The organism is Pseudomonas sp. JBR1 (assembly GCF_028198185.1).
Lineage (GTDB): Bacteria > Pseudomonadota > Gammaproteobacteria > Pseudomonadales > Pseudomonadaceae > Chryseomonas > Chryseomonas oryzihabitans_E.
Window position 1 is genome coordinate 2,829,000 of record NZ_CP116340.1, and the last position, 114,485, is coordinate 2,943,484.

Below are 114,485 nucleotides of genomic sequence, written 5' to 3' on the forward strand. Positions count from 1 at the left end.
CCCTGGAAGCGGTCAGCGAACGCCTGTGCAATCCCTTCTCGGTCAATCGCTGCGGCATCAACATCGGCGAGGGCGCGGCGCTGTTCCTGCTGACCCGCGAGCCCGGTCCCATCGCCCTGCTCGGCGGCGGCGCCAGTTCCGATGCCCACCACATCTCCGCCCCCGACCCCAGCGGCCGCGGCGCCGTCCAGGCCATGCAGGCGGCGCTGCGTGCCAGCGGCCTGCAGCCGGGCGACATCGGCTATCTCAACCTGCACGGCACCGCCACGCCACACAACGACGCCATGGAAAGCCACGCCACCCATGAGGTGTTCCCGGCCGGGGTGCCCTGCTCCTCGACCAAGCCGCTGACCGGCCATACCCTCGGCGCCGCCGGCGCCCTGGAAGCCGCCTTCGCCTGGTTGACCCTGGACCCGCAGCTCAACCCGGCCGGCCAGCTGCCACCGCAGCGCTGGGACGGCCAGGCCGATCCTGCCCTGCCACGCCTGGCGCTGGCCCACGCCGACAGCCGTCTGGACGGCCGCCGCCACGCCATGAGCAACAGCTTCGCCTTTGGCGGCAGCAACGTCAGCCTCATCCTCGGAGCCACGCCATGATCCCCTGGCCCCTCGCCGAGCTGGTGCCCCACGCCGGCGACATGCTGCTGATCGAGGAGATCCTCGTCTGCGACGACCAAGGCATCGAGACCCGCCTGGTGGTGCGCCCCGGCCTCTTCACCGACGCCGACGGCGCCCTGCCGGCCTGGATCGGCGTGGAGCTGATGGCCCAGAGCGTGGCCGCCTTCGCCGGCTGCCAGGCGCGCCGCCGTGGCGAGGCCCCGGCCCTGGGTTTCCTGCTCGGCACCCGCCAGTTCGCCTGCGACGTGGCGGCCTTTCCCGCCGGCGGTGAGTTGCGCATCCAGGCCCAGCCGGCACTGCAGAACGACGATGGCATGGCCATCTTCGACTGCCACCTGCAGGGCCCTGGCTGCCAGGCCAGCGCCCGCCTGAACGTCTATCGTCCGCCCCAGGCGGATCTGTATCTACAGGAGCCCGCGCCATGAGCGTTGCCCCCGCCCCGGTCCTGGTGACCGGTTCCAGCCGCGGCCTGGGCCGCGCCATCGCCCTGCGCCTGGCCGCGGCCGGGTACGATCTGGTGCTGCACTGCCGCAGCCGTCGCGAGGAAGCCGAGGCCGTGCGCACCGAGGTGGAGGCCCTGGGCCGCACGGCCCGGGTGCTGCAATTCGACGTCGGCGACCGCGCCGCCTGCGCGGCCATCCTCGAGGCCGATACCGAAGCCCACGGCGGCTACTATGGTGTGGTCTGCAATGCTGGCTTGACCCGCGACGGCGCCTTCCCGGCGCTGACCGGAGAGGACTGGGACGTGGTCCTGCGCACCAATCTCGACGGCTTCTACAATGTCCTGCACCCGGTGGTCATGCCGATGATCCGTCGCCGCGCGCCGGGGCGTATCGTCTGCATCACCTCGGTCTCCGGGCTGATCGGCAATCGCGGCCAGGTCAACTACAGCGCCTCCAAGGCAGGGCTGATCGGCGCCGCCAAGGCCCTGGCGGTGGAGCTGGCCAAGCGCAAGATCACCGTCAACTGCGTCGCCCCGGGGCTGATCGACACCGAGATCCTCGACGAGCACGTGCCGGTGGACAAGATTCTCGAGATGATCCCCGCCGGGCGGATGGGCACCCCCGAGGAGGTGGCCCACGCGGTGGCCTTCCTGCTCGCCCCCGAGGCCGGCTACATCACCCGCCAGGTGCTGGCGGTCAACGGAGGGCTGTGCTGATGATCGGTCGTCGCGTCGTGATCACCGGGATGGCCGGCGTCACCGCCCTGGGCAGTGACTGGCCGACCATCCGCGACCACTTCCTGGCCGGCCACAGCGGCATCCGCCGCATGGACGCCTGGGACCGCTATACCGAGATGAACACCCGCCTGGGCGGGCCCATCGTCGACTTCCAGGTGCCCAGCCACTGGACGCGCAAGCAGTTGCGCAGCATGGGCCGCGTCTCCCAGCTGGCGGTGGCCGCCGCCGAGCGCGCTCTGGCCGATGCCGGACTGCTGAATGATCCCGGCATCGCCGATGGCCGCATGGGCGTGGCCTGCGGTTCCTCCACCGGCAGCACCGACGACATCAAGGCGCTGGCCAACATGCTGCTCAGCGACGCCGCCGTGGGGCTCAACGCCAACACCTATGTGCGCATGATGCCGCACACCGCCGCCGCCAACCTGAGCCTGTTCTTTGGCCTCAAGGGCCGACTGATCCCCACCTCCAGCGCCTGCACCAGCGGCAGCCAGGGCATCGGCTATGCCTACGAAGCCATCAAGTTCGGGCGCCTGCCGCTGATGCTGGCGGGGGGCGCCGAAGAACTCTGTCCCAGCGAGGCCATGGTCTTCGACACCCTCTATGCCACCAGCCTGCGCAACGATGCGCCCCACACCTCGCCGCGTCCCTACGACAAGGGACGCGACGGCCTGGTGATCGGCGAAGGCGCCGGCATCCTGGTGCTGGAAGAGCTGGAGCACGCCCTGGCGCGCGGCGCGCACATCCACGCCGAGATCGTCGGCTTCGGCAGCAACGCCGACGGCCAGCACTCCACCCGCCCCGAACAGGCCACCATGCAGCGCGCCATGGAGCTGGCCCTGGAAGACGCCGGGCTGACGCCGGAGGCCATCGGCTACGTCAACGGCCACGGCACGGCCACCGAACAGGGCGACATCGCCGAGACCCGGGCCACCCAGGCGCTGTTCGGCTCCGGCATGCCCATCAGCTCGCAGAAGAGCTACCTGGGCCATACCCTAGGGGCCTGTGGCGCCCTGGAGTCCTGGTTCAGCATCGCCATGATGAACGAAGAGCGTTTCGTACCGACGCTCAACCTCGACGACCTGGACCCCCAGTGCGGCGAGCTGGACTATCTGCGTGACGGACCGCGGACCCTGCGTACCGATCATGTGATGAACAATAATTTCGCCTTTGGCGGGGTCAACACCTCGCTGATCTTCCGCCGCTGGTCCTGATGGCCATTTCCCGAGGTATTCCCATGTTGCGTCGCCTGCTGCTCGTCTCCGCTCTGCTGTTCCTGGCGGCCTGCACCCGCGCGCCCCTGGTGACGCCCCAGGAGGTCTTCCCCGCCGACCGGGTGGAGAACGCCGCCGACGTTCGCCGCGCCATCGTCGATACCCTCGAACGCCGCGGTTGGACGGTGGGCCAGGAGAGCCCCGGCCTGGTGGTCGCCAGCATCGTGGTGCGCGATCGCCACCAGGCCTGGGTCGACATCCCCTACAGCACCAAGGGCTACCAGATCCGCTACCGCGACAGTGCCGGCCTCGACTACGACGGCGAGCGCATCCATCGCAACTACAACAAGTGGGTCCAGCTGCTCGACGCCGACATTCGCCGGCGACTGCAGCTGCCGGCCCCCGCTGCCGACGCGGAGTAACGGCCCTCGGCTTGCGCGATATCGCAGAACACCGCCCCAAGGCTGACGGGACGGGCGTTCTAGGTTAAACAGTCACCCTCACCCCCACAAGGAAGTCACCATGCGCCTCATCGCTCCCGCCCTTGCCCTCACCCTGAGCCTGGCCGCCCTGCTCCCCACCGCCGCCCAGGCCCGCGACACCACCCTGCAGCTGCCCTTCGCCGAGGTGGTCCAGGAAGCCCTGGCCGCCAAGCGCCTGGATGGCAGCGTCAAGTTCTACCTGGCCGGCAACCCGGTGCCGGGCAAGGCCACGGTGGTCAACTCCAGCATCACCACCAACCAGAAGACCAACGCCTTCAACAAGACCGACGAGGTCGCCTGCCGCTGGGTGCTGCAATCGGCGCTGATCCGCCTGCAGGAAGCCGCCAAGGCCGCCGGTGCCAATGCCGTCACCGATATCACCAGCTACTACAAGAAGAACGAGTGGAGCGATCCCAGCCGCTACGAATGCCACGCCGGCGCCTTCATCGCCGGTGTCGCCCTCAAGGGCAAGCTGGTGATCCTCAAGTAGGCTGGAACGGCGGCGCGTCTGGGGTAGTCTTTCTAGAAACCCGCTCCGAGGCCGCCGCCATGCCCACCTTTCGCGTCCACTACCGCAAGGACGGCGAACCCCGTCAGCTCGATCTCGACCATCCGCAGGCGACGCTCGCGCCCCATGAAGTGGCCCTCGCCGTGCTGGAACACCTGCGCGCCGACGCCGAGAACAGCCTGGCCCTGCCGCCTGCCGATGCACCCGCCGAGGCCATCCTGCGGCAGGCGGAGGTGCATGGGTTGACGGATATCAGGGTGGAAGAGCTGGCTTCGTAGGTTGGCGCTGAGCACAGCGAAGCCCAACAGGCGGAACTATCGGTGTTTGGCTTCCCTCACCCCAGCCTTCTCCCAGAGGGAGAGGGGGCGGTCTGGTTCAGCGCGGACTTGAGGGCTCAATGCGGCCATGGCGGTCCGCCGATGCGGCCGCTCCGGGAGTCCGATATTTCGCTCATCGCGGCCATGGGCCGCTCCTACAATGACATCTGAACCTGTAGGAGCGGCCCATGGCCGCGATCAGGCGTACTCAACCGTAGCGTGGAAAGCCGCGCAGCGTTTTCCACTAACGGGCTCCCGTGCCAACGGTGGATAAGGCTACGCCGTTATCCACCTCCCGGATGCCCCCGTAGGTTGGCGCTGAGCACAGCGAAGCCCAACGGGCGGGACTATCGATGTTTGGCCTCCTTCACCCCAGCCCTCTCCCCGAGGAAGAGGGGGCGCTCTGGTTCAGCGCGGACTTGGGGGCTCATTGCGGTCATGGCGATCCGCCGATGCGGGCGCTCCGGGAGTTCGATATTTCGCTCATCGCGGCCATGGGCCGCTCCTACAATGACATCTGAACCTGTAGGAGCGGCCCATGGCCGCGATCAGGCGTACTCAACCGTAGCGTGGAAAGCCGCGCAGCGTTTTCCACTAACGGGCTCCCGTGCCAACGGTGGATAAGGCTACGCCGTTATCCACCCTCCCGGATGCCCCCGTAGGTTGGCGCTGAGCACAGCGAAGCCAAACGGGCGGGACTATCGATGTTTGGCCTCCCTCACCCCAGCCCTCTCCCAGAGGGAGAGGGGGTGGTCTGGTTCAGCGTTGGCTTATGGGCTCATCGCGGCCATGGCGGTCCGCCGATGCGGCCGCTCATATAAAAACTCCAGTGTTTTGCTGATCGCGGCCATGGGCCGCTCCTACAATGACATCTGAACCTGCAGGAGCGGCCCATGGCCGCGATCAGGCGTACTCAACCGTAGCGTGGAAAACCGCGCAGCGTTTTCCACTGACGGGCTCCGGTACCAACGGTGGATAAGGCCGCGCCGTTATCCACCCTACCCGTAGGTTGGCGCTGAGCGCAGCGAAGCCCAACGCCACCCAACCTCAGCCCAGGAACAACCGATACGCCGGATTCTCGGTCTCGTCCCAATAGCGATAGCCGATGGCATCCAGGGTCGCCAGCAGCTCGCCCCGCTCGGCATCACTGGCTTCCAGTGCGGCGAATACCCGCCCATCCGCCGCGCCGTGGTTGCGATAATGAAACATGCTGATGTTCCAGCGTCCGCCCAGGCGGTCGAGGAAGTCGAACAGCGCCCGGGGCCGCTCGGGGAATTCGAAGCGGAACACCTGCTCCTCACCGACCCGTGCCGCATGGCCACCCACGGTGTGGCGAATATGCAACTTGGCCAGTTCGTTGTCGGTCAGGTCCAGCACCGGGAAGCCCTGGTCGCGCAGGCCCTGGATGAGGGCGTCACGCGGATCGCGCTGCGGATGGGTCTGGACGCCAACGAAGATATGGGCCTCTTCGCCGGTGTGGTACCGGTAGTTGAATTCGGTGATCTGCCGCCGGCCCAGGGCCTCGCAGAAGGCGCGAAAGCTCCCCGGCCGCTCGGGAATGGTCACGGCGATGATGGCTTCGCGTTGCTCGCCCAGCTCCGCGCGTTCGGCCACATGGCGCAGGCGGTCGAAGTTGATGTTGGCGCCGGAATCGATGGCCACCAGCACCTGGCCGCCACTGCCTTCACGCTCGGCGTACTTCTTGATCCCGGCCACCCCCAGGGCGCCCGAAGGCTCGGTGATGGAGCGGGTATCGTCGTAGATGTCCTTGATCGCCGCGCAGATCTCATCGCTGTTCACGGTGATCACTTCGTCCACGTAGCGCCGGCAGATCTCGAAGGTATGGTGGCCGATCTGGGCAACGGCCACGCCGTCGGCGAACAGCCCTACCCGCGGCAGGACCACTCGTTCGCCGGCGGCCATGGCCTGCTGCAGGCAGTTGGAGTCGTCCGGCTCGACGCCGATGACCTTGACCTCGGGGCGCAGGTATTTCACATAGGCCGCGATACCGGCGATCAGGCCGCCACCGCCCACGGGGACGAAGATGGCGTCCAGCCGCCCGGGGTGCTGGCGCAGGATCTCCATGGCCACGGTGCCCTGGCCGGCGATGACGTCGGGATCGTCATAGGGCGGCACGAAGGTGTAGCCCTGCTCCTCGGCCAGGCGCAGCGCCTCGGCCAGGGCCTCGGGAAAGGCGTCGCCGTGCAGTACCACCTCACCACCGCGGGACTGCACGCCGATGACCTTGAGCTCCGGGGTGGTGCGCGGCATGACGATGATCGCCCGCACGCCCAGCTCACGTGCCGCCAGGGACAAGCCCTGGGCATGGTTGCCGGCGCTGGCGGTGATCACCCCGCGCGCCTTCTCGCTGGCCGAGAGGCTGGCCAGTTTGGTGTAGGCGCCACGGATCTTGAAGGAGAATACCGGCTGCAGGTCTTCGCGCTTGAGCAGCACCTGGCAGCCCAGCCGTTCGGACAGCGCCCGCGCCGGTTGCAGGGGCGTCTCGATGGCCACGTCGTAGACGGGGGCGAGCAGGGTCTTCTTTACATACTGTTCGAGCATCGGCGGGGCGATCCGGTGGGTGCGGCGGGGGCGAAAAGTCTACTACGGGCACTCCCGGGTAGGTTAGCCAAGCCGTCCGAGCGGCTATAATCGAGGGCCCTTCACCCGTTTCTCTGCGGATATCCCCATGAATCAGGACCAGCTCAAGCAGGCCGTCGCCCAGGCCGCGGTCGACCTCATCCTTCCCCTGCTCTCCCGCGACAGCGTGGTCGGCGTGGGCACCGGCTCGACCGCCAACTTCTTCATCGACCTGCTGGCCAAGCACAAGCTGGAATTCGATGGCGCCGTGGCCAGCTCCCAGGCCACCGCCGACCGGCTGAAGAGCCACGGCATCACCGTCTATGACCTCAACGGTGTCAGCGACCTGGAATTCTACGTGGACGGGGCCGACGAAGCCGACGGCCACCTCAACCTGATCAAGGGCGGCGGCGCGGCCCTGACCCGCGAGAAGATCGTTGCCGCGGTGGCACGCAAATTCATCTGCATCGCCGACGCCAGCAAGCGCGTCGACGTCCTCGGCGAATTCCCGCTGCCGGTGGAGGTGATCCCCATGGCCCGCAGCCACGTGGCCCGCGAGCTGGTGAAACTGGGCGGCGATCCGGAATACCGCGATGGCGTGGTGACCGACAACGGCAACGTCATCCTCGACGTGCACAACATGCACATCGTCGATCCGATGGGCCTGGAAGCGAAGATCAACAACATCGTCGGCGTGGTCGCCAACGGCCTCTTCGCCGCCCGCCCGGCGGACGTGCTGCTCCTGGGCACCGCCCAGGGCGTGGAGCGGTTGGAGCGCAGCTGAATCCGTCGTGTGGAAAACCGCGCCAGCGTTTTCCACAGGTGAGCTCAACCACGGCCAGTGGATAAGGCTGCGCCGTTATCCACGCTACGCCGTTTATCGCGGCCATGGGCCGCTCCTACAAAAGTATCATCCCTGTAGGAGCGGCCCATGGCCGCGATGAAACCTCCGCCAGCACGAAAGCAAAAAAACCCCGGTCAGGCGAACCCGACCGGGGCTTTTCCATGACAGCTAAAGGCTTAGAACAGCACGCGGCAACGGATGGTGCCCTTGACGTTCTGCAGCTTCTCTTGCGCCAGGTCGGAGTACTCGGCATCGACGTCGATCACCACGTAGCCGACCTTCTCGTCGGTCTGCAGGTACTGACCGGAGATGTTGATGCCGCTCTCGGAGAAGACGCGGTTGATCTCCGACAGCACGCCCGGGACGTTCTGGTGGATGTGCAGCAGGCGATGCTTGCCCGGGTGCGACGGCAGGGCCACTTCGGGGAAGTTGACCGAGGACACCGAGGTGCCGTTGTCGCTGTACTTGACCAGTTTCTCGGCCACTTCCAGGCCGATATTGGCCTGGGCCTCGGCGGTGGAGCCACCGATGTGCGGGGTCAGGATGACGTTGTCCAGGCCCCGCAGCGGCGAGACGAATTCGTCGTTGTTGGAGCGCGGCTCCACCGGGAAGACGTCGATGGCGGCGCCGATCAGGTGCTCGTCCTTGATGGCCGCGGCCAGGGCGTCGAGGTCGACCACGGTGCCGCGGGCGGCGTTGATCAGGATGCCGCCCTTCTTGATGGCGCGGATCTCGCGCTCGCCCATCATCAGCTGGGTGGCGGGGGTTTCCGGCACGTGCAGGGTGACGATGTCGCTCATGCCGAGCAGCTCGGTCAGGGAACCGACCTGCTGGGCATTGCCCAGGGGCAGCTTGGTGATGACGTCATAGAAGAACACCTGCATGCCCAGGCCCTCGGCCAGCACCGACAACTGGGTGCCGATGGAGCCGTAGCCGATGATGCCGAGCTTCTTGCCGCGGATCTCGAAGGAGTTGGCCGCGCTCTTGATCCAGCCGCCACGGTGGCAGGAGGCATTCTTGGCCGGGATGCCGCGCAGCAGCAGGATGGCCTCGGCCAGCACCAGCTCGGCGACCGAACGGGTGTTGGAATAGGGGGCATTGAACACGGCGATGCCGCGCTCGCGGGCGGCCTGCAGGTCGACCTGGTTGGTGCCGATGCAGAAGCAGCCGACGGCGACCAGCTTCTTGGCGCAGTCGAACACCTCTTCGGTGAGCTGGGTGCGCGAGCGAATGCCGATGAAGTGGGCGTCGGCGATCTTTTCCTTGAGCTGGGCATCCGGCAGGGAGCTGGTGACGTACTCGATGTTGCTGTAACCCGCGGACTTCAGGATATCCACGGCGGACTGGTGGACGCCTTCCAGGAGAAGGAAGCGGATCTTGCTCTTGTCGAGGGAAGTCTTGCTCATCTGCGTTGAATCCAGAGTTTCCAGGGAGAAGGATGCCGGCGCGGCGCAGGCCAGTTCAGCCAGCGGCAAAGGGGGCGCTATCTTAGCATGAGCCGCCGCATGCAGGTCCGGTTGCGACCTGAAGCTTTCTCAGGGCGACCATGAGCACTTCGCGACCGGCAACGCGCCGCGGCGCCCGCTTTTGGTTAAGATCGCCAGCAGACGCCACTCACCAGGAGCACAAGATGGCCTATCAGCACCAGTACCTCGATGGCACCAAGATCCACTTCCCCCTGGGCAAGGTCGTCTGCATCGGCCGCAACTATGCCGAACACGCCAAGGAGCTGAACAACCCGGTTCCCACCGAGCCCCTGCTGTTCATCAAGCCGGCCAGCTGCGTGGTGCCGGTGGCGGACGGCTTCGCCATTCCCACCGACCAGGGTTCGGTGCACTACGAGGCCGAGATCGCCGTGCTGATCGGCAAGCCGCTGTCGAAGAAGCCTTCGGCAGAGGAAGTCCGCGACGCCATCTCCGGCTTCGCCCCCTCCCTGGACCTGACCCTGAGAGATGTGCAGAGCCGCCTCAAGGACAAGGGCTATCCCTGGGAAATCGCCAAGAGCTTCGACGGTGCCTGCGTGCTCGCGCCCTTCGTGCCCGGCGATGCCTTCGAGGACCTGGCCGACATCCCGGTGCGCCTGACCATCAACGGCGAGGTCCGCCAGGACGGCAACAGCCGCGACATGCTCAATCCCATCCTGCCGCTGATCCAGACCATCGCCGGGCATTTCTCCCTGCAACCGGGCGACGTCATCCTCACCGGTACGCCCGTGGGTGTCGGACCTCTCAATGTGGGCGATGAGCTGGTGCTGGAGCTGCCGGACGTTAGCCGCTTCGAAACGCGCGTGCTATAACCCCGCCACCCACCGTCGCCTGGCGAGTGCCGGGCGATGGTGTGCCGGCACGGCCACGACGCTCCAGGCTTTGCCGGAAAAGTGCCTGCGCTCGGCCATGCGGCGTTAAAAACCCTTTCGGAGTGCTCATTTACGCCTCGTAAACTCGAGCGCGAGTCCGATCCGCTTCCTCAAGGGTTCTTGCCTTGCCTGACCTTCGCTCGGCGACTTTGCAGACAAGCCATAACAAGAAGCCGTACGAGCCCGCATGTCCAGACTCCCTCGCCTCATCCTGTTCCGTTTCCTCCCCGCTTTCGTTCTGCTGGTGCTGATCGTCCTTACCTTCGTCTGGCACTGGAACGACCGGGCCCTGCTCTGGTGGCAGGAATACCGCACGCCGCCGGAAGTCCGGGCCCAGGCGGTCTGGCTGCCGGACTACCAGGCGGTGATCCAAGGCAAGGCACTGCCGGGCCTGGCCGAGGCCGAGACCTCCGACCTCACCTACGATCCCCGCACCCGCACCCTCTTCGCCGTCACCGGCAATACGCCCTACCTGGTGCAACTGAGCCTGACCGGCGACATCCTCAGGCGCATCCCGATCCGCAACGTCTCCAACCTGGAAGGGGTGACCGCCCTGCAGGACGGGCGCCTGGCCATCGTCGACGAGCGCCAGCGGCGCCTGTCGCTGTTCCAGCTGACGGACGACACCCAGGAGCTGGATGCCAATACCTTCGAACACCATGACCTGGGCTTTCCCGACGCCGGCAACAAGGGCTTCGAAGGCATCGCCTGGGATCCGCGTCACCAGCGGTTGATCCTCAGTAAGGAGCGCGACCCGGCCGCCCTCTTCACCCTGGCCAGCGACGGCCGCGGCGTTACCGGTACCCTCCAGCCCTTTCCCCTCAAGCAGTTGGTGATCGACTACTCCGCGGTGGCGGTCGATCCGCGCACCGGTCACCTGCTGGCCCTGTCCGATCAGTCCCACACGCTGGTGGAAATGACCGCGGAAGGTGCACCGGTCAGCTTCATCAGCTTGAGACGCGGCCTGCACGGCCTGGACGCCACCATGGAGCAGCCGGAGGGCGTGGCCCTCGACGAGGCCGGCAATCTCTACCTGATTGGTGAACCCAATCTCTTCCACGTGTTTCACAAGGTGTCCAAAGCGGCGCAATGAGCGCCTATTCAGCTTGAATTCAGGGTGGCGCCCTTAGGCTGCGCGGCATCACCGCCTCAGGACCCTGTCGATGTTTCCGCTGTTCTCCCCTCGCACCCTGGCCGCCCTGCTGGGTGCCGCGCTGCTGCTGTGCCTGACCCTGGTGGCCCAGCAGTACCGGCTGTTCGAGCGGCTCTGGTTCAACGTCCAGAGCCAGCTCCAGGCCGAAAGCCGTCAGGCCCGCTCGCTGTGGCTGCCGAGCTATCGTGTCACCGTGGAAGCGCGGCCCATTGGCGAGGGCATCACCGACGTCTCGGCACTGAGCTTCGATCCGGATCGCCATACCCTGGTCAGCGTGACCAACAAGCCGGCGCGCTTTCTCGAACTGGACCTGGACGGCCGGCTGCTGCGCCAGGTGGATCTCAAGGGCTTCAGCGATCCGGAAGCCATCGAGTACATCAAGCCGGGTGTGTACATGATCAGCGAGGAGCGCCGCCAGCGCCTGGTGCGGGTACATATCGGCACCGACACCCGCGAGGTGGACATCGACGATCGCCAGGTCAGTCACCCCTTCAGCCTGAGCGACGTGGAAAGCGACAACCGCGGCAACGAGGGCCTGGCCTACGACGCCGCCCGCGAGCGCTTTTTCGTCGCCAAGGAAAGCAATCCGGTACGCATCTACGAGATCGACGGCCTGGGCAGCGAGGCCTTCGAGGGCCTGCAGGCCTTGTCACTGCGCAGCGACCCCAAGCGTGACCGCCGGCTGTTCGTGCGCGATCTCTCCAGCCTGCAATTCGATCCTGGCACCGGCCACCTGCTGGCGCTCTCCGACCAGTCGCGGCTGGTACTGGAGCTGGACGATGACGGCAAGCCGATCAGCTCCCTGTCCCTGCTGCGCGGCCAGCACGGCCTGAGCCGCAGCGTGCCCCAGGCCGAGGGCGTGGCCATGGACGACCAGGGCAGGCTGTACGTGGTCAGCGAGCCGAATCTGTTCTATCGCTTCGAGAAGCCGTGAGGTAGAGGCTCATCGCGGCCATGCCGGTGCGCCGTAGCGACCGCTCCTACAGATCAGGAAACACCTGTAGGAGCGGCCCATGGCCGCGATCAATGCATAGCCTTCCCTCACCTCAACCCTTTCCCAGAGCGAGCGGGGGTAGTTCCGCGGTAGCGGATGGCGTGGCGACGATCAATCGCGAATCTGCCTTTGCCGCTGGAAACAAACGCCTGCTCGGATAGCCCCCTCTCCCCTTGGGAGAGGGTTGGGGTGAGGGCCGGCCTGGCAACGAATCTTCATGCGGAAAAGGCTGCGCCGCTTCCCCCGCTACGCCGCCAGTGTTGGGCTTCGACGATGGAGCCGTCTCAACCCAACCTACGACACTCGCCGTAGGTTGGGTTGAGCGCAGCGAAGCCCAACAGGCTTTCGCGCCTCCCCCTTACCCCAGCCCTCCCCCTGAGGGAGAGGGCTGGCCCCGCGCTAGCGGATGGCATGGCGACGATGAATCGCGAATCTGCCTTTGGCACTGGAAACAAACGCCTGCTCGGAAAGCCCCCTCTCCCCTCGGGAGAGGGTTGGGGTGAGCGCGCGCCCCGCAACGAACTGCCCTGTGGAAAAGGCTGCGCCGTTTTCCACGCTACGGCTTCGGCCATGGCGCCCTACCTGCGCGGTAGGTTGGGTTGAGCGCAGCGAAGCCCAACAGGCTTTTGGCGACTCCCCCCTCACCCCGGCCCTCTCCCAGAGGGAGAGGGGGTGGTCCAGTCCCCCCCTCATATCACCGCTGCCAACGACCGACTCCCCTATTCCCCCTGCTCGAACAACTCCTCCAGATAGCGTCGCGCATTGGCCACATAGACCTGGGCGTTAGCCGCCAGCTGCGCCTGCTGGGCCTCGCTCAGGGTGCGCACTACCTTGGCCGGTGAGCCAAGCACCAGGGAGCCGTCGGGGATCACCGCGTTCTCGGTGACCAGCGCATTGGCGCCCACCAGGCAGTTGCGCCCGATGCGCGCGCCGTTGAGCACCACGGCGTGGATGCCTATCAGGCTGCCGTCGCCGATCTCGCAGCCATGCAGCATGGCCTGGTGGCCGACGGTGACGCCACGCCCCAGGGTCAGCGGCGAGCCGGGATCGGTGTGCAACACGGCGCCGTCCTGCACATTGCTGTCCGGACCGATGTGGATCAGCTCGTTGTCGCCGCGCAGCACCGCGCCAAACCAGACGCTGGCGCCTTCATCCAGGCGTACCTTGCCGATCACCGCGGCGGTGGGCGCGACCCAGCTATGCGGATGGGCGTCGACGCGGTGTTCTCCCAGGCGGTACTTCATGGTGCTCATCCTCGTGTTGTTGTCATTGGCGGAAGGGCCGATTGTTCGCCGATGCGAGCTGCGGGTGCAATCGGTGCGCGATCAGCCCATCGGTTGTTGCAAGTAATTCTCGATAACGAAAGAATGCCTTCAGGGAACCTAAGACCGCAGGACTGCGACGAATGACCACGGCCAGAGCGCTGGGAAAGGGTGCTGCCCTTTGCAAAGCTTGCTGCCGCTGACGTCCCCGGCCCCTACCGGGCCAGCGTTGCTGCTGCACGCGGTGACCTGTCGTCAGCCACCCCGGCCCAGGCCGGTTTCCCGAGACCACCGGAATCTGCGAGCGCCCGATGCGTACCACCTGGAAATTCCTGTTGCCCCTCGCCGTCACCGGTCTGCTGGCGCTGCTGCCTGCCCCCGCCGGCCTGCCCAGCCATGCCTGGCTGTACTTCGCCCTCTTCGCCGGGGTGGTGGTGGGGCTGATCCTCGAACCCCTGCCCGGGGCGGTGATCGGTCTGATCGGCGTGGCCCTGGCGGCCTTGCTGGCGCCCTGGGTGCTGTTCAGCCCGGCGCAACTGGCGACACCGGGCTTCCGCGCGCCCCAGGAGGCTCTGAAATGGGGCCTGGCGGGCTTTTCCAACAACACCGTCTGGCTGATCTTCAGCGCCTTCATGTTCGCCCTGGGCTACGAAAAGACCGGTCTCGGCCGACGGATCGCCCTCCTGCTGGTCAAGGCCATGGGCCGCCGGACCCTGACCCTGGGCTACGCGGTGATGCTGGCGGACCTGGCCCTGGCGCCCTTCACGCCGTCCAACACCGCGCGCAGTGGTGGCACCGTCTACCCGGTGATTCGCAACCTGCCGCTGCTCTACGATTCCAAGCCCAACGACCCCAGCGCCCGGCGCATCGGCTCCTATCTGATGTGGGTGGCGATCTCCTCCACCTGCGTCACCAGCACCCTCTTCCTCACCGCCCTGGCACCCAACCTGCTGGCCGCCGCCCTGATCGAGAAGACCGCCCAGGTGCACATCAGCTGGGGCCAGTGGTTCATCGCCGCCGCGCCCATGGGCATCCTGCTGCTGGCCGTGCTGCCGCTGCTGGCCTACTGGCTGTATCCGCCTGAGATCAAACGCAACGACCAGGTACCGCTCTGGGCAGCCAGGGAACTGGCCGAACTCGGCCCGCTGACACGCAACGAGAAGCTGCTGCTGGCCCTGGTGATCGGCGCCCTGGCGCTATGGATCTTCGGTGCCGCCTGGGCCGATCCGGCACTGGTGGGCATCCTGGTCATCGTGCTGATGCTGCTGCTGAAAGTCATCAACTGGAACGATGCCTTGGGCAACAAGGCCGCCTGGAACACCTTCGCCTGGTTCGCCACCCTGGTGGCCCTGGCCGACGGCCTGACCCGGGTCGGCTTCGTCGCCTGGTTCGGCCAATGGGTCGCCGGCCACCTAGGCGGCTTCCACGCCGGCACTGCCATGGTGGCGCTGGTGGCGGTCTTCTATCTCGCCCACTACCTGTTCGCCAGCTCCACTGCCCACACCACCGCCCTGCTCCCCGTGATGCTGGCCGCCGGCATGGGCATCCCCGGCATCGACCTGCCGGTGTTCGCCCTGCTCCTGGGCACCTCGTTGGGGCTGATGGGGATCATCACCCCCTATGGCACCGGGCCAAGTCCGGTGTACTACGGCAGCGGCTACCTGCCCAGCGCGGACTACTGGCGACTGGGGACCATTTTCGGCGCGCTGTTCCTGCTGGTGCTGCTGGGGATCGGGGTGCCGTGGATCATGATGGTGGCGTGAAGCAGAGGCCCGAGCGGATCGCCGTAGGTTGGGTTGAGCGATAGCGAAGCCCAACATTGCGGAGGTTGGCCTTCTGCCTGGGCCTACCTGTGCCCTAACGGTTTATCGTGGTCTGCGGGTGGCTCTTGTTTCGCCCACCCGGGCGATTCACTTTTTTCAGTCGCGGCTACGTGCCCCGGACAAAAGTAACCAAAAACGCTGTTCTCACGTTTCGGCCCCGCCTCGCTACGTTTCCCTCGCTTCGGTGCCGCTCCAAGGTACGGCACTAAGGAGCGTCCTGCCTGGTATCCCCTTCCGTAACACCTGTACTCGGCCTCACTGACGAAGCGGGGCGCCAGCCTGAGACTGTGGTGTTCACAAAGAAGGCCGGAGCTATCCGTAGAGTGGAAAACCGCACAGCGTTTTCCACTGATGGACTTCAGGCATCAGTGGACAAGGCTTCGCCGTTGTCCACGCTACGGGTTGTTCATGGCTCTTCAACCAACTTTTTCAGGCTAGTGAATCGCCCCGTTCAGGAGGGCGAACGCCCGTGTCGTGGAGTGGGTCGAGCCGCATGGATGCGGCGAGAGGTACAGTAGGCCATGGACGGCCCATCTGGGCCGACCCCGGAACGGCGCTGGTGTGAGCGAAACGTAGCGGAGCGAAGTAACAGCCGTAGGCTGGCCCAAAAGGCGAGCAACGCGAGTCACCTGGAGCGAAGCGGAAGGCCGCATGACCGGGGCAAGCGTTTTTGGTTACTTTTGTCCGGGGCACGTAGTCCGGGGCGCGTAGCCGAGACTGAAAAAAGTGAGTCGCCCGGGTGGGCGAAACAAAGAGCATTAGCAAACCACGATAGACAGCTAGGGCACCCACAACCCTAATCCGTTGGGCTTCGCTGCGCTCAGCGCCAATCTACGAATACCGATGTTTGGTATGACTTAGGCACCGTTGGGCTTCGACGGTAAAGCCATCTCAACCCAACCTACGCCCCACTCCCCAAAATTTCCCCACCCACCCGACCTTTTGCTTAGGGACCTAAGCATCCCTTCGGCGTAGAATCCACATTCTTAGTGTGCTTTCGATAATGCCCGCAGAGGTCGTCATGTCCCACCGTATTCGCCATCCCGGTTTCGCCGCCAAGCGCCAGAGCGCCGAGCAGGCCGCTCAGTTCATCCGTCACGGCATGACCGTGGGCATGAGCGGTTTCACCGGGGCCGGTTATCCCAAGGCCGTGCCCGGCGCCCTGGCCCAGCGCATCACTGCCAGCCATGGCGCCGGCGAGCCGTTTCGTATCAAGGTGCTGACCGGTGCCTCCACCGCTCCGGAACTGGATGGCGCCCTGGCGCGGGTCGATGGCATCGAGCTGCGGGTGCCCTTCCAGTCGGATCCCGAGCTGCGCAGCCGCATCAACGCCGGCGGCCTGGACTACATGGACATCCACCTGGGCCAGCTGGCGGAAAAGGTGCGCTACGGTTTCTTCGGCAAGATCGACGTGGCGGTGGTGGAGATCGCGGCGATCCGCGAAGACGGCCTGTTGGTACCCTCCTCTTCGGTCGGCAACAACAAGACCTGGCTGGACATGGCCGATGCGGTGATCCTTGAGGTCAATCGCTGGCAGCCCGATGCCCTGGACGGCATGCACGACATCTACACCGACGGCGCCCTGCCGCCCCACCGTACGCCCATTCCGCTCGCCCATCCCAGTGACCGCATCGGCTCGCCTTACCTGGAGGTGCCGCTGGACAAGGTGGTGGCCGTGGTGGAGACCGACGCCCCCGATCGCAACAGCCCCTTCAAGGCACCCGACGCCGCCTCCCAGGCCATCGCCGCGCACCTGCTGGACTTCCTCAGATTCGAGGTACGCCAGGGGCGCATCCCGGCCAATCTGCTGCCGATCCAGTCGGGCGTCGGCAATATCGCCAACGCCTTCATGCAGGGCCTGGCCGAAAGCGAATTCGAGGGGCTGACCGCCTTCACCGAGGTGATCCAGGACGGCATGCTGGAGCTGCTCATCAGCGGCAAGATGGAGCTGGCCTCGGCGACGTCCTTCTCCCTGAGCCCGGCGGGCATCGAGCGCTTCCTCGAACACGCCGAGTCCTTGCGCCAGCGCATCATCCTGCGCCAGCAGGGGGTGAGCAATCATCCGGAACTGGTGCGCCGCCTGGGCTGCATCGCCCTGAACGGCATGCTCGAAGCCGACCTCTATGGCAACGTCAATTCCACCCACCAGATGGGTACCGGGATGATGAACGGCATCGGCGGCTCCGGGGATTTCGCCCGCAATGCCTACCTGTCGGTCTTCATGGCGCCAAGCACGGCCAAGAACGGCCTGATCTCGACCCTGGTGCCCATGGTCAGCCACGTCGACCACACCGAACACGATGTCTCGGTGATCGTCACCGACCAGGGCCTGGCCGATCTGCGCATGCTCAGTCCCAAGCAGCGTGCCCGAGCCATCCTCGAGCACTGCGTGCATCCGAGTTTCCGCCCGGCGCTGGAGGATTACTTCGAGCGCGCCCTGGCCGGCAGCCATGGCAAGCACACTCCGCACCTCCTTCCCGAGGCCCTGGCCTGGCACGAACGCTACCTGGTCACCGGCAGCATGCTCGGTCCCGCCGCCCAGGAAGCCCACGACTGAAGGCAAGGCGCCCGAGGCCACTCGGGCGCCCTTTCGGCCTCCTATCCCTGCCGTCCGTCGCCCATATGCAACTAATTGTGACTTTTTGCCAGCGCGCTGTGTAAAAAGCTGCCTTGTCGGATTCCCAGCCGACATCCCGGGTGATAAAAGACGTGAAATCTCTGAGCAATGTCCTTGATCTGCAAGGTGCATTGCCGTTCGCGGTTGTTCTAACCCCGCCCCCCTTTGAGAGCTGCCACCGTGAAGATCTGTCATCAACTTGCCGGCTTGCTGCTGGCTGGCTTGGTCGGGCTGAGTCCGGCCGTCCTGGCCCAGACCCCACCCAAGGTCAAGGCCGCGGCTGCCGCCACCGCCCAGCGCCTGGCCTCGAACCACGCTCTGGTCGTCGACCTCAAGACCAACCAGGTACTCTTTTCCCAGAATCCCGATCAGGTCGCCCCCATCGCGTCGGTGACCAAGCTGATGACCGCCATGGTGGTGCTCGATGCCAAGCTGCCGCTGGAGCAGACCATCGACATCGACATCAGCGAGAACCCGGCCATGCGCGGCATCTTCTCGCGGGTGCGCCTGGGCAGCCAGCTGACCCGTCGCGACATGCTGCAACTGGCGCTGATGTCCTCGGAAAACCGTGCCGCCACCAGCCTCGCCCACCACTATCCGGGTGGTCAGCGCGCCTTCGTCGCCGCCATGAATGCCAAGGCCCGTGCCCTGGGCATGAAGAATACCCGCTACGCCGAGCCCACCGGCCTGTCGCCGCTCAACGTCTCCACCGCCCGCGACCTGGTCACCCTGCTCAAGGCCACCGAGCGCTACCCCCTGCTCGGTCAGCTCAGCACCACCCCGGAAAAGACCCAGGCCTTCCACAATCCCAACTATGTGCTGGGCTTTCGCAACACCAACCACCTGGTCTACAACGCCGACTGGAGCGTGCAGCTGACCAAGACCGGCTACACCGACAAGGCGGGTCACTGCCTGGTGATGCGCACCGTGATGGCCGGTCGTCCGGTGGCCTTCGTGGTGATGGACGCCTTTGGCAAGTTCACCCACATGGCCGACGCCACCCGCGTCCGTCGCTGGCTGGAAAGTGGCGAGCTGACGCCCCTGCCGGGCGCGCCCAAGGGCGCACGCAGCACGGTACTGGCGCGCAAGTAACGCCCGCCCAGGAAAGGCCCGAAGCCGCGTCCCCGACGCGGCTTTTTCATGCCTGGCGTCCAGGCGGCTGGCGTGATCGGCAGTGGCCAGCAATAGTTAGCTGAAGCGCTGGAGATTGCCGTACCGGCACGCCCTGCCCGTCCGCACTCGAAGAGGTGTTTCCGATGAAGCCTGCCCTGTCGCGTCGCCAGCTCCTGCACTGCGCCTGTTGCCTGCCGCTCGCCGCGGCCCTGGCGCCCCTGACCCTGCCCGCCCTAGCTGCTCCCACCAAGGCCCACACCACCCTCACGGCCGAGCAGGCCCTGCAACGGCTGATCGACGGCAACCAGGGCTTCATGGAGGACAAGCCCCTGCATGGGGAAACCAATCGCGACCGCCGCCTGGAGATCGCCAAGGGCCAGACGCCCTTCTGCGTGCTGGTGTCCTGCTCGGATTCGCGGGTCTCGCCGGAGTTGCTGTTCGGGCGCGGGCTGGGCGAGTTGTTTATCGTACGCAACGCCGGCAATACCCTGGACACCACCGCCTTCGGCTCGGTGGAGTACGCCATCAGCCAGCTGGGCGTGCCACTGATCGTGGTCATGGGCCACGAGAAATGCGGCGCGGTGGAGGCCGCGGTCGCGGTGGTGGAGCAGAACGTCCTCTATCCCGGCGCCATCGGCGCCATGATCGAACCCATCCTGCCGGCGGTACTCAGCGCCCGCGCCGGCAATCCACCGGATCTGCTGGAAGCGGCGGTACGCAGCAATGTGCAGCGCACGGTCCGGCGGCTGCGTGCGGCCTCCGAACCGACCCTGCTGGCGCCGCAGAAGGAGGGTCGGGTCAAGGTGGTGGGCGCCTACTACACCCTGGAAAACGGCCACGTCGACTTCTTCGACGTCTGATACGGGCACCCCGGACGTCGCCTGAGGTCTAGGGCTCTATCACCGTCCGGAATATGCCATGAACAAAGACGCGATCGCTCACGAATACTATGAAGTCGTCACCGGCCGCTGCTGGCTGGATGACGTCCGCGAATGGCGCCGACTGCAAGCCGAGGCCCAGGCCGCCGCCGATCGCTACCTGGCCTGTCCGGAAGACCTGGGCACGCCCGAGCGTGAGCGGCTGGAACAGAACTGGCGCGCCATCAATGAAGAAGCCGGCGCCTTCTGGCAGCGCATGTGGTCGAATCTGGATCGTAAGGAAAGCCGGAAAACGCCCTAGGTTGACCTAGTGATAAGGTCCAGCAGGCCTTCAGGTACCAGAGGACACGCCTGGTCAAAGGAGTGGAGTGACCGCCAGGTCGCCACGAAGGCTTCACCATCACTTTCCTGACCCGGCAGCTCCGCTTCTGCGTAGAGCTGCCGATCAGCAAATTCCGCTGCATAGACCAGGACCACCTCATGGCCCGGCCGCCCCGCGTAACTGAACAGCGATTCCAGGGTGCCTAGCAGCTTTACCTCGGCCAGTTCGACGCCCAATTCTTCGCGAATCTCACGGCGCACGGCTGCGTGGCTGGTTTCACCGAACTCCACGCCACCGCCCAGAGGCCGGCAGAAACTCCGGCCATCGTGCGGGTCTTGCGTCTCGCGCACCAAGATGCGGTTGCCCTGACGCAGGAGACAGAGCGCCAGGACACGAATCTGGTTACGCATCACACCAACCCTTCCGCCTTCAATTCGCTCTTGAGATAGGCGTAGTACACCGGCGCCGCCACCAGGCCCGGCAGGCCGAAGGCCGCTTCGAATACCAGCATCGCCACCAGCAACTCCCAGGAGCGGGCGCTGATCTGGCCGCCGACGATGCGGGCGTTGAGGAAGTATTCCAGCTTGTGGATGGCGATGAGGTAACCCAGTGCCGCCACCGCGACCCAGATCGACAGCGACAGGCCGGCGATGAAGATCAGGGTGTTGGACATCAGGTTGCCGATCACCGGCAGCAGCCCCAGGATGAAGGTGAGGATCACCAGGGTCTTGGCCAGCGGCAGATGGACGTCGAACAGCGGCAGCACCCCGAGCAGGAAGATGCCGGTCAGGGTGGTGTTGAGCAGCGAGATCTTGATCTGGGCGAAGACGATGTTGCGAAAGGCCTGGGCTACCAGGCCGACGCGCACCAGCAGGGCGCCGCTGAGCGGCCGCAGGCGCTCGGGATCGGGGGTGGGCTGTAGGGCGACGATGGCGCCCAGGATCATGCCGATGAGCACGATGACGAAGGTCCGCGCCGCATCACGGCCGAACAGCTGCAACTGCGCCACGTGGGCGCGCAGCCACTCCACCAGCTCCCGCTTCATGCTGTCGGCATTGGCCGGCAGGTAGGCATCCAGCGAGGGCGGCAACTGGGCGCGTGCGCGCTCGGTGAGCACCATGAACTTGTCCAGCAACCGTCCGGGGTTCTGCACCTCCTGGATGATGAAGCTGGTGAACCAGACGAAGAACAGTGTCAGCAGGCTCACCACCAGGGTCCCGAGCAGGGCCACGGCGAGCCAGCGCGCGCCGCCGCCAGGCATTTGCCGCTGCAGGCGCCCGGCCAGGGTGTTGACCAGTTCGTACACCAGGAGCCCGGCCAGCAGGCTGGGCAGGAGCTTGAGCGGGAGAACCAGGTAAAGCGCGGTGAAGACGATGATCCAACTGGCCAAGATGGCCTGGCGTTGCGTGAAGGCGTACATAGATTACCGGCGGCAGAATCCCTGTCCGCAGTCTGCCAGCCTGCCGCCTCGCCGCCCAGCCTGGATAGCGAAGAAAGCCTGAGCCTCTGTTACCCGGCGTTACCCGACCGGCCCTTTTCGACCGAACGCCTCAGCCGGCCAGCTCGGCGGCGCAGACCCGCGCGCGCCCCTGGTGCTTGGCCGCATAGAGCTGCGCATCGGCGGCGGTGATCAGGGCGGCTGGATCGACATTGGTCGGCGGAAGCGCGGTGGCCACGCCCAGGCTCAGGGTGACGTAGCCGGTCACCGATGAATAACCGTGGGGCAGCCGCTGGTCGTGCAACTGCTGCAGCAGCCGCTCGGCGACCTGAGTGGCGCCCTCCAGGTCGGTACCCGGCAGCAGGCAGCCGAATTCCTCGCCACCGTAGCGCGCCAGCAGGTCGTAGGGGCGGAACAGCCCCTGGCCCAGGGCCTGGGCGACCTGACGCAGGCACTGGTCGCCGGCGAGATGGCCATAGTGGTCGTTGTAGGCCTTGAAGTGATCGATATCCATGAGGATCAGCGAAAAAGGCGTGCCTTCGCGTTGACTCTGGCGCCAGCCGCGCAGCAGCGCCTCGTCGAACTGGCGGCGATTGGCGACCCCGGTGAGGCCATCGACCAGGGCGATGCTGCGCAGGGCGTCACGCTGCGCCTTGAGGGTCAGCTGGGTGCGTACCCGGGCACGCACGATGACCGGATTGATCGGCTTGCTGATGAAGTCCACGGCGCCCAGTTCCAGGCCGGTGACCTCTTCGTCCGGGCCTTCCTGGCCGGTGACGAAGATCACCGGAATGGCGGCGGTGGCCGGATCGGCCTGCAGCCGCCGCAGCACCTCATGGCCATCGAGCTGGGGCATCATCACATCGAGCAGGATCAGGTCCGGCTGCTGGGCGAGGGCCAGCTGCAACGCCTGGGCGCCATTGGTGGCCATGAGCGTCTCGCAATCCTGGCGAAAGAGCTCGTGGAGGATGCGGATGTTCAGCGGTTGGTCGTCGACGATCAGCAGCTTGGGTTTGCTGCGCCGCCCGGCGGCCTCGGCGGTCGGCGGATTCATAGGGCTTCCTTCAGGTCAGGCAGGGTAGTGAGGGCCGCGGCGAAGTCGAGGGTCTCGACCTGGGCACGGAAGAGGTCGTAACGCACCTGGGCTTCGGCGCGGCACTGCACGGGCAGCTCGGCGATGAGATCCAGGGCTTCGAGACTGCCTTGGCCGAGCAGCTGCTCGAGCTCGTCCAGGCGCGCGGACCAGTCGACCGTCGACTCGGGGTCCTGGCTGACCACGACCGGCGGCGGTGGCAGCACCTCGGCCAGGGCGCTGCGCAGCTCCACCAGGGCTTCGTCCAGCAACAGTCGCAAGGTAGCGAGTTCAGCCATGACATCCGCGGGCACTCCAGCACCGGCCTTGCCGTGGCGCTCACCCTCGGCGGCGCGAGCCGCCAGGCGCTGCGCGCCCATGGTGCCGGCACTGCCCTTGAGCGAGTGTAGTACAGCCACCGCGCCCTCGCTGTCGCCGGCCTGCCAGGCCCGCGCGAGGTTTTCCAGCAGACTGGCGGAGTCCTCGGCGAAGCGTTCGAGCAGCGAGCCGAACAGCCGGGCATCACCGCCGAAGCGGCGCAGGACGATGCTCAGGGGTTCCACCTGGCGGTCGGTGGCGACCGGGGCGACGTCCACGGCGGCGCTGACCTCCTGGCCGGTCAGGCGTTGCAGCCGGCTGACCAGCAACTCCAGGTCGATGGGCTTGCCGACGTGGTCATCCATGCCGGCGGCCAAGCAGGCGTCGCGATCGGTGTGGGAAGCGTTGGCCGTCATCGCCAGGATCGGCAGGGTGCGGAAGCGACCGTCGGCGCGGATGCGGCGGGTGGCCTCCAGGCCATCGATGTCGGGCATCTGCATGTCCATGATGACCACGTCCAGTGGCGCACCGGAGAGCACCCGTTCGACGCCTTCCAGCCCACCCTCCGCCAGTTCCACCTGGGCGCCCTGGGCCAGCAGCAGCTCGGCGGCCACCTGGCGGTTGAGAGCGTTGTCTTCCACCACCAGCAGGCGCATGCCGGCCAGGCGGTGGCTTTCGTCGACCACCGCGGCGGCGTGGACACCGGCCGGGACCTCGGCGCCCAGGGCGCGCTCCACCACCTCGACGATCTGCGCCGGGGTTACCGGCTTGGTCAGGTAGTCGTCGAAGGGCGCATCGGCGCTCTGATGGGCTTCATTGAGAAAGTCGCGGCCGAAGCCGGTGAGCATGATGACCTTGGGTCGACTGGCCTGCTGGTGCTCGCGCAGGTGCCGGGCCGTGACCAGGCCGTCGCCATCGGGCATGCGCCAGTCCATGAGCACCGCCTCATAGGGCTGCTCCTGCTGCTGCGCCTGGGCGACCCGCGCCAGAGCGGCGGCGCCGCTGGTGACCAGGTCGACGTCCCAGCCGAGGGCGGCCAGGGTTTCCACCAGCACCTCCCCGACCAGGATGTTGTCGTCGGCCAGCAGCACCCGGCGCTGCCGGGGCGCGAGCAGGGCCTGACTCTGGCTATCCAGCGCCAGGGTCACATCGAACCAGAAGCGGCTGCCCACGCCCAGTTCGCTTTCCACCTGCAGCTGGCCATCCATCAGCTCCACCAGGCGCTTGCAGATGGCCAGGCCCAGCCCGGTACCGCCAAAGCGCCGGCTGATGGAGGCCTCGGCCTGGGTAAAGCCCTGGAACAGCTGCGCCTGCTGAGCCGGACTGATGCCGATGCCGGTGTCCTGCACCGAGAACTCCAGCCGCAACTGGCCGTCCGCCCAGGACAGCTGGCGCACGCTGACCAGCACCTGGCCCACCTCGGTGAACTTGAGGGCATTGCCGGCCAGGTTGATGAGGATCTGCTGCAGACGCAGGCTGTCGCCGATCAGCGCGGTGGGCAGCCCGGCTTCGAGGTGATAGTTGATCTCGACGTTCTTCTCGCCGCTGTTACCGGAGAGGACCACGCCCAGGTTGCGCAGCACCTGCTCCAGGCTGAAGGGATGGACGTCCAGCTGCAGCTTGCCAGCTTCGATCTTGGAATAGTCCAGCACGTCGTTGAGCAGCCCCAGCAGCGAGCGCGCCGCCTGCTGGGCCTTGGTCAGGTAGTCGCCCTGGCGCGCGTCCAGGGCCGTGCGCTGCAGTAGCTGCAGCATGCCCAGCACCGCGTTCATCGGGGTTCGGATCTCGTGGCTCATGTTGGCCAGGAAGGACGACTTGGCCTGGCTGGCCAGGTCGGCGCGCGTACGCTCTTCGCGCAGGCGATGCTCCAGCTCCAGCTGTTCGGTGATGTCGCGGTTGATGCCCACCACCCGCAGCACCCGGCCGCGCGGATCACGCTCGGTGCGGGCGCCAGCGATGATGTGCCGTAGCGAGCCATCCCGACGGCGGATCCGGAACACCGGATCGAACACCGCGCGCCCGGCCATGGCCGCACCCAGGCGCTCTTCGGCGCTGCCCAGGTCGTCCGGGTGCACACGGTCGCGCCAGTCGTTGTAGGTGATGCCGCTAGTGCGCTGCTCCTCGCTCCATTCATAGAGATCGAACATCCGCTCGTTGCACTGCACCTGGCCGGTGTCGGGCTGCCAGCACCAGATGCCGAGCTGGGCGACGTCGGCGGCCATGGTCAGCTGATCGCGGGTCTGCACGAGCGCCTGGCGCTGGCGACTCTGTTCGGTGATGTCGGCGATGATGGCCACCGCCAGGCGCTCGCCATCGGTCCACATCACCCCCAGGCTCAGGGTGATGGGGAAGACACTGCCGTCCGCACGGCGCCCCTCCATTTCCTGGCCCTGTTGGGCGGCATTGTCGTCGGGTACCGCCTGCGAGCAGCTGAACAGCGCCTCGTAGCCGGCCAGATAGCCGGGAATCAGGCGACGGATGGGTTGACCGATCACCTCGTCAGCGCGATAGCCGAAGATGTGCTCGCCGGCCGGGTTGAAGGAACGCACCAGGCCGGCGCTGTCCACGGTGACGATGGGGCTGACCGCGGTGTCCAGGATCGCCCGGGTCAGGGCCAGACTGGCGGCCAGCTCCTGCTCGGCGGCCTTGCGCTCGGTGACGTCCGAGGCGATACCCAGATAGCCGCTGATCTGGCCACCGGCGTCGCGCATGGTGGTCACTACCAAGCTGACGTCGCGGTGCTCGCCGTCGCGGCGCACGTAGGTCCATTCCCGGGCCTCGGCGCCGGCGCGCTCGGAGCGCTCCACCAGCACCCGGAAGCCGGCGACCGGCACGCCGTACGCGGCTTCCAGGGCAACGCCCTGAGTCGAGAGCTCTTCCGGCAGATGGAAATCACTGGCGTGCCAGCGCCCCACTACCTCGGCGGCGCGATAGCCCAGGAGCCGTTCGGCGCCCTCGTTGAACAGGGTGATGCGGCCCTCGCGGTCGGTGGCGATGATGCCCACCTCGGAGGCCGCCCGCAGCACGTCGCCCAGCAGTCGGTTGGTCTGGCTGAGTTCGGCGGTGCGCTGGGCCACCTGCTCTTCCAGGCGGGCATTGAGCGCCAGGATCTCGGCCTGAGCGGCCTTCTGCACCGAGATGTCGCGCACCGTCTTGGAGGCGCCGATCACCCGGCCGTCACGGCCGCGCATGGGCGAGACGCTGACCAGAACATCGATCAGGCGACCGTCGCGGTGCTGACGCCGGGTCTCGAAGTGCGGTACCGGCTCGCCGCGACCGATGCGGCCGAGCACGTCCCACTCTTCGTGCTCAAGCTCGGTGGGCACCACCAGATCGAGCAGACGCTGGCCCACGGCCTCGCTGGCGGAATAGCCGAACAGCTGCTCGGCCGCATGGTTCCAGCTCAGCACCACGCCCTGGAGGTTCTTGCTGATGATGCCGTCGGAAGAGCTTTCCACCACGGCGGTGAGGTTGGCTTGGTCCTGCTGATACTGACGACGCCGCTGGCGGGTGGTGAGCAGGGCAAAGGTCAGGCAGGCCGCCAGCAGGCTGAACAGCTTGCCAAAGAGATGCACCAGCGGCACCGAGACCAGGTGCTGGGCCGCGACGAAGGTCGGGGTGGCGGTGAACGCGAGCTCCCATTGGCGCCCAAAGACGTCCTGCACCAACCGGCGCTCGGACACTTCCTCGGTGCCCTGCTCCTCTTCGCCCTGCTGATAGAACAGATTGGGCGCTTCGGGCTGGGTCACGTCACTTAGCCGGATGATCAGCCCGGGAATGTTCAGCCGCATGCTGTCGAACATTTCGCCGATGCTCAGGGGCACATAGGACCAACCCAGGGTCGCAGCCTCGCGCTCAACCGGATCGGCGGGTGCCCGCCCGCCCTGGTAGATGGGCAGCAGCATCAGAAAGCCCGGCTCCGGCGGTGAGGAGGCCTGGAGTTGCAGCGGCCCCGTCAGGTGAATGTCGGCATGCCGCATCGACATGACGGCGGCCTCGCGGCGGACGGGATCGGACGCCGCGTCCATGCCGATGGCCTTCAGATTGCGCGGGCTCGGCTCCAGGTACTGGACGACATAGCGATCGCCGTCATGGGGAGCAAAGGTCCGGATGCTGAAATCGGGCCAACCGTCGGCACGGGCCTCGCGCAGAAAGCGGGCCTCGTCGGCCTGGGGCACGCGGCGAATGAAACCGACGCCTCGGGCGCCATGAAACTCATGGCCCAGGTCGTGGAGACGACCATAGTTGCCGAGCAGCTCGCGCGACAGATTGTCCCCCGCGACCACCACCACATCACGCATGCCGATCAGGCTGTATTCGTAGATGCGCAGCCGATCCACCACCTGATCGCGAACGTCTTCGGCCACGCTGTCCAGGGCACCACGCAGTTGCTGGTCGTTGCGCTCGGCCAGATGACGCATGGTCAGACTGGTCAGCACGACGCCGAAGAGAAAAACCCCCAGACTCCAGCGCAGACGTGAGGACGAAAACAGCCGCATGACCATGGACATTGCCCTGTTGAAGATCCACTCACGTGGATCGAACGAACCGAAACCAGGACAGGGAGCCGCGCCGAAACAAAAGATGACGTGGCTGGAGGGAGCAGACTGCCGCTGGGTACCTGAGCAACAAATCGGCAGTGGCAGAAAGTTTCTTGATACCGCGGCTCGTCCGGCAGGAACGAGCAGCAAGTACAAGGCGCTACAAGCTCTGACGTAGAGCCATCTAATGCCCCTGCATCAGTATTACCATTCAGACGAGCGGCGCAGTAGTCGCCGCTCGTCCAAGGCTCAGAACCAGACTTCCATCTGGGTACCGACCTGCCAGACGCCACCCGACTTGAAGCCCGGCTGGCCGAAGTCGTCGCTGCTACTGAAGGTGTCGAGCCCCGAGGTCCAGTTCATGTAGGAGGCGAACACCCGCAATTCAGGACGCAGGAAATAGTCACCGGTCTGCGCCTTGAACGTGGGCGCGATGGTGGCCTTCCAGAAGTTGCCATCGGCGATGCCACGCCCAGCGTAACCGCGAGCGTCGATATCCATGTTCTGGAAGGTCAGCTCGTACTGCATCTCGAAGTTGCGGGTGATGTCGTTGGAAAATCTCAGGTTGGTGGTGACGTAGCGATAGTGGTCGCCCGGCATGTAGCGGTTGCTTCCACGCTCGGCGATCACCGCGGGCGCCACACGCCAGAACGGACTCAGGCGGGTATGCCCGTAGAACGCCAGACGCAGCGACTGGGCGTTGTCCAGCAGATCGCCGTCGCCGCCCACCTGGCTGAGCTCCGCACCAAGCCCGCGACCATAGAGCAGCGAGGTCTTGAACAGTCCTTCACGACCGAAGAAGTCGTTCTGGGAATAGGTGAAGGCCGTATGCAAGCCCTTGTCGGCCGGGGTCTGTCCACCGCGGTTGACCCTGTGATCGTTGCCGCCGGCCCCCGGTTGCGCCAGGCGACCGTCGTTCTGCCCGGCCGTGATACCGCTGGTCATGACCTGCCAGCGCCCCTCGTCGAAGAACTGGTTGAGCGTCCCTATGTAGGTCCGCGTATCCTTGCCATTCTCCAGGCCGAAATCGCCGTAGGACCGGGTCATCAGCGAGCCATTCAGACGCCAGTCGCTCGTTGGTTTGACATCGTAGATACCGGCACCGGTACCGGCCAGAAAGACGATATCGCGATCCAGCCAGTGCACGTCGAAGTTGTCACGATCGAAGCGCTTACCGGCCCAGAGGGTGGCGTCGCGCAGGGTAGGCGAAGACTTGAAGGAAACCAGGTTGCCCAATTCGGCGTAGGCCTGACGGACATTCAGGTTGCTTTCCTGCGCGGTCCAGTCGTTGGGTGTCTGCACCCCGTCGGCCAGCATCAGGAAGTACTTCCAACGCGTACCGTTCTCCACCTGCTGCTCCTGGGAGAACTTGGCTTCCATGTAGGTATCGGGTTCGTTACCCAACCGCCCGACATGGCCACCGATGGAGCCCGCCGGCGTTACCCCCGAGCCGCCACGACCGGCCTTGTCGCCATTGGCGAGAAAGCCGGAGCGAGCATAGGCACCAAACTTGAAGCCACTGTCAGCGCGCTTGACCGGCGCCGGCGTCACGCCAACCGAATGCTGTTGCGCCTCGATGCGTGCCACCCGCTCATCCAAGGACAACTGACCGGCGTTGGTCACGACGGTAACCGCAGCGGCAGGTCGAGTAGCCGCGGCTGGGTCGGTGGTCGCGGCCTTGAACGCCGTCGTCGATCCGGTCTGCCCTTCCTGACGCAGCCGCTTGACCTCGGCCTCGGCGTTGGCGGCACGCCTTTCCGCTGCGACGACCCGCGATTCAAGCTGCGCCATCCGCTGTTCCAGTGTGAGACCGCCAGGTGCGGCGAGGACCAGTGGCGAGAGCAGCAGCAGGGACGCGGCCGCCCCTCTTCCATAGCATTGAGCCTTCATAAATCACCTTTGTTTTTGTTGTGCGTGGTCTTCCTGAGGCGGCGTGCCGAACCCCTGATTCCGGTACGCCCCTGCTTGACAAACCTGCGAGCAGACCCGTCAATACGCAGAAATGTTAACGTTACCAAAACAAAAAACAAGAGTGCTCGATAAAAAACGGCTTAGCCACGAATGAAAGTCAAAAGGCTCTAGCGCGGGCTTTCTGATACGGGGACTGCCTTCTCGAAGACAGCCGCGGTGGCGAACAGCCCTGCTGGACAGAAGCAGTGCCTCTCCTGCGCATGCCCCTTTCCCTTTTCTGCGAGACCCGCTTTCATGCCCTCTTCCGCACTGTCCAAGGCTCGCGAGGCAATCCTCGAGCAACTCGGCAACCGCCACGATGCCTGGCGTCCGGCATACCACCTGGCCCCGCCGGTGGGCTGGATGAACGATCCCAATGGACTGGTGTTCTTTCGGGGCGAATACCATGTCTTCTACCAGTACCACCCCTACTCGACGGCCTGGGGACCCATGCACTGGGGCCACGCCAAGAGCAGCGACCTGGTGCACTGGCAACACCTACCTGTCGCCCTCGCCCCGGATACCGACGCCGATCGCGACGGTTGCTTCTCGGGCTCGGCGGTGGTCTGGGAGGACCGGCTCTACCTGCTGTATACCGGCCACCGCTGGCTGGGCGAACCGGGCCGCGAAGACCAGGGGCTGTACCAGGTGCAGTGCCTGGCCAGCAGCCAGGACGGCCTGGTGTTCACCAAGCACGGGACGGTGATCGAGCCGCCGGTACCCGAGATGCAACACTTTCGCGACCCCAAGGTCTGGCGAGGCGACGATGCCTGGTGGATGGTGCTGGGCGCCCGCGAGGGCGACGATCCACGGCTGCTCATCTATCGCTCCAGCGACCTGCAGCACTGGGAAGCGCTGGGCAGCGCCCTGAGCGGTAGCCGCGCCCGGGACGGCTATATGTGGGAGTGCCCGGACCTCTTCCCGCTAGGTGATCAGGACGTCTTCCTCTGCTCACCGCAGGGTCTGCGCCCCCAGGGCTATCACTATCGCAATCTCTACCAGAACGCCTATCGCCTGGGACGGCTCAACGAGGCGCGCTTCGTGGCACGTAGCGACTTCATCGAACTCGACCACGGCCACGACTTCTACGCCGCCCAGACCCTGATGGCGCCGGATGGCCGCCGCCTGCTCTGGGCCTGGCTGGACATGTGGGAAAGCCCCATGCCGAGTCAGGCCGACGGCTGGTGCGGCATGCTCTCGCTACCGCGGGAACTGAGCCTGGAAGGCGACCGCCTGCGTCAGCGACCGGCGCGGGAATTGCTGTCACTACGGGAAATCGAACATTCGCTCGCCGCGCAACGCCTGAATAGCCAAAGGGTCCGCCTGCCGCTACGCGGGGAGCGCCTGGAACTCGACATCGAGCTCGATCTCGACGCCAGCAATGCCGAGCGCTTTGGCCTGGCCTTGCGCGTTGATCCGAATGGACGCGAGGAAACGCTGCTCTACGTGGATGCCCAGGCCGGGCGCCTGGTGCTCGATCGCGAACGGGCCGGACGCGGCGTGGCCGGTGTACGCAGCCTGCCGCTCAGCGGCGGCCAGGCGCGACTCAATCTGCGCCTTTATCTGGATCGCTCGTCGCTCGAGGTTTTCGTCGACGATGGCCTGCAGACCCTCAGCAGCCGCCTCTATCCGGGTCCGGACAGCCAGGAGGTCGTCCTCTTCGCCAGCAATGGCAGCGCACATTTCTGTCAGTTGCGGGCCTGGACGCTACGCGATCTGGCACTCTGAGCCCTTGCCGATTTGGCATACTCCGCTCCTGATCATACGAGCTGGAGGGTGGGATGCCATCGGTGAAGGATGTGGCCCGGCTGGCCGGCGTCTCGGCCATGACGGTTTCACGCGCGCTGAACAATCCGGAAAAGCTCGGCGCCGATACCCTGACCCGCATCCAGTCGGCGATCCAGACGCTCGGCTACGTGCCGGACCTGGCGGCCCGACGGATCCGCGGCGGCCACTCCAGCGGCAAGACCATCGGCGTCTTCGCCCTGGGCACCGCCACGACGCCCTTTGCCGTGGACCTGCTACTGGGCCTGGAGCGCACGGCCCGCGAGCATGGCTGGAACCTGTTCATCCTCAACCTGCTGGAGGATCGCCCCAGCCCCGAGGAAATCGAATTGATGCTGACCCACCGCCCGGACGGCATCGTCTTCAGCTCAATGCATTTGCGCGCCGTGGAGGTCCCGTTCGGGCTGGGTGAGCGTCCCGTGGTCCTGAGCAATTGCTATGCCGACCAGGCAGCGGTGACCTGCTACGTACCGGACGATGCCGAGGGCCAATACCAGGCCGTGCACCGGGCCCTGGCGTGCGGCTATCAACGCCCGCTGTGCATCAATCTTCCGCGCACCAGCCCGGCCTGGCCGCTTCGCCAGGAGGGCGTGCTGCGGGCTTGTCGCGAGGTCGGGCTGGCTGACGCGCTCCGTCAATATGACCTGAGCACCGACGACGCCTACGATGAAACCCGCCTGGAGCTGGAGCGCCGCTTCGCCATGGCGGAGGCGCCTCCGGACCTGCTGATCTGCGGCAACGACCGGATCGCCCTGGTGGCCTATCAGTGGCTGCTGGCGCGCGGGCTGCGCATCCCGCAGGACGTGGCCGTGCTCGGCTACGACAACATGATCGGCGTCGCCGAACTGTTCCATCCACCGCTGACCACCGTCCAGCTGCCGCACTTCGAACTCGGGCGCCAGGCGGCATTGCATCTGATCGAAGGCCGTGCCAACGACAGGGCGCGCCACTGGTTGGCCTGTCCGCTGGTGAGCCGTGCCTCGCTCTAGGACCACCGCACTGGCGCGGTAGAGGCACCGGGGACCAGCGGCACATCCCAGACTTCGACCAGTTCTGTCGCGGGTGTGCCGCGGGCGCGCTCGACGGCCATGTGCGCGATGCGCCGCCCGGCAAGACGGATCGACGACCGCAGGACGGTGAGCCCTGGCATGGCGATCTCCGCCGGCAGGGCTGCGACGACATCGTCGTGGGCGAGAAGAGAGACGTCGCCAGGAATCGACAGCCCGGCCTCGGCAATGGCGCGGGCCGCCCCTATGGCCTGCAGCACCGACGAGCAGAGCAAGGCAGTCGGTGGCTCGGCGAGCGCCAGCATGCCGCGGGCCGTTTCGTAGCCCCGTGCATAGGTATGCTGTCCGGAGGCCATCAGCGCGGGATCGGCGGCCAGCCCCGCGGCGGCGAGTTCGGCCAGATAGCCCGCGCGGCGATCCCGCCCGTAGGCCAGGTGTTCCTCGCCGTTGAGCAGACCGATGCGCCGGTGACCAAACCCCGTCAGGTGCGCGGTGCCCTTGGCGAAAGCACCGAAGTTGTCGACGCTGAGCGAGGCGACATCCTGGCCGAAGATGGGGCGGCCGTGGGCAACCACCGGAAAGGCGATCTCGGCGAGGTCGGCGGTCGCTGGATCGTCGAAGACCGGCGACAGCAACACCAGGGCGTCAACCGCGCCCGAGCCGATGACCCGTTCGCAGACGGCACGCTCCTGCCCCTTGAGCGTGGGCAGCAGATGAATGGCCAGGCCACATTCGGCGGCCGTTTCGCTGATACCCGTCAGCAGGTCGGTGACGATGGGATTTTCCAGCGCGTTGTCGTGGATCGACAGGAGGATACCCAGGGCGTTGGCCCGCCCGGTCGCCAGGCGCAGGGCGGTCGGATTCGGCTGGTAGTTGAGACGTTGTGCCGCCTCCAGCACCCGCTGCCGGGTCTTGGCACCCACCTCCGGATAGCCGTTCAGCGCCCGGCTCACGGTGGTTGGGGATAGGCCCAGATGGGCAGCGAGATCCTTCAGGCTATTGATCATCTTGTTATTCAGTACCTGGCGGCTAGGTGAATCCGCACGAAGAAAAAGCTCATCGGAGGCCGCCGGATAATACGGCGATTGACACCCCCCGCAAAGTAGCGCAGTCTCCTCGAAGCGCTTTCAAAGCGCTTTGAATAGGGTTTTCATCGACTTCTCCAGTTGATCTGGTGCGTTCACGGGGGCGGTAGACAGGTTTCTTCGATGGCATTCGAAGCCCCCTGCCGGTCGTCGATACGCAACGCCAGCGCCTGGAAAGACAACAACAACAATGAAAGGCCGGCTATCCGTTTCGCCCAGCGCGTCCGCCATCCAGGACAGCAAAGGCGGCCATGGACGGGTATCCGCCAGGAGATGAACAGCATGTTTAAGCGGCTAGCCGGAGTGCTCGTCACCGGAGTTCTGCTGGGCGGTGTCGTCCAGGCCGAGGAGTTGTCCATCGTTGCTGGCTCGACCGGCAAGGACATCGAAGAATTGCGCCTGCAGCTCGATGCCTTCGAGAAGACCAGTGGCCACAAGGTCAGGATCGTCACCATGCCGTCCTCGGCAACCGATCAGTTCGGTCAGTACCGGCTCTGGTTGTCGGCCGGCAACAAGGACATCGACGTCTACCGCACCGACGTGGTCTGGGCGCCGCAACTCGCCACCAGCTTCCTTGACCTCACGGACGCCATGAAGGATGTCGTCGGCCAGCACTCGCCGTCGGTGATCGCCTCCCAGGTGGTGAACGGCAAGCTGGTGGCCATGCCCATGTTTTCCGATGCGCCGGCGCTCTACTATCGCAAGGACCTGCTGGAAAAATACGGCAAGCCCGTGCCCACCACCTGGACGGAACTCGCGGCCACCGCCAAGCAGATCCAGGACGCGGAACGTGCCGCCGGACACCCACAACTCAACGGCTTCGTGTTCCAGGGCGCCGCCTACGAAGGCACCACCTGCGTGGGGCTGGAGTTGATCGCCTCCAATGGCGGCGGCGACATCGTCTCGCCCCAGGGGGAAATCACCGTCAACAACCCCAAGGCCGCCGAAGCCCTCAACGCCGCGCGCAGCTGGGTTGGTACCATCGCCCCCACCGGTGTCCTCGGCTACCAGGAAGAAGACGCTCGCGGTGTCTGGCAGACCGGCAACGCCGTGTTCATGCGCAACTGGCCCTATGCCTATCCGCTGGGCAACAGCGCCGACTCCCCCATCAAGGGCAAGTTCGAGGTCGCCCCGCTGCCAGCCGGCAGCAGTGGCCAGTCGGCGGCCTGCCTGGGCGGCTGGAACCTCGCCATTTCCAAGTATTCGCGCCATCAGCAGGCGGCCATCGAGCTGGTCCGCTACCTGGTATCGGCCGAGGCCCAGAAGCAGCGTGCCCTGCTGAACGCCCGACTGCCATCGATCCCGGCGCTGTATCAGGATCCGGACATCGTCGTTCAGCAACCGCTGGTGGCCCGCTGGAAGGACGTCTACGAGAGCGCCACGCCGCGGCCCTCGGCACCGACCAAGACGCGCTACAACGAGGTTTCGCAGCAATTCTGGACCATGGTCAACCGCACCCTGGCCGGCCAGGGCGACGCGGCGAGCAACCTTGATGCCCTGGAGAAACAGTTGCGGCGCCTGAAGCGCAACGACTGGTAAGGCGTGCACGAGCGCGCGGACCTCATACGAGGCACGCGCGCTCGCCCTTGGTGGCTGTCCCGGCCACGCCAAGCTTCACGGATACACCCGACCATGACTCACATCGAATCCGCTACCACGCCGCCTGCCGCGGTCGCTGCCACGCCGGTACGCGCGCGCTCCCGGCTGTCTCGCCAACGACAACGCGCCGCGCTGCTGTTCATCTTACCGATGCTGGTGGTGCTCGCCGGAGTGGCCGCCTGGCCGCTGCTCAGGACCCTCTACTTCTCCTTTACCGACGCCCGCCTGGGTGACCTGGCCGGCGCCACCTTCGCTGGTATGCGCAACTATTACGAGTGGGTGGATTACGGCGAGGGCGAGGGCGAGGCCTTCGGCGTGCTGGTGGATCCGGTCTGGTGGCATGCGGTCTGGAACACGGTGCGCTACACCCTGATCTCGGTCAGCCTGGAAACCTTGTTCGGCCTGATCGTAGCGCTGGTGCTCAACGCCCGCTTTCCCGGGCGTGCCCTGGTCCGTGCCGCGGTGCTGATTCCCTGGGCCATTCCCACCATCGTCTCGGCCAAACTGTGGGCCTGGATGCTGAACGACCAGTTCGGCATCCTGAACGACCTGCTGCTCCAGCTCGGCATCCTGGCGGCGCCCATCGCCTGGACCGCCTCGCCCGATACCGCCATGACCGCAGTCATCATCGTCGACGTCTGGAAGACCACGCCCTTCATGGCGCTGCTGATCCTGGCCGGTCTGCAACTGGTTCCGGGCGATGTCTACGAAGCCGCCCGGATCGATGGCGTGCACCCGATCAAGGTGTTTTTCCGCGTGACCTTGCCGCTGATCCGCCCGGCGATCCTGGTGGCGGTGATCTTCCGCGCCCTGGACGCCCTGCGCGTCTTCGATCTGATCTACGTGCTGACGCCGAACAATCCCGAGACCAAGACCATGAGCGTCTACGCCCAGGAGAACCTGTTCCAGTTCGACAACTTCGCCCAGGGTTCGGCGGCTTCGACGTTGCTGTTCCTGGTCGTCGCCCTGATCACCCTGATCTACCTCAAGACCGCTCGTCTCGACCTGGGAGCCAAACAATGAACGCTCGCACGCTCAAGGCGCTCACGACCAGGACGGGTTTCTACCTGCTGGTGGTGGCCATCGTCGTCTTCTCGGTCTTTCCCTTCTACTACGCGATCCTGACCAGCCTGAAGACGGGTACCGATCTGTTCCGCGTCGACTACCTGCCCCGTGCGGTCACCTTCGCCAACTACGCCAGCATCCTGGCCACCGACACCTTCCTCCACAACCTGCTCAACTCGGTGATCGTGGCCGCGTCGGTGGTGGCGCTCTCGCTGCTGCTGGCCATCACCGCCGCCTATGCCCTGGCACGGGTGCCCTTCCGCGGCCGCGGACTGCTCTTGATCACCATCCTCGGCGTGTCCATGTTTCCGCAGATTGCCGTCCTCGCCGGCCTGTTCGAGATGGTTCGCGCCCTGGGCCTCTACAACAGCCTGCTGTCGCTGATCCTGGCCTACATGATCTTCACCCTACCCTTCACCGTCTGGGTGCTGACCACCTTCATGCGCGAATTGCCCGTGGAAATCGAGGAGGCCGCCATCGTCGATGGGGCCTCGTCCTTCACCATCGTCACCCGCATCTTCATGCCTCTGATGTGGCCGGCGCTGGTGACCACCGGGCTACTCGCCTTCATCGCCGCCTGGAACGAATTTCTCTTCGCCCTGACCTTCGTCGCCAACAACGACAACCGCACCGTACCGGTCGCCATCGCCCTGCTGTCGGGCGCGTCGGAATTGGAAACCCCCTGGGGCACCATCATGGCTGCCTCGGTAGTGGTCACCCTGCCGCTGATCGTCCTGGTACTCATCTTCCAACGCAAAATCGTCGCTGGCCTTACCGCCGGGGGCGTAAAGGGGTAACTCGCCATGACCAATACTCGGACGCAGTCCATCGATCGCGACTGGTGGCGCGGTGCGGTGATCTATGAAATCTATCCACGCTCCTTCCAGGACAGCAACGGCGATGGCATCGGCGATCTCGCCGGCATCACCAGCCGGTTGCCTTATGTGGCCGAGCTGGGGGTCGATGCCATCTGGATCGCACCCTTCATGCGCTCCCCCATGGCCGACTTCGGCTATGACGTCGCCGACTACCGCGACGTCGATCCGCAGTTCGGCACCCTCGCCGACTTCGATGCCCTCGTGAGTCGTGCCCATGACCTGGGCCTGAAGGTGATGATCGACCTGGTGCTGTCCCACACCTCCAACCAGCACCCCTGGTTCGCCGAGAGTCGTCGGGATCGCCATAACGCCCGCGCCGACTGGTATGTCTGGGCCGACGCCAAGCCGGACGGCTCACCGCCCAGCAACTGGCTGTCCAACTTCGGTGGCTCGGCCTGGGAGTGGGATGCGGGGCGTGGCCAGTACTACCTGCACAACTTCCTCATCGAGCAACCCGACCTCAACTTCCACAACGAAGAGGTGGTGCAGGCGGTGCTGGACGTGGTGCGTTTCTGGCTCGACCGGGGGGTCGACGGTTTCCGCCTCGACACGGCGAACTTCTATTTCCACGACGCCGAGCTAAGGGACAACCCGCCGCTGCCAACGGAGCTGCAGAACGAGCGACTGGCCCCGCGTGATCGCCCCTACAACTGGCAGGAACACTGCTACGACAAGAATCGCCCGGAAAACCTGGACTTTCTGCGACGCTTTCGCGCCCTGCTCGACGAGTATCCGGCGGCCACCGCCGTCGGCGAAGTGGGTGAGCTGATCCATGGCACGGCGCTGATGGCCGAGTACACGGGCGGCGGGGATCGGCTGCACATGTGCTACGCCTTCGACCTGCTCAATACCGCCCTGCCCACGGTAGCCGACATCCGTACGGTGATCGAGGAGTTCGAGCGAGCGGCCACCGATGGCTGGGCCTGCTGGGCGTTTTCCAATCATGACGTGGTACGCCATGCCTCGCGCTGGGCCAAGGATCGAACGGACGGCGCGGCCATCCTGCGACTGGCGGCGGCGATACTGCTGACGCTAAGAGGCTCGGTATGCCTGTATCAGGGCGAAGAACTGGGGCAGACCGAAGCAGACATCGCCTTCGCCGACATCGTCGACCCCTGGGGCAAGCGCTACTGGCCAACCATCAAGGGCCGTGACGGCTGCCGGACGCCTATGGTGTGGAGTGAGGCGCTGCCCCATGGCGGTTTCACCACGGCAACCGCCAAGCCCTGGCTGCCGGTACCGGCAGAACACCTGCCACTCGCAGTGGAGCGCCAGGCGCAGCATGACGACTCCCTGCTTGCCTGCTATCGCACCCTGCTCGCCTGGCGCCGCACGCTGCCGGCCCTGGTCAAGGGCTCGATCCAGTTCCTCGACCTGCATCCACAGGTGCTCGCCTTCGAGCGGCGACACGGCGATGAATGCCTGCTGGTGGCCTTCAATCTGGCTGGTGGCCAGCCGCTGGAAGTGGACCTGACGCCGACGCTCGTCGAGCGCCTGCAGGAAGACCTCACGTCCCCGGTCCTGCACGGTCGCCTCGATCAGCAGCGACTGTCGCTGCCGCCCCACTCCGGTCTGATCGCCCGCCTCGCGTACGGCACCGACCACCCATGAGGACGCCCGAATGACTACGCTTACTCTCAAGGGGATCAAGAAAAGCTATGGCAATGTCGAGATCCTGAAGCACATCGACCTCGACATCCGCTCGGGGGATTTCATCGTTTTCGTCGGTCCCTCCGGCTGCGGCAAGTCGACCCTGCTGAGGGTCATCGCCGGTCTGGAAGACATCACCGCGGGCACCTTCTCCATCGACGGCGAAGTGGTCAACGACCGTACCCCCAAGGAGCGCGGGATCGCCATGGTGTTTCAGTCCTATGCGCTCTATCCGCATATGACGGTCTACCAGAACATGGCCTTCGGCCTCACCCTGGAAAAGGGCACGCCCAAATCCGACATCGACGTCCGCGTCCGCCGGGCTGCCGAGGCGCTGCAACTCACACCCTATCTGGAGCGGCTGCCCAAGGCACTGTCCGGTGGCCAGCGCCAGCGCGTGGCCATTGGCCGGGCCATCACCCGAGATCCCAAGGTATTCCTGTTCGACGAACCCCTGTCCAACCTCGATGCGGCCCTGCGGGTGCAGACGCGTATCGAGATCGCCCGGCTGCATGAGCAGATGCCTGCCACCACCATGATCTACGTGACGCACGATCAGGTAGAGGCCATGACCCTCGCCGACCGCATCGTGGTCCTCAACGGCGGACGCGTCGAACAGGTCGGTTCGCCCCTGGAACTCTACGACGACCCGGACAACCTCTTCGTCGCGCGCTTCCTCGGCTCGCCAGCCATGAACATTCTTCCGGCCACCGTTCGCGAGGGCCGGCTGGATCTCCAGGGCGCACAAGGCAGTGAAGCGCTGTCCGCGCCGCCCGGCATGCACGGCGCGCTCCATCTGGGGGTGCGGCCAGAACACCTGCAGCTGGTCAGCGCCGGCCAGGGCATCCTGGCCGGCACCGTCACCCTGACCGAGCAACTCGGCGAATTGACGCTGGTGTACGTGGACCTGGGGAACGGTGGCGACCCGCTGGTGGCCAAGGTGGCCGGCAAGGCCGAGCTGTACCGGGGGCAACAGGTGCAGCTGACCAGCGCCCCTGAGCACCTCCGCTACTTCGATGCGGATGGTCGCGCGGTACGCCAGGGCCTACACAGCTCGGTGGCCTGAGGAGGCTGCCGCCGCGTCGCCCCGATTCGGGGAGGCGCGGCAAGGCTGAGCTAGATCCGGAAGCCCCCCACCAGCCGCTGCAGGCGACCGGCTTCGGCTTCCAGCGCGGTGCAGGCCGCCAGGGTAGCCTGGAGGTTGTCGACGCCCTGCTGGTTCAGCAAGTTGATCTCGCTGATGTCCATGTTCAGGGTCTCCACCACCGAGGTCTGCTCCTCGGTCGCGGTGGCCACCGACTGGTTTTGGCCGTCGATCTCGCCGATGCGCTCGGTCACGCTGCCCAGGCGTTCGCCGGCGCTCTTGGCCACCTGCATGCTATGGGCGCTCTGTCGCTGGCTTTCCTGCATCAGGGCCACGGCATCGCGCGAGCCGGTTTGCAGCTCCTCGATCATCTGCTGGATCTGCTGCGCCGAACTCTGGGTACGGCTGGCCAGGGAACGCACCTCGTCGGCCACCACGGCGAAGCCACGACCGGCCTCACCGGCCCGGGCCGCCTCGATGGCGGCGTTGAGCGCGAGCAGGTTGGTCTGCTCGGAGATGCCGCGGATGACTTCGAGAATCTGGCCGATATTGGCGGTCTTGCCGTTGAGGGCTTCGATATGTTCGCAACTGGTGCCGATCTTGGTCGACAGTGCCTGCATCGCATGCAGGGCTTCGTCGAGCACCTCGCGGCCCTCCTCGCCCTGGGCGCGAGCGGTACTGGCCTCGCCCGAGGCATGGGCGGCATTGCGGGCGATCTCCTGGGCGGCGGCGCCCAGTTCATTGATCGCCGCCGCCACGCTGGTGGTGCGCTGTGCCTGCAGGTCCGACTGCTGCATGGAGGATTGCGAAGACTCCAGCACCCGCCGCGTGCTTTGGTTCAACTCGCCGGTGGTCTGGGCCACGTCGCGGATCGAGGTATGAATCCGCGCCACGAACTTGTTGAAGGCCTCGGCCAGGGCGCCGAATTCGTCGCGAGCCTGTACCGGCAGGCGACGAGTCAGATCGCCCTCGCCTTCGGCGATGTCGTCCATGGCGCGGGTCAGGTCGTGCAGCGGGCGCAAGAGCACGCGGATCAGCAGGCCCAGCAACAGGATGATGGCGATCACCGCCACCAGGGTGGCGACGATGGCCAGGTTGCGCGCCTGGGTGACCGGGGCATAGGCCTTGGCCTGGTCAATGGACAGACCCAGGTACCACTTCACCGAGGGCAAACCGTTGACCGGGGTGAAACTCACCAGGCGCTCGTTGCCGTTCTGGGCGATGGCCTGCAGGCCGGGCTGCAGCGACAGGTTCTGCGCGGGGAAGACGTCCTTGAGCGTCTTGAGCACCTGCTCGGGATGGCTGCTGACCAGGATCTTGCCGTCGCCGTCGACCAGGAAGGCTTCACCCAGGCCGCCGACGTTGAGCGAAGTGATGATCTCCACCAGGGCTGAGAGGTTGAGGTCGCCGGCCACCACGCCGGCCAACTGGCCGTCACGCTGCAGCGGGGTGGCGATGGTCACGCCCAGCTGTCCGGAGGAAGCGAAGATATAGGGCGGAGTCAGCACCGTGGTGCCGGCGGCGGTGGCGGCCGCGTACCAGGGCCGCTTGCGCGGATCATAGCCGGCTGGCAGGTTGCGCAGCGGTCGGGTGGTGTAGGTGCCGTCGACTTCGCCTAAGTAGGTGGAGTCGAAGTTGCCGGTATAGATCTTCTGATCCAGCAGGCCCACCAGCCCCTCGGGCGAGTGGTCGCGTGCCAGGGTCTGGGCCTCGCCTTCGATGAGCTTTACCCGTGTATCCAGCCAATAGGCAATGTTGCCAGCCGTGACCCGGCCAGTTTCCGCGAGGTTGGCGCTCAGGCTCTGGTCGATGGCCTGACGTTGCAAGTAGGCATTGAAGCCGGCCGAGGCAGCCAGCGCGGTGGTGATCACCAGTGCCGCGACCAGCAGGATCTTGTGGCTGAATTTCAGGTGTCGCTTCATACAGGTCTGCGTCCGTAGCGAGAGGAGCCAGGCCGGATTCAGGGCATGGCGGTCCCTCGTTATCGGGCACGTACGTTACGACTTGAGCGGAGCGGCACCCTCTTTTCAGCCTGCCCGAGCTAGATCCGGAAGCCACCCACCAGGCGCTGCAGGCGACCGGCTTCGGCTTCCAGGGCGGTGCAGGCCGCCAGGGTGGCCTGGAGGTTGTCGACGCCCTGCTGGTTCAGCAGGTTGATCTCGCTGATGTCCATGTTCAGGGTCTCCACCACCGAGGTCTGCTCCTCGGTCGCAGTGGCCACAGATTGGTTCTGGCCATCGATCTCGCCGATGCGCTCGGTCACGCTGCCCAGGCGTTCGCCGGCGCTCTTGGCCACCTGCATGCTATGGGCGCTCTGCCGCTGGCTTTCCTGCATCAGGGCCACGGCATCGCGCGAGCCGGTTTGCAGTTCCTCGATCATCTGCTGGATCTGCTGCGCCGAACTCTGGGTACGGCTGGCCAGGGAACGCACCTCGTCGGCCACCACGGCAAAGCCACGACCAGCCTCGCCGGCCCGGGCCGCCTCGATGGCGGCATTGAGCGCCAGCAGGTTGGTCTGTTCGGAGATGCCGCGGATGACTTCGAGGATCTGGCCAATGTTGGCGGTCTTGCCGTTGAGGGCTTCGATATGCTCGCAACTGGTGCCGATCTTGGTCGACAGTGCCTGCATCGCATGCAGGGCTTCGTCCAGCACCTCGCGGCCCTCTTCACCCTGGGCGCGAGCGGTACTGGCCTCGCCGGAGGCATGGGCAGCGTTGCGCGCGATCTCCTGGGCGGCAGCGCCCAGCTCGTTGATCGCCGCGGCCACGCTGGTGGTGCGCTGGGCCTGGACATCCGACTGCTGCATGGAGGATTGCGAGGCTTCCAGCACACGCCGGGTGCCCTGGTTGAGCTCGCCGGTGCTCTGGGCCACGTCGCGGATCGAGGTATGGATCCGTGCCACGAAGTGGTTGAAGGCCGATGCCAGGGCGCCGAATTCGTCGCGGGACTGCACCGGCAACCGGCGGGTCAGATCGCCCTCGCCTTCGGCGATGTCGTCCATGGCGCGAGTCAGGTCATGCAGCGGGCGCAGCAGGACGCGGATCAAGAGGCCCAGCAGCAGGATGATGGCGATCACCGCCACCAGGGTGGCGACGATGGCCAGGTTGCGCGCCTGGGTGACCGGGGCATAGGCCTTGGTCTGGTCGATGGACAGCGCCAGGTACCACTTCACCGAGGGCAGCCCCTCGATCGGGGTAAAGCTCACCAGCCGCTCGCCGCCATTTTGGACGACGTTGTGAAAACCAGGCGCCAGCGACGGCGTCTGGTCCGGGAAGACGTCCTTGAGCGATTTCAGCACCTGGTCGGCGTGGCTGCTGACCAGGATCTTGCCATCGCCGTCGACCAGGAAGGCTTCGCCCAGGCCACCGGCGTCCAGCGAGGTGATCATCTTCATCAGGCTGTCCATCACCAGGTCCCCGGCCACCACGCCGATCAGCTTGCCGTTCTGCAGGACCGGCGCCGCGATGGTGATGCACAGGAAGCTCTGCGGCGGTGCGGTGAGATAGGGCTCGGTGAGGATGGGCCGCCCGGCGCTGACCGCGGCCTTGTACCAGTCGCGCTGGCGGGCGTCGTAACCGGCCTCCATGGGTGTATGGGGGCGGTCAGTAAAGGTGCCGTCGACTTCACCCAGGTAGGTGGAATCGAAGTTGCTCGTGTAGAGCTTCTGCTCCAGCAGACCCACCACGTTGGCTGGGCTGCTGTCACGGCTGAGCGCCTGGGCCTGGCTGTCGATGAGCTTGACCCGCGCATCCAGCCAGTAGGCGATATTGCCGGCGGTGATGCGGCCGATCTCGCCCAGTGAAGCCTCCAGGCTCTGGGTGATGGCCTGGCGCTGCAGATAGGCGTTGAAACTGGCGAAACCGGCCAGGGCGACGGTCACCACGAGGGCAGCCGCCAGCAGGATCTTGTGGCTGAATTGGAGTGAGCGTTTCATAGGCACCACGCGAAAGGCTTGGATAGTGGACGCCCCTCCCTCGCAAATAATAATTGCGATAACAATCGAGAGGGTAAGCGGACCTGAGACGGTCGACGCCGCACTATCCCGCCTAATCTCACTTTCTGCTGCGGACAACCGATGGACGCTTTCACAACGCCGATGTTTGGTGGACGCTGCCCTATAGCAAGCTGAATCCTTTCAGTAGCAGCAGGCCCAGATTGGTGGTCAGCATCCCGCCCAAGGTGCTGAGCACCACGATGGTCGCTGCCAGCTGGGAATTGCTGCCAGCGGCGCGGGCCATGACGAAGCTCGACGCGGCCGTGGGGCAGCCCAGGTAGAGGAAGAGGATGCCCAGCGCCGGCCCCTGAATCCCCAGCGCCAGGGCGCCCAGCACGCCCAGCAGCGGGATCCAGACGATCTTCCATAGGCTCGCGCCTATCGCCAGGCTGCTGCTCTCGCGCAAGGAGGCGAGCGACAGGGTGGCGCCGATGCACATCAGTGCCAGCGGCAGGGTGAGACCCGCGAAGTAGCGCGCCGAGGTGTCCAGCCAGCGTGGCAGCTGCCACTGGAAATAGGCGAAGGGAATCGCCACCAGGATGCCGATGATCAGTGGGTTGCCGAGGATGCTGCGCAGCAGGGTGTGCCAGTTGGCTTCCAGGTGCGGACTGTAGAGCGCCAGCACGATGGTCGAAAGCACGTTGTAGAAGAGGATGACCATGCCGGCCATGATCCCGCCCACCGACAGACCGTAGTCGCCGTACTGGGTGGCCGCCAGGGCCAGGCCGACAATGCCGCAGTTGCCGCGGAAGGCGCCTTGCACATAGACCCCGCGATCGGCATGGGGGCAGCGCCAGATCGCCCAGCCCCAGGCAGCGAGAAAGCTCACCACCGTGGCCAGGGCGAAGTAGCCCAGCAGCAGCGGTTGCAGGGCTTCGCCGAGGTCGGCCTTGAGGATGCCGAGAAACAGCAGGGTCGGCATGGTGGCGCGAAACACCAGGGCGGACGAAGTGTTGATGAAGGCGGTATCGATCCAGTTCAGCCGCTTGAGCACACAGCCGAGCAGCACCAGGGCGAAGACCGGGGCGGTAACGTCGAAGGTCGCCTGAACCAGGGCAAGCACGTCGGACATGGCGGACAACATCAGAAAAAGGCCCGCGATGGTAGCAGGCACGGTGCCAGATCGGCCCCGTCCTTCTGTCATCGCGAAGTGACATCAGTCAATGCTTAGCTTACTATCTACCCGCCCGATTCAGACGACGCCTCTCAACCATCCCTCGCTTCGCCTACGCGCGACCGCTCTAGCTTCCTGCCAGGGAAGCCGGCGAAGGGGTGGAACAATAAGACACACAACAGGTTCAGACGTAGCAGACGACAGATCCGCATGCGGTTCCGATTTGCGATGTCGTCGATCGAGTCGAAGTCTTTTTTCACGATTGCATTGCGAGCGCTGCCATGACTGTCACTTCCAACGCGAGACCGGGAGGCCTGCCCGCCAGGTTACTCGGCATCCTGTTCATCCTCCTGGGCCTGGCCCTCTTGGGGCTGGGCATCAAACTGGCCACCCTCGGGGGCTCCCTCTACTACCTCGGCGGCGGCGTGCTGCTCGCCCTGAGTGGTTACCTGCTGTGCATTCGGCGGGCCAGCGGGGTCTGGGTCTATGCCTTCTTCCTGGTGGTGTCCACCGCCTGGGCCGTACTGGAAGTCCAGTTCGACTGGTGGCAACTGGTGCCGCGCCTGGCACTCTGGTTCGTCCTCGGCCTGGTCCTGCTGATCCCGGCGTTCCGCCGGCCGCTGGACAGCCGTAGCGGCGGCCTGCCGCTGGTCGGCTCGCTGGTGATCGCGGCGGTCGTCGCCCTGGTCGCCCAGTTCGTCAACTACAACCGTCTGGACGGTGACCTGGGCCGCGACACCGCGGGCGTCGAAAGCGCCGCCCCGACCGCCGCCGATGGCGACTGGCCGTCCTATGGCCGCACCGCCTTCGGCGATCGCTACTCGCCGCTCAAGCAGATCGACGTCAACAACGTGAAGAATCTGGAGCCCGTCTGGACCTTCCGTACCGGCGACATCCCCGGCCCGAACGATCCCCAGGAGACCACCGCGGAAAACACCCCGCTCAAGGTCAACGGCATGCTCTATGTCTGCACGCCGCACAGCCAGGTGATCGCCGTGGACCCCGATAGCGGCAAGGAAATCTGGCGCTTCGATCCCAAGCTGAGCACCCAGCACGCCGACAGCTTCAAGGGCTGGGCGCACATGACCTGCCGTGGCGTGGCCTACCATGACGACGCCACCTACGCCGGCACCACCACCGCGGGCCAGAGCCCGGCCGCCGGCAGTGCCGTCCCGGTCGACGAGCAGAGCACTCCGGCTGCCAGCAGCTGCCCGCGTCGCCTGTTCCTGCCCACCGCCGACACCCGCCTGATCGCCCTCAACGCCGACACCGGCAAGGTGTGCAGCGACTTCGGCGACAACGGCCAGGTCGACCTGACCGCCAACATGGGCAGCTTCACGCCCGGTGGCTACTACTCCACCTCGCCGCCGGCCGTGACCCGCAACCTGGTGATCATCGGTGGCCACGTCACCGACAACGTCTCCACCGACGAGCCTTCCGGCGTGATCCGCGCCTACGACGTGCACAGCGGCAAGCTGGTATGGAACTGGGACAGCGGCAATCCGGACGCCACCGCGCCCATCGCCGCCGACGGCATCTATACCCGCAACTCGCCCAACATGTGGTCGATGATGGCCGTCGACGAGAAGGTCGGCATGGTCTATCTGCCCATGGGCAACCAGATGCCCGACCAGTGGGGCGGTAACCGTACCCCGGCGTCCGAGAAGTACAGCGCTGGCGTGGTCGCCCTCGACATCGCCACCGGCAAGGTACGCTGGAACTACCAGTTCACCCACCATGACCTCTGGGACATGGACGTGGGTGGTCAGCCGACCCTGGTGGACATCAAGACCGACGGCGGTGTGAAACCCGCGCTGATGGCCTCGACCAAGCAGGGCAGCATCTATGTGCTGGACCGCACCAATGGTCAGCCCATCTACCCGATCAAGGAAACCCAGGTGCCCCAGGGCGCGGTGGAAGGCGACCACACCTCGCCGACCCAGCCGGTCTCCTCGATCAACCTGGCGGCGCCGACCCTCAAGGAAAGCGACATGTGGGGCGGTACGCCCTTCGACCAGGCGCTGTGCCGTATCGCCTTCCGCGAGCACCGCTACGAGGGTATCTACACCCCGCCGTCCACCCAGGGTTCGATCGTCTACCCGGGTAACTTCGGCGTGTTCGACTGGGGCGGTATCTCGGTCGATCCGGTCCGCCAGATCGCCTTCCTGAACCCCAGCTACATGGCCTTCACTTCCAAGCTGGTACCCCGTGAAGAGATCGCCAACCAGCCGGCGCGCAAGAGCGAGACCGAGGGCATCCAGCCCAACAAGGGCGCGCCCTACGGCGTGATCCTGTCGGCCTTCCTGTCGCCCCTGGGCCTGCCCTGCCAGGCACCTGCCTGGGGCTATGTGGCCGGTCTCGACCTGACCACTGGCAAGCTGGTCTACAAGCACAAGAACGGCACCGTGCGCGACAACTCGCCGGTTCCACTGCCCCTGCCCATGGGCGTGCCCAGCCTGGGCGGCACCGTCACCACCGCCGGTGGCGTGGCCTTCCTGAGCGGCACCCTGGACCAGTACCTGCGCGCCTATGACGTGAAGAACGGCAAGGAACTGTGGAAAGGCCGCCTGCCGGCCGGTGGCCAGACCACCCCCATGACCTACACCGGCAAGGACGGTCGCCAGTACGTGCTGGTCTACGCTGGCGGCCATGGCTCGCTGGGCACCAAGCAGGGCGACTACGTGATGGCCTTCGCCCTGCCCGAGAAGAAGTAACGGCGCCTGCGCCTGAGCTCCCCTCTCCTTCGGGAGAGGGTCGGGGCGGGGGATGCTTCGAGCATCCCGACATCCTGTTAGAAACCCCCTCGCCCCACCCCAAAATCCCGGCCTGGCCGGGATTTTTTTCGCCTGGACTTTTCTCTTCATGAAAAGGGCTCCTGCCAGGGCTCTTTTCCACTCTGGGAGAGTGTGGGGGTGAGAGCCGCCTGGCACCCAGAGCCGTAGGACCCTAGTGGAAAAGGCTGCGCCGTTTTCCACGCTACGATGGCAGGACCGCGACTTGAACCTTTCCCTCAGGAGAGCGTCGGGGATGGGGGCAAACCCAAGCACAGCTCTCGCTTTTCCCCCTCTCCCCGTGGGAGAGGGCTGGGGTGAGGGCACGCCCGCTCCATCACCTTGCCTTGGACTCGGTTAAGCTACCCCCATGCCCAGTTCCCTGCCCCAACACCGCCGCCTGCGCCTGGTCAATGGCCTGGCCGTCGCCCTGCTCCATGACCCCGAGCTGCCCCAGGCCGCCGCCCTGGTGCGCATCGGCGCGGGCAGTCACCAGGCACCGCGGGCCTATCCGGGGCTGGCGCACTTTCTCGAACATCTGTTCTTTCTCGGCAGCCATCGCTATCCGGCGCCGGACGGCCTGATGCCGCTGGTGCAGCGTCTGGGCGGCGAACTCAACGCCAGCACCCGCGAGACCACCACCGACTTCTTCTTCGCCCTGGCGCCCGAGCACCTGGCCGCCGCCCTGGCCCGCCTGCTGGACATGCTCGCCGCTCCCCTGCTGGAGCCGGGCGCCCAGCGTCGCGAACGTGAGGTGCTGCACGCCGAATTCATCGCCTGGGCACGCAGCGCCGATACTCGCCGCGACCTGGCCCTGGCGGCCGGATTGCCCGCGGACCATCCAGCCGCCGGCTTCCACGCCGGCAACCGCTACAGCCTGCCGCTGCAGAACCCCGCCTTCCAGACGGCGCTGCGCGATTTCCAGCGCCAGCAGTACCGTGGGGAAAACGCCCTGCTGCTGCTGGCCGGGCCGCAACCGCTGGCCGAACTGGCAGAGCTGGCTCGCGAACACGGCGCCCTGCTGCCCTCCGGCCCTGCGCCCAGGAGCCCAGTACCCCCACCGCTCGCGGCCAGGGGCGAACACTGGCAGACAGCGGCTGCCGCACCCCCGGCGCTGGCCCTGCAATTCGCCTTCGACGACCTGCCGCCCGGCGGCTGGGAGGCAACGGAGCTGCTGGAAACCCTGCTGCTCGGCGACCATCCCGGTGGCCTGCCGACACGCCTGCGTCAGGCAGGGCTGGCCGAGCGCCTGGGCCTCGCCTGGCCTTATCGCCAGGCACGACAGGGACTGCTTCGGCTGGATATCACGCCTGGCCCCAAGGCCGACCCAGCCTGCCTGAGCGCTGCCTTGTTCGGCTGGCTGGACGCCGTGCGCCAGGTGCCCCTCGCCAACCTGGAGCAGGACCATGCCGACCGCATCCAGCGCCAGTGGTCCACCCTGCCTGCCCTGGCACTGGTGCGGCGCCTGGGTGAACGCCTCTGGCTGGATCGCGACGGCGAGTCCTGGCCACACGCCACGCTCTCACCTGCGGCCCAGGCCGCTTGGCCCCGGCTGCTCGCCCAACTGGTGCCAGGGCATCTCAGCGGTTTCGCCACCGGCCTGCCCGACCAGCCAGGTGCGACTGAACCCGTCGCAGCCCCCTTCGAGCTGCCACCACCCAATCCGCTACTTGCCGATCCACCGGTGGCGCGCCCTTCCGCGACGCAATCCTGGCCGATCAGCCAGGCCCTCGCCCCCCAGCAGCGCGAAGGCCTGCTGTTCCTGCGCTGGCAGTGGCCGGGACAACCGCCGGTCGCGCCCGCGGCCAGCGCCCTGGGCGCCTTGCCGCGTCTGGCCGCCGAGGCTGGGGTCACACTGCGCTGGAGTCCGCCAGGGGCCCCCTGGGAGCTACGCCTGCAAGGCTGGGCCACGGCGCTGCCGGCAGCGCTGGAGCAGGCGCTCGAACACCTGAAAGGCGAACTGGACAGCCCCAGGTCGCCCTCTCTGGCACCCTCCGAACCCATGCTGATCCGCCAGCTGCTCAAGGTGCTGCCCGAGCGCTTGCCCGCCCTTACCCCTCAAACAAAGAGCGACGAGGGGCCACAGTGGCAGGCGCTGGCCTGCGGCCTGCCCGCGACCGCCCAGGCGGGCCTGGCCCGGATCGCGCCGCCCTCCCTGTTGCAGGCCGCTGCGCTTGGCGCGCGGCCGGTCTTGCGTGGTCGTCACTGGCACCCCGAACCCAGCGCCGATGCCCAACAGGCAGTGCTGCTGTTCTGTCCGCAACCCGATGCCCAGCCCGCCACCGAGGCTGCCTGGCGGCTGCTGGCGGCGCGTCTGCAGGGGCCGCTGTTCCGCCGGCTACGCAGCGAACGGCAACTGGGCTATGCGGTGTTTTCCGCCTATCGCCAGTTGGGCGATCACGGCGGTCTGCTGATCGGAGTGCAGTCACCCCATGCCGGGGCGGCCGACATCCTCATGGAGATCGAGGCCTGCCTGACCGACAGCGGGCTGGCTGTCTGGACCGATATCGCGACGCTGACGGAAAGCATTCGCCAGCTGGTACGCGACTTCAGCCCCACCACCCCCCAGCGTACGGCCCTGGCCGAACGGCTCTGGTGGGGCTTCCAGCGCAGCGGCGCCCTGGACCTTGGATCCCTGGGAGAGGCTCTGGCCAGGCTGGATGATCAGGCCCTGCGCCAGGCCTGGCATCAGCTCACGAGGGCCGACGCCCCGCGCTTCGTCTTGAGCAATGCCGAGCCACCATCCGGCTGGATGTCATAGCTTTCAACATTTTTCCGGGAGCGTCGGCCGTTGCTGGCGGTCAATCTGTTGCAGGATCGGTAAGACAGTTATGTCGGCCGAACCGTCGTCGATTCGTCGCGGCAAAAACCCTTAGCTAGGTAACATTTGTTAAACTTGGCAACCGGATCCATCCGGCTTTCGCAGTCAAAGAGGAGACCTCCCATGTGGACCAAGCCTGCCTACACTGACCTGCGCATCGGCTTCGAAGTCACCATGTACTTCGCCAACCGTTGATGCGCCCCACGCCCCGGTTCGCCGGGGCGTACTTTTTTCAGGTTCCTGCCTGCCCCTACCTAGACGACCTATGCATATCCAGATTCTCGGCTCCGCCGCCGGCGGTGGCTTTCCCCAGTGGAATTGCAACTGCGCCAATTGCGATGGTTTCCGCCAGGGCACCCTCAGGGCCCAGGCCCGCACCCAGTCTTCCATCGCCCTGTCCGACGACGGGGTGAACTGGATCCTGTGCAACGCCTCGCCCGACATCCGCGCCCAGCTCGCCAGCTTCGCCCCGTTGCAGCCGGCGCGGGCGCTACGCGACACCGGTATCCGCGCCATCGTCCTGCTGGACAGCCAGATCGACCATACCACCGGGCTGCTCAGCCTGCGCGAGGGCTGCCCCCATGAGGTGTGGTGCACCGACATGGTCCACCAGGACCTCACCACCGGCTTTCCGCTGTTCAACATGCTCCAGCACTGGAACGGCGGGCTCAGCTGGCAGCCCATCGCGCTGAGCGGCAGCTTCACCATCCCGGCCTGCCCGAACCTGGAATTCACGCCCTTCCCGCTGCGCAGCGCCGCGCCGCCGTATTCGCCCCATCGCCACGATCCGCACCCCGGCGACAACCTGGGGCTGCTGGTCCATGACCGGCGCACCGGCGGCAAGCTGTTCTATGCCCCGGGCCTCGGTCAGCCGGACGCGGCCCTGCTGGAGCTGATGGGCCAGGCCGATTGCCTGCTGGTGGACGGCACCCTCTGGACCGACGACGAGATGCAGCGTCGCGGCGTGGGCACCCGTACCGGCACCGAGATGGGCCACCTGCCGCAGAGCGGTCCCGGTGGCATGCTGGAGGTGCTGGCCGGCTTCGAGCGCCAGCGCAAGGTGCTGATCCACATCAACAACACCAATCCGATCCTGGACGAAGACTCCCCCGAGCGCGCCATCGTCGAGCGCCAGGGCGTGGAAGTCGCCTGGGACGGACTCTCCATCGAGCTGTGACCGCCATGCCCAATGCCCTCACCCCCGCCGAATTCGAAGCCGCCCTGCGTGCCAAGGGCGACCTCTACCATATCCACCACCCCTATCACGTGGCCATGTACCAGGGTCGCGCTAGTCGCGAGCAGATCCAGGGCTGGGTGGCCAATCGCTTCTACTACCAGGTCAACATACCGCTCAAGGACGCCGCCATCCTGGCCAACTGCCCGGACCGCGAGATCCGCCGGGAGTGGGTGCAGCGCATCCTCGACCACGACGGCGAGCCCGGCAGCGAAGGCGGCATCGAGGCCTGGCTGCGCCTGGCCGAGGCCACCGGCCTGGACCGCGAGCAGGTGCTCTCCCAGGAACTGGTGCTGCCCGGGGTACGCTTCGCGGTGGATGCCTACGTCAACTTCGCCCGTCGCGCCTCCTGGCAGGAAGCCGCCAGCAGCTCCCTGACCGAGCTGTTCGCGCCGCAGATCCACCAGTCGCGGCTGGACGCCTGGCCGACCCACTACCCCTGGATCGATCCGGCCGGCTACGAATACTTCCGCACTCGCCTGGGTCAGGCCCGCCGCGACGTCGAACACGGCCTGCAGATCACCCTGCAGCACTACACCACCTGGGAATCCCAGCAGCGCATGCTGGAGATTCTGCAGTTCAAGCTGGACATCCTCTGGAGCATGCTCGACGCCATGAGCATGGCCTACGAACTGCACCGCCCGCCCTACCACAGCGTCACCAGCGAGCGCCGCTGGCACCGAGGAATCGACCTATGAGCTTCGACCGCACCCAGGTGCCGCGCTGGCGTCCCGGCTACCGCTTCCAGTTCGAGCCGGCGCAGGACGCCCATGTGCTGCTCTATCCCGAGGGCATGATCAAGCTCAACGACAGCGCCGCCGCCATCGGCGGGCTGATCGACGGCCAGCGTGACGTCGCCGCCATCATCGCCGCCCTCGACGAACGCTTCCCCGGCGTGCCCGAACTGGGTGCGGACGTCGAGCAATTCATGGAGGTCGCCCGTGCAGAGCACTGGCTCCTGCTCGGCTGATACGTCGCTGCCTGGAGTGCCCATGCAACTCCCGCAGCCGCCGGTCATAGCCAAGCCGAATGTCGGCCTGCCGTTGTGGCTGCTGGCCGAGGTCACCTATCGCTGCCCACTGCAGTGCCCCTATTGCTCCAACCCTCTGGACTTTGCCGCCCAGGGCCGCGAGCTGACCACCGAACAGTGGTTCAAGGTGATGGCCGAGGCACGGGAGATGGGCGCCGCCCAGATCGGCTTCTCCGGGGGCGAACCCCTGGTGCGCCAGGACCTCGCCGAGCTGATCCGCGAGGCGCGTCGGCTGGGCTACTACACCAACCTCATCACCTCCGGCATCGGCCTCACCGAGGCGCGCATCGCCGAATTCAAGGAGGCCGGCCTGGACCATATCCAGATCAGCTTCCAGGCCAGCGACGAACAGGTGAACAACCTGCTGGCCGGCTCGAAGAAGGCCTTCGCCCAGAAGCTGGCCATGGCCAAGGCGGTCAAGGCCCATGGCTACCCGATGGTGCTCAACTTCGTCACCCACAGGCACAACATCGATCGCATCGACCAGATCATCGACCTCTGCCTGGCTCTGGAAGCCGACTTCGTCGAACTCGCCACCTGCCAGTTCTATGGCTGGGCCGAGCGCAATCGCGCCGGTCTCCTGCCGACCAAGGCCCAGCTGGAGCGCGCCGAACGCATCACCAACGACTACCGTGCGCGCCTCAAGGCCGAGAACCATCCCTGCAAGCTGATCTTCGTCACCCCGGACTACTACGAAGAGCGCCCCAAGGCCTGCATGGATGGCTGGGGCAAGCTGTTCCTGACCATTACGCCGGACGGCACCGCCCTGCCCTGCCACGGCGCCCGGCAGATGCCCATCGCCTTCCCGACCGTGAAGGAGAATGACCTCAGGCATATCTGGTACGACTCCTTCGGCTTCAACGTCTACCGCGGCTACGACTGGATGCCCGAGCCCTGCCGCTCCTGCGACGAGAAGGAAAAGGACTACGGTGGCTGCCGCTGCCAGGCCTTCATGCTCACCGGCGATGCGCGCAATGCCGATCCGGTCTGCGCCAAGTCTCCGCACCATGACCTCATCCTCGCCGCCCGCCAGGAAGCCGAGACCGCGACCCAGCGGATCGAGGACCTGCAATTCCGCAACGAGCGCAATTCGCGACTGATCGCCAAGGCTTGAAGCCAGAGGCGTCGCCAGGCACGCCAAGGTCGCCGGCGGAATCCAGTCCCCCACGACCAGGGCGCAGGCTTGCCGAGGGGACTCACCACCCACGGCTCCGAGGCATTTGCCTCCCGGCCGGGCAGTGACCATACTGCCCGGCCGGACCTTTTCGCCTCGTCGTCATGCCCTCGATACGCCCGCTGCGCCCTGCCGATATCCCTGCCGTTCTCGATATCCAGGCGGCCACCTACCCCGCCGACCTGCTCGAAGACCGCGCCTTCTACGTCAACCGCCTGGAGCTCGCCCCGGAGCACTGCTGGGCGGCGACCGATGCCGAGGATCGCCTGCGCGGCTATCTGATTGCCTATCCCTGGGACGACGGCCTGCCGCCGGTGCTGGGGGCCCGCCTGGAGCAACTGCCTAGCGAGGCTTCCACCTGGTTCCTGCACGACTGCGCGGTGCATCCCGAGGCCCAGGGCCAGGGCGTGGCCGGTCGCCTCTATCGCCACGCCAAGGGCCAGGCCCGGCGTGCCCGCCTGCGCCAGGGCCGTCTGGTGTCGCTGTCCGGGGCCATCGGCTACTGGCAGCGCCACCACTATCACCCGGTTCCCGCCGACGCCGCGCTCAAGGCCAAGCTGGCCGGTTATGGTGCCGGCGCCTGCCTGATGCAGCGCACCCTCGATACCCCGGATGCCGAGCACGCCTAAACCTTGCAAATCTAAATGCAAGTATTTCGCTTTCGCTTTAGCATGGCCTAGCCCAGGAGGGCCTCTGCCGCCCGGCGCTCTGGCGCGGGTATCTTGATCGCCGCTACAAGGAATCCCTGATGAACATCGCTCCAGCGTCTTCGGCCAAGGGCCGGCGCGTCTTTTCCGTTACCTTGTTGGCCGCCCTGCTGGCGCTGGGTGGGCAAGCCGCCCAGGCGCGCTCCAGCTTCGAAGCCCCCGATCCGGACTACCACGGCGAGATCAAGGCCAGCCCCGTTGCCGGCACCGCCATCCTGGCGGGCAGCGAGGTCAATCTGGACGGCCGCGGCTTCACTCCTGGTCAGCAGATCACCCTGTCCCGCGGCGGCGTGGCGCTCAACCCCGATGCCGCCTACGTGGCCGACGCCCAGGGCAACTTCAAGGCGACCGTCCGCATTCCCGAAGACGCCGCCCCCGGCCAGCACCCCATCGTCATCAGCACCGCCCAGCCCTCGGGCGCTGCGGTCTTTCCGCTCAAGGTCTCGCCGGTGGTCCCCCTGAGTGGCGCCGACGGCTACAGCCTCACCTCCGTCAAGCTGGTCCCCGGGCTGTATCAGGTGGACATCAGCGGCAAGTCCGGCGCCCTCTTCGTCACCTCGGCCGTGGGCCGCTCACCGGTCAAGGTCTCGCAACTGCTCAAGCTCGACCCCAAGGACCTGTCCATCGAGCGGCAGATCACCCCGGCCGCCGCCCAGGGCGAGGACTCCGGTGTCTACGCCGTCTACGGCGTGGCCGTGGACGACCGCAACGGTAACGTCTGGACCACCAACACCCGGCAGAACACCGTGGCGGTCTATCGCCAGAGCGACCTGGGCCTGGTCAAGCAATTCGAACCCGGCATCGTCTCCCATGCCCACACCGTGGTGGTCGACGAGAAACTCGACCGCGCCTTCGCCTCGGCGGCCATCACGCCGGATATCATCAGCTTCGACGCCAAGGCGCCGGCCCTGCGCAAGCGCATCTCCATCGAGTCGGGCGTGCGCGGCGAGCGGTTCGCCGTGGTCGGCCTGTACCTGGACCCGGCGGTGCACAAGCTCTACGCCGTCAGCATGAAGACCAACGAAGCCGCGGTGATCGACGCCAAGACCGAGACCGTCGAGAAGGTCTTTCCGCTCCAGGGCGCCAAGACCCCCATGGGCGTGGCCCACGATCCCCAGACCGACCGCCTGTTCATCGCTGCCCAGGGCAGCGACAACCTGCTGATCGTCGACGCCAAGACCGGCAAGACCCTGCACAACGTCACTACCGGCGCCGGAGCGCTGAACGTGGCCTTCGACCCGGTCAAGCGCCTGGCCTACGTGACCAACCGCGGCGCCGGCACCCTGACCGTGGTCGATCCGGACGGCAACATCAAGGCCAACCTGGAGTTGGGCACCTACCCCAACCATGCGGTGGTGGACAGCAAGGGTGTGGTCTACGCGGTCAACAAGGCCAAGGGGCAGGATGATGCCGAAGGGGATCGGATTACGCGGGTGATGGCCAAGTAAGAGGCGTGTAGCCCCCGGCCTGGGCTGGGGGCGGCTTTCGGCTTCTGGCGTTCGTAGGTTGGGTTGAGCGTCAGCGAAGCCCAACATTGAGCGCTCACCATAGGTACGGCAGACGTAGGTTGGCGCTAAGCGTAGCGAAGCCCAACAAAGCGGAGCTGCCTCAGCTGGTTATCGAGTGCTTTGAAGGTTATTGTTTCGCCCACCCGGGCGACTCACTTTTTTCAGTCGCGAAAAAAGTAACCAAAACCGCTTGCCCCGACCATCCGGCCCTCCGCTGCGCTCCGGGTGACTCGCGTCGCTCGCCCTTCGGGCCAGCCTACGGCTGTTACTTCGCTACGCTACGTTTCGCTCACGCCAGCGCCGTTCCGGGGTCGGTCCAGATGGGCCGTCCATGGCCCACTGGACCTCTCGCCGCATCCATGCGGCTCGACCCACTCCACGACACTGGCGTTCGCCCTCTTGAACGGGGCGATTCGCTAGCCTGAAAGTGTTGGTTGAACTCACCAGTAGAAAACACTGCGCGGTTTTCCACGCTACAAACCCTGTGAACACCGAACTATCAGGCTTGCGCCCCGCCCCGTCAGTGAGGCCGAGTGCAGGTGTCGCGCAGGGGGATGCGAGGCAGGACGCCGAGCAAGGCGCGAGGGGCAGGATGCCCCTTCGTGCCGTGCCCCCGGAGCGGCGCCGGAACGAGGGGACCCGGAGCGCAGCGCAGGGCCGAAACGTGGGGCAAGCGTTTTGGTTACTTTTGCCGCGATTGGCAAAAGTGACTCGCCCGAGGGGGCGAAACAAGGACCCCCTCTAGACCTCAATAAGCAGCTAGGGCACCAGCAGGCAAAGCCAGGTATCGAGGGCTAACCTCGTGATGTCGGGCTTCGCTAACGCTCAGCGCCAACCTACGTTCCCAAAACCAACAACGCCCACCAAATCCAACCCGGCGGGCGTCATCCAAGGGGCCCAAGGGGGAAAACTCACCCCTCCAACGACTCCACCCCCAACTCATCCCACACCGCCTCCGCCAAATGGAAGGTGGCATTGGCCGCCGGGATGCCGCAGTAGATGGCGCTCTGCATGATCAACTCCTTGATCTCCTCCCGCGTCACCCCGTTGCTGCGCGCAGCGCGCAGGTGCAGGCGCAGTTCGCCTTCGCGGTTCATGCCGATCAGCATGGCGATGGTGATCAGGCTGCGGGTGTGCCGCGGCAGGCCCGGGCGGGTCCAGATGTCGCCCCAGGCGTGGCGGGTGATCATCTCCTGGAATTCTTCGTTGAAGGGGGTCAGCTTTTCCAGGCTGCGATCGACATGGGCGTCGCCCAGCACCGCGCGGCGGACCTGCATGCCGGCTTCATAACGTTCTCTTTCGTCCAAGATCGACTCCTTCAGGCGCTCAGGAAGGCCAGCACGCGCTGGGTAAAGGCAGCGCCCATCTGCACGTTGGACAGGTGGGCGGCGGGAAACTCGACGTACTCGGCGCCGGGAATACGCGCCTGCAGGAAGCGCCCGTCGGCCGGGGTGGTCACGGCGTCGTGGCTGCCGGCGACGATCAGCGTCGGTGCCAGGATGGCGTCCAGCACCTCGCGGAAGTCGGCATCGCGCACCGCCGCGCAGTTGGCAGCGTAGCCCTGGGGCGAGGTCCCGGCGAGCATGGCGACGATGCGGTCGACCCGTTCCGGCTCGGCGCTGGCGAAATCAGGGGTGAACCAGCGACCGATGGAGGCGTCGCGCAGGTCGCGCATGGCCTGCTCGCCGCCGGCTTCCACGGTCTGGATGCGGGTGTTCCACACCTCGAGGGTGCCGATCTTGGCGGCGGTGTTGCACAGCACCAGACGGGTGACCCGCTCGGGGGCGTTGATGCCCAGCCACTGGCCGATGGAGCCGCCCATGGACAGGCCGCAGAAGGCGAATTGTTCGATGCCCAGGGCATCGGCCAGGGCCAGGACGTCGCGACCGTTCTCGTCCATCCGATAGGGACCGGGGGTCACCAGGGAGGCGCCATGGCCTCGGGTGTCGTAGCGCAGCAGGCGGAAACGCTCGCTGAAGGCCGCGGCCTGGTCATCCCACATGGCGAGGTGGGTGCCCAGGGAGTTGGACAGGATCAGCACGGGGGCGCCCTCGGGGCCCTCCAGCCGGTAGTTCAGGTCGCCATCGGCGAGACGTACGCTGGGCATCAGGCAGTCCTCTGGTCTAGGAATGGGCAAGCAGGGTGCGGTGTTCGGCCAGGGCGCGGGTCACCCAGGCGCGGGCCTGTCCTTGGTAATGGGCAGGGTCCAGCAGACGATCCAGTTCGACACTGGAGAGTTCGGCGGTCACTTCCGGCGTATCGCCCAGTACCTGCCGCAGGTGACGCCCCTCCTGGACGGCGCGCTTGCAGCTCTGCTCCACCAGGTAGTGGGCAGCCTCGCGACCCAGGCGACCGGCCAGGGCGATGCTGACCGCCTCGGCCAGCACCAGGCCGTGGGTCAGTTCCAGATTGGCCTGCATCCGCGCGGCGTCCACTTCCAGGTCGGCGACGATGGCCTGGGCCTGTTGCAGGGCGCCGGAGACCAGGCAGAACAGCTCCGGCAGGGTTTCCCACTCGGCGTGCCAGAGGCCCAGGCTGCGCTCGTGCTCCTGGGGCATGGCGGAAAACAGGGTGCTGACCAGACCCGGCGCGCGGGTGGCGGCGGCGATCAGCACCGCCGCGCCGACCGGATTGCGCTTGTGCGGCATGGTGGAAGAGCCCCCCTTGCCCGGCGCCGAGGGTTCGAAGACCTCGGCGGCTTCGGTCTGCATCAGCAGCGACAGATCGCGGCCCAGCTTGCCCAGGCTGCCGGCCACCAGGCCGAGCCAGGCGCCGACTTCGACCAGGCGATCACGCTGGGTGTGCCAGGGTTGCTCCGGCAGGCTCAGGCCCAGCTCCCGGGCCAGGGCCTCGGCCACCGGCAGGGCCTGATCGCCCAGGGCGGCCAGGCTGCCCGAGGCACCGCCGAATTGCAGCACCAGCACCCGTGGCCTCAGTTCGGCCAGGCGCTGGCGGTGACGAGTGATGGCGCCCAGCACCCCGGCCAGCTTCATGCCCAGGGTCACGGGCGTCGCATGTTGCAGCCAGGTGCGCCCGGCCAGCACGGTACCGGCATGGCGCTCGGCCCGGGCCGCCAGGGCCTCGGCCAGGTGCGCCAGGTCGGCGTCCAGTAGGTCCAGCGCCTGGCGAATCTGCAAAACCAGCCCGCTGTCCATGGCGTCCTGGCTGGTCGCGCCGCGATGCAGATGGCGCTCGGCCTCGGAGTCCTGGGCGGCGATCTGCCGGCCCAGGGCCTTGACCAGAGGAATGGCGGAATTGCCGGCGCTGACCACGGCCTGGGCCAGCTCGGCCGCGTCATACCGCTCGGCGCGGCAGGCGGCGGTGATGGGTGCCACCGCCGTCTGGGGAATCACCCCCACCGCTGCTTCGGCGCGAGCCAGGGCCGCCTCGAAGTCCAGCATGCCCTGCAGTCGGCCCCGGTCACAGAACACCGCGCGCATGGCGGCGCTGGTGAAGTAGGCGTCGAATAGCAGGTTGGACATGAAGGACTCCTCTCGCTTAGTGGTCGTGATGCAGGTAGGTGGCTTGCCGCGGCAGCCGCAGGCTGACCAGGAAGGCCACCGCCAGCATCACCGAGACATAGATGTAGAACACCTCTTCGTGCCCCTGGGTCTTGAAGCTCAGGGCGACGAATTCCGCCGAGCCGCCAAAGATGGCATTGGCCACCGCATAGGACAGGCCCACGCCGAGGGCGCGCACCTGCGGCGGGAACATCTCCGCCTTCACCAGCCCGCTGATGGAGGTGTAGAGGCTGATGATGGCCATGGCCAGGCAGATCAGCAGGAAGGCCACGAAGGGACTCTGGACGCTGGCCAGCGCCGTGAGGATCGGCCAGGTGCAGACCGTGCCCAGGCCACCGAACAGCAGCATGGAAGCGCGCCGGCCGATGCGGTCGGAGAGCATGCCGAACAGCGGCTGCATCAGCATGAACACCAGCAGGGCGCAGGTCATCACGGCGCTGGCGGTCTTGGCGTCCATGCCGCTGGTGTTGACCAGGTACTTCTGCATGTAGGTGGTGAAGGTATAGAAGATCAGCGAGCCGCCGGCGGTGTAGCCGAGCACGGTGAAGAAGGCCGCCTTGTGATGCTTGAACAGGCCGCTCAGGGTGCCGGCTTCCTTGTTGGCGCGGGTCTCGGCGGTGGTGGTCTCTTCCAGCGAGCGGCGCAGGAACAGCGATACCACTGCCGCGGCGGCACCGACCAGGAAGGGAATCCGCCAGCCCCAGGCGCGCAGGTCGGCATCGCTGAGCACCTGCTGCAGGATCACCACCACCAGCACGGCCAGCAGCTGGCCGCCGATCAGGGTGACGTACTGGAAGGAAGCGAAGAAACCGCGCTGGCCACGCAGGGCCACTTCGCTCATGTAGGTGGCGGTGGTGCCGTATTCACCGCCCACCGAGATGCCCTGCAGGAGCCGCGCGAGCAGCAGCAGCGCTGGCGCCGCGACGCCGATGCTGGAATAGGTGGGCAGGCAGGCGATGGCCAGGGAGCCGGCGCCCATCATCAGGATGGAGATGACCATGGAGGTGCGCCGACCGTACTTGTCGGCGACGCGCCCGAAGATCCAGCCGCCCAGGGGGCGCATGAGAAAGCCCGCGGCGAATACCCCGGCGGTGCTCAGCAGCTGCACGGTGGGATCGCTCTTGGGGAAGAAGGCGGCGGCGAAGTAGATGGAACAGAAGGCGTAGACGTAGAAGTCGAACCATTCCACCAGGTTGCCGGACGAGGCGCCGACGATGGCGAAGATGCGCTTCTTGCGCTCCTCGAAGGTGTAATGCGGGCGAGTGCTCATGGAGATCCTTAATTATAGGTATGGATGGACGGGGGACAGCCTACCGCCATCGGACCAAGAGAGACACACGCGGTTACAGGGAAGTGTGGGCGTAGAAGAAGTGAAACCGGGGCGATTTTCCGGTCTAGCCGCTCTGCAATGAGAGGCTCATCGCGGCCATGGGCCGCTCCTACAAGTACATCGAGCTCTTGTAGGAGCGGCCGCATCGGCGGACCGCCATGGCCGCGATTTGTCGCTGCGACAAAGCCTCAGATACCGTCCACCCGCTCCACCGCCAGCGCCAGCCCCTGGCCGACGCCCACGCACATGGTGGCGAGACCCAGGCGGCCGCCGGTCTTCTCCAGCTGGTGCACCGTGGTGAGTACCAGGCGGTTGCCGCTCATGCCCAGGGGATGACCCAGGGCGATGGCGCCGCCATTGGGATTGACCTTGGGGCTGTCGTCGGCCACGCCCAGTTCGCGCAGAACGGCGATGCCCTGGGCGGCGAAGGCTTCGTTGAGTTCGATGACGTCGAAGGCGTCGATGGACAGGTCAAGCTGCTGCAGCAGCTTGCGCACTGCCGGAGTCGGACCGACCCCCATGATGCGCGGCGCCACCCCGCCGCTGGCCATGCCCAGTACCCGGGCGCGGGGCGTGAGGCCGTGCTTCTGCACCGCTTCCGCCGAAGCCAGGATGATGGCCGAGGCGCCGTCGTTGAGCCCGGAAGCGTTGCCGGCGGTCACGGTCCGGTCCGGGCCGTTGACCGGTTTGAGCTTGGCCAGGCCTTCGGCGGTGGTGTCCGGACGCGGATGTTCGTCCCGCTCCACCACCACGTCGCCCTTCTTGCCCTTGATCGTTACCGGGACGATTTCCTCGGCGTAGTAGCCGGATTCCTGGGCCGCCGCGGCACGCTGCTGGCTGCGCAGGCCAAAGGCGTCCTGGTCGGCGCGGCTGACACCATAGTCGGCGGCGACGTTGTCACCGGTGACCGGCATGCTGTCCACCCCATAGGCCTCCTTCATCGCCGGATTGATGAAGCGCCAGCCCAGGGTGGTGTCTTCCAGCTTCTGGCCGCGGCCGAAGGCGCTGTCGGCCTTGCCCATGACATAGGGCGCGCGGGTCATGGATTCCACTCCGGCGGCGATCACCAGCTCCATCTCGCCCAAAGCGATGGCACGATAGGCCTGGCCCACCGCTTCCATGCCCGAGGCGCAGAGGCGATTGAGGGTCACGCCCGGCACCGTTTCCGGTAGCCCCGACAGCAAGACCGCCATGCGCGCCACGTTGCGGTTGTCCTCACCGGCCTGGTTGGCGCAGCCCATGAACACCTCGTCCACCGCCGTCCAATCCACCTGGGGATTGCGCTCCTGCAACGCCCGCAGCGGAATGGCCGCCAGGTCGTCGGCGCGCACCGCCGAGAGACCGCCGTTGAGACGGCCGATGGGGGTACGGATGGCATCGCAGATATAGACGGGGCGACTCATTCCTCAGCTCCTTTCTGGCCGCCATGGGCGGCATTGGTCCGGGCCTGCAGATCACGCAGGGCGTCGAGTTCGGTCGCGGTCGGCGCCGCGGTGGTGGCGACCTGGTCGGCGAAACGGATGGCCCAGCCAGTGGCGGCCACCACCTGCTCGCGGGTCACCCCGGGATGCAGGGCGGTCACCACGAATTCGTGGGTGCCGGCCTCCGGCTCCATGATGCAGAGGTCGGTGATGATGGCGGTCGGGCCCTTGCCCGGCAGGCCCAGCTGTTGGCGGTGATCGCCACCCTCGCCGAAGCCCACCGAGGTGATGAAGGCCAGCTTGTCGACGAAGCTGCGGTGCGACTGCTTGAGGATGATCAGCACCTCCTTGGCCGAGCCGGCGATTTCCGGGGCGCCGCCAGCGCCAGGCAGGCGTACCTTGGGCTGGTGGTAGTCACCGATCACCGTGGTGTTGATGTTGCCGAAGCGGTCGACCTGGGCCGCGCCCAGGAAGCCCACGTCGATGCGTCCGCCCTGCAGCCAGTAGCGGAAGATCTCGCCGGTGGGCACTACGGTGTCGGCGGTCTCAGCCAGCTCGCCGTCGCCGATGGACAGCGGCAGCACCGAGGGCTTGGCGCCAATGGGCCCGGATTCGTAGATCAGCACCACGTCCGGCGCATGGGTCAGGCGCGCCAGGTTGGCGGCGGTGGACGGCAGGCCGATGCCGACGAAGCAGACGCTGCCATTGCCGAGGCGGCGTGCGGCGGCCACGGTCATCATTTCATTGGTGGTGAAGTCGCTCATGATTCAGGCCTCCGCAGCCAGCTTCGCCTGGAAGGCGGCGAAGTCCGCGGTACCGCGGATGTAGGTGTCGATCCACTGGGTAAAGGTGTCGCGGTCGCGAGCGATCGGGTCCCAGGCCTGGTAGAAACGATTGTCCCGCTCGTAGTAGCCGTGGGCATAGGACGGATGCGCCCCGCCCGGCACCACGCAGACCGCGCTGAGCGCCCAGGTCGGCAGTACGCAGGCGTTCATCGGCGCCTGGAGGTCGTCGACGATCTCCTCCACGGTGACGATGCAGCGCTGGGCGGCCAGGGCCGCTTCCTTCTGCACGCCGAGGATGCCCTGGATCAGCACGTTGCCCTGGCGGTCGGCCTTCTGCGCATGGATGACGGTGACGTCCGGGCGCACGCTGGGCACCGCGGCGAGCTGCTCGCCGGTGAAGGGGCAGGCGATGGTCTTGATGTCCGGATTGACCTTGGCCAGGTCCGAGCCCTGGTAGCCGCGCAGAACGGCGAAGGGCAGGTTGGAGGCGCCGGCGACATAGGCGTTGGCCAGGGCCGCGTGGCTGTGCTCGGAAATCTCCAGCTTGTGCGGCCAGCCTTTTTCCACCGCATCGCGCAGCCGGTGCAGGGAGCCGACCCCGGGGTTGCCGCCCCAGGAGAAGATCAGTCGCTTGGCACAGCCGGCACCGATCAGCAGGTCATAGACCAGGTCGGGGGTCATGCGCACCAGGGTCAGGTCGCGCCGATTCTGGCGGATCAGCTCGTGGGCGGCGGCGGTCGGAATGAGATGGGTGAAGCCTTCGAGGGCGACGGTCTCGCCATCGTGGACGAAGCGCTGGATGGCTTCGCTCAGGGACAGGATCTGGGCCATGGATTGTCGACTCGCGTCTTTGTTGTCGGCGCCGCCCGGTGCGGCGGTCTGGAGTCAGACTACAAAGCCCCATCCGCGCAAACAATCCGATAATCGACTAACAGTTCGATTATCGAACAGCATCGTTCTGTGGACTATCGACCGCTTCGACGCGCAGCGAGCTGTTGCAGCGGCTACACTGCCCTCCCTTCATCCAGAGCCCAGCCGATGTCCGACAAGCCCCGCGCCTCCCTCGAAGGCATCACCCTCGAAGCCCTGCTCACCCGCCTGGTGGAGCATCACGGCTGGGAAGAACTCGGCCGCCGCATTCCGCTGCGCTGCTTCACCCATGAGCCCAGTATCAAATCCAGCCTGACCTTCCTACGCCGCACGCCCTGGGCGCGGGAAAAGGTCGAGCAGCTCTATCGGCGCCTGCCCAAGCAGGGCTGAGGCGTATCCCCGCGAACAGCCGTCGGACTAGGGCTTGGTCCCCAGCAACCCGCGCAGCGTCTGCTGGATATCGGCCGGCAAGACCACCGTCTTCGCGTTGTCGCTGGTGGCCAGCTTTTCCATGGCATTGATGTAGCGCTCGCCCAGCAGGTAGAGCACCGGGGTTGGCTCGCTGCCCACGGCTTCGGAAATCTTGCTCAGGGCCGCAGCGGAAGCCTGCGCCAGGGTCACCTGGGCCACGCTGTCGCGCTTGGCCGCCTCCAAACGGGCATCGGCCTCCAGGATGGCGGCCTGCTTGGCGCCCTCGGCGCGGGTCACCACCGCCTTGCGCTCCCGCTCGGCGGCCGCCTGCATTTCCATCGCCGCCTGCATCGAGGGCGTCGGCTTGAGCTCCTGCACCTCCACCGCCTTGACGGTGATGCCCCAGTCCACGGTCTGCTCGGCCATGCTGACCCTCAGCCGCGCCTTGATCTCGTCTCGCGAGGACAGCGCCTGGTCCAGTTCCATCTCGCCGATGATGGCACGCAGCGAGGTCATCGCCAGGCTGGTGATGGCCTGGGCGTAGTCTTCCACGCCATAGGCCGCCTTGGCCGGATCGACGATCTTGGCGAAACACAGGGCATTGGCCAGGATCACCGCGTTGTCACGGGTGATCACCTCCTGCTGCTGCACGTCGAGGATCAGGTCCTTGGTGCTGAGGCGGTAGCTGACCTGATCCATGTAGGGAATCAGGAAGTTCAGGCCGGGCTTGAGGGTGGTGCGGTACTTGCCCAGGCGCTCGACGATCCATTCCTGCCCCTGGGGCACCAGCCGTACGCCCTTGGCGACGGTGACGACGATGAAGACCAGCAACAGCAGGGCGACGATAAGGCTGACACTCATGGCGTTTGTCTCTAGAGGTGGAAGACGTCAGGATTGACGGGCGACCTTGACCAGGTTGCCTTCGAAGGCGAGCAGCCGGACCCGCTCGCCGGCCGCGATCTCGGCATCGGCCAGGCAAGGCCATTCGTCACTACCAAGGATGGGTTTCTGGAAGCGTACGCGCCCACGGGCAAAGGGGCCGACCGCTGCGACCAGCAGGCCGATCTCGCCCAGATGGGCGTCGGCGCTCCAGTCCTCGCCCGGCTTGCTGCGGCCCTTGCCATAGCGAAACCAGAGAAACACCGCCGCGAGCGAAGCCAGACTCCAGACCAGCAGCTGCCAGGCCAGTGCCAGGGTCGGCAGTGCCAGCAGCAGCACACCGACCAACAGGGCGCCCAGACCGAACCAGATCAGGAAAAAGGCCGGCACCACCAATTCGCTCAGCACCAGGCCGACGCCCAGCACCAGCCAGTACCACCATTGCACGTCCATTGCGACTCCTTCCAGCTAACGCCACAGCATGGACCCTGGCGCGCCCCGCCGCCACCAGGGCCTCCGAGCGGTACCCGTCGACCGATGAAGCGGAGGATCGCCCCGGACAGAACGTACGTAGGTTGGCGCTGAGACGGCCTTATCGTCGAAGCCCAACAGGCCTGGATTCGGCACCACGGGCGACGTTGGGCTTCGCGGTGCTCAGCGCCAACCTACGGGCGGGTTCCGTAGGTTGGGCTGAGACGGCTTTATCGTCGAAACCTAACAAGCCAGGGTCGAGCCGGGGCACCGTTGGGCTTCGCTGCGCTCAGCGCCAACCTACGGGCGGGTTCCGTAGGTTGGGCTGAGACGGCGTCATCGTCGAAGCTCAACAAGCCAGGGTCGAGCCGGGGCACCGTTGGGCTTCGCTGCGCTCAGCGCCAACCTACGGGCGGGTTCCGTAGGTTGGGCTGAGGCGGCTTCATCGTCGAAGCCCAACAAGTCGGGGTCGAGCGTGAGCACCGTCGGGCTTCGCGGGGCTCAGCACCAACCTACGGGTTCATCCTTGCTGGAACACCAACACCTTGAGGCCGCCTTCGGGGTCCTCGTCGGCGAATTCCGGCGGATTGGCCAGGCGCTCGACGAAGGTCAGCGCCGGTGCTTCCTGGGCCATGCCGGCGATGAGGAAGTCCGCCCCCACGCCCGGATCGTTGACGCAGGCCAGTACCCGCCCGCCAGGGGTGAGCAGCTCCGGCAACCGGCGCAGGATGCGCGCGTAGTCCTTGGTCAGGGCGAAGCTGCCCTGCTGGAAGCTGGGCGGGTCGACGATCACCAGATCATAGGGTCCCAGCTTGCGCACCTTGCCCCAGGACTTGAACAGTTCGTGGCCGAGAAAGCTGACCTTGCCCAGGTCGTGGCCATTGAGGCGGTGATTCTCGCGGCCGCGGGTCAGGGGCCCGCGAGCCATGTCCAGATTGACCACCTGGGCCGCGCCGCCGGCCAGGGCCGCTACGGAGAAACCACAGGTGTAGGCGAACAGGTTGAGGATCCGCAGCCCGGCGGCCTGCTCGCGCACCCAGCGCCGGCCCAGGCGCATGTCGAGGAACAGCCCCATGTTCTGGTGACGGGTGAGGTCCAGGCCGAACTTCAATCCCTCTTCATGGATGACGTGCTCGCCCACCGGCGCGCCGATCAGCGCCTCGCTGGCGGCATCCAGCCGATAACGATGCTGCAGGAGCAGGCTCTGGGCACCGCTGGCGCGCCACGTCGGGGTCTCGCCCAAGGCCGCCAGGGTCGTGCGTAGGGCGTCCAGCTCGGCCGCGGGCAGCTCGCGGAACAGGCCCACCCGCACCACGCCTTCCAGCCAGTCGACGGTGAGCTGCTCCAGCCCCGGCAGCAGCCGGCCACGGCCGTGCACCAGTCGGCGCGCCTCGGCGGGTGGCGACGCGAGGGCGGCGAGAAGCAGATCGGTGAGGCTGGCGAGCGTAGCGGTATTCATGGGCGATCACGGCGGTAAAGGAGCGGCATGCTACGCCAAAAGCGCCGCCATCGCTTCCCGGGCAGGCCATCAGGCGCGCCCCGTATCCGCCTTTTCTGGCTCAGCACCCGCCACCCGATTCACGAGAGGCCCAAGCGAATCGACGAGGCTGATGAAAATCTGTCTCAGGCGGTAACGACTCGCAGTTGTGTCCCCTTTGCAAGGCGCTCTAGAATCCGCCTCCCCGAACTCCAGGACGATAACAATGCGCCGGCTGGTCCCTGCTTTCTATCTGCTGCCTCTCTGTGCCCTTCCCCTCGCTGGTCATGCCCAGGAGGCAGCGGAAGATACCCCCCAAGCCCTGTCCGACCTCACCATCGTTGGCTCGGCCGAATCACCCACCGGGCCAGTACAGGGCTACAAGGCAGAGCGCTCCAGCAGTGCGACCCGCACCGATACCCCGCTGCACGAGACGCCTCAGTCGGTGAGCGTGGTCTCCCGCGAGGCCCTCGACGACCTTTCCGCCACCCGCCTGCAGCAGGCGCTGGACCAGGCCGGCGGCGTCGGCCGTGGCAACAACTTCGGCGGCCAGGGCCTGACCAGCTACACGGTGCGCGGCTTCACCAGCTCCGAGTATTTCCGCAACGGCTTCCCCATGAACCGCGGCTACCCCAGCGCGCCGGATGCCGCCACCCTGGAGCGGGTCGAGGTCCTGCGCGGCCCCGCCGCGACCCTCTATGGCCGCAGTGATCCGGGCGGCACCTTCAACGTGGTCACCAAGCAACCGCTGGGCGAGCGCAAGACCACCCTCGGCAGCCAGTTCACCGACCAGGGCCAGAAACGCGGCACCCTGGACACCACCGGTCCGGTGGACGAGGACGGCCGCCTGGCCTATCGCCTCAACCTGATCGCCGAGGGCGGCGACAGCTTCCGTGACGACGTGCACACCGAGCGCTACGAAGTCGCCCCGGTGCTGAGCTGGCAGGCCACCGATGCCACCCTCATCACCTTCGAGGCGGACATCATCCGCAGCAACGCCCCGCTGGATCGCGGCCGCACCAACTACCTCACCCAGCGCGCCGAGGCCAATCGCTCCACCAATGCCTGGGAAAAGGGCACCACCAACCTGCTGCACAGCGACAGCGAGGCCTATCAGCTGCGCTTCGAGCACCAGTTGAACGACGCCTGGACCCTGGCCGGCGGCTTCCAGTACCTCGACGGGAGCCTCAAGGGCAATGCCGTGGAAGCCAACGGCGTGCAGGCCGACGGCGTGACCCTCGGCCGCAATTTCAACTACCGCAAGCTGGAGTGGAGCGATCGCGACCTGCAGCTGAACCTGACCGGTCGCTTCGACACCTTCGGCCTCGGCCACACCCTGATCACCGGGATCGAGGTGGAAGACTACGACTATCAGTCGATCATCAAGCGCTCGCCAGGCAGTGTCAGCGCCTATCCGGTCAACCTGGTCGATCCGGTCCTCGGCCAGCCGCGTCCGGCCCTGACCCGTACGCCCACCCACGACCACGAGACCCTCAAGACCTGGGCGGCCTTCGTGCAGGACCAGATCGCCCTCACCGAGCGCTTCAAGGTGCTGGGTGGCGTGCGCCTGGAGCGCTTCGAGCATGACTACGATAACCAGACGCCACCTCAGGTCCTTGCCAACGGACAGGTTGTCACCGGTGACTGGAGCAAGGACTCGAACGCCGTCACCCCGCGCCTGGGCGTCAGCTACGACCTCACCCCGGAACTGGCCCTCTACGCCAGCGCCTCCAAGTCGTTCAAGCCCAACACCGGCGCAGCGTTCCAAGGCGGCGGTTTCGATCCCGAGGAGGGCAAGGCCTACGAGGTGGGCATGAAGTGGGCGGCACTGGACGGCCGTCTCAGCGTCGACACGGCGATCTTCCATACGGTCAAGGAAAACGTCCTGACCCCTGACCCGGCCAACACAAACTTCAACATCGCCGCCGGCGAGGTGCGCAGCCGCGGTTTCGAACTCAACGTGACCGGCGACCTGACGCCCAACTGGCGCATCCTTGGCGGCTATGCCTTCACCGATGCCGAGGTCACCAAGGACAACACGCTGGCCAGCGGCACGCGCCTGACCAACATCCCGCGCAATGCCGTCAACCTGCTCAACGTCTACGAATTCCACGACGGTGCACTGCGCGGCCTGGGTCTGGGTGCCAATCTCAAGTACGTGGGTGAGCGCGAAGGCCAGAAGACCATCGCCAGCGACTACACGATGGATAGCTACACGGTCACCGACCTCTTGAGCTTCTACAAGGTCGACGAGCACTTGCGGCTGAACCTGGACGTGCGCAACGTCTTCAACAAGGGCTACGACGAGAGCTCCTGGAACGCCTACAGCTATCCGGGCGAGCCGCGTACGGTGCAGGCCGGCTTCACCTACACCTTCTGACGCCCCACCCTCTGCAGCCCTGCGGTCAGGCCTCGCTGAAGGCCTGGCCGGTCAGCGGCTGGACCACCGGACGGCCCTGGCGGTCCTGCAGGATGTCCACCGCCACGCCGTAGGTGGCCTCCAGCAGGTCGGCGGTGACGATGGCGGCGGGCCGGCCGGCGGCCAGCAGGCCACCGTCGACCAGCACCAGCAGCGAATCGGCGTACTGGCAGGCCAGGTTGAGATCGTGCAGCACCACCACGGTCACCTGATTGTGCAAGCGGGTCTCGTGGCGCACGCGATCGAGCAGGTTGATCTGGTGACGCAGATCCAGGGCGCTGACCGGTTCGTCCAGCAGCATCACCTCGGGTTCACGCATCAGCACCTGGGCGAAGAACACCAGCTGCCGCTGACCGCCACTCAGGGCGCCCAACTGGCGCGAGGCCAGGTGCCCGATGCCCACTTCGTCGAGCTTGCCCAGCGCCCGTTCCAGCAGCTCATCGTCCAGGTGCAGGGTCAGCCGTTCCAGGCTGCCCATGGCCACCGTCTCCAGCACCGACAGCGCCGCCTCGGCATGGGAATCCTGGGGCATATAGGCCACGCCCTGGCGCCAGCCCTCGCGCTGAGCGCGGAGCGAAGTACCCGCCACCAGCCGCCTTTCCCCGCGCTCGATATGACCCGCCGCCAGCGGCAGGTCTCCAGCCAGGGCGCGCAGCAGGGTGGTCTTGCCGGTGCCATTGGGGCCGAGAATCACATGGACCTGGCCGGGATGCAGCTCGGTGCTCAGCCCGGAGATCACGGTACGGTCGCCGCGCTTCAGCGCGAGGTCATGGAGGCGGATCATAGGCTGGGCCTGCGCGGGGCGAAGATGAGCCAGAGCAGGAAGGGCACCCCGACGATGGCGGTGACGATGCCTACCGGAAACAGCGCCCCGGGCAGGATCGACTTGGACAGCACCGAGGCGAAGGACAGCATCAGGGCGCCGCAGATGGCCGACAGCGGCAAGAGGAAGCGCTGATCCTCGCCCACCTGCCAGCGGGCGATATGGGGTGCGACCAGGCCGACGAAGCCGATCACCCCGACGAAGCTGGTGGCCGTGGCGGTCATCACCGCCACCAGGATCAGCACCTTGAGACGCAGGCGGCGGATGTCCACGCCCAGGCTCTCGGCACGCGCCTCGCCCAGGCGCAGGGCGGCCAGTTTCCAGGCATCGCGCAAGAGCAGGATGCAGCACAGCAGGGTCACCCCGGCGACGATGGCCAGGGTGGTCCAGGTGGCGCGGCCAAGGCTGCCGAACAGCCAGAAGAGGATCTGCTGCGAGAGTTCCGGCGACGAAAGGAACTGCACCAGCGACAGCAATGACTGGAACAGGAACAGCAGGGCGATGCCCCCGAGGATGATGGTGTCGCTGCCGGTGCGCTTGAGCGAAGCCAGGGCGAAGAGAAACAGCGCCGCCAGCATGGCGAAGACGAAGGCGCCCAACGGTACCCCGATCAGCGCGCCCAGGCCGAAGCTGCCCAGCGCCAGGCTGAGGGCGGCGCCACAGCCCGCGGCGGCGGCCATGCCCAAGGTATAGGGGCTGGCCATGGGGTTGTTGAGCAGCGTCTGCATCTGAGCCCCGCCGGCGCCGAGGGCGGCGCCCACCGCCAGGGCCATCAGGGCGATGGGCAGGCGCAGGTCGCGGACGATGGCATCGGTCATCGGCTGGCGCTCACCTAGGCCGGTCAGGGACTTGAGCACCTCCAGCGGCGAGAGCAGCGAAGGACCGGTGGCGATGTCCAGCACCAGACCCGCCAGGGTCAGCAACAGAAACACTCCGCAGGCGCGCCAGCGGCGACGTTCGCGGGCGCGCTGCTCGGCGATGGCGTCCGCGTGGCTGGAGAGCGAAGAGGTGCTCATGGGTTCAGGCCTATGGCGAAGGTGCCCTGGGGCTGGATCGGCATGTAGCGGCGGTAGTACTCGCGATAGTTGGCCATCGGATCCACGTCCTGGAACAGATCCGGATAGAGCTGCTTGGCGATGAACTGCAGCATGGCGAAGTCCTCCAGGCTGCGCGAGGCACCCTGGTAGACGCCATAGAGACGACCGTCGCGGATGGCCGGCAGATTGCTCCAGCCCGGCCGCTGCATGAAGGCGCGCAGGTGACTGCGGGCATCGTCGGCGCTGACGCCGGGGCCCATGGGCAAGGCAGTGGGATTGCTGTTGTCCTCACGCCCGGAGATGAAGATGACCTCCGGCTGGGCCATGAGCACCTGCTCCGGATTCATCACTCCCCACCACTGGATGAAGGGCGCGGCGATGTTGTCACCGCCGGCCAGGGTCACCATGGCGCCCCACATGTTGCGGCCATAGGTGAAGGAGTACTCGGCCGGGCCCTTGTTGCCGAACTCGGCATAGACTCGCGGCCGCGGGCGATGGGCCGCCGCGATACGGGTCTGGATGTCTTCCACCACCTTGGCGTAGAAATTGGCCAGTTCGGTGGCCCGTGCCTCCTGGCCGGTGATGATGCCGAGCAAGCGGGTGGAGGCCAGATGGCGTTCCAGGGTCTGGGCGTTGTAGTCGATCGCCACCACCGGGATGCCGAGCTGTTCGAGGCGCTTGACCTCGCTGTCCAGCGCCTGGAGCTGCCAGGCGGCCAGCACCACCAGATCCGGCTTGAGGGCGAGCACCTTCTCGACGGAAAAACTATTGTTTTCCGTCTCCCCCACATCGGGAAGGGTGGCCAGGGATGGCCGGTGGGCGACGTTGAGCGCCCAGTTGGCCGGCACCTTGCGCTCCCAGGCGCCGCGGGAAACACCGACCACGGCGTCGAAGGCATGCTCGCCCCCCACTGCCAGGTAGTCGCCATAGTGGAAGCCCAGCACCACGCGCTTGGCCGGGGCGTCGATGGTCACCGTGCGCCCGAGGACATCGGTGACCTGGCGGGTCTCGGCGAAGGCCGGAGCAATCAGAAAGCAAGCGATAAGCGTTACCAGCCGGACAGCCCACTGCCCGCTGCGAGCGAAACCTTTCATGGAACCCCTTGGACATCTGCACCCGCTCTAGACGGGTGACTGCGGCGCATGCAAAGGGTGCAACTTTACGCGGTGGCGACGCCTGCGCCTAGCGTCAGCCACCAGCAAAGGGGAAGCCGTCGTGCTCAAGTGGCATCGGCGTGGCTGACCACGCCCTTGATCAGCACCGCCAGGGCGGCGAGGCCGGCCGGCAGGAGCAGCGCGGTGAGCACCTGGGTGAAGGTCCAGCCCAGGCCCAGCAGGGTCGCGCCCATCCAGGCACCGGTGATGGCGCCGAAGCGGCCGATGCCGAGCATCCAGGACACCCCGGTGGCGCGGCCATGGGTTGGGTAGTAGCGCGCCGCCAGCGACGGCATGGCCGACTGGGCACCGTTGATGCACATGCCGGCCACCAGCACCAGGGTGGCCACCAGGGCGACCTGGCCCAGGCTCTGGCCGACGCAGTAGGCGAAGATCCCGGCCAGGGCATAGAACAGGCCGATGACCTTGTGCGGGTTGAACCTGTCCATGGCCCAGCCGACGAAGACCGCGCTGAGTACCCCGCCGAACTGGAACAGCGCGCCAATCAAGGCGGCCTGTTCCAGGCTGGCACCGGCGTCGCGCATCAGCGTCGGCAGCCAGCTGGTGAGCAGATAGACGATCACCAGGCCCATGAAATAGGTCAGCCACAGCAGCAGGGTGCCGGCGCTGTAGCTGCGGTTGAAAATCACCGCGAAGACGTTGCCGGTCTTGACCGACTTTTGCTCGGGCACCATGAAGTGCCGTGCTTCGGCGGCCTCGCGACCGATGGGCGCCAGTACCCGGCGGATGCGCTCGGCGCTCTTGCCGTGCACCACCAGGTAGCGCGCCGATTCCGGCAGCCAGAGCAGCAGCACCACGGCCAGCGCCAGGGGCAGCACCCCGCCCAGCACCAGCAGGCTGTGCCAGCCATAGGCCGGGATCATCCAGGCCGAGACGAAGCCGCCGCCGGCCATGCCCAGGTTGAAGCCGCAGAACATGCTGGTCACCAGCAGCGACTTGAGGCGTTCCGGGGTGTACTCCGAGAGCAGCGTGGTGGCGTTGGGCATGGCGGCGCCGAGGCCCAGCCCGGTGAGGAATCTCAGGATCACCAGCTGTTCGAGGTTGGCGCTGAAGGCCGACAGCAGGCTGAAGCCGCCAAAGAGGAAGGTGGCGACCACCAGCACGCCCTTGCGGCCGAAGCGGTCGGCCAGCGGACCGGAGCCCAGGGCGCCAAAGACCATGCCGCCCAAGGCGGCGCTCATCACCGGGCCGAGGCTGGCGCGTGGGATGCCCCACTCCACCGACAGCGCCGGGGCGATGAAACCCATGGCGGCGGTGTCCAGGCCATCGAGGAAGACGATCAGAAAGCACAGCGCGACGATGCGCCACTGGTAGGCGGACAGTGCCTGGCGATTGATGAATTGCTGGACATCCAGGGTGCCGGCTGTCGCCGTGGCCGGATGGTCGGCCAGGGGCACGGCGCCCGCAAGGGTTTGCGTCATGGTGGTCTGCTCGTGTTGTTGTTATCGGCGTAGTGCGCCACTGCGCTGACGTTAAGCCCAACCCCGAACAGCTGACAATTCGATTATCGGCGATATGGCCGATAATCGACCGGATTCGCTAGTGAAACAGCCGGGTACTTAGCTCCTGGCTGGCCGCCAGCAGCACCGGCAGGAACCGCGTCTCCAGCTCCTGGCGACCGACACGGCTGGCGTGGGTGCCGACGTTGAGCGCCGCCAGCACCTGGCCGGCGGCGTCGCGCAAGGGCACCGCCAGGGACCTCAGGCCCACTTCCAGTTCCTGGTCGACGATCACGTAGCCCTGCTGACGTACCTGGCCCAGGCACTCGATGAGCGCCGAAGGCTGGTAGAGGGTGCGGCTGGTCTTGGCCTGCAGGTCGGCGTGCTCCAGGTAGTCGTGCAGGGCGGCATCGTCCAGGGCGGCGAGCAGGATGCGGCCCATGGAGGTGCAATAGGCCGGCAGCCGACTGCCAACGCTGAGGTCCACCGAGATCAGCCGCTGCGGCGTGGCCGAGCGCGCGATGTAGAGGATCTCGTCACCTTCCAGGGTGGCCATGGAGCAGGCCTCATGCAGCTGTTCGCTCAAGCGATCGAGCACCGGCTGGGCGGTGACCGCCAGCGGCGTGGACGACAGATAGGCGTGCCCCAGGGTCAGCACCTTGGGCAGCAGCGAATAGGTGCGCCCGTCGGTGGTGACGTAGCCGAGCTTCATCAGGGTGTGCAGGCAGCGGCGCACGGCAGCGCGGGGGATCTCGGTGCGATGGCTGATCTGGGCGATGGTCAGCTGGCGCTTGCGTTCCTGGAAGGCATGGATGACCGCGAGGCCGCGGGCCAGGGAGGTCATGAAATTCGGGTCGCCGGTAAAGGCTTCGATGCGCTTGGCTGGTGAGGCGATGATGGGCGGCGCGGCCAGCGGCGGCAGGCCCGTGGCGTGAGCGGTGCGGTTATCGTCCATCGAACCGGTCCTCGGCAGGCTTTTGATCGATTATCGAGCGAGGGGGCGATTATCGCAATCGCATTTCTTCTCGCCCCCGCAGACGAAAGCGCTCGTCCAGAGGCATGCTGAGGCTTCACGCCAGCCGCCTGGATGCCTGTCGATGAAAACCCTGGAAGATCATCTCAGCCACTACGCAAGCTACCACCGCGATCCGCGCAACATCGCCAGCCACTTCCCCGGCATCCTGCTGATCGTGCTGGCGGTGGCCATCCTGCTGTCCCGCCCCGTATTCACGCTCGCTGGCTGGCAACTGTCCCCTGCACTGCCGGTCGCTGGCGCGGTGGCGATCTTCTATCTGCGCCTGGATCGGCCGCTGGGGCTGCTGATGAGCGGCCTGCTCGGTCTTGCCATTTGGCTGGGTGCCGCGCTGGCAGCCCAGGCCACGGGCGTCTGCTGACCTGGGGGCTGGGTCTGTTCCTGGTCGGCTGGGCGATCCAATTCGTAGGTCACCACTACGAGGGACGCAAGCCGGCCTTTCTCGACGACCTGGCCGGCCTGGCCATCGGCCCGCTGTTCATCGTCGCGGAGCTGGTGTTCCTACTGGGCGGGCGCCCGGCACTCCGGCAGGCGATCGAAGAACGGGCCGGCCCGGTACGGCGCCGTCAGGCCAGTCGATAGCGGATCGTCGGCCGATCATCGGGGCCGTCCAGCGCCACCTGCACCCTTACCCCCCAGACCTGCTGGATCAGCTCGGCCGTCAGCACCTCGGCCGGGGCGCCCTCGGCCACCAGCTGGCCGTCTCTGAGCACTGCCAGGCGGTCGCAGAACAGCGCGGCGAGGTTCAGGTCGTGGATGGCCAGCACGCAGGTGGCCGGCAGCCGGCGCACCAGGTCGAGGATCTCCAGCTGGTGCTGGATATCGAGGTGGTTGGTGGGTTCGTCCAGCAGGAGTTCGCTGGGTTCCTGGGCCAGGGCGCGGGCGATCTGGGCGCGCTGGCGTTCGCCACCGGAGAGGCTGTGCCAGCGGCGGGCAGCCTTGTCGACCAGGCCTACCTGGGCCAGGGCCCGCTGGCAGACCTCGGCATCGCGGGCGCTCCAGGCATCGAGCAGGCCCCGATGGGGCGTACGGCCCAGGCGCACCACCTCGGCTACCGAGAGATCGGCTTCGGTACCGGCCTGCTGCTCCACCAGGGCTACCCGGCGCGCCAGGTCGCGACGTCGCAGGTCCTGCAGGGGCGTCTCGTCGAGGCTGACCCTGCCCTCCTCCGGCCGGCGCAGCCCAGCCAGCAGCCGCAGCAGGCTGGACTTGCCCGAGCCGTTGGGGCCGAGCAGCCCGAGCACCCCACCGGGCGGTACCGCCAACGTCACCCCTCGGAGGATCGGCTGGCCGCCGGCGCTCCAGGCGACGTCGCGCGCGGCGAGACTCATCGGACCTCCCGTGCGCGATAGAGGATGAAGGCGAAGGCCGGCGCGCCGACCAGGGCGGTGACCACGCCGATGGGCAGGGTCTGCTTGGCCACCAGGGTACGGGCGACGATGTCGGCCAGCACCATGAACAGGGCGCCGATCAGGGCGCAGGTCGGCAGCAGGCGCCCATGCCCCGGACCAACCAGGAAGCGTGCCACATGGGGGATCACCAGGCCGACGAAGCCCACCGCGCCCACCAGGCTGACCAGGCAGGCGGTGATCAGGCCGGTGACCGCCAGCAGCAGCAGGCGCAGCGGCCCCACCGCCACGCCAAGACTGGCGGCGGCGTCTTCGCCAAAGGCGAAGGCATCCAGCGCCCGGGCACAGGCCAGGCACACCAGCAGACCGGCGAGCACCACCCCGGCGGCCAGCCAGACGTCGGGCCAGCGCACCCCGGCCAGGCTGCCGAGCAGCCAGAACATCACGCTGCGCGCCTGCTCGGCATTGGCGGCGGTGGCGACGATATAGGCGGTCAGGGCATTGAACAGCTGGGAGGCGGCCACTCCGGCGAGGATGATGCGGGTGCTGCCACCGCCGCCCAGAAACGGCAACACCACGGCGAAGGCCAGCACCGCGCCGAGAAAGGCGCCGAGCGAGACCCCGAGCACCCCGCCGCCGACGCCCAGCAGCATTACCAGCACCGCGCCGGTGGAGGCCCCCGCCGACAGCCCCAGCACATAGGGTTCGGCCAGGGCGTTGCGCAGCAGCGCCTGGAGAATGGCGCCGGAGACCGCCAGGCCCGCGCCACAGCAGGCCGCCACCAGGGCACGACTGAGGCGGTACTCCCAGACGATGCCCTGGACGATGCGCTCCACCGGATAGGGCCCCAGGCCGAGGCCGTTGGCGATGGCCTGCAGGCTGGTCAGGGGCGCGATGGGCATCTCGCCGAAGGAAGCGGCCAGCACCACGCTCGCCGCCAGCGCCAGCACGGCGGCCAGGCCCAGCAGCCAGCGCCAGGGCCGGGCCCCTTCGGCTGCCAAGGGCAGGCTCATGGTTGCGGCTTGGCCAGGTCGGCGGCCAGGGTCTCGACGCTGTCCACCACCCGCAACGAGGGATTGAGGGTTGGGGCGTCCACCACCAGCAGGTGGTTCTCGCGCACGGCGCGCAATTCGCGGGTCAGGGGGTCGCTGCGCAGGAAGGCCAGCTTCTTGTCGACGTCATCGGCGGGATAGAGACGGCGGTCCATGCGCGCCACCACGATATAGTCAGGGTCCAGACTGGCGATACGCTCCCAGCTCACCGCCGGCCATTCCTCGGCGCTGTCGACCACATTGCGCAGGCCCAGGGACCGGGCGATCCAGGCCGGTGCGCCCAGGTTGCCAGCGATCCAGGGATCGCCTTCCAGGCGCGGACTGGAAAACCAGAACAGCACCGAACGCCCCTGGACCCCGGCCGCCTTGGCCTGCTCGCCAGCGGCGGCGATGCGGCGATCCAGCTCGGCAACCAACTGCTTGCCAGCCGGCTGCACATCGAGAATGGCCGCCAGTTCCCGGGCCTCGCGGGTCACCAGGTTCATGTCGAAGGGCGCGCTGCGGCTGCCGTCGCTGTTGGAATCAGCGGTCACCGCCTTGCCCTCGCAATCGCTGGGCGCCATATAAGCGGCGATACCCAGCTTGGCGAAGCGGGGGAAGTCCGCCACCTCGCCGCCGGGTCCGACATGATAGGTGTACTGCGCCGCCACCAGGTCCGGCCGGGTACCGACCACGGCTTCGAAGCTGGGGGCGTTGTCGGCCAGGCGCGGAATGCCCTTGCCCTCCTCCTGCAGGTCCTTCGGCAGGCCGCCGAACCAGACCCCGGTACCCACCAGGCGCGAGCCCACGCCCAGGCGCAAGAGCAACTCGGTACTGGCCTGGCCCAGACTGACCAGGCGCTGGGGCGCGCGCTCGAAGACCAGGTCACGGCCGCAGTTGTGGATGGTCAGCGGATAGGTCGTGGCGGCCTGGGCGCTAAGGGCGGAAACGGATAGCAGGCCAGCGGCGAGCAGCGGTGAAAGACGGCGAAGCATGGACTCTCCTTGGGATGACGCGTCCCTTGTGGATGATGGGTATCCCCTGGCAAGGTCTGGCTCGCTTCTTACGAAGCTCACAGTGGCGCGACCGCGCCGGACTCTCACCGGCTTCCCGCCAGGGAATAGGAAGGGTCGCCGAGGGTGGGCCAGCGGCGACCAGGATTCAAGCATTAAATGTTACTTTATAACAATTCCGGATCGTACCAGCGCGGCGTATAGACCCATTCGCCGCCATCGGCCCGCGGAAAGCGCCGGGTATGGCTGGAGCCGAGGATCACCAGGGTGCGTGAATCCACCATGTCGCTGCGCAGGGCGCCGAGGCTGGTGTATTCGAGCCCCCCGCCGGGACGGCCGACATCGCGGCCGAGGATCACCGGGGTGGTCGCCGAACGGCAGCTGCGCAGCACGTCCAGCGCGCGCTCCAGCTGGTGCGGGCGAGCCTTGGAGATGGGGTTGTAGAAGGCCATGGCCAGGTCCGCTGCCGCGGCCTGGCGCAGGCGCTGCTCGATCACCGTCCAGGGCTTGAGGTTGTCGGACAGGGAGATCAGGCAGAAGTCGTGGCCCAGGGGCGCCCCGGCCAGGGCGGCGCTGGCCATGGCCGCGGTGATGCCCGGCAGGATCTCCAGCTCCACCGCCGCCCAGCGCGGATCATCGGCGCCTTCCAGCACCTCCAGCACCGCAGCGGCCATGGCGAAGACACCCGGATCGCCGGACGACACCATGACTACCTGGCGCCCGCTGGCAGCCAGCTCGAAGGCATGGCGGGCACGCTGCAATTCTTCACGGTTGTCGCTGGCATGGACCAGTTGGTCCGCACGCAAGGGGCCGGCCATCTGCACGTAGGTCGCGTAGCCGAGTACGTCCTGGGCCTGGTCCAGGGCGCGGCGCACCACCGGTGCCATGAGCTCGGCCGCGCCGGGGCCGAGGCCCACCACGCTGAGGCGGCCACGCCGCTGGCCAAGGTCCTCGGCGTCCAGGGGCCGGTCATGCAGGTGCAGGGCGATGCCCCGCTCCTGGGCACGTTCCACCGTCGTCAGGGCGAAGTCCGGCGTGTTGGCGTCGACGAATCTCAACGGCACATCCAGCGCCTGGCTCAGCTCGACCAGGCCGGGCGCGGCCATGTCTTCCGCCCGCGCCAGCAGCACCGCCACGGCACCTGGCGCATAGCCGGTGCTGGCAAGCAGTTCGGTGACGGCGGCAGCGGTGGCATCGGCACGTACCGCCACCAGCACGGCGCGGGGATGGATGAGCAGGGTGTGGTCATCGGCACTGGCCAGCGGCGAGACCAGGATGCGCTGGTGCGCAGCGGGGTCACGGGCCAGGGGTACCTCGTCCAGCCAGGGCGCCTCGCCCTCGATGCGTACCGGGGCGCCGGCCAGCAGATCGGCCACCCGGTGCTTGGCCACGTCGACGTCGGCCAGGGCATAGCCGGCCGGTGGATCGAGCAGGCAGGTGCCGAATCTCAGTTCACCACTGGTGGTGATGGCCGGGGCCACGTCCAGCAAGGTACCCAGCTGGCGGGCCAGGCGATTGGCACCGGCCAGGCCGCCCAACAGCGGCACCACGGCGCTGCCGTCCTCGGCCACCGCCAGTACCGGCGGCTCGGCGGTCTTGTCGTCCAGCAGCGGCGCCAGGCTGCGGATGACGATGCCGGCGGCGCAGAGCACCAGCAGCGGCCGCTGCTGGCGATAGAGGTCGCGCAGATGGTCGCCGAAAGCGGTGTAGGTCACGTCGCCTGCGACCCGCCCGGCCAGGCCGTGCACCAGGCTGCCCGGCAGGCCAGCCTGCAGGCGGCGAGCAGTGGCCAGGGCGCCAGGGCCGAGGATGACGATGGCCGGGCTCAACCCTTCCATTTCACCCCCGGTACCACCACCAGCGAGAAATACGGCGAGGCCATGGGCTCGACCTCATCCAGCGCCACGATGCGCTGGTTGTCCATGGTGGCGCGTTCGATGTAGCGGGCGCGCTCGTCCAGGCCCAGGTCGCGCAACACCTGGCGCACCTTCTCGAAGTTGCGCCCGAGCTTCATCACCACGGCGGCGTCGGCGCTCGCGAGACGTGCCTTGAGCTCCTCGGCGGAGAGCACCCCGGAGAGCACCGTGAGGGTCTGGTTGCGATAGACCAGCGGCAGGCCGAGCATGGCCACGCCGCCGAGCATGGAGCAGACCCCCGGCACCACCTGGGCTTCGTAGCGCTCGGCCAGGCGGTCGTGCAGGTACATGTAGGAGCCGTAGAAGAAGGGATCGCCCTCGCAGATCACCGCCACGTCGCGACCGGCGTCCAGATGGTCGGCCACCTGGGCGGCGGCGGTGTCGTAGAAGTCGGCGATCACCGTCTCATAGGACAGCGGCGGCGCCAGCTTCTCGGTGGTCACCGGATAGACCAGCGGCAGGCGCTGCTGGCCGTCCAGCAGATAGCCCTCGATGACGCCATAGGCATTGCCGCCCTGGCCCGCGTTGGCCTTGGCCTTGGCGACGAAATAGGCCACCACCGGCGCGCCCTGCAGGAGGCGCAGGGCCTTCAGGGTGATGAGTTCCGGATCGCCGGGGCCGACGCCCAGGCCGAGCAGGCGGCCGGCCATCACTCCACCTCCGTGGCCAGGGCATTGACCGCTGCCGCGGCCATGGCACTCCCGCCACGGCGGCCGCGCACGATGACGTAGGGCACGCCGCGACTGTCGGCGGCCAGGGCGTCCTTGGACTCCATGGCGCCGACGAAGCCCACCGGCATGCCGAGGATCAGCGCCGGCTTGGGCGCCCCGGCGTCGAGCATCTCCAGCAGATAGAACAGCGCCGTGGGGGCGTTGCCGATCACCACCACGCTGCCGGCCAGGTACGGCCGCCAGCGCTCCAGGGCCACCGCCGAGCGGGTGTTGCCCTGGGCCACGGCCAGCTCGCGGATGCCCTCGTCATGCAGGGTGCAGATCACCTGATTGGCGGCCGGCAGCCGGGTGCGGGTGACGCCCTCGGCGACCATGCGCGCATCGCAGAGGATGGGCGCGCCAGCCGCCAGCGCCGCGCGACCGGCCGCGCCGGCGCCCGGGGAAAAGGCCAGGTCCTGGACCACGTCGACCATGCCGCAGGCGTGGATCACCCGCACGGCGAGCTTTTCCAGGTCGGCGGGGATGGCCGAGAGATCGGCCTCGGCGCGGATGGTGGCGAAGGATTGGCGATAGATCGCCTGGCCGTCGCGTTCGTATTCAAGCATCACTAGGACTCCGGGCCAGCCAGGCGGCGGCCTCGTCGAGGGATAGTTGGGTGGCGCGCCGCCGGCCCGGACCGGGCTGGGTGGCGTCGCGCACGAAGAGGTCATAACGGCCGGGGGCCACGGCCAGCAGGGTATGGGGGGCCTGTCCGGCCAGGGCGCAACTGCGCGGGCAGCCGGAGAGGTGTACCTCCACGCCTGCCGGCAGCCGCTCGGCCAGGCGCAGGGCGTCGCCCTTGGTATCGGCCTGGCCCTTGGCACAGCCTTGGCTGCCGGTACAGGCGATCAGCCGGGCCAGAGGCGCGGCGGGGTCGGTGACCAGGTCCAGGGCGCCCAGGGCCGCGAGCAGGTCCGGCGCCGTGCCGACCGGCACATCGGGTAGCAGCAGGCCCTGCCAGGGCGTCAGGTGCAGTTCGCCATTGCCGTGGTGCTCGGCGAGTTCGGCGACCGCTGCCAGGGTCATGGCCGGCAGCCGCCCCAACGCGGGCTGGGCACCGACCCAGCAGAGGCCCGCCTGGCGCTGTGGATGACTGCCCAGGCGCCGCGCCGTTGCCGCTGGCGAACGAGGGGTAGCCGGGGCCGGCAGCAGGTCCAGTCCAGCCAGCAGCTCCGCAACCGGAAGCTGCGCCAGCAGCTGGCGCATGCGGCTCTGCTCAGCGCTGGCGAGGTCGATAAAACGGTGCAGCAGGGCTGCCACCGTCGCCCTCTCGCGCCCCGTGGGGATCAGGCCCAGCGGCGCATCCAGCGGGGTACCGGCCAGACCGAGGAGATAGCCTTCGGCGTGGGCCGACAGCCAGACGTCATGGGCATGGTCGAGCCGTGCCAGGGCCTCGCCGCCGTCCAGATGCAGGGCGAACTTGGGCGACAGGCCATGCAGGCGGCGATCGCCTTCCAGCAGCGCGAGCAGTTCGGCGGCCAGGGGACGGACGTCCCGCCGTTGCTGCGGATCGCGGCCCGCGGCGGGGCTGAGCAGCACGTTGCGCACGTCGTCGGCGGCCGGATCGGCCGGACCCAGACCGGCGGCCTGCAACTCGGCCACCAGGGCGTTGGCGCCGTCCGGGCGCACGCCACGCAGTTGCAGGTTGGCTCTGTTGGTCAGCTCCAGCACGCCGCTCGCCCAGCGCTGGCTGGCCGCGGCGATGGCCCGCGCCTGGACCGCCGTGAGGCGTCCGCCCGGCAACTTCACCCGGCACAGTCCGCCATCGCGGGCGGGCACGATGCGCAGCAATCCCGGACAGGCCGAAGGCCGCGGGACGAGGGCGGAAGGAGACGGAGGATTCACGGCGGAAGGTCGGGCTGGACGGGGAAAGAGGCTATTATGCCCGCTTTGCCCGACCCCTTGAAAACGGCCGGTCGGCTGACGTTCGATGAGGTTTGTTCATGATCCCCTGGCTGACCGTGGTGGGTATCGGCGAAGACGGCTACCCCGGCCTGGGCAAAAGCGCCCGTCGCGCCCTATTGGAGGCGCAGGTCGTCATCGGCGGTCCACGCCAGCTGGCGCTGCTGCCACCCTGCATCCGCGCCGTCCGCGAGCCCTGGCCGCAACCCTTCGCCCTCGCCCCCGTGCTGGACCGTCGCGGCACCCCGGTCTGCGTGCTGGCCAGTGGCGATCCCATGCTGTTCGGCGTTGGCGCGAGCCTCTCGCGCCAACTGTCGGCCGACGAACTGCAGGTGCTGCCGGCGCCCTCCTCCTATTCCCTGGCCGCTGCGCGCCTGGGCTGGCCCCTGCAGGAGGTCGCGTTGCTGTCGGTGGTGGCGCGGCCCCTGGCCGGGGTGGTGCGCCATCTCCATCCCGGCGCGCGCCTGCTGGTCTTGAGCAACGACGGTCACAGCCCCGCCGCCCTGGCCGCCCTGCTGGTGGACCAGGGCTTTGGCGCCAGCCAGCTGCAGGTGCTGGAGCACCTGGGCGGTCCGCTGGAGCGACGCATCGCCGGCCGCGCCGAGGCCTGGTCGCTGACCGAGGCGGCGGCGCTCAATCTGGTGGCCATCGAGGTCCTGAGCGAGACCGGTGAGGCCGGCCTGCCCCTCACCCCCGGCCTGCCGGACGACGCCTATCGCCACGACGGTCAGCTGACCAAGCGCGACGTGCGCGCCGTGACCCTGGCGCGCCTGGCCCCCCGCCCCGGCGAACTGCTGTGGGACGTGGGCGCCGGCTGCGGCTCCATCGGCATCGAATGGGCGCGCAGCCATCCCAGCTGCCGGGCGCTGGCCGTCGAGGCCGATGCCGGACGCCAGGCACACATCCTCTACAATCGCGACCACCTCGGTGCCCCGGCGCTGCAGCTGGTGACCGGCCAGGCACCGGAGGCACTGGCCGGCCTGGCGACCCCGGACGCCATCTTCATCGGTGGCGGCCTCACCGCGCCCGGGGTCCTGGATGCCTGTTGGACCGCCCTGCGGCCCGGCGGTCGCCTGCTGGCCAATGCCGTGACCCTGCAGACCGAAGCCGCCCTGGTGGCCTTTCGCGAATGTCATGGCGGCGACCTGACCCGCCTGCAGGTGGCCCAGGCCCAGCCGCTGGGCGCCTTCGACACCTGGCGCGTGGCGCTGCCCATCACCCTGCTGCACAGCCGCAAGCCCCATGCGTGACGAAACCCCCGAACAGCCCGCGCCCCTGCGCACCGGCCTCACCACCGGCAGCTGCGCCACCGCCACCAGCCTGGCGGCGGCCAGCCTGCTGCTGGGCGAGACGCCCGGCGATGCGGTGGAGATCGAGCTGCCCAAGGGACGGCGGGTCCTCATGCCCCTGGCCCACTGCCAGCGGCTGGAAGGCGGCGCCCAAGCCGGTACCTTCAAGGACGGTGGCGATGATCCGGACGTGACCCACGGCGCCCTGGTGTTCGCCCAGGTACGCCTGAGCACGACCCCGGGGGTCAGCTTCCACGCCGGCCCCGGCGTCGGCACCGTGACCAAGCCCGGGCTGGTGCTGGCGGTGGGAGAACCGGCGATCAATCCGGTACCGCGGCAGATGATGACCCGCCACCTCGGCGAACTGGCACGGCGCCACGGCTATGGTGGCGGCTTTTCCGTGACCGTCGGCGTCGAGGGCGGCGAACACCTGGCGCTCAAGACCATGAACCCGCGCCTGGGCATTCTCGGCGGCCTGTCGATCCTTGGCACCAGCGGCATCGTCCGGCCCTTTTCCTGCGCCGCCTACATCGCCTCCATCCACCAGGGCATCGACGTGGCTCGCGCCAACGGCCACGGCCATCTCGCCGCCTGCACCGGCAACGCCAGCGAAGACGCCATGCGCCGTCGCTACGGCCTGGAGGAAACCGCCCTGATCGAAATGGGAGACTTCGCCGGCGCCGTGCTCAAGCACCTGCGCAAGGCGCCGGTGGCGCGCCTAAGTCTGTGCGGCGGGTTCGGCAAGATCAGCAAGCTGGCCGCCGGCCATCTCGACCTGCACAGCCGCAGCTCCAGCATCGACCTGCCACAGCTGGCCGCCTGGGCTGCCACGTTGGGCGCCGACGCGGACCTGCAAGCCGCCATGATCGGCGCCAATACCAGCCAGCAGGCACTGCAACTGGCCCAGGCCGCCGGCATTCCCCTGGGCGATGCCGTCTGCCGCCAGGCGCTGGCCTTCGCCCGTGGCATCGTCCCGGCAGGCGTGGCGCTGGAGGTCCTGGCCATCGACCGCCAGGGCGGTATCGTCGGAGAAGCCCAATGAAGATCCTCTTGCTCGGGGGTACCACCGAAGCCCTGGCCATCGCCCGCCAGCTGCCGGCGAATGCCCTCTACAGCCTGGCCGGCCTCGGCCGCGTGCCCCAGGACCTGCCCTGCCAGGTGCGGGTCGGCGGCTATGGTGGCGCCGAGGGGCTGGGCGCCTTTCTCCGCAGTGAAGGCATCGACCTGCTGCTGGACGCGACCCACCCCTACGCCGCACAGATCAGCCACAACGCCGCCCAGGCCGCAGCCCGGACGGGTATTCCTTGCTGGGCCCTGCGGCGCCCCGGATGGCAGGCCGGTCCGCAGGACGACTGGCGCGAAGTGACCGACTGGGCCGAGCTGCAGCGAGCCCTGGCACCTTTCGCCCGGCCCTTTTTCACCCTGGGTCGCGAGCCGCTGGAGCATCTCCAGGAGATTCCCGGCGGGCAGTTCTGGACCCTGCGCCTGCTCGATGCCCATCCCGGCACCGAACGGGCACGGATCATCGCCGACCGCGGCCCCTTCGCCCTGGAGGCCGAGCGCGCGCTCTTCGCCCAGGCCAACTTCGATGTGCTGATCAGCAAGAACAGCGGCAGTGCCGCTACCCAACCCAAGCTGCAGGTGGCCCGCGAACGCGGCCTGCCGGTGCTGATCCTGCGCCGCCCTGCCCTGCCCAGCGTCGACCGCGAATTCGCCAGCGTCGCCGAATTGCTCGCCGCCCTGGCCGAGGAAACCCCATGACCGTCCATTTCATCGGCGCCGGCCCCGGCGATCCCGACCTCATCACCGTCAAGGGCCAGCGGCTGATCCGCCAATGCCCGGTGATCCTCTATGCCGGCTCCCTGGTGCCAAAAGCGGTGCTGGAAGGTCACCAGGCCGAGACGGTGATCGACACCGCCAGCCTGGATCTCGACGCCATCGTCGGCCATCTGGCCGCCGCCCATGCCCGAGGCCAGGACGTGGCCCGGGTGCATTCCGGCGATCCTTCGCTGTACGGCGCCATCGGTGAGCAGATTCGCCGCCTGCAGGCGCTGGGCATTGCCTACGAGATCGTCCCCGGCGTGACCGCCACCGCCGCCTGCGCCGCCCTGTTGGGTTGCGAGCTGACCCTGCCCGGCGTCAGCCAGACGGTGATCCTCACCCGCTACGCCAGCCGCACCGCCATGCCCGAGGGCGAGGCGCTGGCCGATCTCGCTCGCCACCGGGCGACCCTGGCCATTCACCTGGGCGTGGGCCAGCTGGAACGCATCGTCACCGACCTCCTGCCACACTACGGCCCCGCCTGCCCGGTGGCCATCGTCCACCGCGCCAGCTGGCCGGATCAGGACAGCGTCCAGGGGACCCTGGCCGACATCGTCGAGCGGGCGCGAGACAAGGATTTCCGTCGCACGGCGCTGATCCTGGTGGGCGAGGTGCTGGCGCCGGGGGATTTCCAGGATTCCAAACTGTACCGGCAAGGGCCGGGGTAGCACCCGTAGGTTGGGCTGAGGCGGCTCCTCCGCCGAAGCCCAACACAAGGCGGCACCGTTGGGCTTCGCTGCGCTCAACCCAACCTACAGGCGTCCTGCCCTAATACCCGGCCCCACCCTCACCCCCACTGACGATGGCCACGCCCGAACTGGTCCCCAGACGGGTCGCGCCGGCCTCCAGCATGGCCTGGGCGGTGGCCCGGTCGCGGACGCCGCCGGAGGCCTTCACGCCCATGTCCGGACCCACCTCCTCGCGCATCAGCCGCACGTCGTCGAGGGTCGCCCCACCGTGGCCGAAACCGGTCGAGGTCTTGACGAAGGCGACCCCGAGATCGCGACAGATCCGGCAGGCCTGACGCTTCTGGGTCTCGTCGAGCAGACCGGTCTCCAGGATCACCTTGAGCGGTACCGCGCCGCAGGCCGCCTGGACCGCGGCGATGTCGGCGGAGACCTCTTCCAGCAGGCCATCCTTGAGCCAGCCGATGTTGAGCACCATGTCGATCTCCCCCGCCCCGGCGGCGATGGCCCGCTCGGCTTCGAAGGCCTTGGCCGCGCTCAGCCCGGCGCCGAGCGGAAAGCCCACCACCGCGCAGACCTTGACCGCACTGCCGGCCAGTTGCGCCGCGGCGTGGGGGACCTGGGCGGAATTCACGCACACCGAATAGAAACCGTGGGTGCGCGCCTCCTGGCACAGGCGCTCGATCTGGGCGCGGCGGGCATCGGCGGCGAGCAGGGTGTGGTCGATGGTCTTGGCGAGTTCGCCGGGTTCAAGCTGCATGGGGCCTCCTCAGGCACGGGTAGCGTATGATCGGATCAGAATTCTTTGTTCGTGTGGCCTGTACGTCTTGTCGGACTCCCGTAGCACCTCTCATGGATAGCAAGAAAGCCGCTCGGCTCAAGCTGATGCACCAGGCGTTGCAGGACCAGCACGCCATTCACCTGCGCGAGATGGCCCAGCTGCTGGGTGTCTCGGAAATGACCCTGCGCCGCGACCTGCGGCTCCCGCCGGACGGGCTGCGGCTGCTCGGCGGTCATGTCACCCGCGATGTCGGCGGCAGCGAGGCGCCCGGCTACCAGGTGGTGGAACAGGACCTGCGCCAGGTCGAGGAAAAGCGCCGCATCGGTCGGCTGGCCGCGGCCCAGATCCGCGCCGGCGATACCATCTTCCTCGATTGCGGGACCACCACGCCCTTCGTGGTGGACTTCATTCCCGATGACCTGGAATTCACCGCCGTCTGCCACTCGCTCAATGTGCTGCTCAAGCTGCAGCAGAAGGTCAACTGCACCCTGGTGGTGTGCGGCGGGACCTTCCAGCGCAAGAATCAGATCTTCGAGAGTCGCCTGGAGACCGGAGTGCTCGATGGCGTCCGCCTCACCCATGCCTTCGTTTCGGCGGCCGGGGTGAGCGCGGACTTCGGCGTCACCTGCTTCAACTTCAACGAGGTCGAGGTCAAGCAGAAGGTCCTGCGCCAGGCCCAGCAGCGGCTGCTGCTGGTCGACCATACCAAGTTCGACGTGGTGCGCGCCGCGCATTTCGCGGCGCTCAGCGACTTCGACGGGGTGGTCAGCGACGGGCGCATCCCGCGCAGCTATCGCGAACGGATCGAGGCGAACGGCGCGCAACTGCTCACCTGATCCGCGTTGGGTCGGCCAGGCGCGTCAGCAGCGCCTCGCGTTCGGCGGCGGCGAGGTAGCCGGTGCGCACGCTGAAGGCCCGCCGTTCACCCGGTTGCAGCTGCTGCACCTGGCCCTTGGCGGTCTCGGCCAGATAGCCCTCCGGCTCGCAGGTCGCCGGCAGCACGAAGGCCGCCACCTGCTGATCGGGGTTGTGCAGCACCCAGCGCGTGGCATGGGGCAAGCTCTCTGGGCGATAGGCCGTGTAGAAGGCCGCGCCGCCCGGATGCTCCAGCAGGAAGTGCGCCTCCCCTGCCGCGTCGGTGCCCGGCGCATCGATGAAGCTGACGATTTCCGGCTGGTAGCGCTCAGGCGCATCCAGCACCCGCAGGCGTTCCGAATCTTCGGCCAGCTCGGCGATGAAGGCCTGCCAATCGGCGGTCGGCCGCACATGAGCCGGCACGCTGGTGCGTACCCGGGTGCGGGCCACGCCCAGCGGCTCATGGAAGCGGCCGCCGGGTACGTAGGCGTAGTTCATGTGCGCCATGTACATGAGGTCCATGGGCTGGCCGGCCTGGTTTTCCACCTCCAGGCCCAGTTCGAACACGGCGGTGTCCGGCCTCAGGGTCACGCTGGGTTGGGCGCGATAGCGATCGCCAAAGCCCATGGCGTAGTCATGGCGCCCGCCCAGGCGCAGGAAGTCACCCGCCGCGTCCCGGCCCAGCTCCAGCCAGGCCTCGTCCAGCGGCGCGCAGGGCAGTTCGCCGTGCAGCTCGTGGCTGTCCTCCGGCGCCGGGCAGCCGTTGCGCAGCACCCCGGCGTGGAACATGAAGCAGCCATAGGTCTCGATGATCCGCCGGGTCGGCCGCGGCTGATCGAACAGCCCGGGCATGGTCAGGCGGCAGCCGTCGAAGGTGGCATCCCAGACCATCTGTCCCTGATAGGGCAGCACGACCAGCCGGCCGCGGCGATTCTCCAGGGCCAGGGCGCGGACCCCGGAAGGATAGGTCCAGGCGCGCACCTGGAAGGCGTCGCTGGCGAGCAGGGTGCGCTCGCACGCGGTGAATTGCTCAGGCTGCAGGGGCAGGCGTACGGACATGGCGGTGCCCTCCTCAGGCAGTCTGGGCAGCGCCCACCGGCAGCCGCTCGCTGGCCGGATGACGCAGGCAATAGAGGGCGTAGGCGACGATCACCGTGAAGCACAGCAGGGGCACCGAATAGGCCAGCTGCATGTTGCCGCCGGTGTAGTCCGACAGCAGGCCCTGGAAGATCGGGATCACCCCGCCGCCGACGATGCTCATCACCAGCAGCGAACCGCCGAATTCGGTATCGCGGCCGATGCCGTCGACGGTCAGGCCATAGATGGTCGGCCAGCAAGGGCCGAGGAAGATGCTCACGCCCACGGCGGCGTACACCGCGGTGATGTTGGGCACCAGGATGGTGTAGGCCAGCAGGGCGATGCACAGCACGCCGTAGACGCCCAGCACCTTGGCCGGATGCCAGCGGCGCATCAGCAGGTTGGCGATCAGCTTGCCGACGAAATAGGCGGCGAAGGTGGTGAGCAGGAACCAGGAGGCACTGCGTTCGTTCATGCCGCCGAGCTGCATGGCCAGGCGGATGGTAAAGCTCCAGACGCCGACCTGCGCGCCGACATAGAGGAACTGCGCCAGCACGCCAAAGACGAAGCGTGGATTGCGCCTCAGCCGCCCGAGGCTGGCGGCGATACCGTCGCGCTCGCTACGCACGGCATCGTTGCCCTTGCAGGCCGGATAGCGGGTACAGGCGATCAGCACGAAGATCAGCACCAGCACGCCGATCATCCACTGGTAGGGCGTCAGGGTGGCCTGGATCATCTGCAGCTGCTGGGCGGCGGCCTCGGCGGGATTCATCTGCAGCAGCTGCGCCTGGCTGGCGTCGCCGTCCTTGAACATCACGAAGCTGCCCACGTAGACGCCGGTCATGGCGCCGAAGGGGTGAAAGGTCTGGGAGATGTTCAACCGGCGGGTGCCAGTCTCGCGCGGCCCCAGCAGGGTCGAGTAGGTGTTGCAGGCGGTCTCCAGGAAGGACAGTCCCGCGGCGATCACGAACAGCGCCAGCAGGAACATGCCGTACTTGGCCATGGACGCGGCCGGAAAGAACAGCAGGCAGCCGACCATGTAGAGGAACAGGCCGAAGAGGATGGTCGTCTTGTAGCTGAAGCGCCGCACCATCAGCGCAGCCGGCAGGGCCAGGAAGAAATAGCCGAGATAGAAGGCCGACTGGACGAAGGCGGTCTGGAAATCACTGAGCAGGAAGGCCTTCTTGAAGTGGGCGATGAGCACGTCGTTCATGCTCGCCGCCGCCGCCCAGAGGGCGAAGATGCAGCACAGCAGGATGAAGGCGAACCAGGGCGTGCGGTTCAGGTAATAGCCGTCGGCGCTGGGCCGCAGGGGTGACTGGCTCATTGTTGTTCTCCGTAGGGATGCCAGGGTGAGGGATCGCCGACCTTGCGTCAGAGATCCAGGGAAGTGAGGTAGTCGGCGAAGACCGCAGCCTCGGGATAGGAGGTCTGGGTACCGCGTCCGGTGACCGACAGCGCCGAATAGGCCACGGCCCGCTGCATGGCGTCCCGGAGGCCGAGGCCCTGGACGCGGCCATGGGCGAAGCAGCCGATGAAGGCATCGCCGGCGCCAGTGGTGTCGATGGCCGCCACCGTCTGGCCGGGCAGGCTGAACTCGCCCTCCTCGCCCACGTACAGCGCGCCCTGGGCACCGAGGGTGACCACCACATGGCGGATGCCGCGACCGGCCAGCACCCGTGCCGCGGCGAAGGCGCTCTCGCGATCCCGTACCGGCAAGCCGCTCACCAGGGCTAGCTCGGTCTCGTTGGGGACGAAATAATCCAGCCGGGCGAGGTACTCGGCGCTCAGGTCGGCCACCGCGGGGGCCGGATTGAGCAGCACGGGGATACCCAGCCGCCTGCCGCAGTCGATGGCCGCATAGACCGTCTCCAACGCGATCTCCAGCTGCAGCACGATCAGCGCGCAGTCGCGCAGATCGGCTTCCGCCGCCTGGATGTCGGCTGGAGCGAGGGCGGCGTTGGCGCCCTTCACGATGAGGATGCTGTTGTGCGAGTCGGGCTGGACGAAGATCGGCGCCACCCCGCTGGAGCGACCCGGCGCGCGGGTCACGTGACGGGTATCGATGCCGAAGCGGCGGAAGTTGGCCAGGGTGTTGTCGGCGAAGAGATCGTCGCCGACCTTGGTCACCATCAGCACCTCGCTACCCAGCTTGGCCGCGGCGACCGCCTGGTTGGCGCCCTTGCCGCCACAGCCGAGGGCGAAGTCTGGCGCTTCCAGCGTCTCGCCCTGCACGGGTAGCCGCTCGATGTAGGTGATGAGGTCGACCATGTTGCTGCCGATGACCGCGATTTTGCCCATGCCGAGCGCGCCTCCGTCTTCTTGATGTTATTAAATTAACGGTTTTTGTTAATTTTCCATCATAGATACTGCAACTCCGGGCACAGCTCAAGCGCCGGTGATCGCCCACGGACGACACCGGGCCGCCAGGACTCAAGGCTGGGAGCTGCGACACGAAATGCGGGAAGCGGCGGAGCGATACGGCAGCGGGAAGCGGCGCACCGGGGACCCGGTGCGCGCGGAGAGAATCAGTGAAACACTTCGGCGATGAAGGCCGCGCCGATGAAGGTGCCAAAGCTGGCGATCAGCGAAACCACCACGATGCGCCAGCCGAGGCGCCGGAAGGCCGGGATGTCCTTGGCGATGGACAGGCCGGCGAAGGCCAGCATGGGGGTGATCAGCGCCATGATGCCGACCGCGTTGTGGGCGGCGGTGATCTGCGGCGCCAGCGGGCACCAGGGCGAGGTCAGGAACATGGCCACCAGCGATACCCAGCACACCGCCGGCACCTTGCGGCGAAACAGCTGGCAGAGCAGTTCGCCGACGAAGGCCGCCAGGATCATCACCGCGACGCCCAGGAAAGCAGCCGGTGGCAGGGTCTTGCTCATCACCAGGGTCGCCAGCAGCGCCAGGGCACCCGAGGCCAGCCAGGCGCTGAAGCGTGCCGACCAGCCCAGTTCCACGGGTTCGTCCACCACGGCGGCATCCACCGAACTCTGCTGGAAGGAGGCCTTGGTGGTACGGCCAATGCGCGGCTCCATCACCCGGTAGCCCCAGATCGCCAGCGGCAGGGAGATGAACAGGGTGAAGTAGGTGCCCAGGGTCAGGGTGATGAGGTTGGCGGCGGCGGCCAGGGCCATGACCTCCTTGGCCACCTCGGCGGTCTGCTGGGCGGCGATGGCACCGGCCGCGGCGGCCATGATGCTGCCCGAGCCCAGGCCGGCGCCCATGGCCAGGGAATAGGGGTGGAAGATGTTCAGGCTGGCGATGAAACCGGCCACGATGGCCATGAACACCGCGCCGAACAGGGTGCCGGTCAGGTACTCGGCGAGCACGCCGCGGCCTTCCGGGGAGTCCATGCCATAGCGTTCGCTGATGATCGCCAGGCTCGGTTCGCGCCCCACCGAGAAGGTGGCACCGATGGCCTCGCGCTTGATGCCCAGCAGCAGGGCCACCGGCAGGCCGAGCAGGATGGTGCCGACGAAATGCCCCAGCTCCTGGAAGGCGAGTGCCCAGCCGGCGGCGATCACCGTGGGCAGCGAGCCACCCACCACCAGGCCGAGCTTGGCAATGAACACCAGCAAGGCGTATTGCAGAATGGCCGCCGAGCGCACCTGGGCGCCGCGGTCGATACCCAGACCCAGCGGCATGCGCTTGCCGACCTGCCCCACCGCCGCACCCAGCAAGAGCGCCCAGATCATCGGCAGCAGCACCACCTTGCCCGGCCCCAGCGGTATGGTGAGGGAGCCGATCAGCTCGGCGATCAGCAGCACCAGCGCTGCCCAGATGTAGAGTCTGACGGTATTGCTGACGGCTCGGTCCTGGCCCACGGCCAGCGTCGGATTGGCGCTCATTCTTCCCCCTGCGGCCCGCTCGCGGGCTCGGTTGTTGGTATGGTTGGCAGTCGCGAGCAGAGAGGCCCGCTGGGCAGAAAAGGGCTCCGCTAGGGAGCAGGACCCGGTCGTTCTGGGGCTCTGGCAAAGGTTCTGAGCAGAACTTACCGGAGAGTGAACGCCACGCGCTGACACTGTCTCGCGTAAGGTTTTCCATCGTTCCGGGGCTCTGCGTCGAGGGCCTCGGCCAGGCCGGGCGGCCGTGGTCTTGGCCCGAGTATGGACAGCGGCCTGTTCTCTCTCCAATACTGGAAATGGCCTTTTCCGTTGCCTTTAAGAGAACACACGGATGCGTGGAATTCACGAACAGCGCTTGCATTATTTCGTCGAGGCGGTGCGCCTGGGCAGCGTGCGCGCTGCGGCTGACGCCCTGGATATCGCCCCGTCCGCGGTCAGCCGGCAGATCGCCCAGGTCGAGGCGGAGCTGGGCGTCGACCTCATCGAAAGACACCGTCGCGGCATCACCCCAACCGAGGCCGGGCGCCTGGTGCTGGACTATTTCCGCCAGCGCCAGACCCAGCTCGACGGCCTGAGGGACGCCATCTCCGATCTCCAGGGACTGCGCACCGGCCGTGTGGTGCTGGCCATCGGCGAAGGCTTCATCGGCGACCTGTCGCGCAGCCTGGGCGACTTTTCCGCGCGGCATCCGGAGATCGAGGTCAGGGTCAATGTGGTGGGTACCAACGAGGTGATCCGCCAGGTAATGGAAGACGAGGCGCAACTGGGGCTGGTGTTCAATCCGCCGCGCGATCCGCACCTGCGCGTACATGGCAGTCGCGAGCAGCCGCTCTATGCAATGGTGGCGCCCGAGCATCCGCTGGCCGCGACCCAGGGCCCTGTGACCCTGGCAGCGCTGGGCGAGCATCGCCTGGCCGTGCCGGACATCTCCTACGGCATCCGCCAGATGCTCGACGCCGTGGAGCAGGCCGCCGGCCAGCGCCTGGCACCGACCCTGACCTGCAACACCTTCGCCCTGCTCAAGCACTATGCCCAGCAGGGCGGCGTGACCCTCTTGCCGCTGTTCGCCGCTACCCAGGAGCTGGACAGCGGCGCCTTGCGCGCCCTGCCCCTGGCCGATCCGGGCTTCGCCCGCGCCCATGTCGAGCTGGTCACCCGCCTGGGGCGCAAGCTCAGCCGCGCCGCGGACGAGTTGCGCACGGCCATGGTGCAGCGGATGACCGCCTTTCGCTGAGCGTCGGCTCAAAGCCAGCTGCGCGTCGGCCAAACTGCGTTGAAGATGCCTTCGGAATGCTCATTTACCACTTGTGAACTCGCCCGCGAGTCCGATCCGCTTCCTCAGGCCTCTTCGCGGGGCCGCCCAGGCCTTGTTTGGCTCTTGCTCGCAAGGCTTTAGGCTTTGACCAAACGCTGAAGACTAATCAGGCGGGCAGTTCCTGGCGTACCAGCTCCGCCCACAGCCGCACGGCTGGTTCGATGATGGCGTCGTTGAAGTCGTAGGCCGGATTGTGCAGCGGTGCCGAGGGTTGCTCACCATCGACACCCAGCCAGAGATAGGCTCCCGGACGCGCCGCCAGCATGAAGGCGAAATCCTCGGAGGCCATGGACGGTGGCACGCCGTCACTGACCCGCTCGGCGCCAAAGGCTGTCACCGCCGCCTGACGCACCCGCGCCGCATGCTCGGGATGGTTCTCGGTCACCGGATAGCCGCGGGTGAACTCCAGCTCGCCGCGCACGCCCTGGGCCAGCGGCGCCTGAGCGACGATCTCGCCGATCAGCCGCTCAACCTCGGCACGTACCGCGCCATCCAGGCAGCGCACCGTGCCCCTGAGCCGCGCCACCTCGGGGATGACATTGATGGCCTCCCCTGCCTCCATCATGGTCACGCTGACTACCGCGGCGGCCAGCGGCGAGATCCGCCGGGCGACGATGGTCTGCAGTTGCAGGATCAGGTCCGCCGCGGCGACGATGGGATCACGCCCGCGCTCGGGCATGGCCGCGTGGCAGCCCTTGCCGGTGAGGGTGATGGCGAAGGTGTCCAGCGAGGCCATCATGGCGCCCGGATTGACCACCACCTGGCCGGCCGGCAATCCCGGCCAGTTGTGCAGACCGTAGATAGCGTCCATGGGGAAGCGCTCGAACAGGCCGTCCTCGATCATCTTTTGCGCGCCGCCGAGATTTTCCTCGGCGGGCTGGAAGACGAAATAGAGGGTGCCGCGGAAGTCGCGGTGCTCACTCAGATGGCGCGCCGTGGCCAGCAGGATGGCGGTATGGCCGTCATGGCCGCAGGCGTGCATGCGCCCGACGGCGGTGGAACGGTGGAGGACGTCCCCCACCTCCTGCATCGGCAGGGCGTCCATGTCGGCACGCAACCCCAGGCTGGGGCCCTCGCCGTGACGCAGTACCCCGACCACGCCGGTGCCACCGAGGCCGCGATGAACCTCCAGGCCGAAGCCCTCCAGCAACTCGGCCACCCGCGCCGCGGTGCGGTGCTCGGCGAAACCCAGCTCGGGATGGGCGTGGAAATCGCGACGCCAGCTGCGGGCGTCGTCCAACAAGGCTTGATGGATAGTCATCTGTTACTCCAGGCTGGCGCCATAGCCGAAGCCGGCGGCGGGCACCGCGGCGGTTTCCACCCAAACGCTCTTCACTTCGCTGTATTCGCGCAGGGCGTCGAGTCCCGAGGAGCGACCGTAGCCGCTCTCGCCGTAGCCGCCGAAAGGCGAGCTGACGTGGATGGTCTTGTAGCCGTTGACCCAGAAGGTACCGGCGCGCACGCCGCGCGCCACCCGGTGGGCACGACCGACATCGCGGGTCCAGACCGCCCCGGCCAGGCCGAAGCGGCTGTCGTTGGCGATGCGGATGGCATCGGCCTCGTCCTTGAACGGGATAGCCACCACCACCGGCCCGAAGATCTCTTCCTGGGCGCAACTCAGGCCATTGTGGCCAGCCAGTACCGTGGGATTGACGTAGTAGCCCATCCCGGCCGGCAACGGCTCGACGCCATTGGCCACCAGCCGTGCGCCCTCACCGAGGGCACCTTCCACCATGTTCCTGACGTGGGCGAACTGCTTGGCGTTGTGGATCGGGCCGATCTGCGTCTCGGGATCGCTCGGATCGCCGACCTTGAACTGGCTGGCGGCGCGGGCCACCGCCTGGATGAAGCGCTCGTAGATGGACTCCTGCACCAGCAGCCGCGAACCGGAGACGCAACTCTGGCCGGCGCCGGAAAAGATCGCCGCCTGGGCGCCGCGCACGGCCAGGTCCAGGTCGGCGTCCTCGAAGACGATGTTGGCCGACTTGCCGCCCAGCTCCAGCACCACCGGGATGCAGCGCTGGGCCGCGGCAGCGGCGATGTGCCGGCCGGTGGCCGGCGAACCGACAAAGACCACCTTGCGGATGTCGGCATGGGCGATCACCTGCTGGCCGACGGTATGGCCCTGGCCGGCGAGCACGTTGACCAGGCCCTTGGGCGCACCGGCGCGTTCCACCAGCACGCCCAGCAGCAGCGATGTCACCGGAGTCAGCTCGGAAGGCTTGAGGATCACCGCGTTGCCGGCGGTGATGGCCGGGGCGATCTGCCAGCCACCGGTAAAGATGGGTGCGTTCCAGGGGGTGATCTGCAGCACCGTGCCCAGGGGTTCGTAGGTCACGTAGTTGAGGTGGCTGGTGGGCACCGGGATGACCTCGCCGTGCAGCTTGTCAGCCCAGCCGGCGTAGTACTCGAACATCTCGGCGACCTTGAGCACCTCGACGCGGGCATCACGGATCGGTTTGTTGGCGGTCAGCGATTCCAGCTGCGCCAGGACCTCGGCCTCCTCGCGGACCAGGGCGCCAACCTTGTAGATGATGCGACCGCGCGCCTGGGCGGTCAGGGCGCGCCACTCCTCGCGTGCCCGGCGGGCGGCGGCATCGGCGCGCTCGACCACCGCCAGGTCGGCATCGGGGTAGCTGTAGGCCGGGCTGTCGTCATGGGCGCTGCGCACGGTGATCCGCTCGCCGCTGCCATCGACGAAGGCGCCGTCCACGTAGCTGGCGACCTGCTGGCGGTCGCCCCAGAAGGGCTTGAGCAATTCCAGTGTCTTGGCGTTCATCATGATCATTCCTCCTTGCCGAACAGGTCTTCGCTGGTGCGTCGCGCGATGGCGCAGAAATCCTCGCCATCGGCCAGGGTCTCGGCGCTGGCCTTCCAGGCCTGGGCCGTGGCCGCGGCCAGCGGCAGGTCGAGGCCGAGCTCGGCGATGAGCTGCTGGGCCAGGCCCACGTCCTTGCGCATCAGGCCCATGGTGAAGCCGGAGTCGTAGGCCTTGTTCAGCACCCAGGTGGGGAACATGCCCTGGCTGGCGGCGCTGCGCCCGGAACCGGCATTGATGCCTTCGAGCAGCTTTTCCGGGGCGACGCCGGCACGGGCGGCCATGGTCACCGCCTCGGCGGTGGTGATCAGGTGCGCCGCGGCCAGCAGGTTGTTGGCGATCTTGGCGATGTTGCCGGCGCCCACGGCGCCGATGTGCACCCGGGTCGCGCTCATGGCTTCCAGCGCCGGCAATGCCTTGGCCAGGGCTGCCTCGCTACCGCCGATGACCATGGTCATGGTGCCGGCCGCGGCCCCGGCGGGGCCGCCGGAGACAGGGGCATCGAGGAAATCGGCGCCGACCTCGGCGAAGGCCGCCGCTACCCGGCGGCTGGTCTCCGGGGTGGAGGTGGTGGTGTCGACCACCACGGTGCCCGGCCGCACGCGGCTGACCAGGCCCGCCTCGCCCAGGCACACGGCCTCGACGTGCTCGGCCTTGGGCAGCGACAGCACGATGACGTCGCTGCCGGCGGCCAGGGCCGCCAGATCGCCAGCGATGGCCACGCCCTGGGCAGCGACCCGCTCGCAGGCGGCGCTGGAGGGATCCAGGCCGGTGACGGCCACGCCCTTGCGCGCCAGGGTGATCGCCATGTTGCCGCCCATGTTGCCGAGTCCGATGACCCCGACCTGCCTGCCCATGCCTTGTTCCTCTTCTTCGAATGGGTGTGACCGCCCCGGTGGCCGGCCCTTGGCGATCGAGTATGGGAGGCGCCAGGCATCACCACCAATACGGCATTCGGACTTTCATGTTGCGCAAAAGGCAACGGCAAACGAGGGCACCAGCATCGTGCAAAGGCGCCGGCAGAGGGCACTGCCCAGCCCCAGGCTGGTGCAGGGCAACTGGTCACAAACGCCTGGGCTGCAGGCAAGAGGCCAGTCGCCATGCGCCTTGCCGAGGCCTGGCACAGTTCCTGAAAAGCGCCCTGGCGGGCCAGCAGCCCAGCCCAACAACAGCGCACGTTCGCTTAGGAGCCTTTCGCATGAAGCGCCGCCCCCTACTGAAGACCACCCTTGCCGCCTCCGCCCTGCTCATGAGCGGCCTGTTCCCCTGGAGCGCCGCCCACGCCGCGGACACCATCAAGGTCGGCATCCTGCATTCGCTGTCCGGCACCATGGCCATCTCCGAGACCTCGCTCAAGGACATGGCGCTGATGACCATCGACGAGATCAACGCCAAGGGCGGCGTGCTGGGCAAGAAGCTGGAACCCGTGGTGGTGGATCCGGCCTCCAACTGGCCGCTGTTCGCCGAGAAGGCGCGCCAGCTGATGACCCAGGACAAGGTCGCGGTCACCTTCGGCTGCTGGACCTCGGTCTCGCGCAAGTCGGTGCTGCCGGTCTACGAGGAACTCAACGGCCTGCTGTTCTACCCGGTGCAGTACGAAGGCGAAGAGATGTCGCCCAACGTCTTCTACACCGGCGCGGCGCCGAACCAGCAGGCCATCCCGGCGGTGGAATACCTGATGAGTGAAGAAGGTGGCGCGGCCAAGCGCTTCTTCCTGCTGGGCACCGACTACGTCTATCCGCGCACCACCAACAAGATTCTCAGATCCTTCCTGCACAGCAAGGGCGTGCAGGACAAGGATATCGAGGAGGTCTACACCCCCTTCGGCCACAGCGATTACCAGACCATCGTCGCCAACATCAAGAAGTTCGCCGCGGGCGGCAAGACCGCGGTGGTCTCCACCATCAACGGCGACTCCAACGTGCCCTTCTACAAGGAACTGGGTAACCAGGGCCTGAAGGCCACCGACGTACCCGTGGTGGCCTTCTCGGTGGGCGAGGAAGAACTGCGCGGCATCGACACCAAGCCACTGGTCGGCCAGCTGGCCGCCTGGAACTACTTCGAGTCGCTGGATAACCCGGTGAACAAGAAATTCGTCGACGCCTGGAAGGCCTACGCCAAGGCCAAGAACCTGCCCAACTACCAGACCGCCGTGACCAACGACCCCATGGAAGCCACCTACATCGGCATCCACATGTGGGCCCAGGCCGTGGAAAAGGCCGGCAGCACCGACGTCGACAAGGTCCGCAAGGCCATGGCCGGCCAGACCTTCGCCGCGCCGGACGGCTACACGGTGAAGATGGACGAGAAGAACCACCACCTGCACAAGCCGGTGATGATCGGCGAGGTCCAGGACGACGGTCAGTTCAACGTCGTCTGGCAGACCGAAGGCCCGGTCCGCGCCCAGCCCTGGAGCCCCTACATTCCCGGCAATGACAAGAAGTCCGACGAACCGGTGAAGAGCGGCAAGTAACGGCCAGCCCTCACCCCCGGCCCCTCTCCCCGAGGGAGAGGGGAGCGAAGCCTGAAAGGTGGCACCCCGCTCTTACCCCCTCTCTCCTTGGGAGAGGGTTGGGGTGAGGGCAAAAGGCGTTCCGCAGCCAACAGGAAATACCCGCACCACCACCGCTCCGCTCCTCCCCCTCTCCCTCTGGGAGAGGGCCGGGGTGAGGGCCCGCCAGCGCACCCGGCCAGACCGCCAGGTGCCCGGCACCAGAAACGAGGCCACGTCCGTCCTCCCCCCCGGAGACGACGCGCAGGAGCCTTTACCCACAGACGAGGCCGAGCATGTCCCTACGCCTTTTTCTTCTGCCCCTGCTGTTGCTGCTCGCCGGCACCGTCCAGGCCGGCCCCGCCGCCGAGCTGGCCGCCGCCAGCGCCAGCGACCAGGCCAAGCTCCTGCAGGCATGGGCCGCCGAACCCGACACCGCCCAGCTCCCGGTCCTCCAGGCACTGCAGGACGGCCGCTTCTATGTCGACGAAGACCGGCGCCCCTTCTACAAGATCGGCGATAGCTACAGCGCCGCCGAAGGTGACGCCACCGCCCCCACCGGCACACCCAAGCCGGTACGCCTGAACAACCGGCTGCGCATTCTCATAGGCGCCGCCCAGGCCAGCGGGCAACTGCTGTCCGCGGATGCCAGCGTGCGCCTGACCGCCGCCCAGGCCCTGCGCCAGGAGGCCAAGCCCGAACAGCGCTTCTTCCTGGAAAAACGCCTGCAGACCGAGGCCGACAAGGAGGTGAAGACCGCCCTCGCCGCCGCCCTGGCCACTCTGCAGCTGACCGATCCCGATCCCGCCGTGCGCCTAGCGGCGGTGCGCCTGCTGGGCGAGTCCGGCGAACCCCAGGCCAGGACCCGCCTGCAGGCCCTGCTCGATCCGGCCGTGGAAGCCAACGAAGACGTCCGCAAGGCCGCCGCCACCGGCCTTGCTCAGGTCGAGCGCAAGCTGCTGCTGGGCGACCTGCTCGGCCAGGCCTTCACCGGGCTGTCGCTGGGCTCCATCCTGCTGCTGGCCGCCCTGGGCCTGGCCATCACCTATGGCCTGCTCGGCGTCATCAACATGGCCCATGGCGAGATGCTGATGCTGGGCGCTTACAGCACCTATGTGGTGCAGCTGACCCTGCAGCGCCTGGCCCCCGAATGGCTGGCCTGGTATCCGCTGCTGGCGCTGCCGGTCGCCTTCGCCGTCACCGCCGCCATCGGCATGGCGCTGGAACGCACCGTGATCCGCCACCTCTATGGCCGGTCGCTGGAAACCCTGCTGGCCACCTGGGGCATCAGCCTGATGCTGATCCAGGCGGTGCGGGTGCTGTTCGGTGCCCAGAACGTCGAGGTGGCCAACCCGGCCTGGCTGTCCGGCGGCATCCAGGTGCTGCCCAACCTGCTCCTGCCGTGGAACCGGGTGATCATCCTCGGCTTCGTGGTCTTCGTGCTGATCCTGACCTGGACCCTGCTGAACAAGACCCGCCTCGGGCTGAACGTGCGCGCCGTGACCCAGAATCGCAACATGGCCGCCTGCTGCGGCGTCCCCACCGGCCGCATCGACATGCTCGCCTTCGGCCTCGGCTCCGGCATCGCCGGTCTCGGTGGCGTGGCCCTGTCGCAGATCGGCAACGTCGGCCCGGACCTCGGCCAGAGCTACATCATCGACTCCTTCCTGGTGGTGGTGCTCGGCGGCGTCGGCCAACTGGCCGGCAGCGTGCTGGCGGCCTTCGGCCTGGGGATCGTCAACAAGATCCTTGAACCCCAGATCGGCGCCGTGCTGGGCAAGATCCTCATCCTCGGCCTGATCATCCTGTTCATCCAGAAAAGGCCCCAGGGCCTGTTCGCCCTCAAGGGGAGGGTCATCGATTGAACCAGCCACTCGCGCTTACCGCCGTGCAGAAGGCCGGCCCGCGCCTGAGCCTTGCCGTGCTCGGCCTGGCCCTGGCCGTACTGATCGCCCTGCCGCTGCTGTCCCTGCTGCCAGCCGACAATGCCTTCCAGGTCTCGGCCTACACCCTCACCCTGGTGGGCAAGATCCTCTGCTACGCCATCGTCGCCCTGGCGCTGGACCTGGTCTGGGGCTACGCCGGGATGCTCTCCCTCGGCCACGGACTGTTCTTCGCCCTGGGCGGCTACGCCATGGGCATGTACCTGATGCGCCAGGCCGCCGGCGACGGTCTGCCCCCCTTCATGAGCTTTCTCTCCTGGACCAGCTATCCCTGGTTCTGGGCCGGCACCGACCATTTCCTCTGGGCGCTGTGCCTGGCGGTGCTGGCCCCCGGTCTGCTGGCCCTGGCGTTCGGCTTCTTCGCCTTCCGCTCGAAGATCAAGGGCGTCTACTTCTCGATCATGACCCAGGCGCTGACCTTTGCCGGCATGCTGCTGTTCTTTCGCAACGAGACCGGCTTCGGCGGCAACAACGGCTTCACCGGCTTCACCACCCTGCTGGGCTTTCCGGTGGCCGCCCAGGGTACCCGGGCAGTGCTCTTCCTGCTCACCGTGGCCCTGCTGACTGCCAGCCTCTGGCTGGGCTGGCGCCTGGCGCAGAGCAAGTTCGGCCGCATCCTCACGGCGATCCGCGACGCCGAGAACCGGGTGACCTTCTGTGGCTACGATCCGCGCGGCTTCAAGCTGTTCGTCTGGGTGCTCTCGGCGGTGCTCTGTGGCCTGGCCGGGGCGCTCTATGTGCCCCAGGTGGGCATCATCAACCCCAGCGAGATGGCCCCGACCAACTCCATCGAAGCGGCCATCTGGGTCGCCCTCGGCGGCCGCGGCAGCCTGATCGGCCCGGTACTCGGCGCCGGCATCGTCAACGGTGCCAAGAGCTGGTTCACGGTGGCCTTTCCCGAATACTGGCTGTTCTTTCTCGGCGCCCTGTTCATCGTCGTCACCCTCTATCTGCCGCGTGGCGTGATCGGCCTCATCAAGAAGGAGCGCGACGCATGAAAGCCGCCCCCATTCCCCCCACAGCCGCGGAAGTGCTCGATCCCGGCATCGGCGCCGAAGCCAGCGGCCTCGGCCATCGCGCCGGCAAGGGCCTGGATACCCGCCACGGCACCATCCTCAGCCTGGAAGGCATCGAGGTCAGCTTCGACGGCTTCAAGGCCCTGCGCGACCTCAATCTCTACATCGGCGTCGGCGAATTGCGCTGCATCATCGGCCCCAACGGCGCCGGCAAGACCACCATGATGGACGTCATCACCGGCAAGACCCGCCCCGACCGCGGCAGCGCCTGGTTCGGCGAGACCCTGGACCTGACCCGCCTGCAACCGGTGGAGATTGCCCAGGCCGGCATCGGCCGCAAATTCCAGAAGCCCACGGTGTTCGAGGCCCTGACCGTCTGGGAAAACCTGGAGCTGGCGCAACGGACCGACAAATCGGTCTGGGCCAGCCTCAGGGCGCGGCTCTCCGGCACCCAGCGTGATCGCCTGGAGGAGGTGCTCGGCACCATCCGCCTGCAGGACTCCCGCGGGCGCACCGCCGGGCTGCTCTCCCACGGCCAGAAGCAATTCCTCGAGATCGGCATGCTGCTGGTGCAGGAGCCGCAACTGCTGCTGCTCGACGAACCCGTCGCCGGCATGACCGACGCCGAGACCGAATTCACCGCCGAGCTGTTCAAGTCGCTGGTGCCCCGGCACTCGCTGATGGTGGTGGAGCACGACATGGGCTTCGTCGGCAGCATCGCCGACCACGTCACCGTGCTGCACCAGGGCCACGTCCTCGCCGAAGGCTCGCTGGACCAGGTCCAGGCCAACGACCAAGTGATCGAGGTGTATCTGGGGCGCTAGTGCACCAGACTTGAGAATGCACATCGCGGCCATGGGCCGCTCCTACCTGGAGCGGTCACATCGGCGAGCGGCACCCTATCCGTAGGAGCGGCCCATGGCCGCGATAAAACCTTCCCGAGGCCCCCATGCTCCAGGTCAACGAACTTCATCAATACTACGGCGGTAGCCACATCCTGCGAGGCCTGTCCTTCGAGGCCCCCATCGGCGAGGTCACCAGCCTGCTCGGCCGCAACGGCGTCGGCAAGACCACCCTGCTGCGTTGCCTCATGGGCCTGATCCCGGCCAAACGCGGCAGCGTCACCTGGGAAGGCCAGGACATCACCGCCCGCAAGCCGCACCAACGGGTGCAATCCGGCATCGCCTACGTGCCCCAGGGCCGCGAGATCTTCCCGCGCCTCACCGTTGAGGAAAATCTGCTCATGGGCCTGTCGCGCTTTCCCGCCCGGGAGGCCCGCGAGGTGCCGGAGTCCATCTACGAGCTCTTTCCGGTGCTCCGGCAGATGCGCCAGCGCCGCGGTGGCGACCTCTCCGGCGGCCAGCAACAGCAACTGGCGATCGGCCGCGCCCTGGCCAGTCGCCCGCGACTGCTGATCCTCGACGAACCCACCGAAGGCATCCAGCCCTCGGTGATCAAGGAGATCGGCACCGTCATCGCCCACCTGGCCAAGCGCGGCGACATGGCCATCCTGCTGGTGGAGCAGTTCTATGACTTCGCCAGCGAACTGGCCGATGGCTACCTGGTGATGTCTCGTGGCGAGATCGTCCAGCGCGGTCGCGGTGCCGACATGGAGGCCGAAGGGGTGCGCGGACTGGTGGCGATCTAGGCCTCCAGGGCCGATAATCGAACGCTTCCGGCGCAACACCCCGGCGGCGGATTGACGAAATTAACCAGCTGGTACATTTTCTCTGCAACGCCGGACGCTGGTCCGCCCGGCCAGATGACAACAGAGAGAACGCCATGTCCCGCCGCATCCTGGTCCTCAACGGCCCCAACCTCAATCTGCTCGGCACCCGGGAACCCGCCACCTACGGCCACGAGACCCTGGCCGACGTCGCCGAGCTGTGCGCGACCACCGCCGCCGAGGGCGGCTACGAGGTGGACTTTCGCCAGACCAACCATGAAGGCGAATTGCTCGACTGGATCCACGCGGCCCGCGGCGCCTACGCCGGGGTGGTGATCAATCCCGCGGCCTGGACCCACACCTCGGTGGCCCTGCGCGATGCCCTGGTGGCCAGCGAACTGCCGGTCTACGAGGTGCACCTGTCCAACGTCCATCGCCGCGAAGCCTTCCGCCACCATTCCTATGTCTCGGGCATCGCCGTCGGCGTCATCTGCGGCCTCGGCAGCCAGGGCTATCGTGCCGCCATCAGCGCCCTCATCGCCCACCAGGGAAACTAAGTCCATGACCGCACCCACCTCCGTCCTCGCCGGCCTCATCGGCGCCGGCATCCAGGCCTCGCTGACACCCGCCATGCACGAACGCGAAGGCGACGCCCAGGGCCTGAGATACCTCTACCGCCTGATCGACCTGGATGCGCTCGGCCTCGGCGCCGACGCCCTGCCCGAGCTGCTGCAAGCGGCCCAGCGCACCGGCTTCACCGGTCTCAACATCACCTTCCCCTGCAAGCAGGCGATCATCCCGCTGCTCGACGACCTCTCGCCCGAGGCCCGCGGCATCGGCGCGGTGAACACCGTGGTGCTGGCCGACGGCCGCACCGTGGGCCACAACACCGATTGCCTGGGCTTCGCCGAAGGCTTTCGCCGCGGCCTGCCGGACGTGGCCAAGCGCCTGGTGGTGCAACTGGGCGCCGGTGGCGCTGGCAGCGCCGTGGCCCATGCCCTGCTCGCCGAAGGCGTGGACCAGCTGTTCATCTTCGACGTCGAGGTCGAGCGCGCCCAGGCCCTGGTGGACAACCTGACCCGCCACTTCGGCCCCGGTCGCGCCGCGGTCGGCACCGACCAGGCCGCCACCGTGGCCGCCGCCGATGGCCTGGTCAACACCTCGCCGGTGGGCATGGCCAAGCTGCCCGGCATGCCACTGCCGGTCGAACTGCTGCACCCCGGCCTCTGGGTCGCCGAGATCATCTACTTCCCGCTGGAAACCGAACTGCTGCGCCAGGCCCGCGCCCTGGGCTGCCGCACCCTCGACGGCGGCACCATGGCCGTGTTCCAGGCGGTCAAGGCCTTCGAACTCTTCAGCGGCCGCACCGCCGACGCCGACCGCATGCAGGCCCACTTCGCCGAATTGCGCGGCTGATATCGCGGCCATGGCGGTCCGCCGATGCGGCCGCTCCTACAGGCTCCGATATGCCCCGTAGGAGCGGCCCATGGCCGCGATCAGCTTTCCTGGCACGATCTACAACCACACCGCATCCCAAAACGGATAATCACCCGCCCGCTTCACCAGCCCCGCCCGCACCGGATTGGCAACGATGTACCGGGCCACCGCCTGGACATCTTCTTCGGCTCTTAGAGCGTGGTCATGATAGGCCGGCGCCCACACAGCCCCTTTGGTATTGCGGATCGCATTGACCCGACGTGCACTGGCCGACTTTAGGCGCAGGACCAACTCGTCCAGGCTGAAACGCTCACCCAACGAAACCAGCCAATGGACGTGATCCGGCATCAACACCCACGCAAGCAGCCTGGCGTCATCAAGCAAACAAGGATCGTTAAAGGTCCGGGCCACCGTGCATGCCACGGGAAAATCGGCGAACAGCGCCTGGCGCTGGCTGGTAGTTGTGGTCAGGAGATACAGCTGGCCAGGCAAAGAAACCCGGCCCCTGCGTAACGCCGCATGACGTGATGACATCGCTCGTCCTTGAGAGATGAAAACGACCAGTTAAACATTTATAGCGGCTTTGATCGCGGCCATGGGCCGCTCCTACAGAAGCATCACACCTCGTAGGAGCGACCGCTTCGGCGGACCGCCATGGCCGCGATCAAAGGATCTTACCGCGGCATATTCGGCTGGCGCCGCGACTTCTTGCGCGGACCGCCCTTGGCATAGCCGGCGGCCTGGCCTTCCTGGCCCTTGTCCCAGGCTTTGCTGCCGTCGCTGGCGCGAGGTGGCAGACCGGTATGCTGGGTGAGGATGCGGCCACCGCCCGTCCCGGTTTTCTTGCTGCCCACCGGGGTAGAGTTCTTGCGCCGGGCACTCTGGTAGCTGCCATCGCCCACCGGCTGGGTGGCCGGGATCAGCTGGTGCTTGCCGGGACCGATCAGGTCGGCGCGGCCCATCTCCTTGAGTGCCTCGCGCAGCATCGGCCAGCCCTTGGGATCGTGGTAGCGCAGGAAGGCCTTGTGCAGGCGGCGCTGCTGGTCGCTCTTGACGATGGTCACGCCGTCACTCTTGTAGGTGACCTTGCGCAGCGGATTCTTGCCCGAGTGGTACATGGCCGTGGCGGTGGCCATGGGCGAGGGATAGAAGGCCTGGACCTGATCCGCGCGGAAGCCGCTGCGCTTGAGCCACAGGGCGAGGTTCATCATGTCCTCGTCGGTGGTGCCCGGGTGCGCGGCGATGAAGTAGGGAATCAGGTACTGCTCCTTGCCCGCCTCCTTGGTGTACTTCTCGAACATCTGCTTGAAGCGGTCGTAGCTGCCGATCCCCGGCTTCATCATCTTGTCCAGCGGACCGCGCTCGGTGTGCTCGGGCGCGATCTTCAGGTAGCCGCCGACATGATGGGTGACCAGTTCCTTGACGTACTCGGGCGATTCCACGGCCAGGTCGTATCTCAGCCCCGAGGCGATCAGGATCTTCTTCACCCCCGGCAACGCCCGCGCCTTGCGGTACAGCTCGATCAGCGAGGAGTGATCGGTATTGAGGTTCTCGCAGATGCCGGGGAACACGCACGACGGCTTGCGGCAGTGACGCTCGATCTCCGGGTCCTTGCAGGCGATGCGGTACATGTTGGCGGTCGGCCCGCCAAGGTCCGAGACCACCCCGGTAAAGCCCGGCACCTTGTCACGCATCTCCTCGATCTCGCGGATGATCGAGTCGTGGGAACGATTCTGGATGATCCGCCCTTCGTGCTCGGTGATGGAGCAGAAGGTGCAGCCACCAAAGCAGCCGCGCATGATGTTCACCGAGAAGCGGATCATCTCGTAGGCCGGGATCTTTTCCTTGCCATAGGCCGGGTGCGGCACGCGCGCATAGGGCATGCCGAACACGTAGTCCATTTCCTCGGTGGTCATGGGGATGGGCGGCGGCGTGAACCAGACGTCCACGTCGCCATGCCGCTGCACCAGGGCGCGGGCGTTGCCCGGATTGGTTTCCAGGTGCAGCACGCGGTTGGCGTGGGCATAGAGCACCGGGTCGTTGCGCACCTTCTCGAAGGACGGCAGGCGGATCACCGTCTTCTCGCGGGTCATGCGCGGGCTTTCCAGCAGCTGCACCACCTTGGCTTCGTTGGGATCCTCGACCTCCCCCTTGGCCTGCTCGATGGCGCAGGCCTCGGTGTCCTGCGTGTTCACGTAGGGATTGATGATCTTGTCGACGCGGCCGGGACGGTCGATGCGGGTCGAGTCGACCTCGAACCAGCCGGCTGGGGTATCGCGGCGGACGAAGGCGGTGCCCCGCACATCGGTGATGGACTCGACGCGCTCGCCACGCGACAGCCGCTGGGCGATCTCGACCACCGCCCGCTCGGCGTTGCCATAGAGCAGGATGTCGGCGGTGGCGTCCATCAGGATCGAGCGGCGCACCTTGTCCTGCCAGTAGTCATAGTGGGCGATCCGGCGCAGCGAGGCCTCGATGCCGCCAAGCACGATCGGCACGTGGCTGTAGGCCTCCTTGCAGCGCTGGCTGTAGACCAGGCTGGCACGATCCGGACGCTTGCCGGCGACATTGCCCGGAGTATAGGCGTCGTCGGAGCGGATCTTCTTGTCCGCGGTGTAGCGGTTGATCATCGAGTCCATGTTGCCCGCGGCCACCCCGAAGAACAGATTCGGCTCGCCGAGCTTCATGAAGTCGTCCTTCGACTGCCAGTCCGGCTGGGCGATGATGCCCACGCGGAAGCCCTGGGCCTCCAGCAGCCGGCCGATGATGGCCATGCCAAAGGACGGATGATCGACGTAGGCGTCCCCGGTGACGATGATGATGTCGCAGCTGTCCCAGCCGAGTTGGTCCATCTCCGCCCGACTTATGGGCAGGAAAGGCGCCGGACCAAAGCACTCGGCCCAGTATTTCGGATAGTCGAACAGCGGCGTGGCGGCTTGCATGGCAGCTTCCGGGAAAGGGGTGTTTTTGGGAGGGCGCGAAGAATAGCACAAAAAATGACCAGTTCAGCCCCCGGACATCGATTGCCTTCGGCTATCGAGCGGCTGCCTTGGCCCTGCCCTCACCCCAGCCCTCTCCCCGCGGGAGAGGGAGCAAAAGCCCCCGGTGTACCTGCTTTCTCCCTCACTCATTGGGAGAGGCCCGGGGTGAGGGACGCTCACCGGCAATGCCCTTCCGCCGTAGGGTGGACAACGGCGCAGCCTTGTCCAGGCGCTACCTCCCGTGATAGCGAGGACGAAGGACACTCCGCAACAATCCTCCCACCGAAGCACGCTCTTCCCCCTCTCCCCCTGGGAGAGGGCCAGGGTGTGGGGCAATACACTTCCGCCGTAGGGTGGACAACGGCGCAGCCTTGTCCACGCGCTATCTCCCTTGATAGCGAGGACGAAGGACACTCCGCAACAGCCCCCCTACCGAAGCACGCTCTTCCCCCTCTCCCCCTGGGAGAGGGCCGGGGTGAGGGTCCCCTGGGCACCAGGACCAGGCCCCTGGCGACAGGAGTGCTACCATAGCCACCCGCTCCCTCTCTGCCACCGAGACACCCCCGTCCATGTCCCAGCCCCAACCCGCCGCCGGCCAGTTGCAGCGCGGCCTGAAGAATCGTCATATCCAGCTGATCGCCCTCGGCGGGGCCATCGGCACCGGCCTGTTCCTCGGCTCGGCCGGGGTACTCAAGTCGGCCGGACCGGCGATGATCCTCGGCTACGCCATCGCCGGCTTCATCGCCTTCCTGATCATGCGCCAGCTCGGCGAGATGATCGTCGAGGAGCCCGTGGCCGGCTCCTTCAGCCACTTCGCCAGTCGCTACTGGGGCCGCTTCCCGGGCTTTCTCTCCGGCTGGAACTACTGGGTACTTTATGTGCTGGTGGGCATGTCCGAACTCACCGCGGTGGGCAAGTACGTTCAGTACTGGTGGCCCGAGGTGCCGACCTGGGCCAGCGCCCTGGTGTTCTTCGTGCTGGTCAACATGATCAACCTGTTCAACGTGAAGGCCTTCGGCGAGACCGAATTCTGGTTCGCGCTGATCAAGGTGGTCGCCATCCTCGGCATGATGGCCTTCGGCCTCTGGCTGCTGATCAGCGGTAGTGGCGGGCCCGAGGCCTCGGTGAGCAATCTCTGGAGCCATGGCGGCTTCCTGCCCAATGGCTGGAGCGGCCTGTTCGCCGTGCTGGCGATCATCATGTTTTCCTTTGGCGGCCTGGAGCTGGTGGGCATCACCGCCGCCGAAGCCGACCAGCCGCGCACCGTGATTCCCAAGGCCATCAACCAGGTGGTCTGGCGCATCCTGATCTTCTACGTCGGCGCCCTGACCATCCTGCTGTCGCTGCACCCCTGGGACGAGCTGGTGCACAGCATCGGCGCCGGCGGTGACGACTATGCCGGCAGTCCCTTCGTGCAGACCTTCGCCCTGCTCGGCAGCGACACCGCCGCGCACCTGCTCAACTTCGTGGTGCTGACCGCGGCCCTGTCGGTCTACAACAGTGGCGTCTACTGCACCAGCCGCATGCTCTACGGCCTGGCCGAACAGGGCGATGCCCCGCGCGCCCTGCTGCGCACCAATCGCCAGGGCGTGCCCCTGCTGGGCATCGCCGTGTCCTCGGCGGTGACCCTGCTCTGCGTGGTGGTCAACTACCTGCTGCCGCAGAATGCCCTGGAGCTGCTGATGTCGCTGGTGGTGGCCTCGCTGGTGATCGCCTGGGCGCTGATCAGCCTGACCCACCTGAAATTCCGCGCCGCCCAGCGCCAGGCCGGCCGCCAATCGCACTTCCCGGCCTTCTGGTCACCGGTGGTCAACTGGCTGTGCCTGGCCTTCGTCGGCATGATCCTGGTGCTGATGCTGCGCATCCCCGGCATCGCCGTGTCGGTCTATGCCATCCCGGTCTGGCTGGCCTTCCTGTTCCTCTGCTACAAGCTGCGCCGGGGCTGATCGCCCTCGCCCCCGTAGGTTGGGCTGAGACGGCTCCTTCGTCGAAGCCCAACAGTCCGCGCACGACCTGACAATGTTGGGCTTCGCTGCGCTCTGCCCAACCTACCCCTCAAGACCACCCCCCTACTCGAACGGCACCCAGGGCCGTTGCGGCTTCATGATAATGCAGCCGTCCTCGCCCACCGCCCAGATGTCATAGAAACGATTGTCCACCAGTCGCGTGGCGGCGCCGGGCACGGCCACGCGTTGGCTGCAGCTGTCGCTGTCGGCATCGTCGATCACGCCCAGGTCCAGCAGCCGCTCGGCGATCATGAAATTGCCTGGCGACAGGCCGAGGATGAAGGGCAAGGCCGGCAATTGCTCGAAGGTCTTCTGCGCCAGCGGCAACCAGGCCACTTCCAGCGGACCACCGGTCCAGAGCATGCGTTTGAGCGGCCGCAGCTCCGGACGACTGCTGAGGTCATGGTGCAGCTCCTGGACGAAACCGCGCTCGAAGCTCTTCTGCGCCGAGAGCACCTGCCCATAGGCATAGGCCAGCGACAGCATCCACAGCACCGGCAGCACCAGCAGCCAGGTCAGCCGAGGATGAAGGCGCCCCAGCAGTTCGTGGGCCAGCAACAGCGCCAGGGTCAGGATTACCGCCAGACCCATCAGGGTCCGGGCTTCGAGGATGAAGTCGCTGAACAGCAGGGTGATGCCGGCCACGCAGAAGGCCAGCACCGGCAGGGTCGCGCCATACAGCAGCAGGGGTAGCAACGCCCGCCGTCCGTAGGCCCGGGCATAGGCCAGGGCGCCCAGGCCGTAGCCAATCATGGCCAGGCCACCGAACAGCCACCACAGCCAGAGGTTGCCCAGGGTGATCAGCAGGCCAACGCTGTGCAGCACCTCGCCCAGCCGGTGCCAGAGCTCGGGCAGCACCTGGCCGCCCACACCGGCATGCCGGGTGGTCGCCATCAGCTGGTAGGCGGTGAGGTAGTAGAGCCCACAGCCCAGCAGCAGCTGCAGGCCCTGGCGCACGACCAGGCGCAGAGCCTGCTCAGGCGCTTCACGGCGCTGCACGACGCGGATCAGCTCCAGGCAGCAGAGGCCGATGAAGACATTGAGTGCCACCTGGTAGAAGGCGATGGCCGCCGCCAGCAGCGCCGCCGGCACCAGCAGGGCCAGCGCCGTATGGCGACTGCGAAAGATCACCGCGTAGATCACCGCCACCAGACTCAGGGCCATGGTCGGGCCATCGTACTGGTAGGTCAGATTGCCCAGCCAGAACGGCGAGAACCACAGCGGCAGGAGAGCCAGACACTGGGTCGGTCGCGGCGCGCCGAAGCAGTGCCGTGCGAGATCGGCCAGCGCCCAGGCCGCCGCGGCGCAGGCGATCAGCAGCGGCAGGGGAAACAGATTGAGGGTGCTGCCACTGAAGGTCAGCAGCCGATAGAAGACCTCGGTGAGCACCCGCCCCTGCTGGCGCCATTCAGGCCCGTTCTGCAACTGGATACGCCAGTTGTCATCGACATAGGGAAAGTCGACCAGGATGAAGGGCAGGACGAACAGCAGCAACGCAGAGAAGAACAATGCCCGGGTCTGCACCGGGGTCAGCGTCTGGGGCATGGCGGCGGATCCGAATCCGGCTTCGACACGGGACGCAGCCGCCACCACCCGAAGCGATAGCGGCGCCGGCTGCGGAAGGATTAGTCCTGCAGGGCCAGCCGGCAGATCCGCTCGCAGAGCTCGTCGAAGTCGATGCCCATGGCCGCGGCCGATTGCGGCAGCAGGCTGGTAGCGGTCATCCCCGGCAGGGTGTTGACCTCCAGGCACCACAGCTGTCCTTCAGCGTCCAGGCGGAAGTCGGCGCGGCTGTAGCCATGGAGCTTGAGCGCCCGGTGCGCGGCCAGGGCCAGCCGGCGCGCTTCCTCGGCGATTTCGGTCGAGACCTCGGCCGGAAACACTTCCACCGCGCCCTTGGGCTGGTACTTGCTGGTGTAGTCGAACACCCCGCTCTGGCCGAGGACGATCTCGCCCACCGCCAGCGGCTGGTCGCCCAGCACGCCCACGGTCAGCTCGCGACCGGCGACGAAACGCTCGATCATCACCTCGCGGTCATAGCGCAGCGCCAGCTCGATGGCGGGCTGCAGGTCCTCGGCACGGCTGACCTTGCTCAGACCCACGGTGGAGCCCTGCTGGCTGGGTTTGACGATCACCGGAAAGCCCAGGGTCGCGGCCACGGTCGCGGCGTCCACGGGCGCCATCAGCCAATCGGCGGTGGGTACCCCGGCAGCACGGAACAGCCGCTTGCTGAGGTCCTTGTCCATGGCCACGGCGCTGCCCACCCGACCACTGCCCGTGTAGCGCAGCTCGGCCAGGTCGAGCAGGGTCTGCAGGGTGCCGTTCTCGCCGGTCCCACCGTGCAGGGCGAGGAACAGCAGATCCTGGTCGCCCAGCTGGGCGCGGCTGAGCACCGCACCGGCATCCTGGCCGCGCATCCGCACCAGCGCGGTCCGCTCCGGCGGTTCGAGGCCGACGCGGGCTTCCAGCAGCGCCCGCTCGGCATCTTCGTCGAGCAGACCCAGGGCGGTGTCCACGGTCACCACCTGGTGCCCGCGCCGGCGCAGGGCCGCCACCACCTGGGCACCGCTGGCGATGGACACGTCGCGTTCTTCGCTGGTGCCACCGAGCAGGACCGCGATCTTCAGCTTGTCCTTGACCATCATTCGTCCTCGAAAACGTAGCTGCCGGGCGCGAGATTCTCGAACCGGGTGTATTTGCCGATAAAGGCCAGCCGCGTGGTACCGATCGGGCCGTTACGCTGCTTGCCGATGATGATTTCCGCCACGCCCTTGTACTCGGTCTCCGGGTGATACACCTCGTCCCGGTAGACGAACATGATGACGTCGGCGTCCTGCTCGATGGCGCCCGATTCACGCAAGTCGGAGTTCACCGGCCGCTTGTTCGGCCGTTGCTCCAGCGAGCGGTTGAGCTGGGAAAGGGCCACCACCGGGCAGTTGAATTCCTTGGCCAGGCCCTTGAGCGAGCGGGAGATCTCGGAGATCTCGTTGGTACGGTTCTCGCCGCTGCTGCCGCCGATCTGCATCAGCTGCAGGTAGTCCACCATGATCAAGGCCAGGTCGCCGTGCTCGCGCACCAGGCGACGGGTCCGGGCGCGCATTTCCGAAGGACTGATGCCGGCGGTATCGTCGATGAACAGCTTGCGGTCGTTGAGCAGGTTGACCGCCGAGGTCAGTCGTGGCCAGTCATCATCGTCCAGCTTGCCGGAACGCACCTTGGTCTGGTCGATGCGACCGAGGGACGACAGCATCCGCAGCACGATGGAGTCGGCGGGCATCTCCAGGGAGAACACCAGCACCGCCTTGTCGGTGCGCAATACCGCGTTCTCCACCAGGTTCATGGCGAAAGTGGTCTTGCC

Annotated in this window: 95 protein-coding genes, 3 pseudogenes and 1 riboswitch (2 of these 99 cut by a window edge); of the genes and pseudogenes, 49 read left to right on the forward strand and 49 right to left on the reverse strand. The window is 67.0% G+C overall.

All coding sequences use genetic code 11. The annotated features are described in order from the left end of the window. The 7 genes from PJ259_RS13110 to PJ259_RS13140 all read left to right on the forward strand — a co-directional run. Positions 1-596, forward strand: partial view of a beta-ketoacyl-[acyl-carrier-protein] synthase family protein gene (locus PJ259_RS13110; RefSeq protein ID WP_184290139.1) — the 3' portion only. The gene continues 589 nt to the left of window position 1, outside the view; only the last 596 of its 1,185 coding nucleotides appear in the window; its start codon lies off the left edge, out of view; it ends in the stop codon at positions 594-596. Beyond that, positions 593-1,042 carry an ApeP family dehydratase gene (locus tag PJ259_RS13115; RefSeq protein WP_271653134.1) on the forward strand — a complete coding sequence of 150 codons (450 nt, stop codon included), beginning with the start codon at positions 593-595 and terminating at the stop codon, positions 1,040-1,042. The genes PJ259_RS13110 and PJ259_RS13115 overlap by 4 nt, the downstream gene beginning before the upstream one ends. Then, positions 1,039-1,776 carry a 3-oxoacyl-ACP reductase FabG gene (gene fabG, locus PJ259_RS13120; protein ID WP_271653135.1) on the forward strand — a complete coding sequence of 246 codons (738 nt, stop codon included), beginning with the start codon at positions 1,039-1,041 and terminating at the stop codon, positions 1,774-1,776. The genes PJ259_RS13115 and fabG overlap by 4 nt, the downstream gene beginning before the upstream one ends. Then, positions 1,776-3,008 carry a beta-ketoacyl-ACP synthase gene (locus tag PJ259_RS13125; RefSeq protein ID WP_059316304.1) on the forward strand — a complete coding sequence of 411 codons (1,233 nt, stop codon included), beginning with the start codon at positions 1,776-1,778 and terminating at the stop codon, positions 3,006-3,008. Before fabG ends, PJ259_RS13125 begins: the two co-directional genes overlap by 1 nt. Positions 3,009-3,031: 23 nt before the next feature. Further along, a complete protein-coding gene (locus tag PJ259_RS13130) occupies positions 3,032-3,430 on the forward strand; it encodes a hypothetical protein (RefSeq protein ID WP_064308901.1) in 399 nt (132 codons plus the stop codon). Positions 3,431-3,530: 100 nt separating this feature from the next. Continuing rightward, a complete protein-coding gene (locus tag PJ259_RS13135; protein WP_059316306.1) occupies positions 3,531-3,980 on the forward strand; it encodes a hypothetical protein in 450 nt (149 codons plus the stop codon). Between the two features lie 59 nt (positions 3,981-4,039). After that, positions 4,040-4,276 (forward strand): hypothetical protein, encoded by a 237-nt coding sequence (locus tag PJ259_RS13140; protein WP_271653136.1) that lies wholly within the window; start codon positions 4,040-4,042, stop codon positions 4,274-4,276. Positions 4,277-5,362: 1,086 nt separating this feature from the next. On the opposite strand, the gene ilvA is transcribed toward PJ259_RS13140, so the two are convergent. Then, entirely contained in the window at positions 5,363-6,889 is a 1,527-nt protein-coding gene (ilvA, locus tag PJ259_RS13145) for a threonine ammonia-lyase, biosynthetic (protein ID WP_333909680.1), read from the reverse strand. 115 nt (positions 6,890-7,004) lie between these two features. Between ilvA and rpiA the strand changes: the two genes are divergently transcribed. Beyond that, positions 7,005-7,679: a ribose-5-phosphate isomerase RpiA gene (gene rpiA, locus PJ259_RS13150; RefSeq protein ID WP_271653138.1), complete on the forward strand. Its 675-nt coding sequence runs from the start codon at positions 7,005-7,007 to the stop codon at positions 7,677-7,679. 236 nt (positions 7,680-7,915) lie between these two features. Here rpiA and serA read toward each other — a convergent pair whose 3' ends face one another. Next, complete coding sequence (gene serA, locus PJ259_RS13155; protein ID WP_231355812.1) at positions 7,916-9,145, reverse strand: phosphoglycerate dehydrogenase; 1,230 nt, start codon at positions 9,143-9,145, stop codon at positions 7,916-7,918. Between the two features lie 224 nt (positions 9,146-9,369). Between serA and PJ259_RS13160 the strand changes: the two genes are divergently transcribed. From PJ259_RS13160 to PJ259_RS13170, 3 genes are all read left to right on the forward strand, one after another. Then, entirely contained in the window at positions 9,370-10,035 is a 666-nt protein-coding gene (locus PJ259_RS13160; RefSeq protein ID WP_059316311.1) for a fumarylacetoacetate hydrolase family protein, read from the forward strand. A 247-nt stretch (positions 10,036-10,282) separates the two neighbouring features. Further along, positions 10,283-11,188 carry an SdiA-regulated domain-containing protein gene (locus PJ259_RS13165; RefSeq protein WP_059316312.1) on the forward strand — a complete coding sequence of 302 codons (906 nt, stop codon included), beginning with the start codon at positions 10,283-10,285 and terminating at the stop codon, positions 11,186-11,188. 70 nt (positions 11,189-11,258) lie between these two features. Continuing rightward, positions 11,259-12,182, forward strand: a complete 924-nt coding sequence (locus PJ259_RS13170) for an SdiA-regulated domain-containing protein (RefSeq protein ID WP_271653139.1) — start codon at positions 11,259-11,261, stop codon at positions 12,180-12,182. A gap of 779 nt (positions 12,183-12,961) precedes the next feature. On the opposite strand, the gene PJ259_RS13175 is transcribed toward PJ259_RS13170, so the two are convergent. Then, the gene (locus PJ259_RS13175; protein WP_271653140.1) at positions 12,962-13,486 is read right to left on the reverse strand and encodes a gamma carbonic anhydrase family protein; all 525 of its coding nucleotides are present in this window, start codon (positions 13,484-13,486) and stop codon (positions 12,962-12,964) included. Positions 13,487-13,815: 329 nt separating this feature from the next. On the opposite strand from PJ259_RS13175, the gene PJ259_RS13180 reads away from it, so the two are divergent. The 5 genes from PJ259_RS13180 (at position 13,816) to PJ259_RS13200 (ending at position 20,236) form a co-directional block, all read left to right on the forward strand. Beyond that, positions 13,816-15,267 carry an anion permease gene (locus tag PJ259_RS13180; protein ID WP_271653141.1) on the forward strand — a complete coding sequence of 484 codons (1,452 nt, stop codon included), beginning with the start codon at positions 13,816-13,818 and terminating at the stop codon, positions 15,265-15,267. A gap of 1,081 nt (positions 15,268-16,348) precedes the next feature. Further along, positions 16,349-17,884 (forward strand): acetyl-CoA hydrolase/transferase family protein, encoded by a 1,536-nt coding sequence (locus tag PJ259_RS13185; RefSeq protein ID WP_271653142.1) that lies wholly within the window; start codon positions 16,349-16,351, stop codon positions 17,882-17,884. 240 nt (positions 17,885-18,124) lie between these two features. Then, the gene (gene pbpG / locus PJ259_RS13190) at positions 18,125-19,036 is read left to right on the forward strand and encodes a D-alanyl-D-alanine endopeptidase (RefSeq protein ID WP_434775098.1); all 912 of its coding nucleotides are present in this window, start codon (positions 18,125-18,127) and stop codon (positions 19,034-19,036) included. Positions 19,037-19,200: 164 nt separating this feature from the next. Continuing rightward, complete coding sequence (locus PJ259_RS13195) at positions 19,201-19,917, forward strand: carbonic anhydrase (RefSeq protein WP_059316317.1); 717 nt, start codon at positions 19,201-19,203, stop codon at positions 19,915-19,917. A 58-nt stretch (positions 19,918-19,975) separates the two neighbouring features. Then, positions 19,976-20,236, forward strand: coding sequence for a hypothetical protein (locus PJ259_RS13200; protein WP_271653143.1), 261 nt, complete (start codon positions 19,976-19,978; stop codon positions 20,234-20,236). Here the strand turns inward: PJ259_RS13200 and PJ259_RS13205 are convergent. The 5 genes from PJ259_RS13205 to PJ259_RS13225 form a co-directional block, all read right to left on the reverse strand. Continuing rightward, entirely contained in the window at positions 20,233-20,667 is a 435-nt protein-coding gene (locus PJ259_RS13205) for an NUDIX hydrolase (RefSeq protein ID WP_271653144.1), read from the reverse strand. The genes PJ259_RS13200 and PJ259_RS13205 overlap by 4 nt on opposite strands. Continuing rightward, positions 20,667-21,677 carry an AI-2E family transporter gene (locus tag PJ259_RS13210; RefSeq protein ID WP_059316320.1) on the reverse strand — a complete coding sequence of 337 codons (1,011 nt, stop codon included), beginning with the start codon at positions 21,675-21,677 and terminating at the stop codon, positions 20,667-20,669. Before PJ259_RS13210 ends, PJ259_RS13205 begins: the two co-directional genes overlap by 1 nt. Before the next feature lie 130 nt (positions 21,678-21,807). Continuing rightward, the gene (locus PJ259_RS13215; protein WP_059316321.1) at positions 21,808-22,749 is read right to left on the reverse strand and encodes a diguanylate cyclase domain-containing protein; all 942 of its coding nucleotides are present in this window, start codon (positions 22,747-22,749) and stop codon (positions 21,808-21,810) included. Then, positions 22,746-27,596 (reverse strand): PAS domain S-box protein, encoded by a 4,851-nt coding sequence (locus tag PJ259_RS13220; RefSeq protein WP_271653145.1) that lies wholly within the window; start codon positions 27,594-27,596, stop codon positions 22,746-22,748. The genes PJ259_RS13215 and PJ259_RS13220 overlap by 4 nt, the downstream gene beginning before the upstream one ends. A 279-nt stretch (positions 27,597-27,875) precedes the next feature. Beyond that, positions 27,876-29,417 carry a carbohydrate porin gene (locus PJ259_RS13225; protein WP_271653146.1) on the reverse strand — a complete coding sequence of 514 codons (1,542 nt, stop codon included), beginning with the start codon at positions 29,415-29,417 and terminating at the stop codon, positions 27,876-27,878. Between the two features lie 414 nt (positions 29,418-29,831). On the opposite strand from PJ259_RS13225, the gene PJ259_RS13230 reads away from it, so the two are divergent. After that, positions 29,832-31,304, forward strand: a complete 1,473-nt coding sequence (locus tag PJ259_RS13230; protein ID WP_271653147.1) for a glycoside hydrolase family 32 protein — start codon at positions 29,832-29,834, stop codon at positions 31,302-31,304. A 53-nt stretch (positions 31,305-31,357) separates the two neighbouring features. Then, positions 31,358-32,350: a LacI family DNA-binding transcriptional regulator gene (locus PJ259_RS13235; protein WP_271653148.1), complete on the forward strand. Its 993-nt coding sequence runs from the start codon at positions 31,358-31,360 to the stop codon at positions 32,348-32,350. On the opposite strand, the gene PJ259_RS13240 is transcribed toward PJ259_RS13235, so the two are convergent. Further along, positions 32,347-33,375 (reverse strand): LacI family DNA-binding transcriptional regulator, encoded by a 1,029-nt coding sequence (locus PJ259_RS13240; RefSeq protein ID WP_271653149.1) that lies wholly within the window; start codon positions 33,373-33,375, stop codon positions 32,347-32,349. The genes PJ259_RS13235 and PJ259_RS13240 overlap by 4 nt on opposite strands. Before the next feature lie 360 nt (positions 33,376-33,735). Here PJ259_RS13240 and PJ259_RS13245 point away from each other — a divergent pair, with 360 nt between their 5' ends. From PJ259_RS13245 to PJ259_RS13265, 5 genes are all read left to right on the forward strand, one after another. Further along, on the forward strand, positions 33,736-34,992 hold the full coding sequence (locus tag PJ259_RS13245) for an ABC transporter substrate-binding protein (protein ID WP_271653150.1): 1,257 nt from the start codon (positions 33,736-33,738) through the stop codon (positions 34,990-34,992). Between the two features lie 210 nt (positions 34,993-35,202). Next, positions 35,203-36,075: a carbohydrate ABC transporter permease gene (locus PJ259_RS13250; protein WP_271655870.1), complete on the forward strand. Its 873-nt coding sequence runs from the start codon at positions 35,203-35,205 to the stop codon at positions 36,073-36,075. Then, positions 36,072-36,914 carry a carbohydrate ABC transporter permease gene (locus tag PJ259_RS13255; protein WP_271653151.1) on the forward strand — a complete coding sequence of 281 codons (843 nt, stop codon included), beginning with the start codon at positions 36,072-36,074 and terminating at the stop codon, positions 36,912-36,914. Before PJ259_RS13250 ends, PJ259_RS13255 begins: the two co-directional genes overlap by 4 nt. A gap of 6 nt (positions 36,915-36,920) precedes the next feature. Beyond that, positions 36,921-38,606: an alpha-glucosidase family protein gene (locus PJ259_RS13260; protein WP_271653152.1), complete on the forward strand. Its 1,686-nt coding sequence runs from the start codon at positions 36,921-36,923 to the stop codon at positions 38,604-38,606. A 10-nt stretch (positions 38,607-38,616) separates the two neighbouring features. Beyond that, positions 38,617-39,711, forward strand: coding sequence for an ABC transporter ATP-binding protein (locus PJ259_RS13265; protein WP_271653153.1), 1,095 nt, complete (start codon positions 38,617-38,619; stop codon positions 39,709-39,711). A 50-nt stretch (positions 39,712-39,761) separates the two neighbouring features. Here the strand turns inward: PJ259_RS13265 and PJ259_RS22940 are convergent, their stop codons facing one another. The 5 genes and pseudogenes from PJ259_RS22940 to PJ259_RS13280 form a co-directional block, all read right to left on the reverse strand. Further along, entirely contained in the window at positions 39,762-40,526 is a 765-nt protein-coding gene (locus PJ259_RS22940) for a methyl-accepting chemotaxis protein (protein ID WP_420480525.1), read from the reverse strand. 93 nt (positions 40,527-40,619) lie between these two features. Then, a pseudogene (locus PJ259_RS22945) lies at positions 40,620-41,651 on the reverse strand (HAMP domain-containing protein); the annotation flags it as partial. A gap of 119 nt (positions 41,652-41,770) precedes the next feature. Next, on the reverse strand, positions 41,771-42,535 hold the full coding sequence (locus tag PJ259_RS22950; protein WP_423815223.1) for a methyl-accepting chemotaxis protein: 765 nt from the start codon (positions 42,533-42,535) through the stop codon (positions 41,771-41,773). Positions 42,536-42,628: 93 nt separating this feature from the next. Beyond that, a pseudogene (locus PJ259_RS22955) lies at positions 42,629-43,663 on the reverse strand (HAMP domain-containing protein); the annotation flags it as partial. Positions 43,664-43,844: 181 nt separating this feature from the next. Continuing rightward, on the reverse strand, positions 43,845-44,786 hold the full coding sequence (locus PJ259_RS13280) for an AEC family transporter (protein ID WP_442964899.1): 942 nt from the start codon (positions 44,784-44,786) through the stop codon (positions 43,845-43,847). Between the two features lie 332 nt (positions 44,787-45,118). Between PJ259_RS13280 and PJ259_RS13285 the strand changes: the two genes are divergently transcribed. From PJ259_RS13285 to PJ259_RS13325, 9 genes are all read left to right on the forward strand, one after another. Then, a complete protein-coding gene (locus PJ259_RS13285; RefSeq protein WP_271653156.1) occupies positions 45,119-47,551 on the forward strand; it encodes a glucose/quinate/shikimate family membrane-bound PQQ-dependent dehydrogenase in 2,433 nt (810 codons plus the stop codon). Between the two features lie 427 nt (positions 47,552-47,978). Continuing rightward, positions 47,979-50,369, forward strand: a complete 2,391-nt coding sequence (gene pqqF / locus PJ259_RS13290) for a pyrroloquinoline quinone biosynthesis protein PqqF (protein ID WP_271653157.1) — start codon at positions 47,979-47,981, stop codon at positions 50,367-50,369. 183 nt (positions 50,370-50,552) lie between these two features. Beyond that, the gene (gene pqqA, locus PJ259_RS13295) at positions 50,553-50,624 is read left to right on the forward strand and encodes a pyrroloquinoline quinone precursor peptide PqqA (protein WP_003243383.1); all 72 of its coding nucleotides are present in this window, start codon (positions 50,553-50,555) and stop codon (positions 50,622-50,624) included. 70 nt (positions 50,625-50,694) lie between these two features. Continuing rightward, positions 50,695-51,606, forward strand: a complete 912-nt coding sequence (gene pqqB / locus PJ259_RS13300; RefSeq protein ID WP_271653158.1) for a pyrroloquinoline quinone biosynthesis protein PqqB — start codon at positions 50,695-50,697, stop codon at positions 51,604-51,606. A 5-nt stretch (positions 51,607-51,611) separates the two neighbouring features. Then, positions 51,612-52,361: a pyrroloquinoline-quinone synthase PqqC gene (gene pqqC, locus PJ259_RS13305; RefSeq protein ID WP_059316953.1), complete on the forward strand. Its 750-nt coding sequence runs from the start codon at positions 51,612-51,614 to the stop codon at positions 52,359-52,361. Beyond that, complete coding sequence (gene pqqD, locus PJ259_RS13310; RefSeq protein WP_017642972.1) at positions 52,358-52,633, forward strand: pyrroloquinoline quinone biosynthesis peptide chaperone PqqD; 276 nt, start codon at positions 52,358-52,360, stop codon at positions 52,631-52,633. Before pqqC ends, pqqD begins: the two co-directional genes overlap by 4 nt. 22 nt (positions 52,634-52,655) lie before the next feature. Then, on the forward strand, positions 52,656-53,807 hold the full coding sequence (pqqE, locus tag PJ259_RS13315; RefSeq protein ID WP_271653159.1) for a pyrroloquinoline quinone biosynthesis protein PqqE: 1,152 nt from the start codon (positions 52,656-52,658) through the stop codon (positions 53,805-53,807). 164 nt (positions 53,808-53,971) lie between these two features. After that, positions 53,972-54,496: a GNAT family N-acetyltransferase gene (locus tag PJ259_RS13320; RefSeq protein WP_271653160.1), complete on the forward strand. Its 525-nt coding sequence runs from the start codon at positions 53,972-53,974 to the stop codon at positions 54,494-54,496. Between the two features lie 119 nt (positions 54,497-54,615). After that, positions 54,616-56,022 (forward strand): YncE family protein, encoded by a 1,407-nt coding sequence (locus tag PJ259_RS13325; protein WP_271653161.1) that lies wholly within the window; start codon positions 54,616-54,618, stop codon positions 56,020-56,022. Positions 56,023-56,993: 971 nt separating this feature from the next. Here PJ259_RS13325 and pcaC read toward each other — a convergent pair. The 7 genes from pcaC to PJ259_RS13360 form a co-directional block, all read right to left on the reverse strand. Beyond that, positions 56,994-57,389, reverse strand: coding sequence for a 4-carboxymuconolactone decarboxylase (pcaC, locus tag PJ259_RS13330; RefSeq protein WP_017642968.1), 396 nt, complete (start codon positions 57,387-57,389; stop codon positions 56,994-56,996). 11 nt (positions 57,390-57,400) lie between these two features. Next, entirely contained in the window at positions 57,401-58,189 is a 789-nt protein-coding gene (gene pcaD, locus PJ259_RS13335) for a 3-oxoadipate enol-lactonase (RefSeq protein WP_271653162.1), read from the reverse strand. A gap of 16 nt (positions 58,190-58,205) precedes the next feature. Next, the gene (locus tag PJ259_RS13340; RefSeq protein ID WP_271653163.1) at positions 58,206-59,564 is read right to left on the reverse strand and encodes a 3-carboxy-cis,cis-muconate cycloisomerase; all 1,359 of its coding nucleotides are present in this window, start codon (positions 59,562-59,564) and stop codon (positions 58,206-58,208) included. 16 nt (positions 59,565-59,580) lie between these two features. Beyond that, positions 59,581-60,873, reverse strand: coding sequence for an MFS family transporter (locus tag PJ259_RS13345; RefSeq protein ID WP_271653164.1), 1,293 nt, complete (start codon positions 60,871-60,873; stop codon positions 59,581-59,583). A gap of 248 nt (positions 60,874-61,121) precedes the next feature. Continuing rightward, complete coding sequence (gene pcaF / locus PJ259_RS13350; RefSeq protein WP_271653165.1) at positions 61,122-62,336, reverse strand: 3-oxoadipyl-CoA thiolase; 1,215 nt, start codon at positions 62,334-62,336, stop codon at positions 61,122-61,124. After that, positions 62,333-63,118, reverse strand: a complete 786-nt coding sequence (locus PJ259_RS13355; protein WP_017642963.1) for a CoA-transferase subunit beta — start codon at positions 63,116-63,118, stop codon at positions 62,333-62,335. The genes pcaF and PJ259_RS13355 overlap by 4 nt, the downstream gene beginning before the upstream one ends. Before the next feature lie 3 nt (positions 63,119-63,121). Beyond that, the gene (locus tag PJ259_RS13360; RefSeq protein ID WP_271653166.1) at positions 63,122-63,970 is read right to left on the reverse strand and encodes a CoA transferase subunit A; all 849 of its coding nucleotides are present in this window, start codon (positions 63,968-63,970) and stop codon (positions 63,122-63,124) included. 207 nt (positions 63,971-64,177) lie between these two features. Between PJ259_RS13360 and PJ259_RS13365 the strand changes: the two genes are divergently transcribed. Further along, entirely contained in the window at positions 64,178-64,399 is a 222-nt protein-coding gene (locus tag PJ259_RS13365) for a VF530 family DNA-binding protein (protein WP_027598793.1), read from the forward strand. Between the two features lie 27 nt (positions 64,400-64,426). Here the strand turns inward: PJ259_RS13365 and PJ259_RS13370 are convergent, their stop codons facing one another. The 3 genes from PJ259_RS13370 to PJ259_RS13380 all read right to left on the reverse strand — a co-directional run bounded on the left by PJ259_RS13370 (position 64,427) and on the right by PJ259_RS13380 (position 67,229). Beyond that, the gene (locus PJ259_RS13370; protein WP_271653167.1) at positions 64,427-65,281 is read right to left on the reverse strand and encodes an SPFH domain-containing protein; all 855 of its coding nucleotides are present in this window, start codon (positions 65,279-65,281) and stop codon (positions 64,427-64,429) included. A 27-nt stretch (positions 65,282-65,308) separates the two neighbouring features. After that, positions 65,309-65,752, reverse strand: a complete 444-nt coding sequence (locus PJ259_RS13375) for an NfeD family protein (protein ID WP_271653168.1) — start codon at positions 65,750-65,752, stop codon at positions 65,309-65,311. A gap of 538 nt (positions 65,753-66,290) precedes the next feature. Continuing rightward, the gene (locus PJ259_RS13380) at positions 66,291-67,229 is read right to left on the reverse strand and encodes a class I SAM-dependent methyltransferase (RefSeq protein WP_271653169.1); all 939 of its coding nucleotides are present in this window, start codon (positions 67,227-67,229) and stop codon (positions 66,291-66,293) included. A gap of 244 nt (positions 67,230-67,473) precedes the next feature. Here PJ259_RS13380 and PJ259_RS13385 point away from each other — a divergent pair, with 244 nt between their 5' ends. Beyond that, positions 67,474-69,627, forward strand: a complete 2,154-nt coding sequence (locus PJ259_RS13385) for a TonB-dependent siderophore receptor (protein ID WP_271653170.1) — start codon at positions 67,474-67,476, stop codon at positions 69,625-69,627. A 25-nt stretch (positions 69,628-69,652) separates the two neighbouring features. Here PJ259_RS13385 and PJ259_RS13390 read toward each other — a convergent pair whose 3' ends face one another. The 5 genes from PJ259_RS13390 to PJ259_RS13410 all read right to left on the reverse strand — a co-directional run bounded on the left by PJ259_RS13390 (position 69,653) and on the right by PJ259_RS13410 (position 75,095). Beyond that, on the reverse strand, positions 69,653-70,450 hold the full coding sequence (locus PJ259_RS13390; protein WP_271653171.1) for an ABC transporter ATP-binding protein: 798 nt from the start codon (positions 70,448-70,450) through the stop codon (positions 69,653-69,655). Then, the gene (locus PJ259_RS13395; RefSeq protein ID WP_271653172.1) at positions 70,447-71,505 is read right to left on the reverse strand and encodes a FecCD family ABC transporter permease; all 1,059 of its coding nucleotides are present in this window, start codon (positions 71,503-71,505) and stop codon (positions 70,447-70,449) included. The genes PJ259_RS13390 and PJ259_RS13395 overlap by 4 nt, the downstream gene beginning before the upstream one ends. Beyond that, entirely contained in the window at positions 71,502-72,620 is a 1,119-nt protein-coding gene (locus PJ259_RS13400) for an ABC transporter substrate-binding protein (protein ID WP_271653173.1), read from the reverse strand. Before PJ259_RS13400 ends, PJ259_RS13395 begins: the two co-directional genes overlap by 4 nt. Positions 72,621-72,745: 125 nt before the next feature. Beyond that, the gene (locus PJ259_RS13405; RefSeq protein ID WP_271653174.1) at positions 72,746-74,122 is read right to left on the reverse strand and encodes an MFS transporter; all 1,377 of its coding nucleotides are present in this window, start codon (positions 74,120-74,122) and stop codon (positions 72,746-72,748) included. Between the two features lie 118 nt (positions 74,123-74,240). Further along, a complete protein-coding gene (locus PJ259_RS13410; RefSeq protein WP_271653175.1) occupies positions 74,241-75,095 on the reverse strand; it encodes an IclR family transcriptional regulator domain-containing protein in 855 nt (284 codons plus the stop codon). Between the two features lie 142 nt (positions 75,096-75,237). Between PJ259_RS13410 and PJ259_RS13415 the strand changes: the two are divergent. After that, positions 75,238-75,755, forward strand: a pseudogene (locus PJ259_RS13415) (Mpo1 family 2-hydroxy fatty acid dioxygenase). On the opposite strand, the gene PJ259_RS13420 reads toward PJ259_RS13415, so the two are convergent. From PJ259_RS13420 to cobG, 7 genes are all read right to left on the reverse strand, one after another. After that, entirely contained in the window at positions 75,740-76,504 is a 765-nt protein-coding gene (locus PJ259_RS13420) for an ABC transporter ATP-binding protein (RefSeq protein WP_271653176.1), read from the reverse strand. The pseudogene PJ259_RS13415 and the gene PJ259_RS13420 sit on opposite strands and share 16 nt — an antisense overlap. Beyond that, the gene (locus PJ259_RS13425) at positions 76,501-77,535 is read right to left on the reverse strand and encodes a FecCD family ABC transporter permease (RefSeq protein WP_059316351.1); all 1,035 of its coding nucleotides are present in this window, start codon (positions 77,533-77,535) and stop codon (positions 76,501-76,503) included. The genes PJ259_RS13420 and PJ259_RS13425 overlap by 4 nt, the downstream gene beginning before the upstream one ends. Next, entirely contained in the window at positions 77,532-78,548 is a 1,017-nt protein-coding gene (locus tag PJ259_RS13430) for an ABC transporter substrate-binding protein (protein WP_271653177.1), read from the reverse strand. Before PJ259_RS13430 ends, PJ259_RS13425 begins: the two co-directional genes overlap by 4 nt. Positions 78,549-78,579: 31 nt before the next feature. After that, positions 78,580-78,727: riboswitch (cobalamin riboswitch) on the reverse strand. Between the two features lie 6 nt (positions 78,728-78,733). Further along, a complete protein-coding gene (gene cobJ / locus PJ259_RS13435) occupies positions 78,734-80,404 on the reverse strand; it encodes a precorrin-3B C(17)-methyltransferase (protein ID WP_271653178.1) in 1,671 nt (556 codons plus the stop codon). Then, complete coding sequence (locus tag PJ259_RS13440; protein ID WP_160921918.1) at positions 80,392-81,132, reverse strand: precorrin-2 C(20)-methyltransferase; 741 nt, start codon at positions 81,130-81,132, stop codon at positions 80,392-80,394. The genes cobJ and PJ259_RS13440 overlap by 13 nt, the downstream gene beginning before the upstream one ends. After that, the gene (locus tag PJ259_RS13445; protein ID WP_271653179.1) at positions 81,132-81,758 is read right to left on the reverse strand and encodes a precorrin-8X methylmutase; all 627 of its coding nucleotides are present in this window, start codon (positions 81,756-81,758) and stop codon (positions 81,132-81,134) included. Before PJ259_RS13445 ends, PJ259_RS13440 begins: the two co-directional genes overlap by 1 nt. Beyond that, on the reverse strand, positions 81,751-83,037 hold the full coding sequence (cobG, locus tag PJ259_RS13450; RefSeq protein ID WP_271653180.1) for a precorrin-3B synthase: 1,287 nt from the start codon (positions 83,035-83,037) through the stop codon (positions 81,751-81,753). The genes PJ259_RS13445 and cobG overlap by 8 nt, the downstream gene beginning before the upstream one ends. Before the next feature lie 98 nt (positions 83,038-83,135). On the opposite strand from cobG, the gene cbiE reads away from it, so the two are divergent. Genes cbiE through cobM form a run of 4 tightly spaced genes read left to right on the forward strand, consistent with a single transcriptional unit; the run spans position 83,136 to position 86,872 of the window. Next, complete coding sequence (gene cbiE, locus PJ259_RS13455) at positions 83,136-84,344, forward strand: precorrin-6y C5,15-methyltransferase (decarboxylating) subunit CbiE (RefSeq protein ID WP_271653181.1); 1,209 nt, start codon at positions 83,136-83,138, stop codon at positions 84,342-84,344. Continuing rightward, the gene (locus tag PJ259_RS13460) at positions 84,337-85,425 is read left to right on the forward strand and encodes a cobalt-precorrin-5B (C(1))-methyltransferase (protein WP_271653182.1); all 1,089 of its coding nucleotides are present in this window, start codon (positions 84,337-84,339) and stop codon (positions 85,423-85,425) included. Before cbiE ends, PJ259_RS13460 begins: the two co-directional genes overlap by 8 nt. Next, positions 85,422-86,144 (forward strand): cobalt-precorrin-6A reductase, encoded by a 723-nt coding sequence (locus tag PJ259_RS13465; protein ID WP_271653183.1) that lies wholly within the window; start codon positions 85,422-85,424, stop codon positions 86,142-86,144. Before PJ259_RS13460 ends, PJ259_RS13465 begins: the two co-directional genes overlap by 4 nt. Next, positions 86,141-86,872, forward strand: a complete 732-nt coding sequence (gene cobM, locus PJ259_RS13470) for a precorrin-4 C(11)-methyltransferase (RefSeq protein ID WP_271653184.1) — start codon at positions 86,141-86,143, stop codon at positions 86,870-86,872. The genes PJ259_RS13465 and cobM overlap by 4 nt, the downstream gene beginning before the upstream one ends. A 100-nt stretch (positions 86,873-86,972) precedes the next feature. Here the strand turns inward: cobM and deoC are convergent, their stop codons facing one another. Next, positions 86,973-87,650 carry a deoxyribose-phosphate aldolase gene (deoC, locus tag PJ259_RS13475; protein WP_271653185.1) on the reverse strand — a complete coding sequence of 226 codons (678 nt, stop codon included), beginning with the start codon at positions 87,648-87,650 and terminating at the stop codon, positions 86,973-86,975. 92 nt (positions 87,651-87,742) lie between these two features. Between deoC and deoR the strand changes: the two genes are divergently transcribed. Beyond that, entirely contained in the window at positions 87,743-88,507 is a 765-nt protein-coding gene (gene deoR, locus PJ259_RS13480) for a DNA-binding transcriptional repressor DeoR (protein WP_059316362.1), read from the forward strand. Here the strand turns inward: deoR and PJ259_RS13485 are convergent. From PJ259_RS13485 to PJ259_RS13500, 4 genes are all read right to left on the reverse strand, one after another. Then, on the reverse strand, positions 88,500-89,585 hold the full coding sequence (locus PJ259_RS13485) for an aldose 1-epimerase family protein (protein ID WP_271653186.1): 1,086 nt from the start codon (positions 89,583-89,585) through the stop codon (positions 88,500-88,502). The two genes, deoR and PJ259_RS13485, sit on opposite strands and share 8 nt — an antisense overlap. 13 nt (positions 89,586-89,598) lie before the next feature. After that, positions 89,599-90,930 (reverse strand): L-fucose:H+ symporter permease, encoded by a 1,332-nt coding sequence (fucP, locus tag PJ259_RS13490; protein WP_271653187.1) that lies wholly within the window; start codon positions 90,928-90,930, stop codon positions 89,599-89,601. A 47-nt stretch (positions 90,931-90,977) separates the two neighbouring features. Continuing rightward, a complete protein-coding gene (gene rbsK, locus PJ259_RS13495; protein ID WP_271653188.1) occupies positions 90,978-91,904 on the reverse strand; it encodes a ribokinase in 927 nt (308 codons plus the stop codon). Positions 91,905-92,131: 227 nt separating this feature from the next. Continuing rightward, positions 92,132-93,457: a DUF3100 domain-containing protein gene (locus tag PJ259_RS13500; RefSeq protein WP_271653189.1), complete on the reverse strand. Its 1,326-nt coding sequence runs from the start codon at positions 93,455-93,457 to the stop codon at positions 92,132-92,134. Between the two features lie 328 nt (positions 93,458-93,785). Between PJ259_RS13500 and PJ259_RS13505 the strand changes: the two genes are divergently transcribed. Then, on the forward strand, positions 93,786-94,688 hold the full coding sequence (locus PJ259_RS13505) for a LysR family transcriptional regulator (protein WP_271653190.1): 903 nt from the start codon (positions 93,786-93,788) through the stop codon (positions 94,686-94,688). 187 nt (positions 94,689-94,875) lie between these two features. Here the strand turns inward: PJ259_RS13505 and PJ259_RS13510 are convergent, their stop codons facing one another. Genes PJ259_RS13510 through PJ259_RS13520 form a run of 3 tightly spaced genes read right to left on the reverse strand, consistent with a single transcriptional unit; the run spans position 94,876 to position 98,444 of the window. Beyond that, a complete protein-coding gene (locus PJ259_RS13510; RefSeq protein ID WP_271653191.1) occupies positions 94,876-96,030 on the reverse strand; it encodes a M20 aminoacylase family protein in 1,155 nt (384 codons plus the stop codon). A gap of 3 nt (positions 96,031-96,033) precedes the next feature. After that, entirely contained in the window at positions 96,034-97,551 is a 1,518-nt protein-coding gene (locus PJ259_RS13515; protein ID WP_271653192.1) for an aldehyde dehydrogenase family protein, read from the reverse strand. Between the two features lie 2 nt (positions 97,552-97,553). After that, positions 97,554-98,444: an NAD(P)-dependent oxidoreductase gene (locus tag PJ259_RS13520; protein WP_271653193.1), complete on the reverse strand. Its 891-nt coding sequence runs from the start codon at positions 98,442-98,444 to the stop codon at positions 97,554-97,556. Between the two features lie 341 nt (positions 98,445-98,785). Here PJ259_RS13520 and urtA point away from each other — a divergent pair, with 341 nt between their 5' ends. From urtA to PJ259_RS13555, 7 genes are all read left to right on the forward strand, one after another. Beyond that, entirely contained in the window at positions 98,786-100,060 is a 1,275-nt protein-coding gene (gene urtA / locus PJ259_RS13525; RefSeq protein ID WP_271653194.1) for an urea ABC transporter substrate-binding protein, read from the forward strand. A gap of 314 nt (positions 100,061-100,374) precedes the next feature. Beyond that, positions 100,375-101,943 (forward strand): urea ABC transporter permease subunit UrtB, encoded by a 1,569-nt coding sequence (gene urtB / locus PJ259_RS13530; protein ID WP_271653195.1) that lies wholly within the window; start codon positions 100,375-100,377, stop codon positions 101,941-101,943. Next, entirely contained in the window at positions 101,940-103,019 is a 1,080-nt protein-coding gene (gene urtC, locus PJ259_RS13535) for an urea ABC transporter permease subunit UrtC (RefSeq protein ID WP_059316373.1), read from the forward strand. Before urtB ends, urtC begins: the two co-directional genes overlap by 4 nt. Beyond that, positions 103,016-103,861, forward strand: a complete 846-nt coding sequence (gene urtD / locus PJ259_RS13540; RefSeq protein ID WP_271653196.1) for an urea ABC transporter ATP-binding protein UrtD — start codon at positions 103,016-103,018, stop codon at positions 103,859-103,861. Before urtC ends, urtD begins: the two co-directional genes overlap by 4 nt. A gap of 125 nt (positions 103,862-103,986) precedes the next feature. Then, the gene (gene urtE / locus PJ259_RS13545; RefSeq protein WP_064307638.1) at positions 103,987-104,685 is read left to right on the forward strand and encodes an urea ABC transporter ATP-binding subunit UrtE; all 699 of its coding nucleotides are present in this window, start codon (positions 103,987-103,989) and stop codon (positions 104,683-104,685) included. A gap of 134 nt (positions 104,686-104,819) precedes the next feature. Beyond that, a complete protein-coding gene (gene aroQ, locus PJ259_RS13550; RefSeq protein WP_271653197.1) occupies positions 104,820-105,260 on the forward strand; it encodes a type II 3-dehydroquinate dehydratase in 441 nt (146 codons plus the stop codon). A 4-nt stretch (positions 105,261-105,264) separates the two neighbouring features. Next, on the forward strand, positions 105,265-106,119 hold the full coding sequence (locus tag PJ259_RS13555; protein ID WP_271653198.1) for a shikimate dehydrogenase: 855 nt from the start codon (positions 105,265-105,267) through the stop codon (positions 106,117-106,119). A gap of 99 nt (positions 106,120-106,218) precedes the next feature. On the opposite strand, the gene PJ259_RS13560 is transcribed toward PJ259_RS13555, so the two are convergent. Continuing rightward, complete coding sequence (locus PJ259_RS13560; RefSeq protein WP_271653199.1) at positions 106,219-106,674, reverse strand: REP-associated tyrosine transposase; 456 nt, start codon at positions 106,672-106,674, stop codon at positions 106,219-106,221. A gap of 140 nt (positions 106,675-106,814) precedes the next feature. Continuing rightward, positions 106,815-109,082 carry a YgiQ family radical SAM protein gene (locus tag PJ259_RS13565; protein ID WP_271653200.1) on the reverse strand — a complete coding sequence of 756 codons (2,268 nt, stop codon included), beginning with the start codon at positions 109,080-109,082 and terminating at the stop codon, positions 106,815-106,817. Between the two features lie 608 nt (positions 109,083-109,690). Here PJ259_RS13565 and PJ259_RS13570 point away from each other — a divergent pair. Continuing rightward, positions 109,691-111,067 (forward strand): amino acid permease, encoded by a 1,377-nt coding sequence (locus tag PJ259_RS13570; protein WP_271653201.1) that lies wholly within the window; start codon positions 109,691-109,693, stop codon positions 111,065-111,067. 123 nt (positions 111,068-111,190) lie between these two features. On the opposite strand, the gene PJ259_RS13575 is transcribed toward PJ259_RS13570, so the two are convergent. The 3 genes from PJ259_RS13575 to dnaB form a co-directional block, all read right to left on the reverse strand. Next, complete coding sequence (locus PJ259_RS13575; protein ID WP_271653202.1) at positions 111,191-112,672, reverse strand: glucosyltransferase domain-containing protein; 1,482 nt, start codon at positions 112,670-112,672, stop codon at positions 111,191-111,193. An 80-nt stretch (positions 112,673-112,752) separates the two neighbouring features. Further along, positions 112,753-113,769, reverse strand: coding sequence for a D-alanine--D-alanine ligase (locus PJ259_RS13580; RefSeq protein WP_333909681.1), 1,017 nt, complete (start codon positions 113,767-113,769; stop codon positions 112,753-112,755). Beyond that, positions 113,769-114,485, reverse strand: partial view of a replicative DNA helicase gene (gene dnaB, locus PJ259_RS13585; protein WP_017642919.1) — the 3' portion only. Its footprint extends 678 nt past the window's final position; 717 of the gene's 1,395 nt are visible here — the last part of the coding sequence; its start codon lies off the right edge, out of view; its stop codon occupies positions 113,769-113,771. The genes PJ259_RS13580 and dnaB overlap by 1 nt, the downstream gene beginning before the upstream one ends.

Coding starts and splice junctions, on each gene's coding strand:
- PJ259_RS13485 (WP_271653186.1), bottom strand. CDS start 89,585: ATGTCCGTACGCCTGCCCCTGCAGCCTGAGCAATTCACCGCGTGCGAG.
- PJ259_RS13365 (WP_027598793.1), top strand. CDS start 64,178: ATGTCCGACAAGCCCCGCGCCTCCCTCGAAGGCATCACCCTCGAAGCC.
- PJ259_RS13520 (WP_271653193.1), bottom strand. CDS start 98,444: ATGGGCAGGCAGGTCGGGGTCATCGGACTCGGCAACATGGGCGGCAAC.
- PJ259_RS13375 (WP_271653168.1), bottom strand. CDS start 65,752: ATGGACGTGCAATGGTGGTACTGGCTGGTGCTGGGCGTCGGCCTGGTG.
- PJ259_RS13430 (WP_271653177.1), bottom strand. CDS start 78,548: ATGCTTCGCCGTCTTTCACCGCTGCTCGCCGCTGGCCTGCTATCCGTT.
- PJ259_RS13425 (WP_059316351.1), bottom strand. CDS start 77,535: ATGAGCCTGCCCTTGGCAGCCGAAGGGGCCCGGCCCTGGCGCTGGCTG.
- urtE (WP_064307638.1), top strand. CDS start 103,987: ATGCTCCAGGTCAACGAACTTCATCAATACTACGGCGGTAGCCACATC.
- PJ259_RS13505 (WP_271653190.1), top strand. CDS start 93,786: ATGCGTGGAATTCACGAACAGCGCTTGCATTATTTCGTCGAGGCGGTG.
- PJ259_RS13195 (WP_059316317.1), top strand. CDS start 19,201: ATGAAGCCTGCCCTGTCGCGTCGCCAGCTCCTGCACTGCGCCTGTTGC.
- cbiE (WP_271653181.1), top strand. CDS start 83,136: ATGATCCCCTGGCTGACCGTGGTGGGTATCGGCGAAGACGGCTACCCC.
- PJ259_RS13225 (WP_271653146.1), bottom strand. CDS start 29,417: ATGGCGCAGCTTGAATCGCGGGTCGTCGCAGCGGAAAGGCGTGCCGCC.
- PJ259_RS13325 (WP_271653161.1), top strand. CDS start 54,616: ATGAACATCGCTCCAGCGTCTTCGGCCAAGGGCCGGCGCGTCTTTTCC.
- PJ259_RS13355 (WP_017642963.1), bottom strand. CDS start 63,118: ATGAGCGACTTCACCACCAATGAAATGATGACCGTGGCCGCCGCACGC.
- PJ259_RS13205 (WP_271653144.1), bottom strand. CDS start 20,667: ATGCGTAACCAGATTCGTGTCCTGGCGCTCTGTCTCCTGCGTCAGGGC.
- PJ259_RS13215 (WP_059316321.1), bottom strand. CDS start 22,749: ATGAATCCGCCGACCGCCGAGGCCGCCGGGCGGCGCAGCAAACCCAAG.
- PJ259_RS13440 (WP_160921918.1), bottom strand. CDS start 81,132: ATGGCCGGCCGCCTGCTCGGCCTGGGCGTCGGCCCCGGCGATCCGGAA.
- fabG (WP_271653135.1), top strand. CDS start 1,039: ATGAGCGTTGCCCCCGCCCCGGTCCTGGTGACCGGTTCCAGCCGCGGC.
- PJ259_RS13200 (WP_271653143.1), top strand. CDS start 19,976: ATGAACAAAGACGCGATCGCTCACGAATACTATGAAGTCGTCACCGGC.
- PJ259_RS13260 (WP_271653152.1), top strand. CDS start 36,921: ATGACCAATACTCGGACGCAGTCCATCGATCGCGACTGGTGGCGCGGT.
- PJ259_RS13560 (WP_271653199.1), bottom strand. CDS start 106,674: ATGTCATCACGTCATGCGGCGTTACGCAGGGGCCGGGTTTCTTTGCCT.
- urtD (WP_271653196.1), top strand. CDS start 103,016: ATGAAAGCCGCCCCCATTCCCCCCACAGCCGCGGAAGTGCTCGATCCC.
- PJ259_RS13245 (WP_271653150.1), top strand. CDS start 33,736: ATGTTTAAGCGGCTAGCCGGAGTGCTCGTCACCGGAGTTCTGCTGGGC.
- PJ259_RS13410 (WP_271653175.1), bottom strand. CDS start 75,095: ATGGACGATAACCGCACCGCTCACGCCACGGGCCTGCCGCCGCTGGCC.
- deoR (WP_059316362.1), top strand. CDS start 87,743: ATGGATAGCAAGAAAGCCGCTCGGCTCAAGCTGATGCACCAGGCGTTG.
- PJ259_RS22940 (WP_420480525.1), bottom strand. CDS start 40,526: ATGCAGCAGTCGGACCTGCAGGCACAGCGCACCACCAGCGTGGCGGCG.
- rpiA (WP_271653138.1), top strand. CDS start 7,005: ATGAATCAGGACCAGCTCAAGCAGGCCGTCGCCCAGGCCGCGGTCGAC.
- PJ259_RS13515 (WP_271653192.1), bottom strand. CDS start 97,551: ATGATGAACGCCAAGACACTGGAATTGCTCAAGCCCTTCTGGGGCGAC.
- PJ259_RS13115 (WP_271653134.1), top strand. CDS start 593: ATGATCCCCTGGCCCCTCGCCGAGCTGGTGCCCCACGCCGGCGACATG.
- PJ259_RS13175 (WP_271653140.1), bottom strand. CDS start 13,486: ATGAAGTACCGCCTGGGAGAACACCGCGTCGACGCCCATCCGCATAGC.
- cobM (WP_271653184.1), top strand. CDS start 86,141: ATGACCGTCCATTTCATCGGCGCCGGCCCCGGCGATCCCGACCTCATC.
- PJ259_RS13235 (WP_271653148.1), top strand. CDS start 31,358: ATGCCATCGGTGAAGGATGTGGCCCGGCTGGCCGGCGTCTCGGCCATG.
- PJ259_RS13220 (WP_271653145.1), bottom strand. CDS start 27,596: ATGTCCATGGTCATGCGGCTGTTTTCGTCCTCACGTCTGCGCTGGAGT.
- PJ259_RS13160 (WP_059316311.1), top strand. CDS start 9,370: ATGGCCTATCAGCACCAGTACCTCGATGGCACCAAGATCCACTTCCCC.
- urtB (WP_271653195.1), top strand. CDS start 100,375: ATGTCCCTACGCCTTTTTCTTCTGCCCCTGCTGTTGCTGCTCGCCGGC.
- PJ259_RS13340 (WP_271653163.1), bottom strand. CDS start 59,564: ATGTCCAACCTGCTATTCGACGCCTACTTCACCAGCGCCGCCATGCGC.
- PJ259_RS13360 (WP_271653166.1), bottom strand. CDS start 63,970: ATGGCCCAGATCCTGTCCCTGAGCGAAGCCATCCAGCGCTTCGTCCAC.
- PJ259_RS13130 (WP_064308901.1), top strand. CDS start 3,032: ATGTTGCGTCGCCTGCTGCTCGTCTCCGCTCTGCTGTTCCTGGCGGCC.
- PJ259_RS13565 (WP_271653200.1), bottom strand. CDS start 109,082: ATGCAAGCCGCCACGCCGCTGTTCGACTATCCGAAATACTGGGCCGAG.
- PJ259_RS13385 (WP_271653170.1), top strand. CDS start 67,474: ATGCGCCGGCTGGTCCCTGCTTTCTATCTGCTGCCTCTCTGTGCCCTT.
- PJ259_RS13170 (WP_271653139.1), top strand. CDS start 11,259: ATGTTTCCGCTGTTCTCCCCTCGCACCCTGGCCGCCCTGCTGGGTGCC.
- PJ259_RS13135 (WP_059316306.1), top strand. CDS start 3,531: ATGCGCCTCATCGCTCCCGCCCTTGCCCTCACCCTGAGCCTGGCCGCC.
- PJ259_RS13265 (WP_271653153.1), top strand. CDS start 38,617: ATGACTACGCTTACTCTCAAGGGGATCAAGAAAAGCTATGGCAATGTC.
- PJ259_RS13240 (WP_271653149.1), bottom strand. CDS start 33,375: ATGATCAATAGCCTGAAGGATCTCGCTGCCCATCTGGGCCTATCCCCA.
- cobJ (WP_271653178.1), bottom strand. CDS start 80,404: ATGGAAGGGTTGAGCCCGGCCATCGTCATCCTCGGCCCTGGCGCCCTG.
- PJ259_RS13320 (WP_271653160.1), top strand. CDS start 53,972: ATGCCCTCGATACGCCCGCTGCGCCCTGCCGATATCCCTGCCGTTCTC.
- pqqC (WP_059316953.1), top strand. CDS start 51,612: ATGCCCAATGCCCTCACCCCCGCCGAATTCGAAGCCGCCCTGCGTGCC.
- PJ259_RS13395 (WP_271653172.1), bottom strand. CDS start 71,505: ATGAGCACCTCTTCGCTCTCCAGCCACGCGGACGCCATCGCCGAGCAG.
- pqqE (WP_271653159.1), top strand. CDS start 52,656: ATGCAACTCCCGCAGCCGCCGGTCATAGCCAAGCCGAATGTCGGCCTG.
- PJ259_RS13250 (WP_271655870.1), top strand. CDS start 35,203: ATGCTGGTGGTGCTCGCCGGAGTGGCCGCCTGGCCGCTGCTCAGGACC.
- PJ259_RS13580 (WP_333909681.1), bottom strand. CDS start 113,769: ATGGTCAAGGACAAGCTGAAGATCGCGGTCCTGCTCGGTGGCACCAGC.
- pcaD (WP_271653162.1), bottom strand. CDS start 58,189: ATGCCCAGCGTACGTCTCGCCGATGGCGACCTGAACTACCGGCTGGAG.
- PJ259_RS13125 (WP_059316304.1), top strand. CDS start 1,776: ATGATCGGTCGTCGCGTCGTGATCACCGGGATGGCCGGCGTCACCGCC.
- PJ259_RS13255 (WP_271653151.1), top strand. CDS start 36,072: ATGAACGCTCGCACGCTCAAGGCGCTCACGACCAGGACGGGTTTCTAC.
- PJ259_RS13230 (WP_271653147.1), top strand. CDS start 29,832: ATGCCCTCTTCCGCACTGTCCAAGGCTCGCGAGGCAATCCTCGAGCAA.
- PJ259_RS13370 (WP_271653167.1), bottom strand. CDS start 65,281: ATGAGTGTCAGCCTTATCGTCGCCCTGCTGTTGCTGGTCTTCATCGTC.
- PJ259_RS13345 (WP_271653164.1), bottom strand. CDS start 60,873: ATGAGCACTCGCCCGCATTACACCTTCGAGGAGCGCAAGAAGCGCATC.
- PJ259_RS13465 (WP_271653183.1), top strand. CDS start 85,422: ATGAAGATCCTCTTGCTCGGGGGTACCACCGAAGCCCTGGCCATCGCC.
- PJ259_RS13575 (WP_271653202.1), bottom strand. CDS start 112,672: ATGCCCCAGACGCTGACCCCGGTGCAGACCCGGGCATTGTTCTTCTCT.
- PJ259_RS13400 (WP_271653173.1), bottom strand. CDS start 72,620: ATGAAAGGTTTCGCTCGCAGCGGGCAGTGGGCTGTCCGGCTGGTAACG.
- PJ259_RS13165 (WP_059316312.1), top strand. CDS start 10,283: ATGTCCAGACTCCCTCGCCTCATCCTGTTCCGTTTCCTCCCCGCTTTC.
- PJ259_RS13405 (WP_271653174.1), bottom strand. CDS start 74,122: ATGACGCAAACCCTTGCGGGCGCCGTGCCCCTGGCCGACCATCCGGCC.
- deoC (WP_271653185.1), bottom strand. CDS start 87,650: ATGCAGCTTGAACCCGGCGAACTCGCCAAGACCATCGACCACACCCTG.
- PJ259_RS13390 (WP_271653171.1), bottom strand. CDS start 70,450: ATGATCCGCCTCCATGACCTCGCGCTGAAGCGCGGCGACCGTACCGTG.
- PJ259_RS13210 (WP_059316320.1), bottom strand. CDS start 21,677: ATGTACGCCTTCACGCAACGCCAGGCCATCTTGGCCAGTTGGATCATC.
- fucP (WP_271653187.1), bottom strand. CDS start 90,930: ATGAGCCAGTCACCCCTGCGGCCCAGCGCCGACGGCTATTACCTGAAC.
- pqqD (WP_017642972.1), top strand. CDS start 52,358: ATGAGCTTCGACCGCACCCAGGTGCCGCGCTGGCGTCCCGGCTACCGC.
- PJ259_RS22950 (WP_423815223.1), bottom strand. CDS start 42,535: ATGCAGCAGTCGGATGTCCAGGCCCAGCGCACCACCAGCGTGGCCGCG.
- PJ259_RS13500 (WP_271653189.1), bottom strand. CDS start 93,457: ATGAGCGCCAATCCGACGCTGGCCGTGGGCCAGGACCGAGCCGTCAGC.
- aroQ (WP_271653197.1), top strand. CDS start 104,820: ATGTCCCGCCGCATCCTGGTCCTCAACGGCCCCAACCTCAATCTGCTC.
- PJ259_RS13285 (WP_271653156.1), top strand. CDS start 45,119: ATGACTGTCACTTCCAACGCGAGACCGGGAGGCCTGCCCGCCAGGTTA.
- serA (WP_231355812.1), bottom strand. CDS start 9,145: ATGAGCAAGACTTCCCTCGACAAGAGCAAGATCCGCTTCCTTCTCCTG.
- PJ259_RS13460 (WP_271653182.1), top strand. CDS start 84,337: ATGCGTGACGAAACCCCCGAACAGCCCGCGCCCCTGCGCACCGGCCTC.
- urtA (WP_271653194.1), top strand. CDS start 98,786: ATGAAGCGCCGCCCCCTACTGAAGACCACCCTTGCCGCCTCCGCCCTG.
- PJ259_RS13185 (WP_271653142.1), top strand. CDS start 16,349: ATGTCCCACCGTATTCGCCATCCCGGTTTCGCCGCCAAGCGCCAGAGC.
- pcaF (WP_271653165.1), bottom strand. CDS start 62,336: ATGAGTCGCCCCGTCTATATCTGCGATGCCATCCGTACCCCCATCGGC.
- pqqB (WP_271653158.1), top strand. CDS start 50,695: ATGCATATCCAGATTCTCGGCTCCGCCGCCGGCGGTGGCTTTCCCCAG.
- PJ259_RS13445 (WP_271653179.1), bottom strand. CDS start 81,758: ATGCTTGAATACGAACGCGACGGCCAGGCGATCTATCGCCAATCCTTC.
- PJ259_RS13420 (WP_271653176.1), bottom strand. CDS start 76,504: ATGAGTCTCGCCGCGCGCGACGTCGCCTGGAGCGCCGGCGGCCAGCCG.
- PJ259_RS13555 (WP_271653198.1), top strand. CDS start 105,265: ATGACCGCACCCACCTCCGTCCTCGCCGGCCTCATCGGCGCCGGCATC.
- rbsK (WP_271653188.1), bottom strand. CDS start 91,904: ATGGGCAAAATCGCGGTCATCGGCAGCAACATGGTCGACCTCATCACC.
- pqqF (WP_271653157.1), top strand. CDS start 47,979: ATGCCCAGTTCCCTGCCCCAACACCGCCGCCTGCGCCTGGTCAATGGC.
- PJ259_RS13140 (WP_271653136.1), top strand. CDS start 4,040: ATGCCCACCTTTCGCGTCCACTACCGCAAGGACGGCGAACCCCGTCAG.
- PJ259_RS13380 (WP_271653169.1), bottom strand. CDS start 67,229: ATGAATACCGCTACGCTCGCCAGCCTCACCGATCTGCTTCTCGCCGCC.
- PJ259_RS13510 (WP_271653191.1), bottom strand. CDS start 96,030: ATGACTATCCATCAAGCCTTGTTGGACGACGCCCGCAGCTGGCGTCGC.
- PJ259_RS13180 (WP_271653141.1), top strand. CDS start 13,816: ATGCGTACCACCTGGAAATTCCTGTTGCCCCTCGCCGTCACCGGTCTG.
- PJ259_RS13570 (WP_271653201.1), top strand. CDS start 109,691: ATGTCCCAGCCCCAACCCGCCGCCGGCCAGTTGCAGCGCGGCCTGAAG.